This window comes from Pseudomonas sp. GW821-FHT12A04, assembly GCF_058807755.1.
The window spans coordinates 54,061-168,574 of record NZ_JBXAQZ010000002.1; the positions used below are offsets into that span (position 1 = coordinate 54,061).

At 59.5% G+C, this 114,514-nt stretch carries 105 protein-coding genes and 2 pseudogenes (2 of these 107 running past the window's edge); 60 read left to right on the forward strand and 47 right to left on the reverse strand.

Annotated features, from left to right (window positions below):
• Window positions 1-1,024 carry the 5' portion of a PA0069 family radical SAM protein gene (locus AC1RS8_RS03020; RefSeq protein ID WP_489339502.1) on the reverse strand. It extends 35 nt beyond the left edge of the window, so 1,024 of the gene's 1,059 nt are visible here — the first part of the coding sequence; it begins with the start codon at window positions 1,022-1,024; its stop codon lies off the left edge, out of view.
• 224 nt (window positions 1,025-1,248) lie between these two features.
• On the opposite strand from AC1RS8_RS03020, the gene AC1RS8_RS03025 reads away from it, so the two are divergent.
• From AC1RS8_RS03025 to AC1RS8_RS03035, 3 genes are all read left to right on the forward strand, one after another.
• Window positions 1,249-1,551 carry a hypothetical protein gene (locus AC1RS8_RS03025; RefSeq protein ID WP_349735885.1) on the forward strand — a complete coding sequence of 101 codons (303 nt, stop codon included), beginning with the start codon at window positions 1,249-1,251 and terminating at the stop codon, window positions 1,549-1,551.
• Window positions 1,552-1,636: 85 nt separating this feature from the next.
• Entirely contained in the window at window positions 1,637-2,185 is a 549-nt protein-coding gene (locus AC1RS8_RS03030; RefSeq protein ID WP_489339501.1) for a hypothetical protein, read from the forward strand.
• A 109-nt stretch (window positions 2,186-2,294) separates the two neighbouring features.
• A complete protein-coding gene (locus tag AC1RS8_RS03035) occupies window positions 2,295-2,939 on the forward strand; it encodes a phosphatase domain-containing protein (protein WP_198530227.1) in 645 nt (214 codons plus the stop codon).
• Between the two features lie 41 nt (window positions 2,940-2,980).
• Here the strand turns inward: AC1RS8_RS03035 and AC1RS8_RS03040 are convergent, their stop codons facing one another.
• Window positions 2,981-3,268, reverse strand: coding sequence for a YheV family putative zinc ribbon protein (locus AC1RS8_RS03040; protein ID WP_057712619.1), 288 nt, complete (start codon window positions 3,266-3,268; stop codon window positions 2,981-2,983).
• Window positions 3,265-5,316, reverse strand: a complete 2,052-nt coding sequence (gene prlC / locus AC1RS8_RS03045) for an oligopeptidase A (protein ID WP_057712620.1) — start codon at window positions 5,314-5,316, stop codon at window positions 3,265-3,267. Before prlC ends, AC1RS8_RS03040 begins: the two co-directional genes overlap by 4 nt.
• Before the next feature lie 88 nt (window positions 5,317-5,404).
• Here prlC and AC1RS8_RS03050 point away from each other — a divergent pair, with 88 nt between their 5' ends.
• Together AC1RS8_RS03050 and AC1RS8_RS03055 are read left to right on the forward strand one after the other, a co-directional pair.
• Entirely contained in the window at window positions 5,405-5,950 is a 546-nt protein-coding gene (locus AC1RS8_RS03050) for a gamma carbonic anhydrase family protein (RefSeq protein ID WP_489339500.1), read from the forward strand.
• A 25-nt stretch (window positions 5,951-5,975) separates the two neighbouring features.
• Entirely contained in the window at window positions 5,976-6,626 is a 651-nt protein-coding gene (locus tag AC1RS8_RS03055; RefSeq protein WP_489339499.1) for an HAD family hydrolase, read from the forward strand.
• Between the two features lie 124 nt (window positions 6,627-6,750).
• Here AC1RS8_RS03055 and AC1RS8_RS03060 read toward each other — a convergent pair whose 3' ends face one another.
• From AC1RS8_RS03060 to AC1RS8_RS03100, 9 genes are all read right to left on the reverse strand, one after another.
• Entirely contained in the window at window positions 6,751-7,374 is a 624-nt protein-coding gene (locus tag AC1RS8_RS03060) for an ABC-type transport auxiliary lipoprotein family protein (protein ID WP_489339498.1), read from the reverse strand.
• Entirely contained in the window at window positions 7,371-8,309 is a 939-nt protein-coding gene (locus AC1RS8_RS03065; protein ID WP_489339497.1) for an MlaD family protein, read from the reverse strand. The genes AC1RS8_RS03060 and AC1RS8_RS03065 overlap by 4 nt, the downstream gene beginning before the upstream one ends.
• Before the next feature lies 1 nt (window position 8,310).
• Window positions 8,311-9,114, reverse strand: coding sequence for an ABC transporter ATP-binding protein (locus AC1RS8_RS03070; RefSeq protein WP_057712625.1), 804 nt, complete (start codon window positions 9,112-9,114; stop codon window positions 8,311-8,313).
• A complete protein-coding gene (locus AC1RS8_RS03075) occupies window positions 9,111-10,259 on the reverse strand; it encodes an ABC transporter permease (protein ID WP_218494539.1) in 1,149 nt (382 codons plus the stop codon). Before AC1RS8_RS03075 ends, AC1RS8_RS03070 begins: the two co-directional genes overlap by 4 nt.
• Before the next feature lie 54 nt (window positions 10,260-10,313).
• Window positions 10,314-11,342 carry a DUF5924 family protein gene (locus tag AC1RS8_RS03080; RefSeq protein WP_057712627.1) on the reverse strand — a complete coding sequence of 343 codons (1,029 nt, stop codon included), beginning with the start codon at window positions 11,340-11,342 and terminating at the stop codon, window positions 10,314-10,316.
• Between the two features lie 186 nt (window positions 11,343-11,528).
• The gene (locus tag AC1RS8_RS03085) at window positions 11,529-12,905 is read right to left on the reverse strand and encodes a M16 family metallopeptidase (protein ID WP_489339496.1); all 1,377 of its coding nucleotides are present in this window, start codon (window positions 12,903-12,905) and stop codon (window positions 11,529-11,531) included.
• Between the two features lie 56 nt (window positions 12,906-12,961).
• Window positions 12,962-14,620: a Na/Pi cotransporter family protein gene (locus AC1RS8_RS03090; protein WP_150812656.1), complete on the reverse strand. Its 1,659-nt coding sequence runs from the start codon at window positions 14,618-14,620 to the stop codon at window positions 12,962-12,964.
• A gap of 293 nt (window positions 14,621-14,913) precedes the next feature.
• A complete protein-coding gene (locus tag AC1RS8_RS03095) occupies window positions 14,914-15,681 on the reverse strand; it encodes a TerC family protein (RefSeq protein WP_057712630.1) in 768 nt (255 codons plus the stop codon).
• A gap of 85 nt (window positions 15,682-15,766) precedes the next feature.
• The gene (locus tag AC1RS8_RS03100) at window positions 15,767-17,074 is read right to left on the reverse strand and encodes a CitMHS family transporter (RefSeq protein ID WP_008045759.1); all 1,308 of its coding nucleotides are present in this window, start codon (window positions 17,072-17,074) and stop codon (window positions 15,767-15,769) included.
• 320 nt (window positions 17,075-17,394) lie between these two features.
• Between AC1RS8_RS03100 and AC1RS8_RS03105 the strand changes: the two genes are divergently transcribed.
• Complete coding sequence (locus AC1RS8_RS03105; RefSeq protein WP_349735879.1) at window positions 17,395-17,796, forward strand: GFA family protein; 402 nt, start codon at window positions 17,395-17,397, stop codon at window positions 17,794-17,796.
• On the opposite strand, the gene AC1RS8_RS03110 is transcribed toward AC1RS8_RS03105, so the two are convergent.
• Window positions 17,797-18,123: a DOPA 4,5-dioxygenase family protein gene (locus AC1RS8_RS03110; RefSeq protein ID WP_057712632.1), complete on the reverse strand. Its 327-nt coding sequence runs from the start codon at window positions 18,121-18,123 to the stop codon at window positions 17,797-17,799. It lies immediately after the preceding gene.
• Window positions 18,124-18,209: 86 nt separating this feature from the next.
• On the opposite strand from AC1RS8_RS03110, the gene AC1RS8_RS03115 reads away from it, so the two are divergent.
• Window positions 18,210-18,872, forward strand: coding sequence for an NAD(P)-dependent oxidoreductase (locus AC1RS8_RS03115; RefSeq protein WP_429521686.1), 663 nt, complete (start codon window positions 18,210-18,212; stop codon window positions 18,870-18,872).
• Here AC1RS8_RS03115 and AC1RS8_RS03120 read toward each other — a convergent pair.
• Window positions 18,869-19,819, reverse strand: a complete 951-nt coding sequence (locus AC1RS8_RS03120) for a choline sulfate utilization transcriptional regulator (RefSeq protein ID WP_489339495.1) — start codon at window positions 19,817-19,819, stop codon at window positions 18,869-18,871. The two genes, AC1RS8_RS03115 and AC1RS8_RS03120, sit on opposite strands and share 4 nt — an antisense overlap.
• Before the next feature lie 114 nt (window positions 19,820-19,933).
• Between AC1RS8_RS03120 and betC the strand changes: the two genes are divergently transcribed.
• The 3 genes from betC (at window position 19,934) to AC1RS8_RS03135 (ending at window position 24,174) form a co-directional block, all read left to right on the forward strand.
• Complete coding sequence (gene betC, locus AC1RS8_RS03125) at window positions 19,934-21,448, forward strand: choline-sulfatase (RefSeq protein WP_218494543.1); 1,515 nt, start codon at window positions 19,934-19,936, stop codon at window positions 21,446-21,448.
• A gap of 16 nt (window positions 21,449-21,464) precedes the next feature.
• On the forward strand, window positions 21,465-22,385 hold the full coding sequence (gene choX / locus AC1RS8_RS03130) for a choline ABC transporter substrate-binding protein (protein ID WP_154860837.1): 921 nt from the start codon (window positions 21,465-21,467) through the stop codon (window positions 22,383-22,385).
• A 220-nt stretch (window positions 22,386-22,605) separates the two neighbouring features.
• Window positions 22,606-24,174, forward strand: coding sequence for a SulP family inorganic anion transporter (locus AC1RS8_RS03135; protein WP_057712637.1), 1,569 nt, complete (start codon window positions 22,606-22,608; stop codon window positions 24,172-24,174).
• Window positions 24,175-24,281: 107 nt separating this feature from the next.
• On the opposite strand, the gene aroE is transcribed toward AC1RS8_RS03135, so the two are convergent.
• Together aroE and hemF are read right to left on the reverse strand one after the other, a co-directional pair.
• Window positions 24,282-25,103 carry a shikimate dehydrogenase gene (gene aroE, locus AC1RS8_RS03140; RefSeq protein WP_090452288.1) on the reverse strand — a complete coding sequence of 274 codons (822 nt, stop codon included), beginning with the start codon at window positions 25,101-25,103 and terminating at the stop codon, window positions 24,282-24,284.
• Between the two features lie 13 nt (window positions 25,104-25,116).
• A complete protein-coding gene (gene hemF, locus AC1RS8_RS03145; protein WP_489339494.1) occupies window positions 25,117-26,031 on the reverse strand; it encodes an oxygen-dependent coproporphyrinogen oxidase in 915 nt (304 codons plus the stop codon).
• A 163-nt stretch (window positions 26,032-26,194) separates the two neighbouring features.
• Between hemF and AC1RS8_RS03150 the strand changes: the two genes are divergently transcribed.
• A complete protein-coding gene (locus tag AC1RS8_RS03150; protein ID WP_150812661.1) occupies window positions 26,195-27,172 on the forward strand; it encodes an NADPH:quinone reductase in 978 nt (325 codons plus the stop codon).
• Window positions 27,173-27,270: 98 nt separating this feature from the next.
• Here the strand turns inward: AC1RS8_RS03150 and tsaC are convergent, their stop codons facing one another.
• The 3 genes and pseudogenes from tsaC to AC1RS8_RS03165 all read right to left on the reverse strand — a co-directional run.
• Complete coding sequence (tsaC, locus tag AC1RS8_RS03155) at window positions 27,271-27,828, reverse strand: L-threonylcarbamoyladenylate synthase type 1 TsaC (RefSeq protein WP_150812662.1); 558 nt, start codon at window positions 27,826-27,828, stop codon at window positions 27,271-27,273.
• A 54-nt stretch (window positions 27,829-27,882) separates the two neighbouring features.
• The gene (gene dprA, locus AC1RS8_RS03160; protein WP_489339493.1) at window positions 27,883-28,989 is read right to left on the reverse strand and encodes a DNA-processing protein DprA; all 1,107 of its coding nucleotides are present in this window, start codon (window positions 28,987-28,989) and stop codon (window positions 27,883-27,885) included.
• An 81-nt stretch (window positions 28,990-29,070) separates the two neighbouring features.
• Window positions 29,071-29,853 (reverse strand): annotated as a pseudogene (locus tag AC1RS8_RS03165) (peptidoglycan-binding protein); the annotation flags it as partial.
• Window positions 29,854-30,065: 212 nt separating this feature from the next.
• Between AC1RS8_RS03165 and def the strand changes: the two are divergent.
• From def to AC1RS8_RS03190, 5 genes are all read left to right on the forward strand, one after another.
• Window positions 30,066-30,572: a peptide deformylase gene (gene def, locus AC1RS8_RS03170; protein WP_057712643.1), complete on the forward strand. Its 507-nt coding sequence runs from the start codon at window positions 30,066-30,068 to the stop codon at window positions 30,570-30,572.
• 57 nt (window positions 30,573-30,629) lie between these two features.
• A complete protein-coding gene (fmt, locus tag AC1RS8_RS03175; RefSeq protein WP_154860840.1) occupies window positions 30,630-31,589 on the forward strand; it encodes a methionyl-tRNA formyltransferase in 960 nt (319 codons plus the stop codon).
• Complete coding sequence (gene rsmB, locus AC1RS8_RS03180; RefSeq protein WP_218494549.1) at window positions 31,586-32,896, forward strand: 16S rRNA (cytosine(967)-C(5))-methyltransferase RsmB; 1,311 nt, start codon at window positions 31,586-31,588, stop codon at window positions 32,894-32,896. The genes fmt and rsmB overlap by 4 nt, the downstream gene beginning before the upstream one ends.
• Before the next feature lie 22 nt (window positions 32,897-32,918).
• Window positions 32,919-34,295: a Trk system potassium transporter TrkA gene (gene trkA, locus AC1RS8_RS03185; RefSeq protein ID WP_057712646.1), complete on the forward strand. Its 1,377-nt coding sequence runs from the start codon at window positions 32,919-32,921 to the stop codon at window positions 34,293-34,295.
• A 157-nt stretch (window positions 34,296-34,452) separates the two neighbouring features.
• Window positions 34,453-34,767: a tetratricopeptide repeat protein gene (locus tag AC1RS8_RS03190; RefSeq protein ID WP_057397334.1), complete on the forward strand. Its 315-nt coding sequence runs from the start codon at window positions 34,453-34,455 to the stop codon at window positions 34,765-34,767.
• Here AC1RS8_RS03190 and AC1RS8_RS03195 read toward each other — a convergent pair whose 3' ends face one another.
• The 3 genes from AC1RS8_RS03195 to tag form a co-directional block, all read right to left on the reverse strand.
• Window positions 34,768-35,007, reverse strand: coding sequence for a PilZ domain-containing protein (locus AC1RS8_RS03195; protein WP_057712647.1), 240 nt, complete (start codon window positions 35,005-35,007; stop codon window positions 34,768-34,770). It lies immediately after the preceding gene.
• Between the two features lie 159 nt (window positions 35,008-35,166).
• Entirely contained in the window at window positions 35,167-36,054 is an 888-nt protein-coding gene (locus AC1RS8_RS03200) for a lysophospholipid acyltransferase (protein WP_057712648.1), read from the reverse strand.
• 40 nt (window positions 36,055-36,094) lie between these two features.
• Window positions 36,095-36,652: a DNA-3-methyladenine glycosylase I gene (gene tag, locus AC1RS8_RS03205; RefSeq protein ID WP_057712649.1), complete on the reverse strand. Its 558-nt coding sequence runs from the start codon at window positions 36,650-36,652 to the stop codon at window positions 36,095-36,097.
• Window positions 36,653-36,733: 81 nt separating this feature from the next.
• Here tag and glyQ point away from each other — a divergent pair, with 81 nt between their 5' ends.
• The 5 genes and pseudogenes from glyQ to AC1RS8_RS03230 all read left to right on the forward strand — a co-directional run.
• Window positions 36,734-37,687, forward strand: a complete 954-nt coding sequence (glyQ, locus tag AC1RS8_RS03210) for a glycine--tRNA ligase subunit alpha (RefSeq protein ID WP_003187265.1) — start codon at window positions 36,734-36,736, stop codon at window positions 37,685-37,687.
• Window positions 37,684-39,738, forward strand: a complete 2,055-nt coding sequence (glyS, locus tag AC1RS8_RS03215; RefSeq protein WP_493162381.1) for a glycine--tRNA ligase subunit beta — start codon at window positions 37,684-37,686, stop codon at window positions 39,736-39,738. The genes glyQ and glyS overlap by 4 nt, the downstream gene beginning before the upstream one ends.
• Window positions 39,739-39,742: 4 nt before the next feature.
• Window positions 39,743-40,282 (forward strand): D-glycero-beta-D-manno-heptose 1,7-bisphosphate 7-phosphatase, encoded by a 540-nt coding sequence (gene gmhB / locus AC1RS8_RS03220; RefSeq protein WP_167362881.1) that lies wholly within the window; start codon window positions 39,743-39,745, stop codon window positions 40,280-40,282.
• An 83-nt stretch (window positions 40,283-40,365) separates the two neighbouring features.
• A complete protein-coding gene (locus tag AC1RS8_RS03225; protein WP_057712652.1) occupies window positions 40,366-41,145 on the forward strand; it encodes a lysophospholipid acyltransferase family protein in 780 nt (259 codons plus the stop codon).
• 281 nt (window positions 41,146-41,426) lie between these two features.
• Window positions 41,427-41,609: pseudogene (locus AC1RS8_RS03230) on the forward strand (winged helix-turn-helix domain-containing protein); the annotation flags it as partial.
• Between the two features lie 60 nt (window positions 41,610-41,669).
• Here the strand turns inward: AC1RS8_RS03230 and gyrB are convergent.
• Genes gyrB through dnaA form a run of 4 tightly spaced genes read right to left on the reverse strand, consistent with a single transcriptional unit; the run spans window position 41,670 to window position 47,880 of the window.
• A complete protein-coding gene (gyrB, locus tag AC1RS8_RS03235) occupies window positions 41,670-44,087 on the reverse strand; it encodes a DNA topoisomerase (ATP-hydrolyzing) subunit B (RefSeq protein ID WP_057716535.1) in 2,418 nt (805 codons plus the stop codon).
• A gap of 5 nt (window positions 44,088-44,092) precedes the next feature.
• Window positions 44,093-45,196: a DNA replication/repair protein RecF gene (recF, locus tag AC1RS8_RS03240; RefSeq protein WP_007969883.1), complete on the reverse strand. Its 1,104-nt coding sequence runs from the start codon at window positions 45,194-45,196 to the stop codon at window positions 44,093-44,095.
• A gap of 20 nt (window positions 45,197-45,216) precedes the next feature.
• Window positions 45,217-46,320 (reverse strand): DNA polymerase III subunit beta, encoded by a 1,104-nt coding sequence (gene dnaN / locus AC1RS8_RS03245; RefSeq protein ID WP_007969885.1) that lies wholly within the window; start codon window positions 46,318-46,320, stop codon window positions 45,217-45,219.
• Window positions 46,321-46,359: 39 nt separating this feature from the next.
• Complete coding sequence (gene dnaA, locus AC1RS8_RS03250; protein WP_057712654.1) at window positions 46,360-47,880, reverse strand: chromosomal replication initiator protein DnaA; 1,521 nt, start codon at window positions 47,878-47,880, stop codon at window positions 46,360-46,362.
• Between the two features lie 566 nt (window positions 47,881-48,446).
• On the opposite strand from dnaA, the gene rpmH reads away from it, so the two are divergent.
• The 21 genes from rpmH to glmS all read left to right on the forward strand — a co-directional run bounded on the left by rpmH (window position 48,447) and on the right by glmS (window position 68,732).
• The gene (gene rpmH, locus AC1RS8_RS03255) at window positions 48,447-48,581 is read left to right on the forward strand and encodes a 50S ribosomal protein L34 (protein ID WP_003213577.1); all 135 of its coding nucleotides are present in this window, start codon (window positions 48,447-48,449) and stop codon (window positions 48,579-48,581) included.
• A gap of 16 nt (window positions 48,582-48,597) precedes the next feature.
• Window positions 48,598-48,999 (forward strand): ribonuclease P protein component, encoded by a 402-nt coding sequence (gene rnpA, locus AC1RS8_RS03260; RefSeq protein ID WP_056727027.1) that lies wholly within the window; start codon window positions 48,598-48,600, stop codon window positions 48,997-48,999.
• Window positions 48,992-49,237 carry a membrane protein insertion efficiency factor YidD gene (yidD, locus tag AC1RS8_RS03265; protein ID WP_010207715.1) on the forward strand — a complete coding sequence of 82 codons (246 nt, stop codon included), beginning with the start codon at window positions 48,992-48,994 and terminating at the stop codon, window positions 49,235-49,237. Before rnpA ends, yidD begins: the two co-directional genes overlap by 8 nt.
• Window positions 49,238-49,239: 2 nt before the next feature.
• Window positions 49,240-50,919 carry a membrane protein insertase YidC gene (yidC, locus tag AC1RS8_RS03270; RefSeq protein ID WP_057712656.1) on the forward strand — a complete coding sequence of 560 codons (1,680 nt, stop codon included), beginning with the start codon at window positions 49,240-49,242 and terminating at the stop codon, window positions 50,917-50,919.
• 79 nt (window positions 50,920-50,998) lie between these two features.
• Window positions 50,999-52,369, forward strand: coding sequence for a tRNA uridine-5-carboxymethylaminomethyl(34) synthesis GTPase MnmE (mnmE, locus tag AC1RS8_RS03275; RefSeq protein ID WP_090452271.1), 1,371 nt, complete (start codon window positions 50,999-51,001; stop codon window positions 52,367-52,369).
• A 549-nt stretch (window positions 52,370-52,918) separates the two neighbouring features.
• Window positions 52,919-54,817: a tRNA uridine-5-carboxymethylaminomethyl(34) synthesis enzyme MnmG gene (mnmG, locus tag AC1RS8_RS03280; RefSeq protein WP_057712658.1), complete on the forward strand. Its 1,899-nt coding sequence runs from the start codon at window positions 52,919-52,921 to the stop codon at window positions 54,815-54,817.
• Complete coding sequence (gene rsmG, locus AC1RS8_RS03285; protein ID WP_057712659.1) at window positions 54,814-55,458, forward strand: 16S rRNA (guanine(527)-N(7))-methyltransferase RsmG; 645 nt, start codon at window positions 54,814-54,816, stop codon at window positions 55,456-55,458. Before mnmG ends, rsmG begins: the two co-directional genes overlap by 4 nt.
• An 18-nt stretch (window positions 55,459-55,476) precedes the next feature.
• Entirely contained in the window at window positions 55,477-56,274 is a 798-nt protein-coding gene (locus AC1RS8_RS03290) for a ParA family protein (RefSeq protein WP_046038783.1), read from the forward strand.
• Between the two features lie 9 nt (window positions 56,275-56,283).
• Window positions 56,284-57,156 carry a ParB/RepB/Spo0J family partition protein gene (locus tag AC1RS8_RS03295; RefSeq protein WP_057712660.1) on the forward strand — a complete coding sequence of 291 codons (873 nt, stop codon included), beginning with the start codon at window positions 56,284-56,286 and terminating at the stop codon, window positions 57,154-57,156.
• Window positions 57,157-57,304: 148 nt separating this feature from the next.
• Window positions 57,305-57,712, forward strand: coding sequence for a F0F1 ATP synthase subunit I (locus AC1RS8_RS03300; protein WP_057712661.1), 408 nt, complete (start codon window positions 57,305-57,307; stop codon window positions 57,710-57,712).
• Between the two features lie 16 nt (window positions 57,713-57,728).
• Complete coding sequence (gene atpB / locus AC1RS8_RS03305) at window positions 57,729-58,598, forward strand: F0F1 ATP synthase subunit A (protein ID WP_057712662.1); 870 nt, start codon at window positions 57,729-57,731, stop codon at window positions 58,596-58,598.
• A gap of 133 nt (window positions 58,599-58,731) precedes the next feature.
• A complete protein-coding gene (atpE, locus tag AC1RS8_RS03310) occupies window positions 58,732-58,989 on the forward strand; it encodes a F0F1 ATP synthase subunit C (protein WP_003097235.1) in 258 nt (85 codons plus the stop codon).
• 58 nt (window positions 58,990-59,047) lie between these two features.
• Window positions 59,048-59,518 carry a F0F1 ATP synthase subunit B gene (locus AC1RS8_RS03315; protein WP_008045681.1) on the forward strand — a complete coding sequence of 157 codons (471 nt, stop codon included), beginning with the start codon at window positions 59,048-59,050 and terminating at the stop codon, window positions 59,516-59,518.
• Between the two features lie 12 nt (window positions 59,519-59,530).
• Window positions 59,531-60,067, forward strand: coding sequence for a F0F1 ATP synthase subunit delta (locus AC1RS8_RS03320; protein ID WP_008045680.1), 537 nt, complete (start codon window positions 59,531-59,533; stop codon window positions 60,065-60,067).
• A gap of 21 nt (window positions 60,068-60,088) precedes the next feature.
• A complete protein-coding gene (gene atpA / locus AC1RS8_RS03325) occupies window positions 60,089-61,633 on the forward strand; it encodes a F0F1 ATP synthase subunit alpha (protein ID WP_030132553.1) in 1,545 nt (514 codons plus the stop codon).
• Window positions 61,634-61,683: 50 nt separating this feature from the next.
• Window positions 61,684-62,544 (forward strand): F0F1 ATP synthase subunit gamma, encoded by an 861-nt coding sequence (atpG, locus tag AC1RS8_RS03330; protein WP_008045673.1) that lies wholly within the window; start codon window positions 61,684-61,686, stop codon window positions 62,542-62,544.
• A gap of 27 nt (window positions 62,545-62,571) precedes the next feature.
• Window positions 62,572-63,951: a F0F1 ATP synthase subunit beta gene (gene atpD / locus AC1RS8_RS03335; RefSeq protein WP_008002330.1), complete on the forward strand. Its 1,380-nt coding sequence runs from the start codon at window positions 62,572-62,574 to the stop codon at window positions 63,949-63,951.
• 45 nt (window positions 63,952-63,996) lie between these two features.
• Window positions 63,997-64,422, forward strand: coding sequence for a F0F1 ATP synthase subunit epsilon (locus tag AC1RS8_RS03340; protein WP_007969909.1), 426 nt, complete (start codon window positions 63,997-63,999; stop codon window positions 64,420-64,422).
• A gap of 113 nt (window positions 64,423-64,535) precedes the next feature.
• Complete coding sequence (glmU, locus tag AC1RS8_RS03345; RefSeq protein ID WP_489339490.1) at window positions 64,536-65,903, forward strand: bifunctional UDP-N-acetylglucosamine diphosphorylase/glucosamine-1-phosphate N-acetyltransferase GlmU; 1,368 nt, start codon at window positions 64,536-64,538, stop codon at window positions 65,901-65,903.
• 218 nt (window positions 65,904-66,121) lie between these two features.
• A complete protein-coding gene (locus tag AC1RS8_RS03350) occupies window positions 66,122-66,898 on the forward strand; it encodes a DeoR family transcriptional regulator (protein ID WP_057712664.1) in 777 nt (258 codons plus the stop codon).
• A gap of 1 nt (window position 66,899) precedes the next feature.
• Window positions 66,900-68,732 (forward strand): glutamine--fructose-6-phosphate transaminase (isomerizing), encoded by a 1,833-nt coding sequence (gene glmS, locus AC1RS8_RS03355; protein WP_057712665.1) that lies wholly within the window; start codon window positions 66,900-66,902, stop codon window positions 68,730-68,732.
• 46 nt (window positions 68,733-68,778) lie between these two features.
• Here glmS and AC1RS8_RS03360 read toward each other — a convergent pair whose 3' ends face one another.
• The 4 genes from AC1RS8_RS03360 to AC1RS8_RS03375 are packed head-to-tail and all read right to left on the reverse strand — an operon-like array spanning window position 68,779 to window position 73,561.
• Entirely contained in the window at window positions 68,779-69,804 is a 1,026-nt protein-coding gene (locus tag AC1RS8_RS03360) for a DUF2955 domain-containing protein (protein ID WP_057712666.1), read from the reverse strand.
• Window positions 69,794-70,912 carry an HlyD family secretion protein gene (locus AC1RS8_RS03365; RefSeq protein ID WP_340312766.1) on the reverse strand — a complete coding sequence of 373 codons (1,119 nt, stop codon included), beginning with the start codon at window positions 70,910-70,912 and terminating at the stop codon, window positions 69,794-69,796. The genes AC1RS8_RS03360 and AC1RS8_RS03365 overlap by 11 nt, the downstream gene beginning before the upstream one ends.
• Complete coding sequence (locus tag AC1RS8_RS03370; RefSeq protein ID WP_218494581.1) at window positions 70,905-72,416, reverse strand: efflux transporter outer membrane subunit; 1,512 nt, start codon at window positions 72,414-72,416, stop codon at window positions 70,905-70,907. Before AC1RS8_RS03370 ends, AC1RS8_RS03365 begins: the two co-directional genes overlap by 8 nt.
• Before the next feature lie 14 nt (window positions 72,417-72,430).
• Complete coding sequence (locus tag AC1RS8_RS03375) at window positions 72,431-73,561, reverse strand: AI-2E family transporter (RefSeq protein WP_090452255.1); 1,131 nt, start codon at window positions 73,559-73,561, stop codon at window positions 72,431-72,433.
• 582 nt (window positions 73,562-74,143) lie between these two features.
• Here AC1RS8_RS03375 and AC1RS8_RS03380 point away from each other — a divergent pair.
• The 5 genes from AC1RS8_RS03380 to AC1RS8_RS03400 all read left to right on the forward strand — a co-directional run bounded on the left by AC1RS8_RS03380 (window position 74,144) and on the right by AC1RS8_RS03400 (window position 81,462).
• Window positions 74,144-75,046: a LysR family transcriptional regulator gene (locus tag AC1RS8_RS03380; protein ID WP_489339489.1), complete on the forward strand. Its 903-nt coding sequence runs from the start codon at window positions 74,144-74,146 to the stop codon at window positions 75,044-75,046.
• 119 nt (window positions 75,047-75,165) lie between these two features.
• The gene (locus AC1RS8_RS03385) at window positions 75,166-75,792 is read left to right on the forward strand and encodes a glutathione S-transferase family protein (RefSeq protein WP_349735862.1); all 627 of its coding nucleotides are present in this window, start codon (window positions 75,166-75,168) and stop codon (window positions 75,790-75,792) included.
• Between the two features lie 64 nt (window positions 75,793-75,856).
• The gene (locus AC1RS8_RS03390) at window positions 75,857-77,887 is read left to right on the forward strand and encodes a pyridoxamine 5'-phosphate oxidase family protein (RefSeq protein ID WP_489339488.1); all 2,031 of its coding nucleotides are present in this window, start codon (window positions 75,857-75,859) and stop codon (window positions 77,885-77,887) included.
• A gap of 274 nt (window positions 77,888-78,161) precedes the next feature.
• On the forward strand, window positions 78,162-79,358 hold the full coding sequence (locus AC1RS8_RS03395) for a DUF3142 domain-containing protein (protein WP_223501590.1): 1,197 nt from the start codon (window positions 78,162-78,164) through the stop codon (window positions 79,356-79,358).
• A complete protein-coding gene (locus AC1RS8_RS03400; RefSeq protein ID WP_489339487.1) occupies window positions 79,345-81,462 on the forward strand; it encodes a hypothetical protein in 2,118 nt (705 codons plus the stop codon). Before AC1RS8_RS03395 ends, AC1RS8_RS03400 begins: the two co-directional genes overlap by 14 nt.
• Before the next feature lie 3 nt (window positions 81,463-81,465).
• Here AC1RS8_RS03400 and AC1RS8_RS03405 read toward each other — a convergent pair whose 3' ends face one another.
• Window positions 81,466-82,095, reverse strand: a complete 630-nt coding sequence (locus AC1RS8_RS03405; protein ID WP_489339486.1) for a LysE family translocator — start codon at window positions 82,093-82,095, stop codon at window positions 81,466-81,468.
• 180 nt (window positions 82,096-82,275) lie between these two features.
• On the opposite strand from AC1RS8_RS03405, the gene AC1RS8_RS03410 reads away from it, so the two are divergent.
• Window positions 82,276-82,749, forward strand: coding sequence for an Lrp/AsnC family transcriptional regulator (locus AC1RS8_RS03410; RefSeq protein ID WP_057712676.1), 474 nt, complete (start codon window positions 82,276-82,278; stop codon window positions 82,747-82,749).
• A gap of 112 nt (window positions 82,750-82,861) precedes the next feature.
• Here AC1RS8_RS03410 and lpdA read toward each other — a convergent pair whose 3' ends face one another.
• Window positions 82,862-84,262 carry a dihydrolipoyl dehydrogenase gene (gene lpdA, locus AC1RS8_RS03415; RefSeq protein ID WP_057712677.1) on the reverse strand — a complete coding sequence of 467 codons (1,401 nt, stop codon included), beginning with the start codon at window positions 84,260-84,262 and terminating at the stop codon, window positions 82,862-82,864.
• 214 nt (window positions 84,263-84,476) lie between these two features.
• On the opposite strand from lpdA, the gene hflK (AC1RS8_RS03420) reads away from it, so the two are divergent.
• The 5 genes from hflK (AC1RS8_RS03420) to cfaB all read left to right on the forward strand — a co-directional run bounded on the left by hflK (AC1RS8_RS03420) (window position 84,477) and on the right by cfaB (window position 91,834).
• A complete protein-coding gene (gene hflK, locus AC1RS8_RS03420; RefSeq protein ID WP_489340653.1) occupies window positions 84,477-86,435 on the forward strand; it encodes a protease modulator HflK in 1,959 nt (652 codons plus the stop codon).
• On the forward strand, window positions 86,432-87,469 hold the full coding sequence (hflC, locus tag AC1RS8_RS03425; protein WP_340312772.1) for a protease modulator HflC: 1,038 nt from the start codon (window positions 86,432-86,434) through the stop codon (window positions 87,467-87,469). The genes hflK (AC1RS8_RS03420) and hflC overlap by 4 nt, the downstream gene beginning before the upstream one ends.
• Complete coding sequence (gene hflK / locus AC1RS8_RS03430; protein WP_489339485.1) at window positions 87,466-88,524, forward strand: protease modulator HflK; 1,059 nt, start codon at window positions 87,466-87,468, stop codon at window positions 88,522-88,524. The genes hflC and hflK (AC1RS8_RS03430) overlap by 4 nt, the downstream gene beginning before the upstream one ends.
• Complete coding sequence (locus AC1RS8_RS03435; RefSeq protein WP_489339484.1) at window positions 88,521-90,431, forward strand: heavy metal translocating P-type ATPase; 1,911 nt, start codon at window positions 88,521-88,523, stop codon at window positions 90,429-90,431. The genes hflK (AC1RS8_RS03430) and AC1RS8_RS03435 overlap by 4 nt, the downstream gene beginning before the upstream one ends.
• A 218-nt stretch (window positions 90,432-90,649) precedes the next feature.
• Window positions 90,650-91,834: a C17 cyclopropane fatty acid synthase CfaB gene (gene cfaB, locus AC1RS8_RS03440; RefSeq protein ID WP_489339483.1), complete on the forward strand. Its 1,185-nt coding sequence runs from the start codon at window positions 90,650-90,652 to the stop codon at window positions 91,832-91,834.
• On the opposite strand, the gene cls is transcribed toward cfaB, so the two are convergent.
• On the reverse strand, window positions 91,831-93,270 hold the full coding sequence (gene cls, locus AC1RS8_RS03445; protein ID WP_093999533.1) for a cardiolipin synthase: 1,440 nt from the start codon (window positions 93,268-93,270) through the stop codon (window positions 91,831-91,833). The two genes, cfaB and cls, sit on opposite strands and share 4 nt — an antisense overlap.
• Before the next feature lie 132 nt (window positions 93,271-93,402).
• Here cls and AC1RS8_RS03450 point away from each other — a divergent pair, with 132 nt between their 5' ends.
• The gene (locus AC1RS8_RS03450; RefSeq protein WP_489339482.1) at window positions 93,403-93,924 is read left to right on the forward strand and encodes a DUF3617 domain-containing protein; all 522 of its coding nucleotides are present in this window, start codon (window positions 93,403-93,405) and stop codon (window positions 93,922-93,924) included.
• Between the two features lie 89 nt (window positions 93,925-94,013).
• On the opposite strand, the gene AC1RS8_RS03455 is transcribed toward AC1RS8_RS03450, so the two are convergent.
• The 7 genes from AC1RS8_RS03455 to AC1RS8_RS03485 form a co-directional block, all read right to left on the reverse strand.
• Window positions 94,014-94,901 carry a His/Gly/Thr/Pro-type tRNA ligase C-terminal domain-containing protein gene (locus AC1RS8_RS03455; RefSeq protein WP_057712684.1) on the reverse strand — a complete coding sequence of 296 codons (888 nt, stop codon included), beginning with the start codon at window positions 94,899-94,901 and terminating at the stop codon, window positions 94,014-94,016.
• Between the two features lie 194 nt (window positions 94,902-95,095).
• Window positions 95,096-95,656: a gamma carbonic anhydrase family protein gene (locus AC1RS8_RS03460; protein WP_057712685.1), complete on the reverse strand. Its 561-nt coding sequence runs from the start codon at window positions 95,654-95,656 to the stop codon at window positions 95,096-95,098.
• Window positions 95,653-96,528 carry a metal ABC transporter substrate-binding protein gene (locus tag AC1RS8_RS03465; protein WP_493162399.1) on the reverse strand — a complete coding sequence of 292 codons (876 nt, stop codon included), beginning with the start codon at window positions 96,526-96,528 and terminating at the stop codon, window positions 95,653-95,655. The genes AC1RS8_RS03460 and AC1RS8_RS03465 overlap by 4 nt, the downstream gene beginning before the upstream one ends.
• An 11-nt stretch (window positions 96,529-96,539) precedes the next feature.
• The gene (locus tag AC1RS8_RS03470) at window positions 96,540-97,406 is read right to left on the reverse strand and encodes a metal ABC transporter permease (protein WP_429521700.1); all 867 of its coding nucleotides are present in this window, start codon (window positions 97,404-97,406) and stop codon (window positions 96,540-96,542) included.
• Window positions 97,406-98,074, reverse strand: coding sequence for a metal ABC transporter ATP-binding protein (locus tag AC1RS8_RS03475; RefSeq protein WP_489339480.1), 669 nt, complete (start codon window positions 98,072-98,074; stop codon window positions 97,406-97,408). The genes AC1RS8_RS03470 and AC1RS8_RS03475 overlap by 1 nt, the downstream gene beginning before the upstream one ends.
• The gene (folE2, locus tag AC1RS8_RS03480) at window positions 98,071-98,967 is read right to left on the reverse strand and encodes a GTP cyclohydrolase FolE2 (protein ID WP_090457716.1); all 897 of its coding nucleotides are present in this window, start codon (window positions 98,965-98,967) and stop codon (window positions 98,071-98,073) included. Before folE2 ends, AC1RS8_RS03475 begins: the two co-directional genes overlap by 4 nt.
• A gap of 135 nt (window positions 98,968-99,102) precedes the next feature.
• Window positions 99,103-99,480, reverse strand: a complete 378-nt coding sequence (locus AC1RS8_RS03485) for a glutamine synthetase (RefSeq protein ID WP_150812690.1) — start codon at window positions 99,478-99,480, stop codon at window positions 99,103-99,105.
• A gap of 142 nt (window positions 99,481-99,622) precedes the next feature.
• On the opposite strand from AC1RS8_RS03485, the gene zigA reads away from it, so the two are divergent.
• Window positions 99,623-100,828, forward strand: a complete 1,206-nt coding sequence (gene zigA, locus AC1RS8_RS03490; RefSeq protein WP_218494595.1) for a zinc metallochaperone GTPase ZigA — start codon at window positions 99,623-99,625, stop codon at window positions 100,826-100,828.
• 15 nt (window positions 100,829-100,843) lie between these two features.
• On the opposite strand, the gene AC1RS8_RS03495 is transcribed toward zigA, so the two are convergent.
• A complete protein-coding gene (locus AC1RS8_RS03495) occupies window positions 100,844-101,200 on the reverse strand; it encodes an NADH:ubiquinone oxidoreductase (protein WP_489339479.1) in 357 nt (118 codons plus the stop codon).
• A 27-nt stretch (window positions 101,201-101,227) separates the two neighbouring features.
• Here AC1RS8_RS03495 and AC1RS8_RS03500 point away from each other — a divergent pair, with 27 nt between their 5' ends.
• A complete protein-coding gene (locus AC1RS8_RS03500) occupies window positions 101,228-102,199 on the forward strand; it encodes a CobW family GTP-binding protein (RefSeq protein WP_489339478.1) in 972 nt (323 codons plus the stop codon).
• Window positions 102,200-102,203: 4 nt separating this feature from the next.
• On the opposite strand, the gene AC1RS8_RS03505 is transcribed toward AC1RS8_RS03500, so the two are convergent.
• Window positions 102,204-102,617, reverse strand: coding sequence for a DUF3301 domain-containing protein (locus AC1RS8_RS03505; protein ID WP_057712694.1), 414 nt, complete (start codon window positions 102,615-102,617; stop codon window positions 102,204-102,206).
• 119 nt (window positions 102,618-102,736) lie between these two features.
• Between AC1RS8_RS03505 and pdxY the strand changes: the two genes are divergently transcribed.
• On the forward strand, window positions 102,737-103,609 hold the full coding sequence (gene pdxY / locus AC1RS8_RS03510; RefSeq protein WP_057712695.1) for a pyridoxal kinase PdxY: 873 nt from the start codon (window positions 102,737-102,739) through the stop codon (window positions 103,607-103,609).
• Between the two features lie 60 nt (window positions 103,610-103,669).
• Here the strand turns inward: pdxY and AC1RS8_RS03515 are convergent, their stop codons facing one another.
• Window positions 103,670-104,152 (reverse strand): acyl-CoA thioesterase, encoded by a 483-nt coding sequence (locus AC1RS8_RS03515; RefSeq protein WP_057712696.1) that lies wholly within the window; start codon window positions 104,150-104,152, stop codon window positions 103,670-103,672.
• Between the two features lie 289 nt (window positions 104,153-104,441).
• On the opposite strand from AC1RS8_RS03515, the gene AC1RS8_RS03520 reads away from it, so the two are divergent.
• The gene (locus tag AC1RS8_RS03520; protein ID WP_057712697.1) at window positions 104,442-106,205 is read left to right on the forward strand and encodes a cation:proton antiporter; all 1,764 of its coding nucleotides are present in this window, start codon (window positions 104,442-104,444) and stop codon (window positions 106,203-106,205) included.
• Between the two features lie 22 nt (window positions 106,206-106,227).
• Here AC1RS8_RS03520 and AC1RS8_RS03525 read toward each other — a convergent pair whose 3' ends face one another.
• The 4 genes from AC1RS8_RS03525 to uvrD form a co-directional block, all read right to left on the reverse strand.
• Window positions 106,228-106,635, reverse strand: a complete 408-nt coding sequence (locus AC1RS8_RS03525) for an SMI1/KNR4 family protein (protein ID WP_003187120.1) — start codon at window positions 106,633-106,635, stop codon at window positions 106,228-106,230.
• Between the two features lie 138 nt (window positions 106,636-106,773).
• Window positions 106,774-107,652 carry a Tim44 domain-containing protein gene (locus tag AC1RS8_RS03530; RefSeq protein ID WP_057712698.1) on the reverse strand — a complete coding sequence of 293 codons (879 nt, stop codon included), beginning with the start codon at window positions 107,650-107,652 and terminating at the stop codon, window positions 106,774-106,776.
• A 179-nt stretch (window positions 107,653-107,831) separates the two neighbouring features.
• Window positions 107,832-108,272, reverse strand: coding sequence for an EamA family transporter (locus tag AC1RS8_RS03535; protein ID WP_057712699.1), 441 nt, complete (start codon window positions 108,270-108,272; stop codon window positions 107,832-107,834).
• Window positions 108,273-108,410: 138 nt separating this feature from the next.
• On the reverse strand, window positions 108,411-110,594 hold the full coding sequence (gene uvrD / locus AC1RS8_RS03540) for a DNA helicase II (protein WP_057712700.1): 2,184 nt from the start codon (window positions 110,592-110,594) through the stop codon (window positions 108,411-108,413).
• 256 nt (window positions 110,595-110,850) lie between these two features.
• On the opposite strand from uvrD, the gene AC1RS8_RS03545 reads away from it, so the two are divergent.
• The gene (locus AC1RS8_RS03545; protein ID WP_057712701.1) at window positions 110,851-113,721 is read left to right on the forward strand and encodes an EAL domain-containing protein; all 2,871 of its coding nucleotides are present in this window, start codon (window positions 110,851-110,853) and stop codon (window positions 113,719-113,721) included.
• Between the two features lie 200 nt (window positions 113,722-113,921).
• Window positions 113,922-114,514 carry the 5' portion of a transcriptional regulator HexR gene (gene hexR / locus AC1RS8_RS03550; RefSeq protein ID WP_007954250.1) on the forward strand. Its footprint extends 274 nt past the window's final position, so the window shows 593 of its 867 coding nt (coding positions 1-593); the start codon lies at window positions 113,922-113,924; the stop codon falls past the right edge of the window.

Genomic DNA, 114,514 nt, shown 5'->3' on the forward strand with positions numbered 1-114,514 from the left:
AGGCATTGCAGTCCAGGTCAAAGCTTTCCCGGCGATTGAGCCCCAGGCGCTTGATGGCTTTGGCAAAACGCTGTGCCAGCAGGTCGGCGAAGGGACCTTCGCCGCGCATTCGAGCACCAAAGCGGCTGTCGTAGAGTTCACCGCCACGGCTCTGGCGAATCAGGCTCAGCACATGCGCCGCCCGTTGCGGATAGTGGGCGCCCAGCCATTCTTCGAACAGCGGCGCCACTTCCAGCGGCAGACGCAGCATCATGTAGGCGGCGCTTTGTGCTCCGGCGTCGTGAGCCTCGGCGAGCAGGCTTTCGAGTTCGCTGTCGTTGATCATCGGAATCATCGGTGAACACAGGACGCCCACCGGAATGCCCGCCTCGCGCATGACCCTGATCGCCCGCAACCGGGCCTTGGGCGCTGCGGCGCGGGGTTCAAGGATGCGTTTGAGATCGTCGTCCAGGGTGGTCAGGCTGATCATCACCGCCACCAGGTTTTGCTGTGCAAGTTCGGTCAGCAGGTCCAAATCGCGAAGTATCAGCGAGCCTTTGGTGACGATGGTCACGGGATGGCGATATCGCAGCAGTACTTCGAGGGTATGCCGGGTGATCCTGTATTCACGCTCGATCGGCTGATAGGGGTCGGTGTTGGAGCCGAGGTTGATCGGCGCACATTGATAGCCGCGTTTGGACAGTTGTTGCTCCAACACATCCACAGCGTTGGTCTTGGCGATCAGCTTTGTCTCGAAATCCAGCCCGGGCGACATGTCCCAATAGGCATGGCTTGGCCGCGCGTAGCAGTAGATGCAGCCATGCTCGCAACCGCGATAGGGATTGATCGATCGATCGAAGGGCAAGTCCGGCGACGTATTGCGGGTAATGATGGTTTTCGCCGTTTCAATGCTCACCTCGGTGCCCTGGGTGAGCGGTACTTCCTGATACCAGCCGTCGTCCTCAACCACCGAATGGCTGGGGGCAAAGCGGTTGTGCGGGTTGGTTGCGGTGCCGCGGCCGCGGGGAGGCAGAGAGCTAACCATCAGCGGACTCCTTGATCTGTATATCCATACAGTACCCAACTCACTGCCTGTCGACCAGTACCGCTCAGCCCTTCATCTGACAAAGGGGCATCATGATGCTTACTTGTTCATTGATAATCAGAAAACTCAGGAAACATATAGTCAGTGGTTAGATTCAATACCCAACCGTATATTCAACCCAACAGGCAATACCCTCAACAGCAATCAAATAAAAGGATTTATTAATGTCTTTCTTTAATCAGCGCGGTATTTTCCTTCAACTCATGCGACCAAATCCTTCGGAACCCAACACCTTGGTTTCTTTGCAACTGGCTCGCAAAGAGTTGAGTTGGGATGCGGAAAATGAAATGCAAGTTGAAAAGCTGGTCGACTCAACTTACTACACCGCCACTTCCACCGACCTTGGCAACTCTTTCAGCATCCGGACCGTGGGCAAGGATGTCGATGGAGACGGGACCATCGATGCCGACGACAAAGCCAAGTTACAGGCGCTGGCAAAGGCTTATGCCAGTATCGTCAATCCCTGAGCCCTGGCTTTCCGATCACTGGAAAGTGCTATTGCCGAATGCATGCGGGCTCCCGCATGCATTCCAGACAGCCTGGAGGATAAAAATGTCAATGCTCATAAAAACTGGTGCTTATCTACAACAAAAAGAAACGACGAAAGGTGTGCAGGTAATTATCAAGCTAATAAGGGCAGGCGAGTATCCGAACAAAACAATGGAGCAATTCGCTGATATTCTCGCAGGCGCTCCCTCAGTGACACTCCATATAAAAGACGAAGGCAAGACTTCAAAGCTCGATTTTGATCCTTGGTCCGATATCAATGTCACTCCAGACAATAGCATCGACGAAAAGGACATTGCCGCCCTTACACAACTTGCACTCGCTTTTTATCATCAACAAATAATTGCCCCAGAGGGCATAGCGTACCTTTATCGTCTTTCCGCTGAATCACCCGAGCTTCGAGTAGACGTTGAGGAATTTGAAATTGACGAAGATGATCATCAACTGTATAGCCTCGGTGTGTACAAAACTAAATCTGCGAATGCCGGCTCGTCTTTTGAAGGTCGCAAGCGCAACCCTTTAACTGGACAGGTGTTTAACTATGGGGTCGGACTGAACGAGCTGCTCAAATCCTTCATCAAACTGAAACTATAACCTGAGCGCGGACTTCACGATTCTTTGACAGTCAGCTCACAGGCCTTTGACCGTGCATGGCTGATCCTTGCCACCATCTTCCCGTCCCTTTCTGAACGGTCGCTCAAGCATGCTTTTTCCACGTTTTTTATCTGCAATATGCTTGTCGCTGGTTGTGCTCGCTAACCTGACACCGGCACTTGCTGACGACAGTGTGATGCAGCGTCCAGCAGACTGGGCTCAACAGATAGAGAAGCAATACAACCTCTTCCAGATGTCGCCGACGCTCTATCGCAGCGCCTTGCCGGACAAGGGCGCGGTGCCGCTGCTGGAGAAACTCAAGGTGGGCACTGTGATCAATTTCCTGCCCGAAGCAGACTCCAGTTGGTTGTCCGCGCCAGGTATCACGCAAGTACAACTGCCTTATCGCACCAACCATGTGGATGACGCCGATGTGCTCAAGGCCTTGCGCGCCATTCGGTCCGCCGAAGCCAAAGGCCCGGTGCTGATGCACTGCAAACACGGTTCCGACCGTACCGGCCTGATGGCCGCCATGTACCGGGCTGTCATCCAGGGCTGGACCAAGGAGGAGGCCCTGAACGAAATGACCCAGGGCGGCTTTGGCGACAGCACCCACTTCAAGGACGGAATTCGCTACATGATGCAGGCCGACGTGGAAAAACTGCGCACGGCCCTGGCCAATGGCGATTGCAGCACCAGCCCATTCGCTGCGTGTTCAATGAAGAGCTGGTTCAAGTCCGCTCACATCGAATAAAAAAAGCCCCCGCTGCATTGCACAACGGGGGCTTTTTTCACTCAATTTTGTTCGTCAGGCTTTTTCTTCAGCTTCGGATTCGGGAAGAACTGAACCGGCTGAACCTTGGTGTCGGCAGGTTTGGGGGCGCTGGTGTTCACCCGCGTACCCAACTCCTTGGGCACCGACAGCCCTTGCTCATTGAGTGTGTCGGAGTAACCGCAGGCCACGCACTCTCGGTGCGGGACCTGGTCTTCATTCCACATCATCAATTTGTCCGGCTCGCTGCATGCCGGGCAGACCGCCCCGGCGATAAAGCGTTTTTTCGTAATCACAGGTCCCTCACTCATGCTGCCGCGCCCTCACTCAGGCCGCTGTGGCGCAAGAGTGCGTCAATTGATGGCTCACGACCACGGAAGTCGACGAACAGCACCATCGGCTCCTGGGAGCCGCCACGGGCCAGGATTGCTTCGCGGAACGCACGACCGGTGTCGGCGTTGAGCACGCCTTCTTCTTCGAACTTCGAGAACGCATCGGCCGACAGCACTTCAGCCCACTTATAGCTGTAGTAACCCGCGGCGTAACCTCCAGCGAAGATGTGCGCAAAACTGTTGGGGAAGCGGTTGTAGGCCGGCGGACGCATCACCGAAACCTCGTCACGCACGCCTTCAAGCACTTGCAGCACGCTGCGGCCGTCGCCGTGGGTGGCGTGCAGTTCGAAGTCGAACAGCGAGAACTCCAGTTGGCGCACCATCATCAGGCCGGACTGGAAGTTTTTCGCCGCAAGCATCTTCCCGAGCAGGTCCTGAGGCAGCGGTTCGCCGGTTTCATAATGACCGGAAATCAGCGCCAGGCCTTCCGGCTCCCAGCACCAGTTTTCCATGAACTGGCTCGGCAGCTCGACCGCATCCCAAGCCACGCCGTTGATGCCGGACACGCCAGCATGCTCGACGCGGGTCAGCAGGTGATGCAGACCGTGACCGAACTCGTGGAACAGGGTGGTGACTTCGTCGTGGGTCAGCAGCGCAGGCTTGCCGCTGTCGGCCGGGGTGAAGTTGCACACCAGGTTGGCTACCGGGCTTTGCAATACACCACCAGCGGTGCGACGACGGTCGCGGGCGCCATCCATCCAGGCGCCGCCACGCTTGTTGGCGCGAGCATAGAGGTCGAAGAAGAAGCGGCCGACGTGCTGGCCGTGTTCCTTGATTTCAAACAGGCGGACATCCGGGTGCCAGGTGTCGAAGCCTTTCTGCTCGGCAATCTCGATGCCGTACAGGCGCTGGACGATGGCGAACAGACCGCTGAGTACCTTGTCGATCGGGAAGTAGGCGCGCAGGGCTTCCTGGGCGACGCTGTAACGCTGTTCACGGAGTTTTTCGCCGTAGAAACCGCTGTCCCAGCTTTGCAGATCCGGGCAGCCCTGTTCGGCGGCATAAGCCTTGAGCTGTTCCAGATCCTGGGCAGCGAACGGTTTGCTGCGCTTGGCCAGGTCGCGCAGGAAACTCAGCACCTGATCGCTGGACTCGGCCATTTTGGTCGCCAGGCTCAACTCGGAGAAACTGCTGAACCCCAAGAGTTTTGCCAGTTCCTGACGCAGGTCGAGGATTTCTTCCATGACCGGGCCGTTGTCGTTCTGGCCGGCATTCGGCCCCTGGTCCGACGCCCGGGTGCAGTACGCGGCGTAGACTTCTTCACGCAGCGCGCGGTCCTGGGCGTAGGTCATCACCGCGTAATAGCTCGGGAATTCCAGGGTGATCAGCCAGCCGTCCAGATCCTTGGCCTGAGCCGCGGCGGCCATTTGCGCTTTGGCCGAATCGGTCAGGCCGGCGAGGGCGGCTTCATCGGTGATGTGCTTGGTCCAGGCCTGAGTGGCATCGAGCAACTGGTTGGAAAAACGGCTGCCCAGTTCAGACAGTTTGCTCTGCACTTCGGCGTAACGCTTTTGTTCGGCTTCCGGCAGGTCGATACCCGACAGACGGAAGTCACGCAGGGAGTGTTCCAGGATAGTTTTCTGCGCCACGTCGAAGCCGGCGGCCTCCGGGCTGCTGGCCAGGGCTTCGAAAGCCTGGAACAGTTCGCGGTTCTGACCCATTTCAGTGGAATAGGCGCTCAAGGCCGGCAGGCACGACTCGTAGGCTTCACGCAGTTCGGCGCTGTTGCACACGGCATTGAGGTGGCTGACCGGGCTCCAGGCGGCGCCCAGACGGTCGTTGAGTTCGTCCATCGCCAGCACCAGGCCAGCCCACGTTGGCTGCTTGACCTGGGTCTTGAGGATCTCGACGATAGCGGCACGGTTGTCAGCCAGGATCTGTTCAATGGCCGGTTGTACGTGTTCGGCGCGGATGGCGGAGAACGGCGGCAGGTCATAGGACTGCAAAAGAGGGTTGTTCACGCTCACGGTTGATACCTTGGCTGGAGAAACATGCAGCCATCTTAATTACAATCGACGTTCACCGCAGCTATCAGCAATAGAGAGAAACCCTATCGTGAACCTTCGCAAGTATCAGAACCACACGCCGCTGCTGGGTAAAGGCGCTTTTGTCGACGGCTCGGCGGTGGTGATCGGCGACGTTGAAATCGGCGAAGACAGCTCGGTCTGGCCGCTGACAGTGATCCGTGGCGACATGCACCGAATCCGCATCGGCGCGCGCACCAGCGTGCAGGATGGCTGCGTGTTGCACATCACCCACGCCGGGCCGTTCAACTCGGACGGCTTTCCGTTGCTGATCGGCGATGACGTGACCATCGCCCACAAGGTCATGCTGCATGGCTGTTCGGTGGGCAGCCGGGTGTTGATCGGCATGGGCAGCATCGTCATGGACGGTGCGGTGGTCGACGATGAGGTGATCATCGGTGCCGGCAGCCTGGTGCCGCCGGGCAAGCATCTGCAAAGCGGCTTCCTGTATGTGGGCAGCCCGGTGAAGCAGATCCGTCCGCTGACTGACAAGGAACGCGCGTTTTTCACCTACAGCGCGGCGAACTACGTGAAGCTCAAGGACCTGCATCTGGCCGAAGGCTACGACCAGCTTTGACCCGGCCCCTTATTCAGGATTCGACATGCATTACCAAACCGTTTTGTTCGACCTCGATGGCACCCTGACCGACCCACGTGAGGGCATTACTCGTTCGATCCAGTTCGCCCTGAGCAAACTGGGTATCGATGAGCCGGACCTGGCCAGACTCGAACACTTCATCGGCCCGCCGCTGTTGCAGGCATTCATGCAGTTCTACGACTTCGATGAAGCCAGGGCCTGGGAAGCGGTGAATTTCTACCGCGAGCGCTTCAAGGTCACCGGCCTCTACGAAAACCGGGTGTTCGATGGTGTCACGCCACTACTGGAAACCCTGAGCGGGCAAGGCCGACAGCTGTACATCGCGACCTCGAAACCGTGGGTGTTCGCCCGGGAAATCGCCCGGCATTTCGATTTTGCCAAACACTTCAAGGTGATTTACGGCAGCGAACTGGACGGCACCCGGACCAACAAGGTCGAGCTGATCGCTCACCTGATGGCCGAAGAAAACCTGGACCCGGCCAACACTTTGATGATCGGCGACCGCAAGCACGACCTGATCGGCGCACGCAGCAATGGCCTGGACGCGGCGGCGGTAGGTTACGGGTTCGGCAGCCATGAAGAGTTGAGCGCCGAAGCGCCGGCGTATCACTTTGAGACGCTGGAAGAGTTGCATCAGGCGTTTTTGCCGAGCTGATCAGGCCGACACAAGTCAACTGTGGGAGCGAGCTTGCTCGCGATAGCGGTGTGTCAGGCACATTGATTGTGAAGGTGCCTCAGTCATCGCGAGCAAGCTCGCTCCCACAGGGCTGCGCAAGTCCTCAAGGTCTGGGCGGCGGGGCGAGTTTCTGTCCTTGCTCAACCGCCCAGCTCACCACCTGCACGGTCAACTGATCACTCGCCTGACCGAACCCGGCCACCACCGCCGGGACCTGCACTTCACTGAGTGGCTGGCGCACTTCAAAGCGGCGGCTGGCGAGGATGCGCTGGTCGTAACTGCGCACCAGCAATGCATCCAGACGCACGACCGCGCTGGCATTCGAGCCTTGGTATTCAGTCTGGAACGCCTGCAGGCTACCGCCCAATTCAAGATCGGTCTGGAAAATGCTGTCATCGGTGCTCAGCAGCGGCACCCGCCCGTCATGCTGGAAACCTTCCAGCAGACGATTGCGCACCAGCACCGGCGCCGGGTCGCTCCAGCGTGAACCCTTGTAGTGGCTGATCACATCGCCCTGGGGAATTACGGCAATGTTCGGACTGTTCAACGCTTCGCTGGACTGGAATTTGCTCAGGCGCAGCGACCAGCGCTGCGGCGTGCCATGGCTGGCCGATGCGCTCTGGGCCGACGGCAATCGATAGACCTCGAAGGGCTCGGGCTTGGGCAGGATCGAGCACGAACTGATCAATGTGAAGCCAGCGAGGAGGGCAATCCGAATCAGCTTCATGGCGTAAATTCCTTGGTCTTGTCACTGCCCAGCAGGTAACCGCTGGGGTTGGCTTCCAGGCGTGTGGTAATGGTGCGCAACGAACTCAGGGTTTCGCGCATCTCACGGACCGCCGGGCCCAGGCCATTAAGGCCTTGCATGCCGCTGTTGAGCGAATCCTGATTGGCGGTGATCAGTTTGTTGAGGGTGGCGCTGCTCTCCTGCAGCGACTTCATCGCCTGCTCGGCACTGCCCAGCGCTTCCTTGCCATGCTCGTTGAGCAGCCCGTTGGCATTGCGCATCAACGCCGTCGTCTGCTCCAGCATGGTGTTGGCCTGCTTACCCACCGAGGCCAGTTGCTGCATGGTCTGGCGGATATCGCCGCGCTGATCGGCAATGGCCCCGGTGGTTTGCTCCAGGTGCTCCAGGGTGTTGCTGATGCGCTCGATGTTTTCCGTGGAGAACATCAGGTTGGCGTTATGCATCAGCGTACTCACCCCGGCCATCAGGTCTTCGCTGTCGTTGAGCAGCCGGGCGATGGGCGAGGGCGAGGCGACGATGGTCGGCAGGTTACCGCCCTTGCCCTTGAGCGTCGGGCTCTGTGGTGTGCCGCCGCTGAGTTGGATGATCGAAGTCCCGGTGACGCCGGTCAGGGCCAGTTTGGCCTGGGTGTCCTCCTTGACTGGGGTATCGCCGGCCAAGCGAATTCGCGCCAGCACCCGGCGCGGGTCTTTCGGGTCCAGGCGCAGCGAGATCACGTCGCCGACCTTGATCCCGCTGTACTGTACCGAACTACCTTGGGACAAACCGCTGACCGCCTCGTTGAACACGACCTCGTAGTCCTTGAACTCGGTGTCGACACTGGACTTGGCCAGCCACAGGCCGAACAGCAGCGCGGCCGTCACCACAATCACGGTGAACAGGCCGATCAATACATGATGGGCTCGGGTTTCCATGTCAGACCTCGTTGAGCTGTTGGGCGGCCGTCAATGCCGCGCGGCCACGAGGGCCATGGAAGTATTCGTGAATCCACGCATCGTTGGTTTCCGAAACCTTGTCGATGGCGTCCGCCACCAGCACTTTTTTCTGCGCCAGCACCGCTACCCGGTCAGTGATGGTGTAGAGCGTGTCGAGATCGTGGGTCACCAGAAAGACACTCAGGCCCAAAGCATCGCGCAGGGTCAGGATCAATTGGTCGAACGCGGCGGCGCCGATCGGGTCGAGACCGGCGGTGGGTTCGTCGAGAAACAGGATGTCCGGGTCCAGTGCCAATGCCCGGGCCAGCGCGGCGCGCTTGATCATGCCGCCGGACAGCGACGAGGGGTACTTCTCTGCGGCCGACAGCGGTAACCCGGCCAAGGCCATTTTCACCGCCGCCAGGTGCTCGGCGTCGTTGCGGCTCAAGCCGGCGTGTTCGATCAGCGGCAGGGCGACGTTCTCGGTCACCGTCAGTGAAGAGAACAGCGCGCCTTTCTGGAACAGCACGCCGAATCGCCGCTCCACCAGCGAACGCTCGTGCTCGGACAAGGTTGGCAGGTTTTTCCCGAAAACTTTCACCACGCCTTCGCTGGGCTGGCGCAACCCGACAATGCTGCGCAGCAGCACCGACTTGCCGCTGCCGGAGCCGCCGACCACGGCGAGGATCTCGCCCTTGTACAAGTCCAGGTCGAGGTTCTCGTGCACGCTCTGGCTTCCAAAACGGTTGCACAACCCACGGACTTCAATCACCGCCTCGGAGGGCGCTCTGGGGATACGACTCACCAACCCATCTCCATGAAAAACATCGCGGCGATCGCATCCATCACGATCACCACGAAAATCGACTGCACCACACTCGACGTGGTGTGCGCGCCCACAGACTCAGCGCTGCCACTGACCTTGAAGCCTTCGAGGCAACCGATGGCGGCGATGAGGAAGGCGAACACCGGCGCTTTGACGATCCCCACCAGAAAGTGCTGAACGCCGATGTCCGTTTGCAGCAGCGACAGGAACATCGCTGGCGAGATATCCAGCGCCACCGCGCAGACCACGGCACCGCCGATAATCCCTGACAGCATCGCCAGGAAAGTCAGCATCGGCAGGGCGATCAGCAACGCCAGGACCCGCGGCACCACCAGCAACTCTACGGGGTCGAGGCCCAGGGTGCGGATAGCGTCGATTTCCTCGTTGGCCTTCATCGAACCGATTTGCGCCGTGAACGCACTGGCGGTGCGCCCGGCCATCAGGATCGCGGTCAGCAGCACACCGAATTCGCGCAAGAAGGCAAACCCCACCAGGTCCACGGTGAAGACGGTGGCGCCGAAAGTGGCCAGCACCGTCGACCCGAGAAACGCCACCACGGCGCCCACCAGAAAAGTCAGCAACGCAACGATGGGGGCGGCGTCGAGACCGGTCTGTTCGATATGAGCGATCATCGGCGTGACGCGCCAGCGCTTGGGACGGAACAGGCCGCGGACGATGGTTTCGATGATCAGTCCGACGAAACCCAGCAGTTGCAGGGTGTCCTGCCAGACAGTGTCCACCGCGCGGCCAATGCGGGTCAGCAACTGAATGGAAACGCTGACTTCCGGCTCCTTGATCGGTACGCAGAAATCGGTCAACGAGCAGTAGACGGTTTGCAGCAACGCCCGATCCGCGGCAGGGAGTGTGCAATCAGGATGTTCGGCAGAGCGACCGAGGCGCTCGGAGCCGAGCAGCTCGACCAACAGCGAGGCACCGGCGGTGTCGAGGGCGCCGAGACCATTGAGGTCGATGGGGGTGTTGGCGTCGTACTGGCCGTGGAGTTTTTCGCTCAACAGCTTGAGGTCAGCGTAATGGGCAAGCGTCCAGTCGCCCGTCACCCGCAACCGCGCAGGGGTAATCGAGGAGTCCAATCGGGCGTTGCCGGCCATCGTGCTGCTGATCATAAGCTCCGTGCTTGTTCAGTGATTACGCAGCTCTACGTAATAGCACGAACCGGACTACTTTTCTTTGATCGCTGTGCTGTCCGTGACCTTGAAGCGAAGCACGCCAATGACCTGGCCATCTTCGGTCAGGACCCGAACCTGCCATTTGCCGGCCGGGTTGCCCGGGAAGTTCTGCTTGTGGGTCCAGGCCCGGTAACCTTCCTTGCGCCCGCCACGAATATCCAGGGGGATGCGGTCGACCTCTTTACCGTTGAACTGCCAGACGTGATAAATCCGCTCGTCCAGGCCACGCGGGGCGTTGATCGCGGTGTACGCGTAAAGCCCGCCATTACGGATCTGTTCGGCGCTGACTTCGTCGAGACTGGCGCCAGGTGTGCGATCCTGCATTTGCGTACTGATGGCCACGTCGGTCATCCACAGCGTCGCCGGCGGCACCCACGAGCGCAGCTCCCAACCAACGGCGCCGATGCCCAGGGTGATACTCAATATCGCCAGCGCATTGCGCAGGGTACGAATCGGGAAGATCGACGCCAGGCTCGGGAACGACAGCAGCACCGAGATACCCAGTGCCCATTTGAAACTTTGCGCGGTGGTCAGGTGCATGATCACCGGCAATGCGGTGAGCAGCGCGGCGAACAGGGTCAGGGTGTGCAGGGCCAGAAACGCCCAGCGCCGTGGAGCCAGCCACTTGTAGTAGAGCGGGTCGACGATCGAAATCAGCGCCGCGACGCCCAGCAACCCGGTGAAAAACAACTGGCCGCTGTTCCACGTCGTGGTGATGAAGAAGAACGGCAGGACAAAGAACAGGCTTTCCTGATGGATCATCTGCGTTGCGTAACGCAACAACGGTTCCGGTATTTCGCGCTTGAAGATGCGCGTGAACAGCTTGGTCAGGCTGTTTTCCAGCATCAGCCAGATCCAGCTGATCAGCATGATGGTGGTGATCCAGCTCGCCAGGCCTTGCTGGCGATCGACCAGAATGAAACTGCCCACCCCGGAGATGAAACCAAAGAGCGCAATGACCCCAGGGTACCGCTTCATCAAATCAAGGATGCGCTGTACGAAAAGGGATAGGTTTTGCATTCGGTGGTTTCACAGTCGTCGTAGGAAAAAACCTCGACAGGGTACCGCTGGTGCGGCGCTGTGGCGAGGGTTCGCGATGAGGCCGGCACATCCAACATTTTCGGCGGCTGACAATCCGCTATCGCGAGCAAGCTCGCTCCCACAGGGAACCGGCAAGGCCTCTCAGTCCGTTGTCACATGGAATGGTTACTTCCTGCTGTGCAAACGCCAGCCCACCAACATCAACACGATCAAGCCCACCCCACCGACCACCAGCCACATCAACTGGTCATAACTGAACAAAGGCTTCTCGATCCGCAAATACCCCGGTTGCAGGAGCAATTCACGCACGGCCTTGTTCGCTTCTTCCAGGCTCACCCCTTGCAGCTCCCGGGCCGGGTTGGTGAAGTGACCGTCCTCGTAGTTACCGATGGCGCTCCAGTAGTAGTCGGCCAACGCGCTGTTGCCTTGTACGGCCCAGGCCTGGCGGGCAATCGCGGCCTGCTTGAGGCGGTTGAAGGTGTCGGCATTGAGGCCGTCCTTGAGCAGGCCGGCCTTCAGGTCCTCGAGTACTTGTTCGGCATCGGCCACGGCGTCGCGCTCAAGGTCGGCGTTGAGGCTCATGAAACCCACGCCGCCGAACACCTCGCGCTCCGCCCACGGGCCGTAGGACAAACCGTGAGCCAGGCGTAACTGGCGATAAAGCGCCCAATCCAGATAGTCCTTGAGCAAATCGAAGGTTTCATCGTGCCCATCCTCCAGTACCGGCTCCGGCACCAGCCAGTGCAACTTGGCGCCGTTGCCGACCAGACTGTGGGTCAAGGTGCGCTCATGGGTGGCGCTGACCTGGATTTGCGGCAGCGGCGGATGCTCGCCAGGGGTGATCGCTTCCAGCGCGCCATACTCCCGTTCCAGATAGGCTGGCAGCAACTTGTCGAGGTCGCCGACCACGATCAGGGTCATGTTGTTCGGCGCATACCAGTCCTTGCGCACCTGCTCCAGTTGTTCACGGGTCAGGTCATCGACTTGCGCACGCTCCGGGCATTTGAGGCCCAACTCCACGGCCAGTTGTTTGCTGGCCGTGTGGCCGAGGTCCTGACGATCGAGCCAGCGTTGCAGGTGCGAGTAATGGCCGCCGTCTTCACGCTCGACCACTTGCTTGGCCGCGTTAATGGCGCTGTCGTCGAAGCGGGTCTGGGTCAGCAGCGCCAGCAACAGGTCGAGCACCTTGCGCTGGTTTTTCGCCGGGGCTTCGATGACGAAAGTCGTATCGGCATTACTGGTGAACGCGTTCCACTCGCCGCCCAGAGCCTGCATGCTTTCTTCCAGGCCGCCTTCGCCGCTGGCGTCGATACCGCTGAACAACAAGTGTTCCAGCAGATGCGGCAACTCCTTTTCTTCGCACTTGAAATCGTCCAGGCCAACGCCGACCACCAGCCGGATCGCCACATGCCCGTGGTCAGTGCCGGGTTTGAGCAGCAACTGCAAACCGTTGCGCAGGGTGTAGCCCTCGACCTGGAAGCGATCCAGGGCGAATGACGGGAATGAACCAAGCAACAGGCAGGCGAACAACAGACAACGCATAACGAGCTTCCGTACGGCTAGCGTAAGTTCAACAGACTTCAGGCAACTGTGGACGTTCAGGGTGAATGAGTGATGTCGCTCAAATCGTCGACCACCAGCGCACCTGTGTCCGATGTTTCCAGCACCACGTAGGCACTGCTGCAAAACAGCGAATTAAGACGCTTCATGTCGGCGATCAGCTCCAGGTGCAACGAACTGGTTTCGATACTTTGCACGATTTTACGTTGCAAGCGGCTGACATGAGCGTGAGCCAGGCGCCGTTCCTGTGCGCGGAAACGACGTTTTTCACGCACCAGCTGGCGGGCACTTTCCGGGTCGCCACTGAGAAACACCGACATCCCGAGCCGCAGGTTGGAAATCAACTGAGTTTGCAGCCCGGTCAATTCGTCCAGCCCCACTTCGGAAAACGACCGGCGCTGCGAGGTTTTCTGCTGCTGGACCTTGCGCAGCATGCGTTCGATCAAGTCGCTGGCCAGTTTCAGGTTGATCGCCAGTTCGATGATTTCCGCCCAACGCCGGCTGTCCTGATCGCTGAGATCTTCCCGGGGCATTTGCGCCAGATACAACTTGATCGCGCTGTAGAGCGCTTCGACATCGTCGGTCAGGCGCCGCATTTCCTGGGTGACGGCGGTTTGCTTTCCGCGCAACACGTCGAGCATGGCTTCGAGCATGTTGTCGATCAGGTCGCCCATGCGCAGGGTTTCCCGGGCTGCGTTGGCCAGCGCCAAACCGGGGGTGACCAACGCCGTGGGGTCAAGGTGTCGGGGCTTGGCCGTACCGTTGACTAGCGGGCGCTCCGGCAGCACCCAGGCACAAAACCTGGCCATCGGCCCAACACTGGGCAGCAAGATCAGGCAACGCGCGATGTTGTAGAGCAGGTGAAAGCCAATGACCATTTCCTGAGGGCTGAAATCCAGGCCATCGAGCCAGTGCACCAGCGGATCGAGCACTGGAATGATCAGTAAAAGACCAATCAGTTTGTACAGCAGGCTGCCCAGCGCCACTTGGCGCCCGGCGGCGTTCTGCATGCTGGTGCTGAGGAACGCGAGTATGCCGCTGCCGATATTGGCGCCGATCACGAGCCCGATGGCCACCGGCAGGCTGATCACGTTGGCGCCCGCCAGGGTCGCGGTGAGCAATACAGCGGCCAGGCTGGAATAGGAAAGCATCGCGAACAGCGCGCCGACCAGGGCGTCGAGCAGGATATCGCCGGTGAGCGAGGCGAAAATCACCTTCACCCCTTTGGCATGGGTAATCGGGTGCGCGGCTTCAACAATCAGTTGCAGCGCCAGAATGATCAACCCCAAGCCAATGGCGACACGGCCCATCTGCCCGAGTCGGGTCTGCTTGCGCGACAGAAAGAAAATCACCCCGGCAAAAATCAGCAACGGCGACAACCACGACAGATCGAACGTCAGCACCCGCGCCATCAGGGCCGTACCGACATCGGCACCGAGCATGGTGACCAACGCTGGCGTAAGCGCCATCAGGCCCTGGCCGACAAAGGAGGTGACCAGCATGGCGGTGGCGTTGCTGCTCTGGACCATCGCCGTCACGGCGATCCCGGAGAGGAAAGCCAGCCAGCGGTTGGACATGTTATGGCTGATGACATGGCGCAAGTTGGTGCCGTAGACCCGCAGGATGCCGGTTCGGACGATGTGCGTGCCCCAGATCAGCAGGGCCACGGCAGAAAGCAAATTGAGCAGGGTGAGCATAATGACCCCCTGTGGTGTAGCGCCCCAAAGGAGCAAGTTGACGGTACCGCGCGACGTTCTACGTTCTGTACTTAAGCTGTAGTTGGCTAACGGTCTGCGCGCCAGCATCGCATAGCCAAAGACGCGATTGAAACAAAACTGTCATGAAAAGAGCGATCTTCCAGCCACACAAAACACTGTGGGAGCGAGCTTGCTCGCGATGAGGCCATCAGATTCAACTTTGACGTTGACTGACAGACCACCATCGCAAGCAAGCTCGCTCCCACAGGTTTTGCGTATTTACCGCTACCGGGTTACTGGCCCGGAATGTCCTTGCGCAGCCTTACCGGATCCTGCTGTTTCTTCTTTTTCGCGATGGCAGTGCGCATCCTGATGTTGATCGCTTCCACCGCCAGCGAGAACGCCATGGCGAAGTAGACGTAGCCTTTTGGCACGTGCACATCCAGGGATTCGGCAATCAGCACCGTACCGACGATCAGCAGGAACGACAGCGCCAGCATCTTCAGCGACGGGTGCTTGTCGATGAACTCACTGATGGTGCCAGATGCCCACATCATCACCAGTACGGCCACGATGATTGCCGCGACCATGACCGGTACGTGGGAGACCATGCCGACTGCGGTGATCACCGAGTCCAGGGAGAACACGATGTCGATGATCGCGATCTGGATGATGGTGTAGAGGAAGTTGCCGCCCTTGCCCGAAGGCTCTTCGTTGGTTTCGTCTTCACCTTCCAGCGCGTGGTACATCTCTTGCGAGCTTTTCCACAACAGGAACAGACCACCGAAGAACAGGATCAGGTCGCGTCCGGAAATACCCTGGCCGAATACTACGAACAGGTCCGCCGTCAGGCGCATGACCCAGGTGATCGACAGCAGAAGCAGGATTCGCGTGATCATGGCCAGCGCCAGACCGAAAATCCGGGTGCGCGCCTGCATGTGTTTGGGCATGCGGCTGACCAGGATCGAAATCATGATGATGTTATCGATACCCAGGACGATTTCCAGGGCGGTCAGGGTGAAGAAGGCAACCCAGATTTCAGGGTTGGTCAGCCATTCCATGTGTATTCCTTTGAGCGATTGTTAAACCACAACGGGCCCGGGCTTCAAACAGCGAAGCCTGGACCCGTTGTGGTGAGTCTTGGGCTTATAGAGTGCTGAACACCGGGAAAGTCCCCAACAGCAGTGCAGCAATCAGTATGCAGATACAAACCAGCACTGCCCACTTCAGGGTGAAGCGCTGGTGGTCACCGAAGTCGATGCCAGCCAGGGCCACCAACAGGTAGGTCGATGGAACCAGCGGGCTCAACAGGTGGACGGGCTGACCGACGATCGAGGCACGTGCCATTTCCACTGCGGTTATACCGTAATGGCTGGCGGCTTCGGCAAGTACCGGTAACACGCCGTAATAAAATGCATCGTTCGACATGAAGAAAGTGAACGGCATGCTTACCAACGCCGTGATCACTGCCAGGTACGGGCCGAGGAAGTCCGGAATCACCGCCAACAGGCTCTTCGACATGGCGTCGACCATCCCGGTGCCGGTCAGGATACCGGTGAAGATACCGGCCGCAAAGATCAACCCGACCACCGCCAGTACGCTACCGGCGTGAGCCGCGACGCGATCCTTCTGCTGTTGCAGGCAAGGGTAGTTGACGATCATGGCGATACTGAACGCCACCATGAACAGTACCGGCAACGGCAGCAGGCCGGCGATCAGGGTGCACATCAAGGCCAGGGTCAGGGCGCCGTTGAACCAGATCAGCTTCGGACGACGGGCATCCGGGAACTGCGAAACGCTGATTTCACTGTGGTCGATTTCATCGCCCACCAGGTGCAGTTCACCCAGACGCGCACGTTCACGCTTGCCGTAGAAGTAGGCAATGACCAGGATCGCCACCACACCAGCCAGCATCGCAGGAATCATCGGTACGAAGATGTCGGAAGGATCCACATGCAACGCACTGGCGGCGCGAGCAGTCGGGCCACCCCATGGGGTCATGTTCATCACGCCACCGGCGAGGATGATCAGGCCGGCCATGATTCGCGGGCTCATGCCGATACGGCTGTAGAGCGGCAGCATGGCGGCCACGCAGATCATGTAAGTGGTCGCGCCGTCACCATCGAGGGAGACAACGAGCGCCAGAACGGCGGTGCCGACCGAAACCTTCAGCGGGTCGCCCTTGACCAGTTTGAGGATCTTGCGCACGGCCGGGTCGAACAGGCCGGAGTCGATCATCAGGGCAAAGTACAAGATAGCGAACATCAGCATCACGCCGGTTGGCGCAAGCTTGGTAATGCCTTCGAGCATCATCGGACCGATCTTCGGCGAAAAACCGCCGAACAGGGCAAAGATGATTGGAATGATGATCAGGGCGATCAGCGCGGACAGGCGCTTGGTCATGATCAGGAACATGAACGTGATGACCATGGCGAAGCCAAGGAAAGTCAGCATGGGAATACTCCAGGCGTAGCGCGGCTAGGGAATGGGCGGATCAGGCGGGATCAGCGCAGAACGGGAAGCACGAGACGTACGGGCGGAGTTGCAGCGAAGCGGCGGATGGAAGAGGACATCAGAATCACCATTGTTGTTGTTAAATGGGCTGTGCGAGCGATAAAACGCTGGCATTGGCCAACCGGTCTGTTGCCGGTAGTGGGGGCGATCCTAATCGGGGAAGCTTTCAGCCAGCTTTCGCCAATGAAAGCAAGGACCGGATGTGCAACCGATCGTCGGATTGGGTTTCAAGTCCCTGAACACAGGGCAGGAGGTTGAACATGGGCGAGCTTCACACCGGCGGCTGCCATTGCGGGCAACTGCGCTATCAATTCAGCGGGCCGCTGCACGATATCGCCCACTGTCATTGTTCGATTTGCCGACGGGTCAGCGGCGGCATCGTGACTACCTGGATAACCGTGCCGGCATCCGCCTTTCAATGGCTGGCCGGGACGCCGTCGCGGTACGAATCTTCATCCACCTGTGCGCGATATTTCTGCGGCCACTGTGGGGCGCAACTGGCACTAGCGACGCAACTAAGCCCGGAAAGCATCGACCTGACCATCGCCACTCTCGACCATCCTGAGCAAGCACCAGCCGAGCGGCACATCTGGACCGACAGCCGCTTGCCGTGGCTGCATCTGGACGAACATTTGCCCGGTGAGGCTGAAGAAACACTCTGATCAAAAAACAGACAGGTCCAACGGCCGAATCGCGCCCATCCAGATCGCGTGCTCGGTGTGGTCAAGCAAATCGTCGCCGGTGTCCGGGTGCAGGAACACCACTAGCCCCTTGCGGTTCAGCGCCAGCCACGGCAGCACGTCGCCCAGCACCTGCGGTTCGAACGCCAACTGGCAGCTCCAGTCCGGGTGCGGACCGACCGGGCGCTCGTGCACGCGGCCCATTTTCAATGGAAACAATTGCGCCGCCCGTTCACATAAGGCTCGCGCCTGCGAGATCGTGTTGGCATCGAAATAAACGTGGGCGTGGTAGCCCGTTATCTGCTGCATCTGAATCCCTCTGAAAGTTGTTCGAACCCTCGCCGTTTCCTGCGGGTCAAACGTTATACAGACGCTGGAAAACAGGAAGCCCAGCCATGAAAAATGCCGAAACCCCCGTCGTGAAAGTGGTGCTTTATGGTGCCATGAGTAGCCTGGGCAGTGCGCTGATGGCTGAAATGCTGCGACGCCAGCATGAAGTGATCGCGATTCTCGATGACCTGACGGCGCTGGCACCCCGTCCGGGGCTGCGCACCAAGACTGGCGACCTGTTCGACGCGCAACGGGTCAAGCAGAGTGTGGCCGGCAGTTCAGTGGTTATCTGCTTACTGGACGCACCAGGGTTACCGTTCAATAGCGAACACGTGGAAAAAGCCATCGTGCCCGGCCCGGTCGAGCAGGTGCTGGCAGTGGATGCGCTCATCGATGGCATGCAGGCAGCAAACATCGCCCGATTGTTTCTGGTGGGTGATTTCGACGTGCTGGACGACCCGGAAACCGAGGATAGCTTGCAACGTCACGCCGCTGAGGAAATCCGCGAGGCACTGCAAAGCAGTCCTTTGAAGTGGACGCTGGTTAACGAACCGCGCGGGGTACCAGGGCTGACCATCGAACACTTTGCCAACATCGGTGGCACCCCCGAACCGGGGTTGGCTGAACCGCTCAAACGGCTGGCCCGCACTGCCGTGGGCATTGCCGATGAATTGCACCTGAACCTGCACATCGGCGAGCACGTCAACTTCATCGCAACCGACAGTTAAACCGCAATGGACGGCAGCGTCAGGCCGTTGAGCGATTGCGCACTGCAGGCCTGTTCCGCCATCAACCAATCCACAAACTGCTGGATCAATGCTCCGCGTCTTTTGCGCTGGGGCAGAACCACGTAGTAACCCAGCCTCGACATCACCGTTTCGCCGATCGGTCGACACAACAACCCTTGCGCCAGCAAGTTATCCACAAGGTGGCGCCAGCCGATGGCCACGCCCTGGCCGCCAATCGCCGCCTGAATCAGCAAGGTGTAATTATCGAAGCGCAACTGCCCGGGCGCCGGGGGCGAGGTAATACCCAGCTCGCGGAACACACCACTCCAGTCGAACCAGTTACTGCTGTGTTCCCCACGCAGGTGCAACAAAGGAAACTCCAGCAATGCCTTGGCTGGCAAGGGCAGTGGACGCTCGCTCAACAACTGCGGGCTGCACACCGGAAACACTTCCTCGCTGAACAGCCAATGGCTTTCACCCTGCTTGAAGCGGCCATCGCCGAACAGCACCGCCACATCGATATCGGTACGTAGCATGTTATGGCTGCGTTCACTGGTGACCAGGCTGACATCCACCTGCGGATTGGCCGCGTGAAAGCGGTGCAGACGCGGCATCAACCAATAGGCGGCGAAGGCAAAATCCGTGGCCACCTGCAGCACTTCATGCTGTTGCTGTGCGCTGATTGCGCTCAATCCTGCGTCGATATTCTGCAAACCGAGCTGAACCTGCTCAAAAAGAATCTGCCCAGCCTCTGTCAGTTCGATTCCGCGATAAATGCGGTCGAATAGCCGTGTTGCCAGTTGTTCTTCCAGGCGCTTGATCTGCTGGCTGATGGCCGGTTGCGTGGTGCCCAGTTCAACCGCCGCCGCTGTGAAGCTGCGCTGACGGGCCGCCGCTTCGAAGGCGCGAAGCAGATCCAGTGACAGGTCACCAAGGGCGTCATACATAAGCTGTGCTTATCCTAGTCATTGCCGCGCATGGGCTTTACCGCAAGGTGCGAGGGTTTCATTCTCAACGCCAGCACTCTCGCATAAACATCCACTATGGAATGCCGCGATCACATGAAGCGCAAGAACATTCTTTTCATCATGGCCGATCAAATGGCCGCGCCAATGTTGCCGTTCTACGGCCCATCGCCCATCAAACTGCCCAATCTCAGTCGCCTCGCCGCACAAGGCGTGGTGTTTGACTCCGCCTATTGCAACAGCCCATTGTGCGCGCCATCGCGTTTCACACTGGTCAGCGGCCAGTTGCCGAGCAAGATCGGCGCCTACGACAACGCCGCCGATTTCCCCGCTGACGTACCGACCTACGCCCACTACTTGCGCCGCCTCGGCTACCGCACAGCCCTGTCGGGCAAGATGCATTTCTGCGGGCCAGACCAGTTGCACGGCTACGAAGAACGCCTGACCAGTGACATTTACCCGGCCGACTATGGCTGGGCGGTAAACTGGGATGAACCGGACGTGCGCCCGACCTGGTATCACAACATGTCGTCGGTGCTGCAGGCCGGTCCGTGCGTACGCACCAATCAACTGGATTTCGACGAAGAGGTGGTGTTCAAGGCCCAGCAGTACCTGTTCGACCATATCCGCGAGGATGGCGACCAGCCGTTCTGCCTGACCGTTTCGATGACTCACCCGCACGATCCGTACACCATTCCCAAGGCTTTCTGGGATTTGTACGACGATGCCGATATCCCGCTGCCTACAACCCCGGACCCGCATGACCTCGATCCGCACTCGCAACGTTTGCTCAAGGTCTACGACCTGTGGGACAAGCCACTGCCTGTGGATAAGATCCGCGATGCCCGTCGCGCCTATTTCGGCGCGTGCAGCTATATCGACAGCAACGTCGGCAAACTCCTGCAAACCCTCGAAGATACCGGGCTGATCGATGACACCATCATCGTGTTTTCCGGTGACCACGGCGACATGCTCGGCGAGCGCGGCCTCTGGTACAAAATGCACTGGTATGAGATGGCCGCACGGGTGCCGCTGTTGGTCAGCGCACCGGGGCAGTTTGGCGCCGGCCGGGTCAGCGCCAGTGTTTCCACAGCGGACCTGTTGCCGACATTCGTCGAACTGGCCGGCGGCTCGCTGGAACCGGGCTTGCCGCTGGACGGCCGCTCGCTGATTCCGCACCTGCAAGGGCAGGGCGGCCACGATGAAGTGTTCGGTGAATACATGGCCGAAGGCACCGTCAGCCCGTTGATGATGATCCGTCGCGGTGCCTACAAATTCATCTATAGCGAAGACGACCCTTGCCTACTCTTCGACGTACAGAATGACCCTCGCGAACTGGAAGAACTCAGTCATTCGCCGCAACATCGCCAGTTGTTCGACGATTTTCTCGCCGAAGCGCGGGCCAAATGGAACATTCCGGCGATTCACCAGCAAGTGCTCGCCAGCCAGCGGCGCCGACGCTTCGTGGCCGAGGCGCTGACCCTCGGCAAGCTGAAGAGCTGGGATCACCAGCCGCTGGTGGACGCCAGTCAGCAGTACATGCGCAACCACATCGACCTCGACGATCTGGAACGTAAAGCACGTTATCCACAACCCTGCCAAAACCAATAATGTTAAGGGGAAGTCCATGCAAAGGTTATCCACAGTACTGACGGTCGGGCTCCTGGCTCTGGGCAGTGCCTCGGCGTTTGCCGATCAGAGTTGCGAGACGGTGAAAATGGCCGACCCGGGCTGGAGCGACATCGCCGCGACCAACGCCATCACCGGGTTTCTGCTGGACGGCATGGGCTACAAGGCCAAGGTCGACACCCTCGCGGTGCCGATCACCTTTGGCGGGCTCAAGGATGGCCAGGTCGATGTGTTCCTGGGTAACTGGATGCCGGCGCAGCAGGGCTTCTACGACAAATTCGTCGCAAGCGGCGATGTCACGCAACTGGCGAAGAACCTCGACGGCACCGAATTCACCCTCGCTGTCCCGGACTACGTGTGGGACGCGGGTGTGCATAACTTTGCCGACCTGAACAAGTACGCCGACAAGTTCGACCACAAGATCTATGGCATCGGCTCCGGTGCACCGGCAAACATCTCGCTGCAAGAGATCATCAAGAAAAACGATTTCGACATGGGCCAGTGGAAACTGGTCGAGTCCAGCGAGCAGGCGATGCTGGCGGAAGTGTCCCGTGCGGTGAAAAAACAGAAATTCGTGACCTTCCTCGGCTGGACCCCGCACCCGATGAACGTGCAGTTGAAAATGCATTATCTGAAGGGTGGCGAGAAATACTTCGGTGACACCGGCAGCGTGCATACCCTGACCCGAAAAGGTTATGCACAGGCCTGCCCGAACGTCGGCAAACTGCTGACCAACCTGAGTTTCACTCAGGAGATGGAAAACAGCATCATGGCCGAGGTGGTGAACAAGAAGGTCAGCAATGCCGACGCGGCCAAGGCGTGGATCAAGGCCAACCCGGCAGTGCTGGATAAATGGCTCGATGGGGTGAAGACAGTGGATGGCAAGGATGCTTTGCCAGCGGTCAAAGCCAAACTCTAAACCAGAGGCGATATGGTCTTTGTGGCGAGGGGGCTTGTCGGACCGCCGCACCGCCCCGTTCGATTGCGAAGCGATCGTAAAACCATTGAATGCGGTCTACCTGATAAACCACATTCAATGGTTTTGGGACGGCTACGCCGTCCAACGGGGGCAAGCCCCCTCGCCACAATGATCGCCTTGTCCTGCTACCCTTGCGCAAAATCCCCACCCGAGAGGACCCATGGCCCTTCCCAGCCGCCATTCACTCTTCCCTTTCCTCACCTGGCTACCCCGGCAAACCCGCGCCAGTGTCGGGCGCGACCTGATTGTCGGCCTCAGCGGCGCGATCCTCGCGTTGCCGCAATCCATTGCCTACGCACTGATCGCCGGCCTGCCACCGGAATACGGCCTGTACGCCGCAATCATTCCCGTTCTGATCGCCTGCCTCTGGGGTTCGTCGTGGCATTTGATCTGCGGTCCTACGGCCGCCATCTCCATTGTCCTGTATGCCAGCGTCAGTCCTCTGGCCGTTCCAGCGTCGCAGGACTACGTCATGCTGATCCTGTTGCTGACGTTTCTTGCCGGTATCTTTCAGTGGCTGCTGGGTTTGCTGCGGTTCGGCGCGCTGGTGAATTTCGTCTCGCACTCGGTGGTACTCGGCTTCACCCTGGGTGCTGCCGTGGTGATTGCCATCGGTCAATTGCCTAACCTGCTGGGGCTGGACTTGCCCAGCCAGGCCACCGCGCTGGATAGTTTCATCACGTTGTTGCGCCATCTCGGCGAAATGGACAAACCTTCGCTGGCGCTGGGTCTGGCGACCGTGGTGGTCGGCGTGATCCTCAAACTGCTGCTGCCACGCTGGCCGACGCTCTTGATCACCCTGATTCTCGGCGGCTTGCTGGTTTGGCTCTGGCCATCAATGTTCGGCCATGTGCAACTGGTAAGCGCCTTCACCGGCAAACTGCCGCCCTTCAGCCCGTTGCCCCTGGACCTGGATCTGATCCTGCGCCTGCTGCCCAGCGCGGTGGCGGTCGGAATGCTCGGGCTAGTAACCAGCCTGTCGATCGCCCGCTCGATCTCGGCACGTTCGCAGCAATTACTCGACGCGAATCAGGAAGTCCGCGCCCAGGGCTTGTCGAACATCGTCGGTGCGTTTTTTTCCGGATCGCTGTCGGCCGGCTCCTTCACTCGCTCAGGCCTGAGCTACGAAGCGGGGGCCTGTTCGCCGCTGGCCGGGATTTTTTCGGCATTGTGGGTGGCGCTGTTTGCGATCTTCGGCGCAAGCCTGATCGCGCACATCCCGATTCCAGCCATGGCCGGCAGCATTCTGTTGATCGCCTGGGGACTGGTGGACCATCGCGGGATTCGCGCGTTGTTGCGGGTCAGCCGCGCCGAATTTGTGGTCATGGCGCTGACCTGCGTCGCCACGCTGCTGCTGGAGTTGCAGACGGCGATCTACGCCGGCGTGTTGGCCTCGCTTTTTTTCTACCTCAAACGCACATCGCAACCACGGGTGCAGCATGTGCGAGATGGCGAGGAAGACATTCTGCGGGTGGGGGGCTCGATTTTTTTCGGCGCCAGCCATTACCTGCAAGTACGCCTGCAACGCATGCACGGCGCGCGCGTGGTGATCGAGGCGCAGCAGATCAACTTCATCGACTACTCAGGGGTGGAAATGCTGCACCAGGAAGCCCGGCGGCTACTGCGTCAAGATCGCAGCCTCACCTTGCGCCGGGCCCGACCGCAGGTGGTGGAAGAGTTGAGGAAGCTGGAAGGGGCGGAGAAATGCCCGATCCGGTTTGAGGACTGAAACGCCGCTCTCTGTAGGAGCGAGCTAGCTCGCGAAGGTCGTGAACGATTACGCGCAAAACCAGATGCCCTCAGGTTTTTCGCGAGCAAGCTCGCTCCTACAGTAGGTTACAAGGCCAACTGTCGACGCAACTCAGCCAGCACCGGCGCCGTATCCGGGCGCACGCCGCGCCACAGGAAGAACGCTTCCGCCGCTTGCTCGGCCAGCATGCCCAAGCCATCCATCGATACCGCCGCCCCGTGTTCGCTGGCCCAGCGGCAGAACGAGGTCGGTTCCTTGCCGTACATCATGTCGTAGCACACCGTTTTGCCAGGCTCAATCAAGCTGGGGGCAATAGGCGGCACATCTCCGGTCAGGCTCGCCGAGGTCGCGTTGATGATCAAGTCCACCGACTCCTGCAACCAGTCGTAGCCGCTGGCCGAGATCGGCCCCAGATCGCAGAACAGTTCCGCCAGCAGCTCGGCCTTGTCCACCGTGCGGTTGGCGATGATCACCGAGGCCGGTTGCTCGGCCAGCAACGGCTCCAAAGCACCGCGCACCGCACCGCCAGCACCGAGCAGCAGGATGCGTTTGCCCTTGAGGCTGAACCCGGCGTTGACCGTCAGGTCCCGCACCAGCCCGGCACCGTCGGTGTTGTCGCCCAGCAGACTGCCATCGGCCAGTTTGCTCAGGGTGTTCACCGCTCCGGCCCGTTGCGCCCGCGCCGTCAGGCTGTTCGCCAGCCGATAGGCTTCTTCCTTGAACGGCACCGTCACGTTGGCGCCGCGTCCTTCGAGGAAAAACCTCCGGGCACAGGTGGAAAAGTCGTCGAGTGGCGCCAGCAGCGTGTTGTAATCCAGTTTCTGCGCGGTCTGCTCGGCGAACAGTCGATGGATCAGCGGCGACTTGCTGTGACCAATCGGGTTACCGAATACGACATAACGGTCCATCAGGATTCCTCGTTCAGGCTTCGGCCAACCAATCGCGGTCTTGCAGGAAGTACTCGGTGAGACGCGCTTCTTCACTGCCAGGCTCGGCTTTCCAGTCGTAGCCCCAGCGCACTTGCGGCGGCAGCGACATCAAGATCGACTCGGTACGCCCACCCGATTGCAGGCCAAACAACGTGCCACGGTCGTAGACCAGGTTGAATTCAACGTAGCGGCCACGGCGGAACTCCTGGAACTCACGCTGCTTGGTGGTGAACGCATCGTTCTTGCGGCGCTGCACGATGGGCAGGTAAGCGTCGATGTACGCATCACCGATGGCGCGCATGAAGGCGAAGCTGGTGTCGAAGTCCCACTCGTTCAGGTCGTCGAAAAACAGGCCGCCGATGCCACGCGGCTCGTGACGATGCTTGATGTGGAAGTAGCTGTCGCACCAGGCCTTGTAACGCGGGTAGACGTCCGGACCGAACGGCGCGCAGGCCTGCTCGGCCACGCGGTGCCAGTGGATGCAGTCTTCTTCGTTGCCGTAATACGGGGTCAGGTCGAAGCCGCCACCAAACCACCAGACCGGCTCTTCACCTTCTTTTTCGGCGATGAAAAAACGCACGTTGGCGTGGGAAGTCGGCACATGCGGGTTGTGCGGGTGGATGACCAGCGACACGCCGAGGGCTTCGAAGCCGCGGCCGGCCAGCTCCGGTCGATGGGCGCTGGCAGACGGTGGAAGACCACTGCCGAAGACATGGGAAAAGTTGACGCCACCCTTTTCAATCACCGCGCCGTTTTCTATCACACGGGTGCGACCGCCACCGCCCGCCGGCCTGGTCCAGGCGTCTTCGACGAATTGCGTGCCACCGTCTTCGGCTTCCAGGGCGGCGCAAATACGGTCTTGCAGGTCGAGCAGGTAGGCTTTTACGGCCTCGGTGCGGGTCGTCATGTCATCACCTTGAATCGGGCAAAACAACGCGGCGCTCCATTGGAGCTCAGCCTGCGCAAATGGGCGCGTAGCATACCATCGCAAGTCACCCCGCCGCAGTTGACGAAGATCAAGCTTAGGAGTCCGATAGGGAGCTTGGTAAAACGACCTATGGAGAGTTCTGATGGCAAAGCGTATCCAGTTCCGCGCCCATGGCGGCCCCGAAGTGCTCGAATATGTGGATTACCAACCCGCCGAGCCAGGTCCGAAGGAAGTACGCGTGACCAACAAGGCCATCGGCCTGAACTTCATCGACACCTACTACCGCAGCGGTTTGTATCCACCGCCGTCCCTGCCGTCGGGTGTCGGTTCAGAGGGTGCGGGCGTGGTCGAGGCAGTGGGCAGCGACGTGACCCGCTTCAAGATCGGAGATCGCGTGGCCTATGGCAGCGGGCCGCTGGGCGCCTACAGCGAGGTTCACGTCTTGCCCGAAGCCAATCTGGTGAAACTGCCGGACGCCATCAGCTTCGAACAGGCCGCCGGCGTCATGCTCAAGGGCCTGACCGTGCAATACCTGCTGCGTCAGACTTATGAACTCAAGGGTGGCGAAACCATCCTGTTCCACGCCGCGGCGGGCGGTGTCGGCTCGCTGGCTTGCCAATGGGCCAGGGCCTTGGGCGTGAAGCTGATCGGTACGGTCAGTTCGGCGGAGAAAGCCGCGTTGGCCAAGGCCAACGGTGCCTGGGCGACCATCGATTACAGCCATGAAAATGTCGCGCAACGTGTGCTGGAATTGACCGACGGCAAAAAAGTCCCGGTGGTGTACGACGGCGTTGGCAAGGACACCTGGCTGACTTCACTCGACAGCGTCGCGCCGCGTGGGCTGGTAGTGAGTTTCGGCAATGCGTCCGGCGCGGTCGACGGCGTGAACCTGGGGATCCTGGCGGGGAAAGGCTCGCTGTACGTGACCCGGCCAACCCTGGGCACTTATGCGAACAACGCCGAAAACCTGCAACGCATGGCCGACGAGTTGTTCGAGATGATCATCGGCGGCAAGCTGACCGTGGACATCAGCCAGCGTTATCCACTGGCTGACGCGGCGAAGGCGCAGACCGAGTTGTCGGCGCGGCGCACGACGGGCTCGGTTGTTTTGTTGCCCTGACTGACGCCATCGCGAGCAAGCTCGCTCCCACAGGGGATTTGTGTTCGTCACAGAACCCCTGTGGGAGCGAGCTTGCTCGCGATGGGCGCACCTGGGTATCAGTCCGGGCGCACAACCTTGCCGGTCGCCAGATCGCGAATCACGCTCGGGTTCTTGCGTCCGCCCAGGTTTCCGCCCAGCACCAGATCCACCTGGCCACGGAAATACTGTTCGACGCGAATCCGCGTACGTGCCGCCGGGCGCCCCTGCGGATTGGCCGACGTCGACACCAGCGGCCCGACCAGCGCGCACAAATCCCGCACCAGCGGGTGATCGCTGACCCGCAGCGCCACGGTTTCATGCACGCCGGTAATCCACTCCGGCAGCAGGTTCTGGTGCGGCACCAGCCAGGTGTTCGGACCCGGCCAGGTACTGGCCATGCGGTCCATCCACAACTCGGGGAAGTCTTCGAAGAGGAAATCGAACTGACGGATGTTGTCGGCGACCAGAATCAGCCCCTTTTCCACAGACCGGCCCTTGATCAGCAGCAGACGTTCCACCGCATCGATGTCCCACGGGTCGCAACCCAGACCCCAGACTGCTTCGGTTGGGTAGGCAATCACCGCCCCGGCGCGAATTGCTTGCGCGGCTTGTTGCACACGCCAACTGTTGACCATGAAAAACACTCCAGATTAAGGCTCTGCGCAGTTTACCGATCTTGTTTATAAAACCTAGCTCACCCGTGCAAACCAGCGCCCGTTTTCGCACACGGCGCGGCCATCCATTTCCAGTTCCGTCAACGCCGCCAGCACTTTCGGCAAGGCCCAGCCGCTTGCGTCGGCCAGCGCTTCACTGGTGTGAGGCGCGGCATGCAGCAGTTTCAGCAGTGGGTGAGTCGTCGCAGGGGTGCAGGTTTCTGTGGATAACGACAGTCGTTGCCAACCGCGCAAGGCTTCGAGGATATGTTCGATGGTTTCCACCAGCACCGCACCGTCCCGAATCAACTGATGACAGCCGCGGGCGCCGGGGTGATGGATCGACCCGGGCATCGCAAACACCTCGCGCCCCTGTTCCGCCGCCAGCCTCGCGGTGATCAGTGAACCGCTGGCGACACTGGCTTCAACCACCAGCACTCCGAGGGACAAACCACTGATGATCCGATTGCGCCGAGGGAAGTTGCTGGCGCTGGGACCTGCATCCAGCGGAAACTCCGAAAGCACTGCGCTGCCCGAAGCGATCATGGCGTCCGCCAGGCGTCTATTTCGCTGTGGATAAAACTTCTCGAGCCCCGTGCCGAGCACACCGACCGTTTGCCCGCCGACGTCGAGCGCGGCCTGGTGCGCGACGGCGTCAATGCCCAGGGCCAGGCCGCTGGTAATGACAAAACCGGCACCCGCCAGGCTGCGGGAAAACGCGGCAGCGGTGTCCATTCCTGGCCGGGAAGCGCGACGGCTGCCGACCATCGCCAGTTGTGGTTTTTCCAGAATGCCCGGATCGCCCGCGACAAATAACAGCGGTGGTGCATCGCTGATTTGTGCCAGCAGTGCCGGGTAGTCCGGTTGGTCCCACATCAGTAAATGCTGGGCCGGGCGCTCCAGCCAGGCCAATGCATGACTGGCGCCGTCACGGATCTCAGTGCTACGCCTGGCCTCGGAACAGGCCAGTGGCAAACCCAGCGCGCGCCAGGCACTGGCTGGCGCGCTGATGGCTTTGGATGCCGAACCGAAGGCTTCGAGCAGTTTCTTGAAACGCGCAGGACCGAGTTCCGGCAAACGGTGCAGACGTAATCGAGCTTCCAGTTCCGCGGGGGAAACCGGTGTAACAGTAGGCATCGACATGGATCATCCTTGATCGTTATGAGCACCCGTACAAACGGGAATAAGCTGTGGATAACTCTGTTGGTAACTTGTGAAGCACTCTTACGGATTTCGTACCTTGTCCATCACCGACAGTGAGTGCGAGGCGCTGAGCACCAGCCCATAACTGAGCTTGTCGTAGGTACGGAAAACCATCAGCAAACCGGCGCGCTCATCGGGAATTTTCAATGGCTGGCCAGTGATCCGGTCCCTTACGGTTTCACCGGTTTTCATTACCGCCAGCAGATTGCCTTCGGCCAGACCGTCGCGCTGACCCTTGTTCAGCGTTACCACATCCAACTCGCCAATCTGCGTGACCCCACGCGGTACATCGATGATCAAACCATTGATTTCGTGGCTCGGTGCGCTGGGCGTGAAGGTCGAGTTGATCGCGCGCTCTTCACCGCTGAACAAGCGATCGCCGAGGCGGACCTCCTGAGTCGTGCGTAGCAACTCCAGGGTGGCAACGTCACCTTCGATGGCCACGACATCGCCGCCGCCGATATCGTCGGCGTTGATCCCCAGAATTTCCTTGCTCTGCGGATCGGTGTAGACCTTGCCTTGGCGGAAGATACCGTACGCCGGTTGTGCCGGATCGAAATGGCCACGGGCAAAGATGCGGTCACCCGCGCCGCTGAGCACCCGTTCGGAATCACCAGCGACGATGTAAGGCGCCTTGTCGAATTCCTCGGCCTTGTCGACGATGCGGTTGCTCAGCAGAAAGCTGTTGATCGATTTCAGAGCAATGCTGGGGATAGCCTCGGTCACCGGGCTGCTGCGAACCTGAGGCGACAGCTTTATGGTGGGAATCTCTTCCCGAAGCTGCCCTTGCCCGTACGCCCAACTTGCCGAAGCCAGGAGCAGCAGGGCGAGTAGTGATTTCCTCATGCGGTGAATCCCTTTATTATGTGCATTCGCGTGAAACGCCAGAGCCGTCAGTGGCTCGCTCCCGGCTTGCTTGTCTACAAAAGGGAGCTACGTTTTACAACGGTAGCCTGCATCTTCGGACCGCCAGGCCATCGACCCGACCTTACTTCACACGTGCACTTATCAAGCTTATGGCCATTTTAAACATCCTCGAATTCCCTGATCCGCGTCTGCGCACTATCGCCAAGCCAGTGGCCGTAGTGGACGACGAAGTGCGTCAGTTGGTCGACGACATGTTTGAAACAATGTATGAAGCGCCTGGCATCGGCCTCGCCGCTACCCAGGTCAACGTGCACAAACGTATCGTCGTGATGGACCTCTCCGAAGACCGCACCGAACCGCGAGTGTTCATCAACCCCGAGTTCGAACCCCTGACCGACGAGATGGAGCAATACCAGGAAGGCTGCCTTTCGGTACCCGGCTTCTATGAAAACGTCGATCGCCCGCAAAGGGTCAAGGTCAAGGCGCTGGACCGCGATGGCCAACCCTACGAACTGATCGCCGAAGGCCTGCTCGCGGTGTGCATCCAGCATGAATGCGACCACCTCAACGGCAAATTGTTCGTCGATTACCTGTCGACGCTCAAACGCGACCGCATCAAGAAGAAACTGGAAAAGCTTCATCGCCAGAACGCCTGATGCCCATCTTCAAAGGCTTGCTGCGGCAAGCCTTTTTCTTTTCAAGAGACGTCACCCATGACTGAGCCACTGCGCATTGTCTTTGCCGGCACCCCGGAATTCGCCGCCGAACACCTCAAGGCCCTGCTGAGCAGCCCTTACGAGATCGTCGCGGTCTACACCCAACCGGATCGTCCGGCCGGTCGCGGGCAAAAACTGATGCCGAGCCCGGTCAAACAGCTTGCTCTGGAGAACAATATCCCGGTGCTGCAACCGCCCACTCTGCGCAACGAAGATGCTCAGACTGAACTGGCTGCACTGAAGCCGGACTTGATGGTGGTGGTCGCCTATGGCCTGATCCTGCCGCAAGTGGTGCTGGATATTCCGCGTCTGGGTTGCATCAACAGTCACGCCTCGCTGCTGCCACGCTGGCGGGGCGCGGCGCCGATCCAGCGCGCCGTGGAGGCGGGCGACGCCGAAAGTGGCGTGACCGTGATGCGCATGGAAGCCGGCCTCGACACCGGGCCGATGCTGCTCAAGGTCACCACGCCGATCAGCGCCGAAGATACCGGCGGCAGCCTGCACGATCGCCTGGCCGAAATGGGCCCGCCGGCTGTAGTCCAGGCGATTGCCGGCCTCGCCGCCGGAACCCTGGAGGGCGAAGTGCAGGACGACAGCCTCGCTACCTATGCGCACAAATTGAACAAGGACGAAGCACGCATCGACTGGAGTCGCCCGGCGGTTGAGCTGGAGCGTCTGGTCCGTGCCTTCAACCCGTGGCCCATTACCCACAGCACCTTGAATGGCGAAGCCCTGAAAGTGCTGGCCGCAAACCTCGCCGAAGGCAAAGGCGCCCCGGGTGAAATCCTCGGCGCCAGCAAGGACGGTCTTATCGTCGCGTGCGGCGAGCAGGCCTTGTGCCTGACCCGTCTGCAATTGCCCGGCGGCAAGGCGCTGAACTTCAGCGATCTGTTCAACAGCCGTCGCGAGAAATTCGCCACCGGCACTGTCCTCGGCCAAGTGGCGGACGCTCAATGAATCCGCGTCTGGCCGCCGCCAAGGCACTCGCTGCCGTCCTGAACGGAAAAGCCTCGCTCAACAGTTCGCTGCCTACGCAGTTGGACAAGGTCGAGGACCGTGATCGCGGCTTTACCCAGGACCTGGCGTTCGGCACCGCGCGCTGGCAGCCACGTTTGTCGGCGCTGGCGGCCAAGCTGCTGCAGAAGCCGTTCAAGGCTGCCGACGCCGATGTCGAGGCGCTGTTGCTGGTCGGTCTCTATCAGTTGCTCTACACCCGTGTCCCGGCCCATGCCGCCATTGGTGAAACCGTCGGTTGCGCCGACAAGCTGAAAAAACCCTGGGCCAAGGCGCTGCTCAACGCTGTGCTGCGTAATGCTCAGCGCGAAAGCGAAACGATTTTCGCCGAGTTGGAACGTGATCCGGTGGTGCGCACCGCTCACCCACGCTGGCTGCAGAAATCTTTGAAAGCGTTCTGGCCAGATCAATGGGAAGCCATTTGTGCGGCGAACAATGCGCATCCGCCTATGATCCTGCGGGTCAACCGTCGCCATCACACCCGTGATGCCTACCTCGGTTTGCTGACTGACGCGGGAATTGCCGCCACGCCGTGTGTCTACAGCCGCGACGGCATCGTGCTCGACGCCGCCGCCGATGTGCGCAGCCTGCCGGGTTTCGCCGACGGCTGGATCAGCGTGCAGGACGAAGCCGCGCAACTGGCTGCCGATCTGCTCGACCTCGCGCCGGGCCAACGGGTGCTCGACGCTTGCTGTGCACCAGGTGGCAAGACCTGCCACATCCTCGAAGCCGAGCCAAAACTGGCCGGCGTCGTGGCGGTAGACCTGGAAGCCAAGCGGCTGGTGCGGGTGCGGGAAAACCTCGAACGCCTGAAACTGAGCGCCGAACTGATTGCCGCCGACGGCCGCGACACTCAGGCGTGGTGGGACGGCAAGCCGTTCCAGCGCATCCTGCTGGACGCGCCATGTTCGGCCACCGGTGTGATTCGTCGTCACCCGGATATCAAACTGACCCGCCAACCCGACGACATCGCCGCGCTGGCGCTGCTGCAGGGCGAGTTGCTCGATGCCATGTGGAAAACCCTGGAGGTCGGCGGCATCCTGCTGTACGCCACCTGTTCCACGCTGCCGACCGAGAACACCGAGGTCATCGAAGCCTTCCTCGCCCGCACGTCGGGTGCCCGGGAACTGGACCTCGCCACGGCGGCCGGCATCAAGCAGCCCCATGGTCGCCAGTTGCTGGCCCAGGAAGGTGGCCACGATGGCTTCTACTACGCCAAGCTGATCAAGATCGCCGCCGCGCGCGGTTAAATGGATTCAATGGAGTGACTGGATGAAAATCATCATCCTTGGTGCAGGGCAGGTCGGCGGTTCGCTGGCGGAACACCTGGCCAGCGAAGCCAACGATATTACTGTGGTCGACACCGATGGCGAGCGCCTGCGCGACCTTGGTGACCGCCTGGACATCCGCACGGTACAAGGTCGTGGCTCGTTCCCGACCGTGTTGCGCCAGGCTGGAGCCGATGACGCCGACATGCTGGTCGCGGTGACCAACAGCGACGAAACCAACATGGTCGCCTGTCAGGTCGCCCATACCCTGTTCCACACCCCGACCAAGATCGCCCGGGTTCGCGAAGCCGCGTACCTGACCCGCGAAGAGCAGTTGTTCCAGAACGAAGCGATTCCGGTGGACGTGCTGATCAGCCCGGAACAAGTGGTCACCAACTACATCAAGCGCCTGATCCAGCACCCCGGTGCCTTGCAGGTGATCGACTTCGCCGAAGGCAAGGCGCAATTGGTGGCGGTGCGGGCGTACTACGGCGGGCCGCTGGTGGGCCAGCAACTGCGGCAGTTGCGTGAACACATGCCGAACGTGGAAACCCGCGTTGCGGCGATTTTCCGTCGTGACCGGCCGATCCTGCCCCAGGGCGACACGGTGATCGAAGCCGACGACGAAGTATTTTTTATCGCCGCCAAGGCGAACATTCGTGCGGTGATGAGCGAAATGCGCCGTCTCGACGAAACCTATAAACGCATCGTCATCGCCGGTGGCGGGCAGATTGGCGAGCGTCTGGCCGAGGCCATCGAAAGCCGTTATCAGGTGAAAATCATCGAGATGAACCCTGTACGCTGCCGTCATCTCTCCGACACACTGGACAGCACGGTGGTGTTGCAGGGCAGCGCTTCGGACCGCGACCTGCTGATGGAAGAGAACATCGCCGACGCTGACCTTTTCCTGGCCCTGACCAACGACGACGAAGCCAACATCATGTCGTCGTTGCTGGCCAAGCGCCTGGGCGCGAAGAAGGTGATGTCCATCATCAACAACCCGGCTTATGTCGATCTGATCCAGGGCGGCGACATCGACATCGCCATCAGCCCGCAACTGGCGACCATCGGCACATTGCTGGCCCACGTGCGCCGGGGCGACATCGTCAGCGTGCATTCACTGCGCCGGGGTGCGGCGGAGGCCATCGAGGCGATTGCCCATGGCGATGCGAAATCGAGCAAGGTGATCGGCAAGGCCATCGAGAACATTGGCCTGCCGCCGGGCACCACCATCGGTGCGATTATCCGCGACGAAGAGGTGATCATCGCCCACGACGACACCGTGATCGAAGCGGGGGACCATGTGATTCTGTTCCTTGTGGATAAAAAGCATATTCGCGATGTAGAGAAGTTGTTCCATGTGGGGCTGAGCTTCTTCTGATACGGGGCCTGCCTTTGCAGGAGCGGGCCCTGCTCGCGATGGTCGTCAACGATAATGCTGGAAACCAGACACCCCGCGTCGCTTTCAGGTTTATCGCGAGCAAGCTCGCCCCTACAGTAAATCAACCCATGACATGCCTCAGGCAAGGAATCCACCGATGATCGAATCCCTGGAAAAAATGCTCGCCAAGGGTGTGGATAACGCTTTGCTGCGCTTCGGCCTGGGCAAGGGCTATCTGGATCTGGGGGAAAACGCCAAGGCTGCGGAGCATTTCCAACGCTGCGTGGAGTTCGATCCGAAGTATTCGGCGGCGTGGAAACTACTGGGCAAGGCCCATCTGGCGCTGGCGGACTTTGCGGCCGCGCGGCAGGCCTGGGAGCAAGGCCTGGAAGCTGCTCGCGGCCATGGCGACAAGCAGGCGGAGAAGGAAATGACGGTGTTCCTGAAGAAGCTCGAGCGTCAGGCCCACTGATCAGAGATAGCGCAAACCGATGCCCTCGGCGTCCACCTGCACCACTTCCATGCGCACGCGAGGCGCGCCTGTGGGTAAGTCCTGCACCTGTCCGTAAACCACCGCCCCCCGGGGCAGCGCCGACAGTTTCGGATGCTTGACGTAGACGCCGGTGGTCGACAGGTTGCGCGTCTGGCCCAGGCAATCGCCGATGCTTTCGTGACTGATCTTGATGCGAAATGATTTGCGGTGTTCGGACATCTTTTTGCGCCCTGATGAACGGTTGTGGATACGTGCAGGAGCGAGCTTGCTGCGATGGATGCCAGGGTGCCGCGTTCAACCTGGCAGCCCACATCATCGTTAACGTCCATCGCGAGCAAGCTCGCTCCTACAGGTTATCCACAGAGTGTGCCAAGTAAGTCAGTACCAACGCTCTTCACCCGGTGGGCGCTTCTTGAAGCGCTTCATGCTCCACATGTACTGGCTCGGGTACGCCCGCACATAGCGCTCGACCACTTGGCTCATGGCCGCACAGGACTCTGCCGTATCGGTGCTGTACATGGCCTCTGGCGCGGCTTCAAGGATCACTTTGTAGCCCGAACCGTCCGGCAGGCGCAGGGCGTGCAGGAATACGCCGACTGCTTTGCCGCCGGCCAGCATGTTCGGTACGAACTTGCTGGTCAGTGCCTGAGTGGCGAAGAACGGCACGAAGATCCCGGCGGATTCGGACGGTTCCGGGTCAGCGGGAATGCCCACTGCACCACCTTTGCGCACTTCCTTGATGACACTGAGGATGCCTTCCTTCGTGGAAGCAGCGACCTTGTTACCCAACTGCACCCGCTGCTTTTGCAGCAATTCATCCACTGCCTTCAATTTGGGCGGACGGTAGAAAATGATCGGTTTGCACTGGCTGCAATAGAAGTGATTGAGCACTTCCCAGTTGCCCAGGTGGCTGGTGATGCCGACCACGCCTTTGCCGGAGGCAAGGGCGTCCTTCAATACGTCGAGGCCTTCGACTTCGCGCACCAGGTCGATGGAGCGCTGGGCCGGCCAGATCCAGGCGCAGGCACTCTCGGTCAGGGACTTGCCGATGTCTTTCAGGCTCTGGCCCACCAGGCGTTCACGCTCGGCGGGGTCCATGTCCGGAAAGCACTTGGACAGATTGATCCGTACCACGTCGCGGGAACGGTTCGGGGTTTTCCACATAACCCAGCCAATCGCCGAGCCCACGGCCTGCACGGCCCACCACGGAAGCAGGGCAAACAGCCGTAGAGCGCCTACCAGCAAGGCGCCTTTAAACTTATCCACAGGTCACTCCTGATCTTGTGCTGTGCGCGAGGCGGCCATTCTAACCGCCGTTCGCCAGCTGCGCGTAGCGGTCGCAATCGCGGGTGTGATCCATGACCATGCCCGAGGCCTGCATCAGCGCGTAGCAGATGGTCGGCCCGACGAACGTGAAACCGGCCTTTTTCAAGCCTTTGCTCATTTCCACGGCAGTCGGCGTCACGGCCGGGACTTCGCTGCGATCCTTGAAATGATTGATCACAGGCGTGCCGCCGACGAATGACCACAGAAACGCCACCGGATCCTCCAGCGCCAGCCAGGCCTGGGCATTGCGCCGGGCCGCGTTGAGCTTGAGTCGGTTGCGGATGATGCCGGGATCGAGCATCAGCTCGTCGATTTCGGCATCGCTCATCTGCGCCACGCGCTGCACGTCGAAGCCGAACAAAACTTCGCGATAACGCTCGCGCTTGCGCAGCACGGTGATCCAGGAGAGCCCGGCCTGGAACCCTTCGAGCAAAAGCAACTCGAACAAACCCTGCGCATCCCGTAGCGGCGTGCCCCACTCCTGATCGTGATAAGCCATGTACAGCGGATCTTCGGAACACCAAAAGCAGCGTGGCATAAGGCTCCAGGGGGCGTGCGCAGCAATGAATCGGGTATACTCCCGCTCTTTAAATCGCAGCCCAAGAAACAGGTGAATTTCGTGAGCCAGCCTACGCCAGCCGTGCGTACCTTCCAAGACTTGATCCTCGCCCTCCAGCAATACTGGGCCGAGCAAGGTTGTGTGGTACTTCAGCCCTACGATATGGAAGTAGGCGCCGGCACTTTCCACACCGCAACATTCCTGCGCGCCATCGGCCCGGAAACCTGGAACGCCGCCTACGTGCAGCCAAGCCGCCGTCCGACTGACGGCCGTTACGGTGAAAACCCGAACCGTCTGCAGCACTACTACCAGTTCCAGGTGGTCCTGAAGCCGAACCCGGACAACTTCCAGGAACTGTACCTGGGCTCTCTCAAGCACGTTGGCCTGGACCCGCTGGTCCACGACATTCGCTTCGTCGAAGACAACTGGGAATCGCCGACCCTCGGCGCCTGGGGTCTGGGCTGGGAAGTCTGGCTCAACGGCATGGAAGTGACCCAGTTCACCTACTTCCAGCAAGCGGGCGGCATCGAGTGCTACCCGGTGACCGGCGAGATCACCTACGGTCTCGAACGTCTGGCCATGTATCTGCAAGGCGTGGACTCGGTCTACGACCTGGTGTGGGCTGACGGTCCGTTCGGCAAAGTGACCTACGGCGACGTGTTCCACCAGAACGAAGTGGAGCAGTCCACTTACAACTTCGAACACGCCAATGTCGACAAGCTGTTCGAACTGTTCGATTTCTACGAAAGCGAAGCCAAGCGCCTGATCGAACTCGACCAGCCGCTGCCGTTGCCGAGCTACGAAATGGTGTTGAAGGCTTCCCACACCTTCAACCTGCTGGATGCGCGCCGGGCGATCTCGGTGACCGCGCGTCAGCAATACATCCTGCGTGTACGCACCCTGGCGCGTTCCGTTGCGCAAGCCTACCTGCTGGCTCGCGCCAAGCTGGGCTTCCCGATGGCGACCCCGGACCTGCGTGATGAAGTACTGGCCAAGCTGGAGGCTGCACAATGAGTGCTCTGGATTTTCTGGTTGAACTGGGCACTGAAGAACTGCCACCCAAAGCCCTGAACACCCTGGCCGAGGCGTTCCTCGCCGGTATCGACAAGGGCCTGCAAGCTGCCGGCCTGAACTACGAGAGCAAAACCGTTTATGCCGCTCCGCGCCGCCTGGCCGTGCTGATCACCGCACTGGCCACCCAGCAGCCGGATCGCAGCATCAACCTCGACGGCCCGCCGCGTCAGGCCGCGTTCGATGCTGAAGGCAACCCGACCCAGGCAGCATTGGGCTTCGCCAAGAAGTGCGGCGTCGAGCTGAGCGAAATCGATCAGAGCGGCCCGAAACTTCGCTACAGCCAGAGCATCGCCGGCAAGGCGACTGCGAGCCTGCTGCCGACCATCGTCGAAGATTCGCTGAACGACCTGCCGATCCCGAAACGCATGCGTTGGGGCGCGCGCAAGGAAGAATTCGTTCGTCCGACCCAATGGCTGGTGATGCTGCTCGGTGACCAGGTCATCGACTGCACCATCCTCGCCCAGAAGGCCGGCCGTGACTCCCGTGGCCACCGCTTCCATCACCCGGAAAACGTGCGCATCGGTTCGCCGTCCAGCTACCTGGCCGACCTGCGTGCCGCCTACGTTTTGGCCGACGCCAACGAGCGTCGCGAGATCATCAGCAAGCGCACCGAAGAGCTGGCCACCCGTCAGGAAGGCACGGCAATCGTTCCTCCAGCGCTGCTCGATGAAGTGACCGCGCTGGTCGAATGGCCGGTGCTGCTGGTGTGCTCGTTCGAGGAGCGCTTCCTCGACGTGCCGCAGGAAGCCCTGATCACCACCATGCAGGACAACCAGAAGTACTTCTGCCTGCTGGACGCCGACGGCAAGTTGCTGCCACGTTTCATTACCGTGGCCAACATCGAGAGCAAGGACCCACAGCAGATCATCGCCGGTAACGAGAAAGTGGTTCGCCCACGCCTGACCGACGCCGAGTTCTTCTTCAAGCAAGACAAGAAGCAAAAGCTTGAAGACTTCAACCTGCGCCTGCAAAACGTGGTGTTCCAGGAAAAACTCGGCAGCGTCTACGACAAGGCCGAACGCGTTTCCAGACTCGCCGCCTACATCGCGGCGCGCATTGGCGGCAACGCTTCGTGGGCTGCTCGTGCAGGCCTGCTGTCCAAGTGTGACCTGTCGACCGAGATGGTCGGCGAGTTCCCGGAGATGCAAGGTGTCGCCGGTTACTACTACGCCCTCAACGATGGCGAGCCGGAAGATGTCGCACTGGCGCTGAACGAGCAGTACATGCCGCGCGGTGCCGGCGCTGAACTGCCAAGCACCCTGACCGGTGCGGCCGTGGCCATTGCCGACAAGCTCGACACCCTCGTGGGAATCTTCGGTATCGGCATGCTGCCGACCGGCAGCAAAGACCCGTACGCCCTGCGCCGTGCTGCACTGGGCGTGTTGCGTATCCTGATCGAGAAGCAACTGGATCTGGACCTGAACGACGCCGTGGCCTTCGCTGTGAATGCGTTCGGTACCAAGGTCAAGGCTGCGGGCCTGAACGATTCGGTGCTGGAATTCATCTTCGACCGCCTGCGTGCCCGTTACGAAGACGAAGGCGTCGATGTTGCGACCTACCTGTCGGTACGTGCCCTGAAGCCCGGTTCGGCCCTGGACTTCGACCAGCGCGTGCAAGCGGTACAGGCTTTCCGCAAACTGCCGGAAGCTGCCGCCCTGGCCGCCGTGAACAAGCGCGTATCGAACTTGCTGAGCAAGGTCGAAGGCTCCGTTCCGACAGTCGTGGAAGCCAAGTACTTCGACAACGCCAACGAGTTCTCCCTGTACTCGGCGATCCAGCAGGCTGACCAGGCTGTACAGCCAATGGCAGCCTCGCGTCAGTACAGCGAATCACTGGCACGCCTGGCTGCACTGCGCGAACCGGTGGATGCGTTCTTCGAAGCCGTGATGGTCAACGCGGAGGACGCAAAAGTTCGCGCCAACCGTTATGCATTGCTGGCGCGTCTGCGTGGGTTGTTCCTCGGCGTTGCCGACATTTCGCTGCTGGGTTGAGGGACTGCTGTTGAAACTGCTGATTCTCGATCGGGACGGAGTGATCAATTACGACTCCGACGCTTACATCAAGTCGGTGGAGGAGTGGATTCCGCTCCCCGGATCGATCGAAGCCATCGCGCAGTTGAGCAAGGCTGGCTGGACGGTAGCCGTCGCTACCAACCAGTCGGGCATCGCTCGCGGCTATTACGACCTTGCCACCCTCAATGCCATGCACGAGCGCTTGCGCGCGTTGGTGGCGGAGCAGGGTGGTGAAGTCGGCCTGATCGTCTACTGCCCGCATGGGCCGGACGAAGGCTGCGATTGCCGCAAGCCGAAACCCGGGATGTTGAAAACCATCGCCGCTCATTACAACGTGTCGCTGACCGATCTCTGGTTCGTCGGCGACAGCCTTGGTGACCTGGAAGCCGCCAAAGCCGTCGATTCACAGCCAGTTTTGGTAAAGACCGGGAAAGGCGAAAAGACTTTGGGCAAGACCCTTCCGGTTGGCACATTGATTTTTGACGATCTGGCGGCGATTGCCGCAGAACTTATCCACAATTAGAGTGCTTCTGAAATTCCTGATAAAGGACCCATCAGGAGTGCGCTTTATACAGGCGGGCAATTCCCGCAACGGTAAACGTCACCATGTCGATATTGCAGGCCATCAGAACCTTCCTCTTTTACCTGCTGCTGGGCACCAGCTCATTGCTGTGGTGCAGCCTGAGTTTTTTTATCGCACCGTTTCTGCCCTTCAAGGCACGTTATCGCTTCATCAACGTGTATTGGTGCCGTTGTGCCCTGTGGCTGAGCAAAGTGTTCCTTGGTATTCGCTACGAAGTGAAGGGCGCCGAGAACGTACCTGAACGGCCGTGCGTGATTCAATCGAACCATCAGAGTACCTGGGAGACGTTTTTTCTCTCCGCCTACTTCTCACCGCTGAGCCAGGTGCTCAAACGTGAGTTGCTCTATGTGCCGTTCTTCGGTTGGGCCATGGCCATGCTGCGACCGATCGCCATCGATCGCGACAACCCGAAAGCAGCACTCAAGCATGTGGCTCAAAAAGGTGATGAGTTGCTCAAGGACAATGTCTGGGTGCTGATCTTCCCCGAAGGCACGCGCGTTCCTTTCGGCACCGTCGGAAAGTTCTCGCGCGGTGGCAGCGCCTTGGCGGTCAACGCCGAATTGCCGGTGCTGCCGATTGCGCACAACGCAGGCAAGTTCTGGCCGAAAACCGGTTGGGCGAAGAAGCAGGGCGTCATCACTGTGATCATTGGCGAGCCTATGTATGCCGCAGGCACCGGACCACGAGCCATTGCTGAATTGAACGACCGGGTCCAGGCGTGGAACGAGCAGATGCAACGGGAAATGGGCTCACTGCCACCGGCTCCACAAGCGCCGGTTTCAAACGATCAGGTGGTTGTCTGAGATTCTGTGGATAACCTGTGTACCGTTTCATTGAAAAGCGTCGTTTTTTGTACGTAACATTATGATTTTTTTACATATTTCTTAGAATGATAAAAACCATAAAAACGTGCATAAGTTTTTTTTGGACGTAAAAAAACCGGCGGATATAGCCGGTTTTTTTATGCCCATCCACAACGGCTTTGACCATCGATAATCCCAACCCCACGCCATCGATACCTTCGGTGGAAGAAAAGCGTCAGTATTGGCTGAACAGTTCGATCTTCAGCTGCGCGATGGGCAGCGCCTGGTCGCGGGATTACCTGTACGAACGATTCTGGCCCGATGAAGAAGTGTCCTCGTCCCGGCCGCTCGATACTCACATCTATCGCCTGCGCAACAAGCTTGGGCTGACGGCGGATCGCGGTTGGCAGTTGCTGACGATTTATGGGTATCGGTTGGAGAGTGTGGCACCGGCGAGCGAGTAAAACGCGGGCAAAAAAAGGCCAATGCAAATGCATTGGCCTTTTCGTTGGGGTCGACCGGGATCAGAAGTCCAGGTTGGACACCGCCAGGGCATTGCTTTCGATGAAGTCACGACGTGGTTCGACCGCATCACCCATCAGGGTGTTGAAGATCTGGTCCGCGCCAATGGCGTCTTCGATAGTCACTTTCAGCATGCGACGCACGCTTGGGTCCATGGTGGTTTCCCACAGCTGATCCGGGTTCATCTCGCCCAGACCTTTGTATCGCTGGATGGTGTGGCGCTTGGTGCTTTCAGCCATCAGCCAGTCCAGGGCTTCCTTGAACTCGGTGACCGACTTACGGCGTTCGCCACGCTGGATGTACGCGCCATCGTCGAGCAGGGTGCTCAGTTGAGCGCCCAGGGAAACAACGGTCTTGTAGTCGTTGCTGCCGAAGAAGTCGCGGTTGAACGTGACGTAGTTCGACAGGCCGTGGGAGATCAGTTCGACCTCTGGCAGCCACACGCCACGCTCACGGTCTTCACGCAGGCTTGCCTTGTAGACCAGACCCGACTTCTCGACGGTGCGCAGACGCACTTCGTACTGGGCCAGCCAGTCCTGCATCGCTGCATGATCGGACAACTGATCCATGCTGACAGCCGGCAGGTAGATGAAGTGCTCGGTCAGTTCCTGTGGGTACAGGCGCGACAGACGCTTGAGGGTCTTCATCACCAGACGGAAGTCATTCACCAGACGCTCGAGGGCTTCGCCGGAGATACCCGGTGCATCCTCGTTCAAGTGCAGGCTCGCATCTTCCAGGGCCGACTGCGTCATGTACTCTTCCATGGCGTCGTCGTCTTTGATGTATTGCTCTTGCTTGCCTTTCTTCACTTTGTACAACGGCGGCTGAGCGATGTAGATGTAGCCACGCTCGATCAGCTCCGGCAGCTGACGGAAGAAGAAGGTCAGCAGCAGGGTACGGATGTGCGAACCGTCGACGTCAGCATCGGTCATGATGATGATGTTGTGATAGCGCAACTTGTCGATGTTGTACTCTTCGCGACCGATGCCGCAGCCCAGCGCAGTGATCAAGGTGCCCACTTCCTGGGAAGAGATCATCTTGTCGAAGCGTGCCTTCTCGACGTTCAGGATTTTACCCTTGAGGGGCAGAATCGCCTGGGTCTTGCGGTTACGTCCCTGCTTGGCAGAGCCGCCCGCGGAGTCACCTTCCACGAGGTACAGTTCAGACAGGGCAGGGTCTTTTTCCTGGCAGTCGGCCAGTTTGCCCGGCAGGCCGGCGATGTCCAGCGCGCCTTTGCGGCGGGTCATCTCACGGGCTTTACGTGCCGCTTCACGGGCACGGGCCGCGTCGATCATCTTGCCGACAACCAGCTTGGCTTCGTTCGGGTTTTCCAGCAGGAAGTCGGAGAAGTACTTGCCCATTTCCTGTTCGACTGCGGTCTTCACTTCGGAAGACACCAACTTGTCTTTGGTCTGGGAGCTGAACTTCGGATCCGGCACCTTCACCGAAATGATCGCGGTCAGGCCTTCACGGGCATCGTCACCGGTGGTGGCGACTTTGTGCTTCTTCGCCAGGCCTTCTGCTTCGATGTAGGTGTTCAGGTTACGCGTCAGTGCGGAACGGAAACCCACCAGGTGAGTACCGCCGTCGCGCTGTGGAATGTTGTTGGTGAAGCACAACAGGTTCTCGTTGAAGCTGTCGTTCCACTGCAGGGCAATTTCCACACCGATGCCGTCTTCACGCTGGACGTTGAAGTGGAACACCTGGTTGACCGGGGTCTTGTTGGTGTTCAGGTATTCAACGAACGCACGCAGGCCGCCTTCGTATTTGAACAGTTCTTCCTTGCCGCTGCGCTCGTCCTTGAGGACGATACCGACACCGGAGTTGAGGAAGGACAGTTCACGAATCCGCTTGGCCAGGATGTCCCAGCTGAAGTGGATGTTCTTGAAGGTTTCGCTGGAAGCCTTGAAGTGGATCTGCGTACCGGTGGTTTCGCTGTCGCCAACGATTTTCATCGGCTCTTGCGGAACACCGTGGACGTAAGTCTGTTCCCAGATCTTGCCGCTACGGCGAACGGTCAGGACCAGCTCTTCCGACAGGGCGTTAACTACCGACACACCCACACCGTGCAGACCGCCGGAAACCTTGTAGGAGTTGTCGTCGAACTTACCGCCGGCGTGCAGCACGGTCATGATGACCTCGGCTGCCGAAACGCCTTCTTCCTTGTGTACGTCTACCGGGATGCCACGGCCGTTGTCGCGAACGGTGATGGACTCATCCGGGTGGATGATGATGCTGATGTCGTCGCAGTAGCCGGCGAGCGCTTCGTCGATCGAGTTGTCGACCACCTCGAACACCATGTGGTGCAGACCGCTGCCATCGTCGGTGTCGCCAATATACATACCGGGACGTTTGCGTACGGCATCCAGGCCTTTCAGCACTTTAATGCTCGTTGAGTCGTACGTATTTTCTTCGCTCAATGCCTTCACTCCCGATGGTCGTGGGTCTGGGTGATACGGCCCTGTTCCACGTGGAACAGAGCGACTGGCGTTTCCGTCTGCCAGCCTTCCCTCAATAATTCGTGATCTACACAGGTGATAAATACCTGGCAGCGTAAGTCTTCCAACAAGCGGCAAAGGGCGCGACGGTGGTGCTCGTCCAGTTCGGACGGCAAGTCATCCACCAGATAAATACACTGACCGCGTCGAGCCTGGCTGACCAAGTGCCCTTGGGCAATCCGTAATGCGCAAACCACCAACTTCTGCTGGCCTCGGGACAAGATGTCCGCGGCGTTGTGCGCCCCCAGTCTGAGCCGCAAATCAGCGCGTTGTGGTCCGGCCTGGGTATGTCCCATTTGCTGGTCCCGCTGAAGAGACCCGGCGAGCACAGCACTCAGTTCACGGTCCTTGTCCCAGCCGCGGTAATAGCTGAGCGTCAAGCCTTCAAGCTCAACCAGTTCGCTCAAGGTTTGTTCAAAGACTGGTTTCAAGGCTTTGATATAAGCGCGGCGGTATTCATCGATTTCAGCGCTGGCCTGGCACAGTTCCCTGTCCCAAACCGCTTGCGAAACGGCGTCAAGTGTACCATGCCGCAGCCAAGAGTTTCTCTGGCGCAGGGCCTTCTGCAAGCGCTGCCAGGTTGACATGAAGCGCGGTTCCACGTGGAACACACCCCAGTCGAGAAACTGTCGGCGAATCTTCGGCGCGCCTTCCAGCAATCGAAAGCTATCCGGATTGATCAGTTGCAGTGGCAAGATCTCGGCCAGTTGCGCGGCGCTGCGAGCATTCTGCCCATCGATACGGATCTGGAATTCCCCTTGGCGATCCCGTGAGATGCCCAAGGCGCTATGCCCACCCTCCGCCAGCTCAACCTGGCCAAATACCGTACAGGCAAGCTGTTCGTATTGAATGACCGGCAACAGACGGGTGCTGCGAAACGAACGGGCAAGCCCCAGCAGATGAATGGCTTCCAGAACACTGGTTTTGCCGCTGCCGTTGGCGCCGTAAAGAATATTGATGCGAGGGGAGGGGGAGAAGGTCACCGGATGCAGATTGCGCACCGCGGTGACCGAGACGCGACTTAAGGACATCTAGCTTCTGCTGAGCATGATTACAGACGCATCGGCATGACAACGTAGGCCGAGTCGTCGTTATCCGATTCCTGCACCAGCGCGCTGCTGTTGGAGTCGGACAGGATCAGACGAACCTGCTCGGTGGTCATCACGCCCAGTACGTCGAGCAGGTAGCTCACGTTGAAGCCGATTTCCAGAGAGCCGCCGTTGTATTCAACGCCCACTTCTTCTTCCGCTTCTTCCTGCTCCGGGTTGTTCGCCTGGATCTTCAGCTGACCGCTGGCCAGTTGCAGACGGATACCACGGTACTTCTCGTTGGACAGAATGGCGGTACGGCTGAACGCTTCGCGCAGAGCCTGACGATCACCAAGAACCAGCTTGTCGCCACCTTTAGGCAGAACTCGCTCGTAGTCCGGGAATTTTCCGTCAACCAGCTTCGAGGTGAAGGTGAACTCACCGGTGGTGGCGCGAATGTGATGCTGACCCAGCACGATGCTGACATTGCCGTCCGGCTCGGTGAGCAGGCGAGCCAGTTCGAGGATACCTTTGCGCGGCACGATGACCTGGTGACGATCCGGCTGGCCGATGTCGGCCTGCATCGAGCACATGGCCAGACGGTGGCCGTCGGTGGCTACCGCGCGGATCACACCCGCGGAAACTTCCAGCAGCATGCCGTTGAGGTAGTAACGCACGTCCTGCTGGGCCATGGCGAAGCTGGTGCGTTCGATCAGACGACGCAGCTTGCTTTGCTCCAGGCTGCAGGTCAGCGAACCCGGGCCTTCTTCCACGGTAGGGAAGTCGTTGGCCGGCAGTGTCGACAGGGTGAAGCGGCTACGGCCAGCCTTGACCACAAGCTTCTGCTCGTCGACCTTGATGTCGATCAGCGCATCGTTCGGCAGGCTTTTGCAGATGTCCATCAGCTTGCGCGCCGGCACGGTGATGGAACCCGGATCCGCCGGCTCTTCGAGTTGAACACGACCGACCAGCTCGACTTCCAGGTCGGTACCGGTCAGCGACAATTGCTGGCCTTCGACAACCAGCAGCACGTTGGAAAGTACCGGCAAGGTCTGTCGGCGTTCGACGACGCCTGCGACCAGTTGCAGGGGTTTCAACAGGGCTTCGCGTTGAATGGTGAAATGCATGGTCTAGTCCCTTGCCTTAATTAGCTGCGCTGGAGTTCATCAAGTGGTCAGTGTACGCAGCAGGTTCTTGTAGTCCTCGCGGATGTCCGCGTCGGATTCCTTAAGTTCGTTGATCTTGCGGCACGCGTGCAAGACCGTCGTATGGTCGCGGCCGCCAAACACATCGCCGATTTCCGGCAGGCTGTGGTTGGTCAGTTCCTTGGACAACGCCATGGCGACCTGACGCGGACGAGCGACCGAACGCGAACGGCGTTTGGACAGCAAGTCGGAGATCTTGATCTTGTAGTACTCGGCGACAGTGCGCTGAATGTTATCCACAGAGACCAGTTTATCCTGCAACGCCAACAAGTCCTTAAGGGATTCGCGAATCAGCTCGATGGTGATATCGCGGCCCATGAAGTGCGAGTGGGCGATCACGCGCTTGAGCGCGCCTTCCAGCTCACGGACGTTGGAGCGAATGCGTTGGGCAATGAAGAACGCGGCGTCGTGAGGCAACTCGACTTTGGCCTGATCGGCCTTCTTCATCAGGATCGCCACGCGGGTTTCCAGCTCCGGCGGCTCGACCGCTACGGTCAGGCCCCAGCCAAAACGGGATTTGAGGCGTTCTTCAAGGCCTTCGATTTCCTTCGGGTAGCGGTCACTGGTGAGAATGACCTGCTGCCCACCTTCGAGCAGGGCGTTGAAGGTGTGGAAAAACTCTTCCTGGGAACGCTCCTTGCGGGCGAAGAACTGAATGTCATCGATCAGCAACGCATCCACCGAACGGTAGAAGCGTTTGAACTCGTTGATCGCGTTCAGTTGCAGGGCCTTGACCATGTCCGCCACGAAACGCTCGGAATGCAGGTACACCACCTTGGCATTCGGGTTCTTCTTTAATAGATGGTTACCCACAGCATGCATCAAGTGGGTTTTACCCAGGCCGACGCCACCATAAAGGAAGAGCGGGTTGTAACCGTGCTTGGGGTTGTCTGCCACCTGCCAGGCGGCGGCGCGCGCCAGCTGGTTGGATTTACCTTCAACGAAATTCTCGAAGGTAAAGGTGCGGTTCAGGTAACTGGTGTGCTTGAGCGCACCTTCGACCTGCACGGTACGTTGCTCGGCACGCACAGGTGCCTGTTGCGAACTGGCTCCGGCCATCGGGTCGAAGCTGTCACGGGAAGGTTCTTCCTCGGAGACTTCAGCCACTTTTTGCGTCGCACGCTTGGTCGACACGGCGGCAGGTGCCGGCGGCGGACTGACGGGTGCTTGAGCAGCCTGGGCCTGGGAAGCCGCAGCAGCCAGGGGAGCGTTTGGCGCGGCACGGGGTGCCGAACTGCGTTTGCTGCCTATTAATAGGGAAAGCGCAGGCGCCATGCCATTGCCGTGCTCATCGAGCAATTCGAGAACACGCCCCAGGTACTTTTCGTTGACCCAGTCCAGAACAAAACGATTGGGTGCATACACACGCAACTCGTCGCCTTCGGCTTCGACCTGTAGTGGACGGATCCAAGTGTTGAATTGTTGGGCAGGCAGCTCATCGCGCAGAAGCTCCACGCACTGCTGCCAAAGTTCCACTGACACGGATATCCCCTAAGTTGAAAGCCGGTGAGGCAAAAACAAGCGGCCATTGTAGCGACCAGACGCCGACTTATCCACACGAAGGTGGTTCATCGACCAAGAAGAATCACCGTTTCATAAGCAAAAAAGGCGACCAGTGGTCTGTGCATAAGCTCTGTGGATAACCGGGGTTAAGGTCATTGCACAAGTGGGGGCGAAACTCGGTGGATAACCCGCCTGTGGATAAAGCGACCTTTCACACACAGGTTATCCGACAGCGCAGCACAGGCTGAACACTGTTTTCCACCGTAGTTGTCATTCTCTGTACAGCAGGTAAAACAAGGGCTGAATCGAGTTATCCACAGAAGATGGCGAGCCTAGCTTTTATAAGCTTTACAGAAAAGCTTTAAATACTTTCCTTTCTTATTTTTATATCTACGCAAGGTGCAAGTGCTGAAAAACCTCTGGAGATCTATTTATAAGGAAACGTTGGTTGGAAATTGACCTGAAGGCTTGCTTTCTCTAGAATCCCCGGTCTCTTAAAACGGGGGCCATTCCGGCCCGTTGTGGACGAACCAGGTAACACGACAATGAAACGTACTTTCCAACCAAGCACTATCAAACGCGCTCGTACCCACGGTTTCCGTGCTCGCATGGCTACCAAGAACGGTCGTGCCGTCCTGTCGCGTCGTCGCGCCAAAGGTCGTGCGCGTCTGGCAGTTTGATAATCCGGCACTGGAGGTGAGTCAGGACTTCAGTCGGGAAAAGCGTCTGCTTACCCCCCGGCAATTCAAGGCAGTCTTTGACTCCCCTACCGGCAAGGTTCCGGGGAAAAATCTCCTGCTCCTTGCGCGCAACAACGATCTTGATCACCCCCGTCTCGGGTTGGTAATCGGGAAAAAGAGCGTAAAGCTCTCCGTCGAGCGCAATCGCCTCAAACGTCTGATGCGCGAATCGTTTCGCCTGAACCAGGATTCTCTGGTCGGCTGGGACATTGTTATCGTCGCGCGCAAAGGTTTGGGCGACGTAGAAAACCCCGAATTGATTCAGCATTTCGGCAAACTCTGGAAACGACTGGCTCGCAGTTCGCCAGTACCAGCAGTCAAAACCGAAACTGTAGGGGTAGACAGTCCAGATGCGTAAACTGGCACTCGTTCCGATCCAGTTTTATCGCTATGCCATTAGTCCCCTGATGGCCAGTCACTGTCGTTTCTACCCCAGTTGTTCCTGCTACGCGTTAGAAGCCATCGAAAATCATGGCCTTCTTCGCGGTGGCTGGCTGACCTTTCGTCGTTTAGGTCGCTGTCATCCGTGGAATCCCGGTGGTTATGACCCGGTTCCACCTATCCCTACCTCCCGTTCTTCTTCGATGGCCGAGTAATCATGGATATCAAACGCACGATCCTGATCGTCGCCCTGGCAATCGTGTCCTACGTTATGGTTCTTAAATGGAACCAGGACTATGGCCAGGCTGCCCTGCCGACTCAGAATGTTGCCACCAATACGACTGCATCGGGCCTGCCGGATACGGCATCTGGCTCCAACGCTTCTGCCAGTGACGACATTCCACGTGCTGCAAGCGACACCAGCGCACCTGCCGAAACGCCGGTGGCTGTGAGCAAGGACCTCATCCAGATCAAAACGGATGTACTGGACCTGGCTGTCGACCCACAAGGTGGCGATGTTGCCCAGTTGACCCTGCCGCTGTATCCGCGTCGTCAGGATCACCCGGAAATTCCGTTCCAGCTGTTCGATAACGGCGGCGAACGTACTTATCTGGCGCAAAGCGGTCTGATCGGCACCAACGGTCCGGATGCAAATCCGGCCGGTCGTCCGGTTTATTCCTCGGAGAAGAAGATTTATCAGCTGGCTGACGGTCAGGACCAATTGGTCGTGGACCTGAAGTTCAGCAAAGACGGCGTCAACTACATCAAGCGTTTCACCCTGAAACGCGGTCTGTATGACGTAACCGTTTCCTACCTGGTCGACAACCAGAGCGCCCAGCCCTGGAATGGTGCGATGTTCGCCCAGTTGAAGCGCGACGCCAGTGCCGATCCTTCATCGACTACGGCTACCGGCACCGCGACTTACCTGGGCGCCGCCCTGTGGACAAGTTCCGAGCCGTACAAGAAAGTGTCCATGAAGGACATGGACAAGGCGCCGCTGAAAGAAACCGTCACAGGCGGTTGGGTTGCCTGGTTGCAGCACTACTTCGTGACCGCATGGATTCCGGCCAAGGGCGAAAACAACGTCGTCCAGACCCGTAAAGACAGCAAAGGCAACTACATCATCGGCTACACCGGCCCATCGATGAGTGTTGCGCCGGGTGCTAAGGCCGAGACCAGCGCTGTTCTGTACGCCGGTCCGAAAAGCCAGGCTGTGCTGAAAGAGTTGTCCCCAGGTCTGGAACTGACGGTCGACTACGGCATTCTGTGGTTCATCGCCCAACCGATCTTCTGGTTGCTGCAACACATCCACGCCATTGTGGGTAACTGGGGCTGGTCGATCATCTTCCTGACCATGCTGATCAAAGGGATCTTCTTCCCGCTGTCGGCTGCCAGCTACAAATCCATGGCGCGCATGCGTGCAGTGGCACCGAAACTGGCCGCGCTGAAAGAGCAACATGGCGATGACCGGCAGAAAATGTCGCAAGCCATGATGGAACTGTACAAGAAAGAGAAGATCAATCCGCTGGGTGGTTGCTTGCCAATCCTCGTGCAGATGCCGGTTTTCCTCTCGCTGTACTGGGTTCTGCTGGAAAGCGTTGAAATGCGCCAAGCGCCGTTCATGCTGTGGATTACTGACCTGTCGATCAAGGATCCGTTCTTCATTCTGCCGATCATCATGGGCGCAACCATGTTCATCCAGCAGCAGTTGAACCCGACTCCTCCGGATCCGATGCAGGCCAAGGTGATGAAGCTGATGCCAATCATCTTCACCTTCTTCTTCCTGTGGTTCCCGGCCGGTCTGGTGCTGTACTGGGTTGTAAACAACGTGCTGTCCATCGCACAACAGTGGTACATCACGCGTAAAATCGAAGCGGCCGCTAAAGCAGCTGCCTGATTTACACTGTGGATAACCACTCAAAACGCCCCCTAGTGGGGCGTTTTGCTATCTGTCACTTTTGTCTGGATACCGGTTTATGAGCGTTCCTCGCGAAACCATCGCAGCCGTCGCCACCGCTCAAGGTCGCGGCGGTGTAGGCATCGTGCGTATTTCCGGGCCGTTGGCCAGCGTTGCGGCCAAGGCCTTCAGCGGTCGCGAGCTCAAGCCGCGATTTGCCCACTACGGTCCGTTTTTCAGTGAAAACGACGAGGTGCTGGACCAGGGCATTGCCTTGTATTTCCCCGGCCCGAACTCGTTCACAGGCGAAGATGTGCTGGAGCTGCAAGGCCATGGCGGTCCGATTGTTCTGGATATGTTGCTCAAGCGCTGCCTGGAACTGGGTTGCCGTCTCGCCCGGCCGGGGGAATTCAGTGAGCGCGCCTTCCTCAACGACAAACTGGACCTCGCCCAGGCCGAAGCCATTGCCGACCTGATTGAAGCCAGTTCTGCCCAGGCTGCGCGAAACGCATTGCGCTCCCTGCAAGGTGCTTTCTCGTCACGTGTGCATAACCTCACCGAGCAATTGATCGGCTTGCGCATCTATGTCGAAGCGGCCATCGATTTTCCGGAAGAGGAAATCGACTTCCTCGCCGATGGCCACGTCCTGAGCATGCTCGACAAGGTGCGCGACGAGTTATCCACCGTCATGCGCGAAGCCGGGCAGGGCGCCTTGCTGCGTGACGGCATGACAGTGGTCATTGCCGGTCGTCCGAATGCCGGTAAATCCAGCCTGCTCAATGCCCTGGCCGGGCGTGAAGCGGCGATCGTGACCGAGATTGCCGGCACTACCCGTGACGTGCTTCGCGAACATATCCACATCGATGGCATGCCGCTGCACGTCGTGGATACCGCCGGTCTGCGCGATACCGATGATCATGTGGAAAAAATCGGCGTCGAGCGTGCCTTGAAAGCTATCGGCGAAGCCGATCGGGTACTGTTGGTGGTTGATGCCACTGCACCGGAAGCCCTCGATCCTTTCGCACTCTGGCCGGAGTTTCTCGAAATCCGTCCCGATCCCGCGAAAGTCACCCTGATCCGCAACAAAGCCGACCTTACGGGCGAAGCCATTGCGCTGGAGGTCAGCCAGGACGGCCATGTCACCATCAGCCTGAGCGCCAAGTCGGGTGGTGTCGGGCTGGAGCTGCTGCGTGATCACCTCAAGGCCTGCATGGGCTATGAACAAACGTCCGAAAGCAGCTTCAGCGCTCGCCGGCGACACCTTGAGGCGCTACGTCATGCCAGTGCGGCCCTCGAGCATGGCCGTGCCCAATTGACCCTGGCCGGTGCTGGCGAGTTGTTGGCCGAGGATTTGCGCCAGGCTCAGCAGTCGCTGGGTGAAATCACCGGTGCTTTCAGTTCCGATGACCTGCTGGGGCGGATTTTTTCCAGTTTCTGTATCGGTAAGTAGCCCTCCTGTTACTCACAGACAGGCCATTCGTGCCTGTCTGTTCTCTCCTTTTCTGAAAAAACTCCCAGTGCCGAGCGGACTTCGTCTGCTTGAGCGGAATTCCTGCATCCGAATATCGAGCGAACGGCACTTTTCTGTGGATTAAGCCCTGTGAATAACCGCGGCTAAGGTCAGTTGATAACAGGCCTCGCAAACTGGACATAACCACCTCTGTGGATAACCACCTCTTTCATCCACAGGCTTAAACCGGTTATCCAAGGGTCTCATTGGCACATGAACACAGGGTTTTGAATCTCTGTACACATTGAAAATAAAGGGCTGTATCAATCTATCCACAGAAAGGTAGGTGCATAGAAATAAACATAAAAACAAAGATTTAATAAATTTCTTTCTTTTTAATTTCTATAACTCCGACTTTTCCACAGCTGGTTAAATTTTGTGCAAAGGGTTCTTTAGGAAGGGCGAAGTCCCTATACTTGTCGACCAGGTCCAAAAACCTGAGCTCAAACTATTCCTGAATTACCTACTTAAGCAGGCACGAGGTGCGTGGTGGATTTCCCTTCCCGTTTTGAAGTGATCGTCATCGGCGGCGGTCATGCCGGTACCGAGGCAGCACTGGCCTCAGCACGTATGGGGGTTAAAACCCTATTGCTGACGCATAACGTGGAAACCCTCGGTGCCATGAGTTGCAATCCGGCCATTGGCGGGATCGGCAAAAGCCACCTGGTCAAGGAAATCGACGCCCTCGGCGGCGCGATGGCCATGGCTACCGATAAAGGCGGTATCCAGTTTCGCGTGTTGAACAGCCGCAAAGGCCCGGCCGTGCGAGCAACCCGCGCGCAGGCAGACCGGGTTCTGTACAAGGCAGCTGTCCGCGAAATCCTGGAGAACCAGCCGAACCTGTGGATATTTCAACAGGCCGCTGACGATCTGATCGTCGAGCAGGAACAAGTCCGTGGTGTTGTCACCCAAATGGGCCTGCGTTTCTTCGCTGATTCCGTGGTGTTGACCACCGGTACGTTCCTCGGTGGACTTATCCACATCGGTTTGCAGAATTTTTCCGGCGGTCGCGCCGGTGATCCGCCATCGATCGCGCTGGCTCACCGTCTGCGTGAACTGCCATTGCGCGTGGGTCGTTTGAAAACCGGTACTCCGCCACGTATCGACGGTCGGTCTGTGGATTTCTCGGTGATGTCCGAGCAACCGGGTGATACGCCGATCCCGGTGATGTCGTTCATGGGGTCAAAAGAGCAGCATCCGAAGCAAGTCAGCTGCTGGATTACCCACACGAATGCGCGCACCCACGAAATCATTGCCGCGAACCTCGACCGTTCGCCGATGTATTCCGCTGCCGGTGAGATCGAAGGGATCGGCCCGCGTTATTGCCCGTCGATCGAAGACAAGATCCATCGCTTCGCCGACAAGGAAAGCCATCAGGTGTTTATCGAACCGGAAGGTTTGACCACCCATGAGCTGTATCCGAACGGGATATCCACAAGCTTGCCGTTCGACGTGCAATTGCAGATCGTGCAATCGATCCGCGGCATGGAAAACGCGCACATCGTGCGTCCGGGCTACGCGATCGAGTACGACTACTTCGATCCACGCGATTTGAAATACAGCCTGGAGACCAAAGTCATCGGCGGCTTGTTCTTCGCCGGGCAAATCAACGGCACAACCGGTTACGAAGAAGCCGGTGCCCAGGGTTTGCTCGCCGGGACCAACGCTGCACTGCGTGCACAAGGCAAAGAGGCCTGGTGCCCGCGTCGCGACGAGGCCTATATCGGCGTGCTGGTCGACGACCTGATCACCCTCGGTACCCAAGAGCCGTACCGCATGTTCACTTCCCGTGCCGAGTACCGCCTGATTCTGCGCGAGGACAACGCCGACCTGCGTTTGACCGAAAAAGGTCGCGAACTGGGTCTGGTGGATGACGTGCGCTGGGCGGCCTTCTGCAAGAAACGCGAAAGCATCGAACTGGAAGAGCAGCGCCTGAAAAGTACCTGGGTACGCCCGGGTACCGAACAGGGCGATGCCATCGCCGAAAAATTCGGCACGCCACTGACTCACGAATACAACCTGCTCAACCTCTTGAGCCGTCCGGAAATCGACTACGCTGGTCTCATCGCCGTGACCGGTGGGGGCGCGGAAGATCCACAGGTTGCCGAGCAGGTCGAGATCAAGACCAAATACGCCGGCTACATTGATCGTCAACAGGATGAAATCGCCCGTCTGCGAGCCAGCGAAGACACCAAATTGCCTGTGGATATCGATTACACGAATATTTCCGGTCTCTCCAAGGAGATCCAGAGCAAGCTCGGCGCGACCCGTCCAGAAACCTTGGGCCAGGCCTCGCGTATACCGGGCGTTACGCCGGCAGCCATTTCGCTGTTGATGATTCATTTGAAAAAACGCGGCGCGGGCCGTCAGTTGGAGCAAAGCGCTTGAGTTCGTTGGTCACTCCGCAACACGCAGAAGAGTTATCCACAGGTGCTCGCCAGCTCGGTGTCACGCTGACAGAAACCCAGCACGCGCAGCTGCTGGGTTATCTGTCCCTGTTGATAAAATGGAACAAGGCTTACAACCTGACCGCGGTACGCGATCCGGACGAGATGGTCTCCCGCCACTTGCTCGATAGTTTGAGCGTGATGTCGTTCGTCGAAAACGGCCGGTGGCTGGACGTTGGCAGCGGCGGTGGTATGCCGGGCATTCCGTTGGCCATCCTGTTTCCAGAGTCGCAAGTGACTTGCCTGGACAGCAACGGCAAGAAAACCCGCTTCCTGACCCAGGTCAAACTCGAACTCAAACTGGATAACCTGCAAGTTATCCACAGTCGCGTCGAAGCCTTCCAGCCTGCACAGCCCTTCAACGGAATCATTTCCCGGGCGTTCAGCAGCATGGAGAACTTCAGTAACTGGACGCGCCACCTCGGCGATAGCGAAACACGCTGGCTGGCAATGAAGGGCGTTCATCCGGCCGATGAGCTGGTAGCATTGCCGGCAGACTTCCACCTCGATAGCGAACACGCCCTGGCCGTACCTGGTTGCCAAGGCCAACGCCATCTGCTGATACTGCGCCGCACGGCATGATTGGGAACACAAGCAAGAATGGCTAAGGTATTCGCGATTGCGAACCAAAAGGGTGGCGTGGGCAAAACCACCACCTGTATCAACCTCGCAGCATCCCTGGTCGCGACCAAGCGCCGGGTGCTGTTGATCGATCTTGATCCACAGGGCAACGCCACCATGGGTAGCGGTGTGGATAAACATGGCCTGGAAAACTCGGTCTACGACCTGCTGATCGGAGAATGTGATCTGGCCCAGGCCATGCACTTCTCCGAACACGGTGGTTACCAGCTGTTGCCGGCCAACCGCGATCTCACCGCAGCCGAAGTGGTGCTGCTGGAAATGCAGATGAAGGAAAGCCGTCTGCGCAGCGCGCTGGCGCCGATCCGGGAAAACTACGATTACATCCTGATCGACTGCCCGCCGTCGCTGTCGATGCTGACCTTGAACGCACTGGTTGCCGCTGACGGGGTCATTATCCCCATGCAGTGCGAGTACTTCGCACTCGAAGGCTTGAGCGACCTTGTGGATAACATCAAGCGTATCTCTGAACTGCTGAACCCGAACCTCAAGGTCGAAGGCCTGCTGCGTACGATGTACGACCCACGCCTGAGCCTGATGAACGATGTCTCGGCGCAGCTCAAGGAACACTTCGGCGAGCAGCTCTACGACACCGTCATTCCGCGCAATATCCGTCTGGCCGAAGCGCCAAGCTACGGCATGCCGGCGCTGGCGTACGACAAAGCTTCGCGAGGCGCCGTTGCCTACCTGGCATTGGCGGGCGAAATGGTTCGTCGTCAACGCAAAAACTCACGCATCGCCGCTGCTCAGGCAACTTAAGGAATCCCCATGGCCGTCAAGAAACGAGGTCTCGGACGTGGACTGGATGCTCTGTTGAGTGGTCCGACTGTCAGCTCGCTGGAAGAACAAGCGGCGCAAGCCGATCAGCGTGAGCTGCAACATCTCCCCCTGGATCTGCTCCAGCGCGGCAAGTACCAGCCGCGTCGTGACATGGATCCGCAGGCGCTCGAAGAGCTGGCGCAATCGATCAAGGCCCAGGGCGTCATGCAGCCCATCGTGGTTCGCCCGATCGGCAGCGGCCGCTTTGAAATCATTGCCGGCGAACGCCGCTGGCGCGCCAGCCAGCAAGCCGGGCAGGAAACCATCCCGGCGATGGTTCGCGATGTACCCGATGAAACCGCGATCGCCATCGCGCTGATCGAGAACATTCAGCGCGAAGACCTGAACCCGATTGAAGAAGCGGTGGCCCTGCAGCGGTTGCAGCAGGAGTTCCAGCTGACCCAGCAACAGGTGGCCGAGGCTGTAGGCAAGTCCCGGGTGACCGTGGCCAACCTGTTGCGCCTGATTTCCTTGCCGGAAGTCATCAAGACCATGTTGTCCCACGGCGACCTGGAAATGGGTCATGCGCGTGCTTTGCTCGGTTTGCCGGAAATTCAACAGGTTGAAGGGGCGCGACATGTTGTCGCACGCGGACTGACCGTGCGCCAAACCGAGGCACTGGTTCGCCAGTGGTTGAGTGGTAAACCGGAGCCTGTGGAAGCGGCAAAACCGGACCCGGATATCGCCCGTCTCGAACAGCGCCTGGCCGAGCGCCTAGGCTCTGCGGTGCAGATCCGCCACGGTAAGAAGGGTAAAGGGCAGTTGGTGATTGGCTACAACTCACTGGATGAGCTTCAAGGCGTACTTGCACATATCCGCTGAAACATTTCCTCATGTAGCGCGCAGTCGGAAATCACTACCTGACAGTTGAATAGGGGCAGAACCGCCCCTATACTCTGCGCGCATTTTGTCGGCACAAATTATGCCAAGTTATTGAATTTCGGCAGCCGACCATTGGGGAGTAAAAGTGATGGAAACCCGCACGCCAAACCGCCTGCCCTTCCATCGCCTGGCAGTTTTTCCGGTGTTGATGGCTCAATTTGTCGTGTTGCTGATCGCCGCTTTGGCGCTCTGGTACCGATATGGAGTCGTTGCCGGGTACTCGGGACTCTGCGGAGGCCTGATAGCCTTGCTACCCAATATTTATTTCGCTCACAGGGCATTTCGGTTTTCCGGCGCCCGAGCAGCCCAGTCCATCGTCCGGTCTTTTTATGCCGGCGAGGCAGGCAAACTGATTTTGACGGCAGTGCTGTTTGCACTGGTGTTTGCAGGTGTGAAGCCACTGGCGCCGATTGCAGTATTCGGTGCCTTCGTGCTGACTCAGTCGGTCAGCTGGTTCGCTCCCCTGCTGATGAGAACAAGACTTTCGAGACCTTAGGGCGTTTGAGGCAACCATGGCAGAAACAACCGCTTCGGGCTATATCCAGCACCACTTGCAGAACCTGACCTTCGGTCAGCACCCTACCGGCGGCTGGGGCTTTGCCCACACCGCAGCAGAAGCCAAAGAAATGGGCTTCTGGGCTTTCCACGTCGATACTCTCGGCTGGTCGGTCGCATTGGGTCTGATCTTCGTTCTTCTTTTCCGCATGGCGGCCAAGAAAGCGACTTCCGGTCAGCCTGGTGCTTTGCAGAACTTCGTTGAAGTATTGGTCGAATTCGTCGATGGCAGCGTGAAAGACAGCTTCCATGGCCGTAGCCCGGTGATTGCACCGCTGGCACTGACCATCTTCGTCTGGGTGTTCCTGATGAACGCCGTCGACCTGGTACCGGTCGACTGGATTCCTCAGCTGGCCATCCTGATCTCCGGCGATGCACACATCCCGTTCCGCGCCGTGTCGACCACCGACCCGAACGCGACTCTGGCCATGGCCTTCACGGTGTTCGCGCTGATCATTTTCTACAGCATCAAGATCAAGGGCCTCGGCGGCTTCATCGGCGAGCTGACCCTGCACCCGTTCGGCAGCAAGAACATCTTCGTTCAGGCCCTGCTGATTCCGGTGAACTTCCTGCTGGAATTCGTAACCCTGATCGCCAAGCCGATCTCCCTGGCTCTGCGTCTGTTCGGCAACATGTACGCCGGCGAGCTGGTCTTCATTCTGATTGCTGTGATGTTCGGCAGCGGTCTGCTCTGGCTTAGTGGCCTGGGCGTTGTTCTGCAGTGGGCGTGGGCTGTGTTCCACATCCTGATCATCACCCTGCAGGCGTTCATCTTCATGATGTTGACCATCGTCTACCTGTCGATGGCGCACGAAGAAAACCATTAAGGCCAGTCTCGACTAGTCTGATGTCCTTCCCGGTAAAACGGGAAGGTGCTCCTTACGGGGCATCTGAAACGATTTGTTTTACCGCTTTAATCTAAAAAACCTAAACCATACGACGTAAAAGTCGGGAGGAAAGATGGAAACTGTAGTTGGTCTAACCGCTATCGCTGTTGCACTGTTGATCGGCCTGGGCGCACTGGGTACCGCAATTGGTTTCGGCCTGCTGGGCGGCAAGTTCCTGGAAGGCGCAGCGCGTCAGCCAGAAATGGTTCCAATGCTGCAAGTTAAAATGTTCATCGTTGCCGGTCTGCTCGACGCCGTAACCATGATCGGTGTTGGTATCGCTCTGTTCTTCACCTTTGCGAACCCGTTCGTTGGTCAAATCGCTGGCTAATTACTCGGATCTTCCGGGTAATTTGGTGTGATGGACAACGTAACTGCGAGGTGTTGGCGTGAACATTAATGCGACCCTGATTGGCCAGTCCGTTGCGTTCCTGATTTTTGTACTGTTCTGCATGAAGTTCGTATGGCCTCCGGTCATTGCGGCACTGCACGAACGTCAAAAGAAGATCGCTGATGGTCTGGACGCTGCCAGCCGTGCAGCTCGCGACCTGGAGTTGGCCCAAGAAAAAGCGGGTCACCAACTGCGCGAAGCGAAAGCTCAGGCAGCTGAAATCATCGAGCAAGCCAAGAAACGCGGTAACCAGATTGTCGAAGAGGCTGTTGAAAAGGCCCGTGTCGACGCTGACCGTGTGAAGGTTCAGGCTCAGGCCGAGATCGAACAGGAACTGAACAGTGTCAAAGACGCGCTGCGTGCCCAAGTGGGCTTGCTGGCAGTCGGCGGCGCCGAGAAGATCCTGGGTGCCACAATCGATCAAAACGCGCACGCAGAGCTGGTTAACCAACTGGCTGCTGAAATCTAAGCGAGGGCGATCATGGCAGAACTGACCACGTTGGCCCGACCTTACGCTAAGGCGGCCTTCGAGCACGCTCAGGCCCACCAGCAACTGGCCAATTGGTCAGCCATGCTCGGCCTGGCTGCAGCGGTGTCGGAAGACGACACCATGCAGCGCGTGCTCAAGGCCCCGCGACTGACGAGCGCAGAAAAGGCCGCCACGTTTATTGACGTGTGCGGCGACAAGTTTGATGCCAAGGCACAGAACTTCATCCACGTCGTTGCCGAAAACGACCGTCTCCCGCTGTTGCCGGAGATCGCCGCTCTGTTCGACCTGTACAAGGCCGAACAAGAGAAATCGGTAGACGTTGAAGTCACCAGTGCTTTTGCATTGAACCAAGAACAGCAAGACAAACTCGCCAAGGTTCTCAGTGCACGACTCAACCGGGAAGTGCGCCTGCAAGTTGCGGAGGACGCTGCCCTTATTGGTGGTGTCGTCATCCGCGCCGGCGACCTGGTTATCGATGGCTCGATTCGCGGCAAAATCGCGAAACTTGCCGAAGCATTGAAATCTTGAGTTTGAAGGGGCAGCAGAGCAATGCAGCAACTCAATCCTTCCGAAATAAGTGAAATTATCAAGGGCCGCATCGACAAGCTCGATGTGACCTCCCAAGCCCGTAACGAAGGCACTGTCGTCAGCGTATCTGACGGTATCGTGCGGATTCACGGTCTGGCCGACGTAATGTACGGCGAGATGATCGAGTTTCCGGGCGGCGTCTTCGGTATGGCCCTCAACCTGGAGCAAGACTCCGTAGGTGCCGTTGTATTGGGCGCATACCAGTCTCTGGCTGAAGGCATGAGCGCCAAGTGCACTGGCCGCATCCTGGAAGTTCCGGTTGGTAAGGAACTGCTGGGTCGCGTAGTCGACGCACTGGGTAACCCTGTTGACGGCAAAGGTCCACTGGGCAACACCGAGACCGACGCGGTCGAGAAAGTTGCTCCAGGCGTGATCTGGCGTAAGTCGGTAGACCAGCCTGTACAGACTGGCTACAAGGCTGTCGATGCCATGATCCCTGTCGGCCGTGGCCAGCGTGAGCTGATCATCGGTGACCGTCAGATCGGTAAAACCGCTCTGGCGATCGACGCGATCATCAACCAGAAGAACAGCGGCATTTTCTGCGTCTACGTAGCAATCGGTCAGAAACAATCGACCATCGCCAACGTGGTTCGCAAGCTGGAAGAAAACGGCGCCCTGGCCAACACGATCATCGTGGCTGCCAGTGCTTCGGAATCTCCTGCGCTGCAATTCCTGGCACCGTACTCCGGTTGCACCATGGGTGAATTCTTCCGCGACCGCGGTGAAGACGCGCTGATCGTTTATGACGATCTGTCCAAGCAAGCAGTGGCTTACCGCCAGATTTCCCTGCTGCTGCGCCGTCCACCAGGCCGTGAAGCTTACCCAGGCGACGTGTTCTATCTCCACTCCCGTCTGCTGGAGCGCGCATCCCGCGTTTCGGAAGAATACGTAGAGAAGTTCACCAACGGTGCAGTGACCGGCAAAACCGGTTCCCTGACCGCACTGCCGATCATCGAAACCCAGGCTGGCGACGTTTCCGCGTTCGTTCCGACCAACGTGATTTCCATCACCGACGGTCAGATCTTCCTGGAATCGGCCATGTTCAACTCGGGCATCCGTCCTGCAGTGAACGCCGGTGTTTCGGTATCCCGTGTGGGTGGTGCCGCTCAGACCAAGATCATCAAGAAGCTGTCCGGTGGTATCCGTACCGCTCTGGCTCAGTACCGTGAACTGGCGGCATTCGCCCAGTTCGCTTCTGACCTGGACGAAGCGACCCGTAAGCAACTTGAGCATGGTCAGCGCGTTACCGAGCTGATGAAGCAGAAGCAATACGCACCAATGTCGATCGCTGACATGGCGCTGTCGCTGTATGCCGCTGAGCGTGGGTTCCTGACTGACGTTGAAATCGCCAAGATCGGCAGCTTCGAGCAAGCGCTGATTGCTTTCTTCAACCGCGATCACGCCGATTTGATGGCGAAGATCAACGTGAAAGGTGACTTCAATGACGAAATCGACGCTGGCATGAAAGCCGGTATCGAGAAGTTCAAGGCCACCCAAACCTGGTAAGCCGCAGCGGGAGCCGCAAGGCTCCCGCTTGCTAACCTGATAGGTGTTACATGGCAGGCGCAAAAGAGATTCGCAGTAAGATTGCGAGCATCAAAAGCACGCAAAAGATTACCAGCGCCATGGAAAAAGTGGCGGTCAGCAAAATGCGCAAGGCACAAATGCGCATGGCTGCTAGCCGTCCTTATGCGGAGCGTATCCGCCAGGTAATTGGGCATCTGGCCAACGCCAACCCGGAATACCGCCACCCGTTCATGATCGACCGCGAAATCAAGCGTGTTGGTTATGTCGTAGTGAGCAGTGACCGTGGTCTGTGCGGCGGCTTGAACACCAACCTGTTCAAGGCCCTGGTCAAGGACATGGCGGTAAACCGCGAAAACGGCGTCGAGATCGATCTGTGTGTCGTTGGTAGCAAGGGTGCGGCCTTTTTCCGCAACTTCGGCGGTAACGTCGTTGCAGCTATCAGCCACCTGGGTGAAGAGCCGTCGATCAATGATCTGATCGGCAGCGTCAAGGTGATGCTGGATGCCTACCTGGACGGCCGTATTGACCGCCTGTCCGTGGTGTCCAACAAGTTCATCAACACCATGACGCAACAGCCTACCGTGGAGCAGTTGATTCCATTGGTGGCAACCCCGGATCAAGACCTCAAGCACCACTGGGACTATCTCTACGAACCGGATGCCAAGGAGCTGCTCGACGGCTTGATGGTCCGTTACGTGGAGTCGCAGGTCTACCAGGCGGTGGTCGAGAACAACGCGGCTGAACAAGCTGCGCGGATGATCGCGATGAAGAACGCTACCGACAACGCCGGTGATTTGATCAGCGATTTGCAGCTGGTCTACAACAAGGCGCGTCAGGCTGCGATCACCCAAGAGATCTCGGAAATCGTCGGCGGCGCTGCCGCGGTTTAACGGTTCAAATATTCAGAGGATCCAGCTATGAGTAGCGGACGTATCGTTCAAATCATCGGCGCCGTTATCGACGTGGAATTTCCACGCGACAGCGTACCGAGCATCTACAACGCGCTGACAGTACAAAGCGCGGCCGGGACCACTCTGGAAGTTCAGCAGCAGCTGGGCGACGGCGTGGTTCGTACCATTGCGATGGGTTCCACCGAAGGCCTGAAGCGCGGTCTGGAAGTTACCGACTCTGGCGCAGCCATCTCCGTACCGGTCGGTAAAGCGACTCTGGGCCGGATCATGGACGTTCTGGGCAACCCGATCGACGAAGCTGGCCCTATCGCCACTGAAGAGCGTTGGGGCATTCACCGTCCAGCGCCTTCGTTCGCTGAACAAGCAGGCGGCAACGACCTGCTGGAAACCGGCATCAAGGTTATCGACCTGGTTTGCCCGTTCGCCAAAGGCGGTAAAGTCGGTCTGTTCGGTGGTGCCGGTGTAGGCAAAACCGTAAACATGATGGAACTGATCCGTAACATCGCCATCGAGCACAGCGGTTATTCCGTGTTCGCCGGTGTGGGTGAGCGTACTCGTGAGGGTAACGACTTCTACCACGAGATGAAGGACTCCAACGTTCTGGACAAAGTGGCACTGGTTTACGGTCAGATGAACGAGCCGCCGGGTAACCGTCTGCGCGTAGCACTGACCGGCCTGACCATGGCCGAGAAGTTCCGTGACGAAGGTAACGACGTTCTGCTGTTCGTCGACAACATCTACCGTTACACCCTGGCCGGTACTGAAGTATCCGCACTGCTGGGCCGTATGCCTTCGGCAGTAGGTTACCAGCCGACCCTGGCTGAAGAGATGGGCGTTCTGCAAGAACGTATCACTTCGACCAAGGAAGGTTCGATCACTTCGATCCAAGCGGTATACGTACCTGCGGATGACTTGACCGACCCATCGCCAGCGACCACCTTCGCCCACTTGGACGCTACCGTCGTTCTGTCCCGTGACATCGCTTCCCTGGGTATCTACCCAGCGGTCGATCCACTCGACTCGACTTCGCGCCAGCTGGACCCGAACGTAATCGGCCAGGACCACTACGACACCGCTCGCGGCGTTCAGTACGTTCTGCAGCGTTACAAAGAACTGAAGGACATCATTGCGATCCTGGGTATGGACGAGCTGTCGGAAGCCGACAAGCAGTTGGTAAACCGTGCTCGTAAGATCCAGCGCTTCTTGTCGCAGCCGTTCTTCGTGGCTGAAGTCTTCACCGGTGCATCGGGTAAATACGTTTCCCTGAAAGACACCATTGCTGGCTTCAAAGGCATCCTCAACGGTGACTACGACCACCTGCCAGAACAAGCGTTCTACATGGTTGGCGGCATCGAAGAAGCGATCGAGAAAGCCAAGAAACTGTAATCCCGGCGCCCGGCAACGGGCGCTAATTTAGGTTGAGGCAATCAGATGGCTATGACAGTCCATTGCGATATCGTCAGCGCGGAAGGAGAAATCTTTTCCGGTCTGGTCGAGATGGTGATTGCGCACGGTGCACTGGGTGATCTTGGTATCGCTCTGGGTCACGCGCCGCTGATCACTAATCTGAAGCCAGGTCCGATCCGCCTGGTCAAGCAGGGCGGGGAAGAGGAGGTGTATTACATCTCCGGTGGTTTCCTCGAGGTTCAGCCGAACATGGTCAAGGTTCTTGCCGACACCGTGCAACGTGCTGCCGACCTGGATGAAGCCTCTGCTCAGGAAGCCGTTAAGGCAGCCGAGAAGGCCTTGCATGAACGTGGCGCAGAATTCGATTACGGTTCTGCTGCCGCACGTCTGGCCGAGGCTGCAGCTCAGCTGCGCACCGTCCAGCAGATCCGCAAGAAGTTCGGCCACTAAGGCTGCACTTGTTGTGTGATTGATTAAAAAGGGTAGCCTCGGCTACCCTTTTTTCTTTTCCGATTTTTACAACCCGGTCGCAGCCGCTGACCACCCAGGATTGGTAGCCAGTCATGTCTCTTGAAATCGTTATTCTCGCTGCTGGCCAAGGCACGCGTATGCGTTCTGCTTTGCCGAAAGTTTTGCACCCGATTGCCGGCAACTCCATGCTCGGCCATGTTATCCACAGCGCCCGGCAACTAGATCCACAGCGCATTCACGTCGTGATCGGTCACGGTGCCGATGCGGTGCGCGAACGCCTGGCGGCGGATGACCTGAACTTCGTCCTGCAGGATAAACAGTTGGGTACCGGCCACGCCGTTGCTCAAGCCGTGCCGTTCATTCAGTCCGACACCGTGCTGGTGCTCTACGGTGATGTGCCGTTGATTGAGGTCGAAACACTGCAGCGCCTGCTCAAGCAGGTGGGTCCAGAGCAATTGGGACTGCTGACCGTCGAACTGGACGATCCGACCGGTTACGGCCGCATCGTTCGTGATGGCGCTGGCAAAGTTGCCGCCATTGTCGAGCAGAAAGATGCCGATGAAGCCCAACGCAAGATCACCGAAGGCAATACCGGCATTCTGGCGCTGCCTTTTGCCCGTCTCGGCGACTGGATGAGCCGTCTCTCCAACAACAACGCCCAGGGCGAGTACTACCTGACCGACATCATTGCCATGGCAGTGAGCGATGGTCTGGTGGTGGCCACCGAGCAACCGCACGACGCCATGGAAGTGCAGGGCGCGAATGACCGCAAGCAGCTTTCCGAACTTGAACGGCATTATCAATTGCGCGCCGGTCGTCGTTTGATGGCTCAAGGTGTGACGCTGCGCGACCCGGCTCGTTTCGATGTTCGTGGCGAAGTGACGGTCGGGCGCGACGTGCTGATCGACATCAACGTGATCCTTGAAGGCAAGGTGGTCATTGAAGATGACGTGGTGATCGGCTCGAACTGCGTGATCAAGGACAGCACCCTGCGCAAAGGCGTGGTCATCAAGGCCAACAGTCATATCGAAGGTGCCATTCTGGGTGAAGGCAGCGATGCCGGCCCGTTTGCGCGTCTGCGTCCAGGTACCGTGCTGGAAGCCCGGGCGCATGTGGGTAACTTCGTCGAGTTGAAAAACGCTCACCTGGGCGAAGGTGCCAAGGCCGGTCACCTGACTTACCTGGGCGATGCCGAAGTCGGGGCGCGCACCAACATTGGTGCCGGCACCATCACTTGCAACTACGACGGCGCCAACAAGTGGAAAACCGTGTTGGGCGAAGATGTGTTCATTGGTTCCAACAACTCGTTGGTAGCGCCTGTGGATATCCTGTCCGGTGCAACCACGGCGGCTGGCTCGACCATTACTTCGACTGTGGATAAATCCCAGTTGGCGATTGGGCGTGCTCGTCAGAAGAACATCGACGGCTGGAAGCGGCCGGAGAAGATCAAGAAGGGCTGAGTTATCCACAACTCCCTTGTAGGAGCGAGCTTGCTCGCGATGGACGTCAATGATGACGAGGTCAGTCTGAATAAAAGCAGCGCCCTTAAGTCCATCGCGAGCGAGCTCGCTCCTACACAGGGTTATCCACAGCTCTTTTTATCGCATGGTGCTTGACGAAGTTTCGCTGATAGGTTTTGATTGCTTCCGCTATCTTTCGAAACGAAACTTACCAGCTCATGTCAAAGCGCAACACACCTCAGCGTCGTCACAACATCCTCGCCTTGCTCAATCAGCAGGGCGAAGTCAGTGTGGATGAGTTGGCCAAGCGCTTCGAAACGTCGGAAGTTACGATTCGCAAGGATCTGGCGGCACTTGAAAGCAATGGCCTGTTGCTGCGTCGTTATGGCGGGGCGATCACCCTGCCTCAGGAACTGGTGGCCGACATTGGTCAGCCGGTTTCCAAATACAAACAAGCCATCGCCCGTGCCGCCGTCGCGCGAATTCGCGAGCATGCGCGCATCATTATCGACAGTGGCAGTACCACCGCTTCCATGATCCCGGAACTCGGACAGCAACCCGGTCTGGTGGTGATGACCAACTCGCTGCATGTCGCCAATGCCCTGAGCGAACTTGAGCACGAACCGGTGCTGTTGATGACCGGTGGCACCTGGGACCCGCACTCCGAGTCCTTTCAGGGGCAGGTTGCCGAGCAGGTACTGCGCTCCTACGACTTCGACCAGCTGTTTATCGGCGCTGATGGCATCGATCTGGTTCGCGGTACAACCACCTTCAACGAGCTGCTCGGGCTGAGCCGGGTCATGGCTGAAGTCGCCCGCGAAGTAGTCGTGATGGTGGAGGCCGACAAGATCGGCCGCAAGATTCCAAACCTGGAGCTGCCATGGAGCAGTGTCCATACCATTATTACCGATGAACGCCTGCCCCTTGAGGCTCGCGATCAGATTCAGGCCCGCGGCATCACTTTGATTTGCGCGGCTGTCAGTCAGGAGAAATAGCATGTGTGGAATTGTCGGCGCAGTCGCAGAACGTAACATCACCGCCATCCTCGTCGAAGGCCTGAAACGCCTCGAATACCGTGGGTATGACAGCGCTGGCGTGGCGGTCTACACCAACGATGAAAAACTCGAGCGCGTGCGTCGTCCGGGCAAGGTCAGTGAGCTGGAGCAGGCGTTGACCACCGAGCCGCTGGTCGGTCGTCTGGGCATTGCCCACACGCGCTGGGCCACCCACGGTGCGCCGTGCGAGCGCAATGCCCACCCGCATTTCTCCGGCGACCTGGCGGTGGTGCACAACGGCATCATCGAAAACCACGAAGCCCTGCGTGAACAACTCAAAGCCTTGGGCTATGTGTTCACCTCGGACACCGACACTGAAGTCATCTCCCACCTGCTGAACCACAAACTCAAGGATCTGCGCGATCTGACCGTCGCCCTCAAGGCGACCGTCAAAGAGTTGCACGGTGCTTACGGCCTGGCAGTGATCAGCGCGCAGCAACCGGATCGCCTGGTCGCAGCCCGCAGCGGCAGCCCGCTGGTGATCGGCCTGGGCCTTGGGGAAAACTTCCTGGCATCCGACCAGTTGGCCCTGCGTCAGGTTACTGACCGTTTCATGTATCTGGAAGAAGGCGATATCGCTGAAATCCGCCGCGACAGCGTGCAGATCTGGGACGTTGACGGCAAGGTCGTCGAGCGCGAAGCCGTGCAGTATCGCGACGGCGCCGAAGCCGCTGAAAAGGGCGAGTTCCGCCACTTCATGCTCAAGGAAATCCACGAGCAACCGTCCGTGGTGCAGCGCACCCTGGAAGGTCGCCTGAGCCAGAACCAGGTACTGGTACAGGCATTCGGCCCACAGGCTGCCGAACTGTTCGCCAAAGTGCGTAACGTACAGATCGTCGCGTGTGGCACCAGTTACCACGCCGGCATGGTCGCGCGTTACTGGCTCGAAGAGTTGGCCGGCATTCCTTGCCAGGTCGAAGTCGCCAGCGAATTCCGCTACCGCAAGGTGGTGGTGCAGCCGGACACCTTGTTCGTGACCATTTCTCAGTCCGGCGAAACCGCCGACACCCTGGCCGCGCTGCGCAACGCCAAGGAACTGGGCTTCCTGGCCAGCCTGGCGATCTGCAACGTCGGCATCAGCTCCTTGGTGCGTGAGTCCGATCTGACCCTGTTGACCCAGGCCGGACGCGAAATCGGTGTGGCTTCGACCAAAGCCTTCACCACGCAATTGGTTGGCCTGTTGTTGCTGACGCTTTCCCTGGGTCAGGTTCGTGGCACCTTGGCCAAAGGTGTCGAAGCGACGTTGGTCGAAGAGTTGCGTCGTTTGCCGACCCGTCTGGGCGAGGCGCTGGCCATGGACAGCACCGTGGAAAAAATCTCCGAGCTGTTCGCCGAGAAACACCACACGCTGTTCCTCGGCCGTGGCGCGCAGTTCCCGGTCGCGATGGAAGGGGCACTCAAGCTCAAGGAAATCTCCTACATCCACGCTGAAGCCTATCCGGCCGGCGAGCTGAAACACGGCCCGTTGGCGCTTGTGGATAACGACATGCCAGTGGTGACCGTGGCGCCGAACAACGAACTGCTGGAGAAGTTGAAGTCCAACCTTCAGGAAGTCCGCGCCCGCGGTGGCCAGTTGATCGTCTTCGCTGACGAGAAGGCCGGCATGACCAACGGTGAAGGCACTCACGTTGTGCACATGCCGCACATCCACGACATCCTGTCGCCGATTCTCTACACCATCCCGCTGCAACTGCTGTCGTACTACGTTGCCGTACTCAAGGGCACCGACGTTGACCAGCCGCGCAACCTGGCGAAGTCGGTCACTGTGGAATAAGTTATCCACAGGTGAAAAACCCCCTTCTCAGGGGGTTTTTCTGTTTCTAGGCGGTCGTAATTCGACGCTCCCGCCGCATGTCCAGCAGATGGACCATGACACAGGCGTACAAGGTCACCAGTATGAACAGGCCCATGCGGATGGCGAAGGCGGTGTAGACGTCCTTGCCCGCCGCACTGTCCTGTACCGATTGGCCGAGCAGAATGATCAGGGTCGCCAGGCTGTTGAGCCAGAAACTCGGTGGTTGTCGAGTCATGGCCACACCGTAGAGTTTTCTGGCCACCAGCAGACCGAACAGCAGCATCCACAGAAAGAACATCCACAGGTTGACGAACAGGCTGAGTGCGCACCAGAAAAGAATCGCCATCAGGCCACCGAGCAGGGTCGAGCCGAGCAACTCCTGGCCGGCGGTGCGGGCGCTGGTCGCGCAGCTTTGTTGGCCGAGGCTGACGGCTTTCATGATGATCGGCAGGTAGCTGGCCGGGTCGATCATGGCCAGGAGGAAAGTCGGCAGTACCACCAGCGTGGCACGTAGCGCCAGCCAACTGCTTTCGGTTGGAGTAAGGCTCGGTCCGGGTTTGGCCGCGGGGGCACTGGCGGGGTCGGGAAACAGCCAATGGCTGATGGTCAGCGTGGTGACGGCCAGGAACAGCCCCTTGACCAGGGCCACGATCACCTCAAGCGCCAGGGCGAATTCAGCGGTTCCGGCCGAACTGATCAAGGTCAGGCCCACCACCAGGAAAGTCGCCACCAGCGGGTTGCCGCCGCGCAGGCCATATCCGAAGGCCAGGAACAGGCATAGCCCTACCAGCAGCACACCACTGAACGGGTAGTAACGCAGCAGGGGAATGAGCAGCAGGCCGGTCCCGGTGGTCAGCATAAGGATCAGGATCAGGCCCAGGCTGGCCTTGAACGGCAATGGTCGGTTCATCGCTGCCAGCATCATCAGCGCCAGCATCGGAGAGAGGAACGGGATGGGCAGGGCCAGACCAAAGCTCGCCGCCAGGCATAGCGCCGTGCCGAAGCTCAGGCGCAGGGCGCGCTGAACCCGGGGCGGGCGCTCAATACGCATAGGACATCCAGCTCATCAGGCGCAGGAACAGGCGACCCAGGAAATTCAGCGGGTTACTTTCACTCGGAAATGCCATGACTTCGGCCTGCCCGCCAGACCGGATGCCTTGCGGGCCGGTCAACTCACCGGGTTCGAACTCGATGATCACCGGAAAGCGCTGGGCAGGGCGCAACCAATCGCGGCTGTTCTCCACTTTCGGCAGGCTGCCCGGCTGGGTGGTCTGGCCGATATCGACGCCATAGCCGACGCTACGCACATGGCCTTTGAAAATTCTCCCCGGCAGGGAGTCGAGGACGATGGACACCGGCGTCCCGGGCTGGACACTTCCCAGATTGTTTTCGGTCATGTCGGCGCTGATCCAGACATCGTGGATGGCGATCAGGGTCATCACCGGCGCACCGGCGGAAGCAAACTGGCCGACGTCGGTGCGCAAATCGGTAATCAGGCCGGCCGAGCGCGCGTGGACCTTCGTATTGCTCAAGTCCAGCTCGGCTTTTTCAAGGTTGCTGGCGGCGCTGAGCAACTGGGCGTTTTCGTCTTCGTTACCGCCCTGTTGTTCGCGCGCACGTTGCACTTCGGCCTTGGCCGCGGCGACCTGGCTGATGGATTCTTCCAGGGTGGCGCGGGATATCTCCAGGCGTCGCAGCGAGATGGTGCCCGGGTCTTCTCTGTACAGGCGTTCAAGCCGCTGGATGTCCTGGCGTGCCTTGAGCTCGTTGGCCTGGGATGCACGCAGTGATGCTTGCTTGGAGTCGACACCGGCGGTGTTGGCGCCCACCTGGCGACGGGTCGACTCAAGGTCGGCGCGAGCGCGATCGACGGCAATCTGGTACTGCTCCGGGTTGACTTCAAACAGCAATTCGCCAGCCTTTACGTCCTGGTTGTTGCGTACATGCACCTTGGTCACCCGGCCGGATACCTCGGCGGCCACCGGTACAATGAAGGCCTGCACCCGTGCCTGTTGCGTGTAGGGGGTGTAACGGTCGGCCATCAGGTACCAGACCAGACTCAGGATGATCAGCAGCACCACCCAGTTGATCGCTTTTTTCGCAGGGTCGGCGGCAGGTGTCGGGGCTTTCTCGGCGGCCGGTTGTTGGCTGTCAGTCATTGGCACTTTCCTTCGGTTCGTCGAGCAGATCGCCCCAATCGGTCCGTTCTTGCATTTGTTTGCGGGTGGCCGGGTCGATCATCGGCTGGTCGCTGTACCAGCCTCCGCCCAGAGCCTTGTATAGGGCGATCAGGCTGTTGACCGCGGTGCCACGGTTGACCAGGTAGATATCCTGTTGGGCAAACAGAGCCCGCTGGGCATCCAGCACGCGCTGGAAATCGGAATAGCCTTCGCGGTATTGGGCATTGGCCAGGGTCACGGAACGTTCGGCGGCCACCGATGCATCGCTGAGGATCCGGTCGCGCTCCAGTGCTTTGATCAAGCCGGTCGCGGCGTCGTCCGCCTCGCGTGCCGCCTGGCGCACGCTGTCCTGGTAGATAACGATCAGTTGCTGCAAGCGCGCATCCTGCACGCGGACGTTGTTGGTGATCCGGCCGTGGTCGAAGATGTCCCAGCGCAAACTGGGGCCGGCCACCATGTCCAGGGTGTTGGATGCACCGCTGAGCGAGCTGGCAGACCAGACGATGCTGCCCAGCAGGCTGATGGAGGGGTACAGGTCAGTCTCGGCCACACCGATCAACGCCGACTGCGCCGCCACTTGCAACTCGGCAGCACGAACATCGGGGCGCCGCACCAGCAGGTTGGCCGGCACATCCTGCAAGACCGCAGTATCGAGCAGCGGCACTAAGCCGGTGTTGCGATTGAGGTCAGGGATCGAGCCGGGTGGCTGGCCGATCAGGGTGGACAACGCATTGCGCAAGCTCGCCACCTGGCTCTCGAAATCCGGGATGGTACTGAGTGTGCCCAGGTACTGGGTCTTGGCTTGTTGCAGATCAAGTTCGGCTTCGGCCCCGCTGTTGAACAGGCGCTCGGTGATCTCGTAGCTGCGTTTTTGCAATTTGGCGTTACTGCGGGCGATGGCCAGGCGTGCCTCGGCGGTGCGCAAGGCGTAGTAGTTTTGCGCCAGTTGCGCGTGCAACAGCACCAAGGCATTTTCATAGTTGGCCTGGGCGGCAAACCAGGATGCGTCCGCCGACTCGATGGCACGGCTGAAACGCCCCCAGAAATCCAGCTCCCAGCCGATATCGAAACCGGCGCTGTATTGCCAGAAATGCGTGTCCTGAGGGTTGGCGCCGCCCGATTGTCGACGGTTCAGGTACAGGCTGTCGGCGCTGGCCTGCTGCAATTGCGGGTAGCGTCCACTCAGGGCGATACCCAATTGCGCCCGGGACTCCATCACCCGCAGGCCAGCGAGGTGCAGGTCGGCGTTGTGGGCATCGGCTTCGGCCATCAAATGGTCCAGCACCGGGTCGTTGAACACGCGCCACCATTGGCGGCTGTCAGGTTGCGCGTGTTGTTGGCCGGCGACCTCCAGGGCCGGGCTGTTCCAGTGGTCGACCCAGGGCTGGGCCGGCGACTGGAAATCCGGGCCCAGTTGTACACAGCCCCCCAGGACGACGGTGCCACAGAGCAGAAGCCGGCTGATGCGAGCAGGGCGTGGCATCAAGCGCAAACTCCTCAGACAGGACGCTGATCGTTCAACGCCTCGATCTCGGGTGTCTCGTTCATTAGCTCGGCAGACGGTTGGTCCTGGACCCATTGCCAGAACAATTGGTAGCCCACCGCCAGCGCCACCGGCCCGATGAACAAACCGATGAAGCCACCGCTTACCATGCCGCCCAGGGCGCCAATCAGAATCACCGGCATCGGAACATCGACGCCACGACCCAGCATCAACGGTTTGAGGACGTTGTCGGCCATCCCGGCAATCAGGCTGTAGATGCCAAATATGACGGTGGCTAGGCTGGTCCCTTCGGTGGCGAAGACAAAAGCGATCACCGGAAGGGTCACCAGCAGTACCGGCAATTGCATGATCCCCATCAACAGCGCCACCATGGCCAGTAGCCCGGCACCGGGGACACCCATGAGCACGAAGCCCACGCCGACCAGCAACATCTGAATGAACGCGATGCCCACTACGCCCTGGGCGACTGCGCGGATGGTTGCAGTGCAGAGCACGGTAATGCGTGGCCCACGCTCTGGTCCGGAAAGGCGCGAGGTGATGGCCAGGGCGCTTCTTTCGCCGTTTTCGCCATAGGCCATGAACACGCCGGCAATGATCAGGGCGCCGATGAACAACAGAAAGCCCACGCCAACATCGGCCATTTTGCCCAACAAGGTCAGGCCGACGGACTTGATATAAGGCATCAGCTTCATGAGCACGCTGCTCATGTCGGTGGCGGCCTGCATCCAGTAGCCATAAAGCGGCTCGCCTATGAGCGGCAGGGAAGCGATTTTTTCGCTGGGGAGCGGAATCTGCAACGTATCGGACTTGAGGACCGCCAGGGTGCCCTGGACCGATTCACTGATCGAGGTGCCCAGCAGGTAGATCGGTACCATCAGCAAAGCCAGGGCGACCACCACGATCAGGGTGGCGGCACGACCGTCCTTGTTGACCAGCTTGCGCTTGATGAGCGCATGCAGGGGATACAGGGTAATGGCCAGAATCATTGCCCAGAGCATCAGGTTGAGGAAGGGGTGGAAGATCTGGAAGCAGAACAGTACCAGCACCGTAATCAACCCGGCGCGAATCAGTACATCGAGCAAACCACCGGACAGTGCTCTAGCGGAAATATTAGTGCGCAACATTGTCGAACTCCTTGCTGTGTCACACAGGTTAGCCAGGCCGTTGAAGTTCAACTCTTCCCTACTAAGTGAATCCATAAAGCAGGATCGACGGGCAGCCGTCAAAGCGTTAAAAACCGATAACGCTTTACTTTAAGTAGAGAAAACTTCAATGAGGTACCTACCAAAAACCCAATAGGTAACAGGTGGTTTGTAGTATAGGAGCAGTCGTATATTCCGCCTGTTTATACAGGCTGGAATCCTGCTGCAGTTGATGGAGTCCGCTGCGAGCCCTTGACTGAAGCGGTTTGGAAGCTGAGCCAATGGCTCCTTTTTCTCTACCGGGCATTTGCCGTTGCAGCGGGCTGATCAGAATAATTGCCAACAGTCGCACCCGTCGCAAGAAAATAATCGTCATTAATTATCAATAATCCCCGGTCCGCTTTTTGAGGTTTGTGACACGCTTGGTTTTTACGGTGCAGGCGCTACAGTGCAGTAGCCCATTGATTTACCTGATGGTCTGGCGCCCAACTATGTTGTTGAACATTTGCGCTTAACATTCCGGCCTTCGGTTGCGGTTTATCTATCTGAAATGAGGACAGTCCCATGGACCGCTTCCAGGAAATGCAGGTCTTCGCTGCTGTCGCCAAGGAGCAGGGTTTTTCGGCGGCGGCGCGGGGTTTGGGTCTGTCGGCGGCCAGCGTCACCCGAGCGGTCGCGGCGCTGGAGAAGCGAATAGGCACACAACTGCTCACGCGTACGACGCGCAGCGTTTATTTGAGCGAGGCTGGTCAGCGATATCTGGAGGATTGTCGGAGAATTCTCGCCGAGGTGCAGGAAGCCGAGGACTCGGCAGCGGGCAGCCATATCCATCCCCGTGGGCAACTGACCATCACCGCACCGGTCTTGTTTGGCGAGCTGTTTGTCACGCCGTTGATGGTGAATTATCTGACGCAATTCCCCGAGGTCTGCATCAACGCGCTGCTGGTGGACCGGATCGTGAGCGTGGTCGAGGAGGGCGTCGATGTGGCCATCCGCATTGGCGAACTCCCTGACAGCAATCAGCATGCGATCCGCGTGGGGGACGTGCGGCGGGTGATCTGCGCCTCGCCACAGTTTCTCACCAGCCATGGTCGGCCCCGACATCCCCGGGAACTGGCCCAGGCGCCAATCATTGCGACATCGGCCATAGGCCAGTTGCGGAGTTGGCCATTCATCGAAGACGGCGAAACCTTGAGCGTGCGGGCTGAACCGCGACTGGTGGTGACGGCGAATCAGGCAGCCATCACGGCGGCCAGTTTGGGGTTAGGCTTCACGCGGGTGCTGTCTTATCAAGTCGCGAACAAGGTGGCTGCCGGAGAGCTGGAAATCATTCTGGCGGACTTCGAACTGCCGCCGTTACCCATCCATGTGGTCTATCAGGGCGGACGTAAAGCACCGGCCCGGGTGCGCAGTTTTGTTGATTTCGCGGTGAACACGCTGCGCGAGCATCCGGCGCTCAGGCGTTGAGTTATTTCATCCGGTGAAATAATGGATTGCGTTTGCTGGTGATTCTGTTGTTTTGGTCGAGGGTAGAAGATACGACCCATCTCTCCACTGAACAGCACCACTTACCCGAGGTGTCGACCATGCAAGCGATCAAACTCTACAACTTCCCACGTTCCGGCCACGCTCATCGTGTCGAATTGATGCTGTCCCTGCTGAAACTGCCGACCGAATTGATCTTCGTTGACCTCGCCAAAGGCGAACACAAGCAACCGGCGTTCCTCGCGCTCAATGCTTTCGGTCAGGTGCCGGTGATTGATGATAAGGGCGTGGTGTTGGCCGATTCCAACGCGATTCTGGTTTACCTGGCGCAAAAGTACGGCAACGGTCGCTGGCTGCCGGCTGATCCGGTAGGGGCCGCCAAGGTCCAACGCTGGTTGTCGGTGGCGGCCGGTCCGATTGCCTTCGGCCCTGCCCGGGCAAGATTGATTACTGTGTTCGGCGCGCCTTACAACGCTGCAGAAGTGATTGCCTATGCCCATACCGTACTCAAGGTAATCGATCACGAATTGGCCGATACGCCGTATCTGGCCGGCACTGATCCGACGATTGCCGACGTCGCCGCCTACAGCTACATCGCCCATGCGCCTGAGGGCAATGTGTCGCTGGACGAGTACACCAACATTCGTGCCTGGCTGGCCCGCATCGAAGCCTTGCCGGGTTTTGTCGGCATGCCGCGCACCGTCGCCGGCCTGCAAAAAACCGCCTGATGCTGGTTGGCCCGGTGTTGCCGGGCCGCCCCGTTCTGCGCCACAGGCGCAAGGGAGCAGCCATATGGACCGTTCACCCTGGCATGCCGGCGAGAAACAATTGCAGGCGCATGTGGGCGTTGCCGAACGAATGGAGGCGTTCGGTCGTAAGGTGATTCGCAGCGAGATGCCGGACCAGCACCGCACCTTCTATCAACAATTGCCGTTCATGCTGTACGCAGCGGTGGATGCCGACGGTCATCCCTGGGGCAGTGTCCTTGAAGGCCAGCCCGGTTTCGCACACTCGCCAGAACCTGGTTTGCTGCAATTTCGCAGTCTGCCGGCCTTTGATGATCCCGCGCAGTTGAGCGAAGGCTCGGCCATCGGACTGCTGGGCATCGAGTTGCACACCCGCCGCCGCAACCGCATCAATGGGCATGTCAGTGCCATGACCATGGATGGTTTCGCAGTGACGGTGGACCAATCCTTCGGCAATTGCCCGCAGTACATTCAGTTGCGCCAGTTTCGCTCGGTGCCGCTGACCGATCCTGCGACCCGTGCCGCCCAGCATTTCGGCGAACTGGATGACGCGAGCAAAGCCATGATCGCCGAGGCGGACACCTTTTTCGTTGCCAGTTATGTGGACGTCGACGGTGAACGCTCGGTGGATGTTTCTCACCGCGGCGGTCAGGCCGGTTTCGTACAGGTGGAAGGCAATCGCCTGACCATTCCGGATTTCGCCGGCAACCTGCATTTCAACACCTTGGGCAACCTGCTGCTCAATCCCCGGGCCGGGTTATTGTTCATCGATTTCAATACCGGTGATTTGCTGCAACTCAGCGGGCGCACCGAAATCATCCTGGACGGTCCTCAGGTCGAGGCGTTCCAGGGGGCCGAGCGCCTGTGGACGATCGATGTAGAGCAAGTGGTACGTCGTCCGGCTGCCCTGTCGTTGCGCTGGCGCTTCGACGGCGTTTCACCCACCAGTTTGCTCACCGGTACCTGGGAGCAGGCCAAGGCGCGTTTGCAGGCCAAGGCCCTGGGCGATCAGTGGCGGCCGTTGCGGGTGACGCGGATTGAAGCGCAAAGCCACAGCATTCGCTCGCTTTACCTGGAGCCCGCCGATGGAGCGGGGTTGCCACTGTTCCAGGCCGGGCAGCATTTGCCTTTGCGCTTCAACATTGATGGCGATGTGCATATCCGCACGTACAGTTTATCGAGCGCACCGTCCGATGATTTTTTCCGCATCAGCGTGAAGCGTGACGGACGGGTGTCTACGCATTTGCATGAGCAGATTCGTGTCGGCGACCTGCTGGAGGCGCGGGCGCCGCAGGGGCATTTCACCGTGGCGCCCCATGAGCGTCGACCCTTGGTGTTGTTGGCGGCCGGGGTCGGCATCACGCCGCTGTTATCGATGCTGCGGGAAGTGGTGTACCAAGGGTTACGCACCCGCCGTATCCGGCCGACATGGTTCATCCAGAGTTCGCGCACGATGGCCGACCAGCCATTTCGCCGCGAACTGGATCGCTTGCTCGAGGATGCCGGTGACGCGGTGCGGGTAGTGCGTTTGCTCAGTCAACCGGAAGCCGAGGCGATACAAGGAGAGGACTTCGACCTCAGTGGACGGATCGACGTCGCGCTGCTCAAGGATCTGCTGACAGTCGAGGACTACGATCAGCCGGATTTTGTGGTCTGCGGTCCCGGGAGTTTTACCCAGGCGTTGTACGACGGCTTGCGCGAGTTGGACATTCGCGATTCGCGGATTCACGCCGAAACCTTCGGCCCGTCCACCTTGCGCCGGCGACCGGACCCCGATGCGGTGGTCATCGAACAACCGCCAGCCGCCACCACGTCCGTGCCCGTGGTGTTCCAGCGTTCGGCCAAGGAGGCGCGCTGGCAGCCAGACGGCGGCAGCTTGCTGGAGTTGGCGGAAAGCCGTGGCCTGCGCCCGGAATTCAGTTGTCGCGGCGGCTCCTGCGGCACCTGCAAAACGCGCTTGATCAGCGGTCAGGTGCATTACCCACTGCCGCCAGCGGAGGTGCCGGATGACGGACAGGTGCTGATTTGCTGTGCGATTCCGGCGCAGGGGGCGCAGCCGCTGGTACTCGATATCTGAATATCATTGCAGGCGAACATTGCCCGCCGGTCGATGGCTGAGTAGGGTAGGGGCAGAACGAACAAGGGCCGCAGAGGGTAGTGCCTGTCAGTTAAGCCCCGGACATTGTGGGAGCGAGCTTGCTCGCGATAGCGGACCGTCAGGCACCCCTTGTGTGACTGTCCAACCGTCATCGCGAGCAAGCTCGCTCCCACAAGGTTTGCGGTGTTTAAACGCTTAACTGACTGGCATTCACCGCACAGGCCCTTTCTGCATTTCAGGAACAGGCGTTTCAATGGTTTTTTTCACTCGCTCGATGGTCTTGCTGATGGCGCTGGCGCTCACCACCGGTTGCGAAAGACAGGATGCACCGCCGCTGGATCAACAGCTTTACGTCTGGCAGCGGCAGTGGACGCCGGCCCACGACGCTGCCCTCAGGGATAGCCGCGCCGACTTTTCGACGTTGCGGGTGCTGGCCTTGCAGGCCTTTCCCAACGCGGGCTGGAGTCGAGCCCGGATTGACCCGGCACTGCTCAAGCGCGATGGCCGGCCGGTGATTGCGGTGATTCGCCTGGATGGGCAGCTCAAGGCGCTGGATCAGGATGAGATCACAGCGCAAATCCGCCAGGTGATCGGCGACTGGCAGGGACAGGGGCTGAACCTCGCCGGCGTGGAAATCGACCACGATGCCGGTAACGCTCGGCTACCGGAGTACCGCCAATTTCTCGCGCAGTTGCGCGGAGCATTGCCGACTTCGCTGGTACTGAGCATCACCGCGTTGCCATCCTGGCTCGACAGTCGCGAACTGCCGGCGCTGTTATCCACAGTCGACAGCAGTGTGTTGCAGGTGCACGCGGTGAGCGATCCGCGTCGTGGCTTGTTCGATGCTGATCAGGCCCGGCAATGGGCGAAGGCCTGGAGCCGTATCACGACGAAACCGTTCTATCTGGCGCTGCCGGCCTATGGCGTGGCGTTGCTGCCCTCGGCGGGTGGCGCGCCCGTTGTGGAAAGCGAAGTGACGGTGGAGCGTGAAGGGCTGCGTCGGGAATTGCTTGCCGACCCTCAGTCATTGCGCACCCTCGGCACCGAGTTGCGTGCCGATCCACCGAAACATCTGGCAGGCCTGATCTGGTTTCGCCTGCCATTGGCCAACGACCGTCGGGCCTGGAGCTTGACCACTTTGCTCGCCGTGGCGCGTGGTGATGTCCTCGACAGTCAATTGAAACTGAAACTCTCGGCCGACAATGGCCTTTATGACATCGGCATCAGCAACCAGGGCAATCTCGACAGCGCCTGGCCCGAACGCCTGACACTGGCGGTCAGCGGTTGTGAGGGGGCCGATGCCTTGGCCGGTTACGCGTTGCAACAGCGTCCGGATCTGCTTACCTTCACCCGCCTGCGTGATGGCCGAATACCGGCCGGCGGACAGCGTGCCGTTGGTTGGGCTCGCTGCGCACACATTGATCAAGGAGGTTCGAATGTTCACCCGTAACTGGCCGCGTCATTTGCTTTGCCTGAGCCTCAGCCTGCCGCTGGGTTCGGCACTGGCCTGCGGCCCGGACTTCCCCATGCGCCTGCTGGATAACCGAGGCCAGTCGCTGGCGGAACTGCCGGAAGGCAACTTCAGCTTCGAAATCAGCCGCCTCGGCCACGCCATCAACGGGTTGAAGAACGTCACCGCTGGCGTTGACTACACGGATGTACCTGACGCTGTAGCGCTGCGCGATCAAGCCGAGCAGGCGGGACTTTCCGCCGAGCAACAGGTGCTGGTGAAACACTTGCGCAGCCTGACCGATGCCCGCCAGGTTGAAAGCGAGGGCGCGCAACTGCCGCCTGAGCTCAGGTTGTACCTGGCCGGCGCTGTGGCATTTGCCGCGGGTGATCCTGCCTTGGCCGCCGGGTATTTCAAGAAAGTGCTGGCCCTGCCCGCAGAGCAACGGGCCTCGCGCAGCACCTGGGCGGCTTACTCGCTGGGTCGAGCGTTGTTCGCCATGAGCGCCGAAGCCAATGCGGCTCCGGATCTGCTCGAACAATCCCGTGACGCCTTCGAGCAAACCCGGCAACTGAGCATCGACGGCTTCAGTGATCCACTGGAACTGGGTGTCGCGAGCCTCGGTGAAGAAGCCCGGGTGGTGCGCACCGCTGGCGACTGGAACCGCGCCATCGAGTTGTACGCCACGCAGAATCTGCACGGCTCCGCGGTGGGCTACACCTCGTTGAAGTTGTTGATGGCGGACCTGATGACGCTGCCGGATGATCAAGTGGCCGAGTTGCTCAAGGGCCAGCCAGTGCAGCAATTGGTGACAGCATCGCTGATCAGTCGGTTGGGGTGGTCGTTCGGTGATCAACCGCCCAACGAACAGAAAATGATCAAGCTGCTGCAAAACAGTACCCGTGGCAGCCTCGAAAACGCCGACCGCCTGGCGGCAATGAATTATCAACAGGGTGATTACGCCAGCGCCAAGGCTTTCCTCGAACACGCTGGCGATGGTGGGTTGGCCTGGTGGCTGCGGGCAAAACTGGCGGTGCGCGAGGGCGATAAGAGCGCGGCCGCCGCAGCCTATGCCAAAGCGGCGCAGGCCTTCCCGCAGAATGAGTCCTGGGGCGAGCGCCGCACACCGGACTTCGATTACGAAACGCTCCAGCCCAAATGCCGGGTCGAGGGTGAAAGTGCGATCCTGGCCCTGCAACGCGGGGATTACCTGCAAGCTTTCGATCAGCTGTATCGCAGCCAGAGCACTTACTGGTTCGACGCCGCCACCGTTGCCGAGCGCGTGTTGACCCTCGAAGAACTCAAGCACTACGTAGACACTCAAGTGCCGGCCCCGCCGCCGCTCAGCCAGCAGGACCGCGACAACTATGTGCCCTTGCCGGTGGCGGCGAGCCTGCGCAATCTGCTGGGCCGTCGGCTGTTGCGCGAGGGGCATTACGAGCAGGCGCCGGCGTACTTCGACAATGACGGCTTGCGGCACAAGGCAAAACTGTATGGCGAGCAACGTCTGGCGGCTGATTCAGCCTGGTGGCCGACCCGTCGCGCCGCTGCGCTGTTCAATGCGGCCTGGACGGCACGCGAGTGGGGCATGGACATTCTGGGCTATGAAATGGCGCCGGATTACGCCACGTTCGGCGGTAACTACATTCTCGAAAACACCGAACTCAAGGTCGGTCCTTTGGTGGCCGAGGACGAAGTGAAGCGCCAGCAGGCCAGCGCAGCCCAGCCTGATCAGCGTTATCACTATCGCTTCGTGGCCACCGCGCTGGCGAGCAAGGCGGCGGATAACTTGCCTCACACCAGTCAGGCGTTTGCGGCGGTGCTGTGCGAGGCGTCGGGGTGGAACAGCAGCCTCGAAGAGCAAAGTGCGATATATCAGCGTTATGTCAAAGAAGGGCCTTACGTGGAATGGGCCGCCGATTTCGGCCACCAGTGCCCGTACCCCGACTTCGAAAACGCCGACAAACGCTACGTGACCCAAGTGACCGACGCTGCGCGTTCGGCCTTGCGCCCGTACAAGATGCCGTTACAGGTTGGTAGCGTAGTGGCGTTCGCGGTAGCAGCGCTGTTGATGTTCAAACGCCGCCGCCGCAAGGCGCAGTGAGGTTCAAGCCTGTTGCACAAAGGTTAGCCGCACGGCGAAACCGATCAACAGGCTGCCGAACAACCATTGTTGCAGGCGCTGGGCTGAGGGGCTGCGTTGCAGCCAACGGCCGAGTGCGGCGCCGACCAGGGCGTATGCGCTGTCGAACAGCAACCCGACACTAACCAGCACCACGCCCAAGGTCGCAAATTGCCCGAGCACCGGCCCAGACTGTGGGTCGATGAATTGCGGCAGCAGCACCGAGCAGAACAGCAGTGCCTTGGGATTGAGCAGGTTGGTCAGCAGTCCGCGTCGGATGGCTGCGCCCCAGCGCGGTTTTTCGCCGGTTGTGTCGGCGCTGGGGAGGCTCGGCAGCATCGTGGTTCGCAGGCACTGAATGCCGATCCACAGCAGGTACGCGGCACCGGCCAGGCGTACCACGTCGAACGTCCAGGGCGCTGCCTTGAACAGTGCCGCCAGCCCCAGCGCCGCCAATGCCACATGGCAACCCCGGGCAATACCCAGGCCCACGGCCGTGGCCAGCGCGGCGCCTTTGCCTTGGCGGGCACCGGTCTGCAACAGCAGGATCATGTCGGGCCCCGGCAACAGGTAGACCACCGCCAGTGCCATGAAAAACAGCCAGAGACCTTGCATGTTGCACCCCATTCGTTGTCGATTTGGTCGTGCCAGTCTAGGGCTGAAGGGCGGGGCAGGTGCTTGCGTTGTCAGCTTCTATCGGGTCATGTATTGGCATAATCTGCCACTTAATCAAGATTGAACCATCAGGATCTGCCAAACCATGAAACTCATTGAACCATCAGGATCTGCCAAACCATGAAACTCGACGCCTACGACCGCAAGATTCTCGCCGCACTGCAACGGGATGGCCGCCTGAGCAATGTGCAACTGGCAGACGAGATCGGCCTGTCGGCATCGCCATGCTTGCGCCGGGTGCGGATGCTTGAAGAGGCGGGGGTGATTCGCGGCTACCAGGCCAATCTGGATCGCGACGAAGTGGGGTTGGGGCTGACAGTGTTTGTCGGGGTCAAGGTCGAGCGTCATAACGATGAGCAAGCCGAAGCCTTTCGACTGGCGGTGACGGCATTGCCGGAGGTGATTTCGGCGTTTCTGGTATCAGGTGAGTCGGATTTTCTGCTGCAGGTAGTGGTGCCGGACTTGCGTGCCTATGACCGGTTTCTCACCGGGCGTTTGCTGAAGTTGCCGGGTGTGAGCGACATCCGCAGCAACTTTGCGATTCATACTGTGAAGGCCCCGGGGGTGTTGCCGCTGGAGCATTTGCCGCTGTAGACCGAGTTGCCTGCCATCGCGAGCAAGCTCGCTCCCACAGGTACAGCGCAAACCATGTGGGAGCGAGCCTGCTCGCGAAGGCGATAAATCAGTCACTGCAACTCTTCAAGTCTTACATCTGCGTCGCCATCCCCTCCACATTCATCGCCGCCTGGCGCAAGGCCTCGGAGCGAGTCGGGTGTGGATGGCAGGTCAGGGCGATGTCTTCGGCCGAGGCGCTGAACTCCATGGCCACGCAATACTCGCCAATCATTTCACTGACGCTCGGGCCAACCAGATGCACGCCGAGGACTTCGTCCGTGCGTTCATCGGCCAGCACTTTGGCGAAGCCTTCGGTCTCGTGGTTGATCTTCGCCCGGCTGTTGGCGGTAAAGGGAAACTTGCCGACCTTGTACGCACGACCTTCAGCCTTGAGCTGCTCTTCGGTTTTGCCGACGCTGGCCAGCTCCGGTTTGGTGTAGACCACACTGGGGATCAGGTTGTAATTGACCTCGCCAGCCTTGCCGACCATCTGCTCGACGCAGGCCATGGCTTCGTCCTCGGCCTTGTGGGCGAGCATGGGGCCGGAGGTCACGTCACCAATCACCCAGACCCCGACGGCTTCGGTGCGATGCCCCTTGTTGGCGAGCATGCCGCGCTTGTCCGTGGCGAGGCCGACGTTCTCCAGGCCCAGGCCCTGTGTATAAGGTCGGCGCCCGATGGCCACCAGCACGTAATCGGCTTCAAGCAATTCGGCGGCACCGCCTGCGGCAGGCTCGATGCTGAGCTGCACGCCGGTGGCGGAGGTGGTGGCGCTGGTCACTTTTGAACTCAACTTGAAACTCAAGCCTTGTTTGCTCAGGGAGCGCTGCAGGGTTTTGCCGGCTTCGATGTCCACGCCTGGGCAGATCCGGTCGAGAAACTCGACCACCGTTACCTGTGCCCCAAGGCGTCGCCAGACCGAACCCAGCTCCAGGCCGATCACGCCAGCGCCGATCACCACCAGATGCTTGGGCACCTCGGTCAGCGCCAGGGCACCGGTGGAGTCGAGGATGCGTTTGTTATCGATATCCACGCCGGGCAGGGGAGTGGGCTCGGAACCGGTGGCGATGATGATGTCCCTGGCACTTAGTTCGGTCTTGCCGCCGGCGCTATCGGTCACCGTGACTTTGCCCGGCCCGTCGATGTGGCCCCATCCTCTGATCCAGTCGACCTTGTTCTTACGGAAAAGAAACTCGATGCCCTTGGTCAGCCCGGTAACGCTTTCATCCTTTTGCTTCATCATCTGGTTGAGGTTGAGCACGGGTTTGACTTCGATCCCCAGATTGGCGAATTCCGCGCCCTTGGCCGCGTCGTACAGTTCGGAGGCATGCAGCAACGCCTTGGATGGCATGCAACCGACGTTCAGGCAGGTGCCGCCAAGTGTGGCGCGTCCTTCCACGCAGGCAGCTTTCAGACCCAGTTGTCCGGCGCGGATCGCCGCGTTGTAACCGCCGGGGCCACCGCCGAGTATCACGACGTCATATGTGCTCATGGATGTACTCCTGGATCGAATGGGGAAGGGATGGGTAAAAGTAGTTCCTGAGTAAAATTACGAACGTAATATGTGCATTCTGCCGCATTTCGGTCAAGGCTTCAGCCAAGTGACAGGTTGGGCATCTTTAGATCGCGCGCTCGAGTACGAAAATTTCACCATTTTCGTTATATCGTAACGAACTGCCATGCAAGCGAAGACACTCTGGGGTGGTATGCAAGTCGATCTCGATGTTGATGAAACGCCGTTGGCCGGATTGCCGCGCTTTCAGCAGGCGTTCATTCAAGGGCGGCGTTTGCGCCAGTTCGCCATCGGTGCGGGCGTGCTCGCGACGGTAGGTGTGCTGCTGGCGTTTTTTGCCGGGCTGTTTGCATCGCAAACACTGTGGCCAACATTGCTGCTGAACCTGAGCATGGCGTTTGTCGTGTTGATGGCGGGTTTGCAATCGGCCTGGTGGGTGGCCCAGTGGCGTGCTCGCGCCATGAACCCCGTGGGGAAGGTGATTGCTGTCGACGAATCTGTCGCGCCTTCGGGGTGGTATGAGCGTTTGCTGGACCGGATCAGCCTGCAATCGCAGCACCTGCTCGGGCAAATCGGCGCGCCAACGCTGTGGCTTGGTGGCTGGGGATTGTTGGCGGTATTGGGCGTCGAACAGGCCTGGAACCTCACATTGCCCCCGGCAGCACTGGGGCTGGCAGCTACTGTCGGGGCAGCGTGCTTCTTGCTGTTGGCGTTCGGCCTGTTGGTGATGGAGCGTCATCTGGCGCAGGAAAACACCGCGCAATGGCCTGAAGCCGCTACGTTGGCGCAATTGATCCGTGTGGTGATCATCAGCTTGGCGCTCGGTGCTTTTTGCCTGTTGTTTGCCGATGAAACCTCGGTATGGCCCGTACGCCTGGCGGTGTTGATTGGACTGCTGCCGGGGCTGGTGGCGGCAGAACTGTTGCTGCGCGCGGTGTTGTCATTGTTCAGCCCGCGCCGTGAACGTCTTGAGTCAGAGCTACTGGCGCGCAGTTTTATCGCTGACATGTTGCGCTGGCCGCCACAGCCATTGCTGGCGTTGCAGCACGAATTGCATAACCGCTTCGGCATCGACCTGCGGCAGATCTGGGCCTTCACTTACATGCGTCGGGCCTTCCTGCCGGTGTTGGCGGTGGTTGCACTTGTTGGCTGGTCGCTGACGGGCATTCACGAAATTGCCCTGCAAGAGCGTGGCATCTATGAACGATTCGGTAAGCCAGTGGAGGTGTTTGGCCCGGGTTTGCATATGGGATTGCCTTGGCCATTGGGCCGGGTGTTGAGCGTCGAGAATGGCGTGGTACACGAGTTGGCCACCAGTGTTGGCGAAACCACGGCCCCTGCTCAGGCAGACCTCGCTGAAGGCCCGGCCCCGGCAGTTGCCAATCGTCTGTGGGACGCCAGCCATGTGAACGACAAGTCCCAGGTGATCGCCAGCAGCCGAGCCGACAAGCAGAGCTTTCAGATCGTCAACATGGACGTGCGTTTCGTCTATCGCATTGGTTTGAGCGATGAGGCGGCGTTGGCCGCGACCTATAACAGTGCCGATGTACCGATGTTGATTCGCAGCACCGCCAGCCGAATCCTGGTTCACGACTTCGCCTCGCGCACCCTCGACGGATTGCTTGGCGAGGACAGGGTAGGGCTGGCTGAAGAGATCGGCCGCGCGGTTCAGGCGGACCTGCAAAAACTCGACAGCGGCGTGGAAATTCTCGCCACGGTGGTCGAGGCTATTCACCCTCCGGCCGGTGCAGCCAATGCCTATCACGGCGTGCAAGCGGCGCAGATTGGCGCGCAAGCCTTGATCGCCCGTGAACGTGGCGCCGCTGCCGAAGCTACCAATCAGGCGCAGTTGCAGGCCAGCATCGCCCGCGATCAGGCGACGGCCAGCGCCCGCGAAATCAATGCCGGCGCCCAGGCAGCGGACCTGAAATTCAACGCCGAACAAAAAGCCTATGCCAGCGCCGGTCAGGCCTTTGTGCTGGAACAGTATTTCAGTCAGTTGTCCCAGGGTTTGGCCAATGCCAAGTTACTGGTTCTCGATCATCGTCTGGGCGGCAGCAGCAATGCGCCGACCATCGACCTCCGTACGTTCACGCTGCCGGTTGACCCTGCGCCGTCGCGTAAAACCGCTCAGCCAGGAGCTGCCAATTGAGCCAGTCCCATACTCACGATCACGATGACCACGCCGGCCACGATCACGGCCATGGCGGGCACCATCACCACGGCCATCATCATCACGGCGATCCGCAGGAGGCCGGTCCATTCCCATGGCGTCGGATGGGGTGGGCGGCATTGCTGGTGGCGTTTGCGGTCGCTGCCGCGAGCCTGGTGCAGGTGCGCTCGGGTGAGGCCACGGTGATCACGCGCTTCGGCAACCCCTCACGGGTCTTGCTGGAGCCGGGACTGGGCTGGCGCTGGCCGGCACCGTTCGAAGCGGCGATCCCTGTGGATCTGCGGCTGCGTACCACGTCCAGCGGTTTGCAGGATGTCGGCACACGAGACGGTCTGCGCATCATCGTTCAGGCCTATGTGGCGTGGCAGGTGCAGGGCGATCCGGACAATGTGCAACGTTTCATGCGCGCGGTGCAGAACCAGCCCGATGAAGCCGCGCGGCAGATTCGCACCTTTGTCGGCTCCGCGCTGGAAACCACCGCCAGCAGTTTTGATCTGGCGAACCTGGTCAATACAGATGCCAGCCAGGTACGCATCGCCGATTTCGAAACACAACTGCGCAAGCAAATAGATCAGCAGTTGCTCACCACTTATGGTGTGCGCGTGTTACAGGTCGGTATCGAGCGATTGACGCTGCCTTCGGTGACGCTCACCGCGACGGTCGACCGGATGCGTGCCGAGCGCGAAACCATCGCTACTGAGCGCACTGCCATCGGCAAGCGTGAAGCCGCGCAAATTCGTTCCGCCGCCGAGCGTGATGCGCGAATTGTGCAGGCCGATGCCACGGTGAAAGCAGCAGATATCGAAGCGCAATCGCGCGTCGAAGCGGCGCAGATTTATGGCCGCGCCTACGCGCAATCGCCGCAGCTCTACAACCTGCTGCGCTCGCTCGACACCTTGGGCACGGTGGTGACGCCAGGAACCAAGCTGATTCTGCGTACCGATGCCGCACCGTTCCGGGTGTTGGTTGACGGTCCGCCGAGCTTCGACAACAAGTCCGGATCGCAGCCATGAGTTTGGTTCCACGTGGAACAAATGAGTTGAGCAGCCCCTGGATTCAGGCCGGGCGCTTGGCGTTTCTCGCCCTCTACGCGGTGACGGTGTTGGCGGCATTGGCGTGGGCGTTTTCCAATGTGAGGCAGATTGATCCGCAGAATCGCGCGGTGGTTTTGCATTTCGGCGCGCTGGATCGCATTCAGAATGCCGGATTGTTATTGGCCTGGCCGCAACCGTTCGAGCAGGTGATTTTGTTGCCGGCGGCGGATCGGGTGATCGAGCGCCGAGTGGAAGGCTTGTTGCGCAGTGGTGCCGCGATGCAGGCAGATCGCGTGGCCAGTTTTGCCACACCCATCAGCGATGCCCTCGCAGGTTCCGGCTATCTGTTAACGGGGGATGCCGGAGTGGTGCAACTCGATGTGCGGGTTTTCTACAAAGTCACCGAGCCCTATGCATTCGTGCTTCAAGGCGAACACGTGTTGCCGGCACTGGATCGTCTGGTGACCCGCAGTGCGGTCGCGCTCACGGCCGCACGGGATCTGGACACTATCCTGGTCGCTCGCCCGGAATTGATCGGCGCTGATAGCCAGGCGGCGGAACGGCGCGAGCGCTTACGAGGCGATCTGGTGCAGGGCATCAATCAACGGCTGGCCGAACTCACGACAACAGGACAAGGCTTGGGGATCGAAGTGGCGCGAGTGGATGTGCAATCGAGTCTGCCCAGCCCTGCGGTGAACGCTTTCAACGCGGTACTGACGGCCAGCCAGCAAGCCGATAAGGCCGTCGCCAATGCGCGCACCGAAGCCGAGAAGTTGACGCAGACCGCCAACGAGCAAGCCGACCGTACGCTACAAGTGGCCCATGCCCAGGCGAGCGAACGACTGGCCAAAGCCTCGGCAGATACCGCCACAGTATTGAGCCTGGCCAAGGCTCAGCAGCAGGGGACTGACCCGCAAATGCTGCTGCGCATCTATCGCGAGCGGATGCCGAAGATCCTCGGCCAGGCCGGCTCCGTCACGACGGTCGACCCTAAAGACGATTCCCGCCTGATCATTCAGGGAGCTGCACAATGACCGCTCAAACCGCCGCCGTATCGAGCCTGTTGTCATCGGCCGAACAGCGCCGCGCCGCGCGCCAGTTGACCCTGGCCATGCTCGCGTTGGGCCTGCTCGCGCTGGGCTTGATCTGGCGTTGGCTGGCGCCGGAGCAGACTGGTGTCAGTCAACTGCTGCTGGGTTTTGCTTCGTTGCTGGTCGCCGTTCCGGTCATGCGTTCAGCCTGGTACAGCCTGCGTTATCCAAGCCTGCACGGCATCACCGATCAATTGATCGCCCTGGCCATGCTGGGTGCCTGGGCCACCGGGGATCTGCTGACGGCGGCCCTGTTGCCGATCATCATGATCTTTGGCCACGTGCTGGAAGAGCGTAGCGTGATCGGTTCCCAGGAGGCGATTCACGCCCTCGGCAAACTGACCCGCAGCCACGCGCGCAAGGTTCAGGCGGACGGCTCCATCATCGAAGTCGACAACGGCACGCTCAAGGCGGGCGACCTGGTCGAGGTACGCGCCGGGGACAGGGTGCCCGCGGATGGCCGGGTGTTGTCCGGCCAGGCCAGCCTGGACACCGCCTCCATTACCGGCGAATCGGTACCGATGGAGGCGGGCGTCGGCATGTCGGTGTTCGGCGGCGCGATCAACCTCGACGGTCTGCTACGGATCGAAGTGACCCGCACCGGCCAGGAATCGACCCTCGGCAAAGTCATCGCCCTGATGCAAAACGCCGAGCGCTCGAAACCGCCGATCACTCGTCTGCTGGAGCGTTACGCGGGCAGCTATATGGTGCTGGTGTTGCTGCTGGCGGCGGTGACCTGGTTCATCACCAACAACGCTCAAGCGATGCTCGCGGTGTTGGTGGCGGCCTGTCCTTGTGCGTTGGTGTTGTCGGCGCCGGCCACGGCGATTGCCGGGGTGGCGGTAGCGGCACGCCACGGGATTCTGATTCGCAGTTCTGCGTTCCTTGAAGAGTTGGCGGACCTGACTTCGCTGGTGGTCGACAAGACCGGGACGCTGACCTTCGGCACCTTGCGCCTGCAATCCATTGACAGTCCGCTTGAGGATCGCAGCCATGTCCTGAAACTGGCTGCCAGCCTAGGTTCGGCCAGCAGTCACCCGGTCAGCCGTGCGCTGGCGGGGTTGGTGACCCAGGAGCACTTCCTGCTGCTTACTGACATCCATGAGCGCCAGGGCCTGGGCGTGGTGGCGATGACCGGGCAGGGCGAAGCGGCGCTCGGCCGGCCGGAGCTGTTCGCGCAACTGGGCATCAGTACAACGGAGGTTCCCGATCACGACGGTCCGATTGCCGGGCTGGCGCTCAATGGTGAATTTCTCGCCTGGTTGTTGTTGGCCGACAGCGTCAAACCCGAGGCGCAATTTGCCTTGGGTGAGTTGCGCGACCTCGGGTTGGGTCGCCAGTTGTTGCTCACCGGTGACCGGCACAGCGTCGCACAAACGCTCGCCCGGGATGTCGGGATCAGTGATGTCGAAGCGCAGGCCCTGCCCGAAGACAAACTGAAGCGTGTGCTCAAGGAAATCGACAGCGGTTTCCGGCCGATGGTGGTCGGCGATGGGATCAACGATTCCCTGGCCCTCAAGGCTGGCGTGGTGGGTGTCGCCATGGGCGCGGGCGGTGCGGACATCGCCTTGGCATCGGCGGATATCGTGCTGATCGGCAGTGACCTGCGCCGCCTCGGTACTTGCGTGCGCCTGAGTCGTCAGTGCCGCCAAACGTTACAGGTGAATGTGATCATCGGGCTAGGTTGGACTCTGGCGATCGTGGCCTTCGCCGCGTTCGGCTGGCTTGGCGCTGCCGGGGCGATGATTGCGGCGTTGCTGCACAACCTCAGCACCTTGCTGGTGTTGGGCAATGCCGGTCGTTTGCTGCGGTTCCAGGAGCCACTGCTCAAGCTCAAGGATGAAGCCTGAAGGCGAATGCTCTAAACCGGGTAATCACGGGGCTTCAACTTTTTAGAACTGTGCGCCCGGTTCGTAGTCTTTGAAGATGAGGGCACATCATTTTGTGCGTTCGCGGCGGCCGGTTCTGGCGTCGCGAATCATTGAAAACGGCTATTAATTCGATAGCCAGCTATTTTTCAAAGATGGTCTACCCTCTGTTTAGACGTCTGAAACAAGGGGGCTTCTCCATGCTCGCGCATCTTCCACCGGCCTTACAGAATCTGCAATTGCCGCTTCGTCTGAGACTCTGGGATGGCCATGAATTCAATCTGGGGCCGACGCCCAGTGTCACGATTGTGGTCAAGGACCCACAAATGGTCACCCAGTTTACCCATCCAAGCCTGGACGCCCTTGGTGCTGCATTTGTCGAAGGCAAACTTGAGCTTGAAGGCTCCATCAGCGATGTGATCCGCGTCTGCGATGAATGGAGCCAGGCGTTGCTGGATGAAGGCGACGACAATCAGCCGGTTCGTAACGCCCACGACAAAGAGATGGACGCCAAGGCGATTTCCTACCACTACGACCTTTCCAACGCGTTCTATCAGCTGTGGCTCGACAGCGACATGGCATATTCCTGCGCCTATTTCGAGACCGGCAGCGAATCCCTGGAACAAGCCCAGCAAGCCAAGTTCCGTCATTTGTGCCGCAAGCTGCGCCTGCAGCCCGGCGAGTATCTGCTGGATGTGGGTTGTGGTTGGGGCGGATTGGCGCGTTTTGCTGCGCGAGAATTTGGCGCGAAAGTGTTCGGCATCACCCTCAGCAAGGAGCAGTTGGCCCTGGCCCGGGAGCGCGTAAAAGCGGAGGGCCTGGAGGACCTGGTCGAACTGCAACTGCTCGACTATCGCGATCTGCCGCAGGATGGCCGTTTCGACAAGGTTGTCAGCGTCGGCATGTTCGAACACGTCGGCCACGCCAATCTTGCCGAGTACTGCAAGACCCTGTTCGGTGCGGTGAAAGACGGTGGCCTGGTGATGAACCACGGGATCACCGCCAAATACACCGATGGCCGTCCGGTGGGACGCGGTGCCGGTGAATTCATTGGAAAATATGTGTTCCCCAACGGCGAGCTGCCGCACCTGTCGATGATTTCTGCCGAGATCAGTGAAGCCGGGCTGGAAATCGTCGACGTCGAGAGCTTGCGCCTGCACTACGCACGCACGCTCGATCACTGGAGCGAGCGCCTGGAGGACAACCTCGAAGCAGCGTCCAAGCTCGTACCGGAACAAGCCCTGCGTATCTGGCGGCTGTACCTGGCCGGTTGCGCTTACGCGTTTGCCCGGGGCTGGATCAACCTGCACCAGATTCTCGCGGTGAAGGCCCACGCCGATGGCAGTCATGAACTGCCATGGACCCGTGACGATATCTACCTCTAGAGAACCGGCGAAATAAGCCGGGCGACCCGCATGCCGACCTGCTGCAGGCGGTGAGTCTCCCGGCCTTCTCCTTTGGCGATTTCGTGGGCGTTGGCGAAATCATCGTTGAGCATCTGTTCCACCTCTGCGGCAAAGGCGCTGTCGACGGTCAGTAACATCACTTCGAAATTCAGCCGGAACGAACGGTTGTCCAGGTTGGCGCTGCCGATGGCGCTGATTTCGTAGTCGATCAACACCACTTTCTGGTGCAGGAAACCGGGCTCGTAACGGAACACCCGAACACCGGCGCGCACGGCTTCGAAGGCGTAGAGGCTGGAGGCGGCGTAGACGATTCGATGGTCGGGTCGAGACGGCAACAGCAGCCGCACATCCACACCCCGCAGGACCGCCAGACGCAACGCTGCGAATACGGCTTCATCGGGGATGAAGTACGGGCTGGTGATCCAGATCCGTTCCGTCGCTGCATGGATCGCTTCGACAAAGAACAGAGAACAGGTTTCGTAGGCGTCTGCCGGCCCGCTGGCGAGCAACTGGCACAGCACGCCGTCTTCCGGATAAACCTCGGGCAGGATCAGTGGCGGCAGGGCATGAGCCACCCAGAACCAGTCTTCAGCGAAAGACTCCTGCATGCACGCCACCACTGGCCCGCGCACTTGCACGTGGGTATCGCGCCAAGGGGCCAGGGGCGGTTTCTCGCCCATGTATTCATCACCGACGTTGTGCCCGCCAACGAAGCCGAGAATGCCGTCCACCACCACAATTTTGCGATGGTTACGGAAGTTCACCTGAAAGCGATTGAACCAGCCATTACGAGGGCCAAAAGCCTTGACCTCGACACCGCCATCACGCAAGGCCTGCACGTAGCCGTTGGGTAGGGAATGGCTGCCGATTCGGTCATACAACAGATAGATCGCTACGCCTTCGGCGGCTTTCTTCAACAGCAAAGTCTGCAGGCGTTGACCGAGACGGTCGTCGTGGACGATGAAAAACTGGATCAGCACGGCCTCTTTCGCCTGGCCGATGGCATCGAAAATGGCCTCGAACGTCGACTGGCCGTTGATCAGCAACCGCATCTGGTTATTGGCCAGGCAGGGCATGTGTCCGAGCTTGGGCATCGCTCTGAGTGAGGCGTAGGCAGACGAAGCGCGGGCGGTGAGGGCTTCTTCTACCCAGGGTCGCCAGTTGAGTTCGGAAACAGCCTTGCGCATCTCGTCGTTGGCCTGCCGCCGGGCCTTGATGTAGCCATCAAAGGTGCTGCGGCCGAACATCAGGTAAGGGATCAGCGTCAGGTAAGGGATGAAAAACAGCGACAGGGCCCAGGCGATCGAGCCTTGGGCGGTACGGACGGTCAACACGGCGTGTATGGCCGCAATCATGCCCAGTGAGTGCAACAGGGCGATGGTATAACCGAAAATATGTGGTCCGAAGTAATCCATGGGGGCTGCCTTGCTCCTGAAGATTCAGTGCTTAACAGACCATGTTCCGTGCAGAATGTCGCTAATTAATTCGACCATGAACCGAAGCCCGCGGCTGACGTCTAACGGCCACTACTGATCAGGAGTTACTCGATGAACGTTCGTCTGCTGGGTTTGGCCATGGCATTGGGTTTGGCACTTCCTGTGGCCGCTCACGCGCAAATGCTGCAACCAGGATTGTGGGAGCTGACCACGAGCAACATGAAGGTCGACGAGCAGAATATGCCGGACCTGCAATTGATCCTCGGCCAGATCCAGAACCAGATGACTCCCGAGCAGCGTGCGCAGCTGGAAAAGCAGGGTATCACCATGGGCGGCAAAGGGATCCGGGCGTGCCTGACCCCTGAACAGGTCAAGACCGACAACATTCCGCTGACCGATCTGCAGTCGGGCTGCAAACAGGAAATCACCGACCGCTCCGGCAATCAGTGGAAATTCCGTTTCAGCTGCCCGAAAGCCCAGGGAGCCGGCGTGGCGACGTTCCTCAGTGATCGCGAATTCACCACCAAGGTTAACGGGACGTTCAACGCCACCGGCATTCAGCAGAAGGGCAGCCTCGAATCCCGAGCCGTCTGGTTGGGGCAGGATTGTGGCACGGTGAAGCCAAGAGCTTAAAAAGCTTCGCGAGCAGGTTCGCTCCCACATTGGTTATGTGTCGAACACAAATCCCCTGTGGGAGCGAGCCTGCTCGCGAAAGCGTCCGTTCAGCCGCCCTGAATCCCCGGCCGACTTAACCACTCACACGCCGCCTCGACAGCCATCCGGCCAAAATCCTCCCCCGTGCGACTGCGCACACTGACGAACCCCCCAGCCTGTTCCATTTCGCCAACCACGACCAGGAACGGCACGGTCTGGCTGTGCTGGCGAATCTTGTAGCGGACCTTTTCGTTTCGCAGGTCGGCCTTTGCATGCACGCCTTTTTGGCGCAAGGACTCGGTCACCGCTTGTGCATAAGTCGCCTGGCGTTCATCCATGCTCACGACGACCACATGGGGTGGAACGCGCCAGTGTTGCAGCTCCTGATGGCTGGACCAGCAGGTGCCGTAGATCCGTTGTTGCAACGTGCCGCTGATGTGATCGAGGGCAAACGCCTGCAAGACTTTGGTGGTTGGGACGTGCGGTCCATGGCTCTGGTACTCGGCGTCCCCCAGACGGTACAGCGACACGGCTTCGCGCGCCGGCCGACGACGGATCGAGTGATTGGTTGCTGCCAATGACTGCATGCGCGCTTCGATTAGAGGCAGGTCTGCGGGGGTCAGCGGTTGCTCGACTGCAAACTCGTAATAGAAACCGTCACCCAGCTCCTTTCCCGCACGTAATTGCGCATGAGGGTGGAGTTGCTTGACCGCCATGGCCAGCATCAATGCACAGGAGCGACGCAGGATCTCCAGGCCGTCCGGCTCCCGGGGGGTGACAATGCTGACCCGGGCATCCGCCTCGATCAGGTATTCGCAGTCCACCAGTACACCATTGACCCTTCCCGCGACGGCCGCGATGGCCAGTTCGGGGCCGATGCTGGCGGCCACCTCGTGCACGGACAGCGGCTGATCGTACTCACGCAATGAACCATCGGGCAGGGTGATCTGGATCATGGTCGGCGTACTCTGGTGCTTCTAACGAGCGTTATCGCATAAACCGTAGGGGTGCTTCATTAAGACGTTTGTCGCGCCAGGCAATTTGTCCTGACACGATGGCTGGTTTTGGCCACCAGTGTGCTGATCGGCAAAATCTGGTCCGCGACCGGTTCCAGCAACGCGGGCATTGCGAATCAGCACGCTACTCATGCTCAGAACTCGTTTTGCAGGGCCTTGTAGCCGCGTACCAGGTCGACGTTGGTGCGCGCCACATCTTCGGAAAATTCCGAAGCACTGACGCTCACCGGCGGGTATTGCGAGAGGTCGGTGTTTGGGCCGATCCGCGTGGTGGAAGGTACGTAGAAAGCTTCAGGCAGGTCACGACCGTCGACCACCGAGTTGTGCCGCACCACGCAACCGTCACCGACTACGCAGTTGAACAGCACGCTGTTGAAGCCGATGAACACTCGATTGCCGACGGTGCAGGGCCCATGAACGATCGAGCGGTGGGCGATGGAACTGAATTCGCCGATGGTCACCGCCGCACCGGATTTGGAGTGGATCACCACGCCGTCCTGGATGTTCGAGTTGGCGCCGATGGTGATCGGCTGCATGTCGCCCGAGTCATCGACTTCGTCAGCACGTATCACCGCGTAGGGGCCGACGAACACGTTCTCCCCGATCACCACTTTGCCGCAGATGATTGCCGTTTTGTCGACGTAGGCAGACTCGGCAATCAGCGGTAAATCGCCGGAAGGATTCTTGCGGATCATGGCTTGCTCAATGCGTTGTACAGGGTGTTGAGGTTGTACTCGAACAACCCGGTGAAGGTGCTGGCCGGTCCGCTCGCCGCCAGGGCATCGGAGTACAGCGTGCCGCCGATCTGCGCGCCGCTTTCATCGGCGATTTGTTTGAGCAGGCGGGCGTCCTTGATGTTTTCCATGAACACCGCCTTGACCTTGGCCTGACGAATCTGGGTAATCAGTGCGGCCACTTCGGCGGCTGAAGGCTCGCGCTCGGTTGAGAGTCCTTGAGGCGCCATGAACTCTATGCCGTAGGCTTGGCCGAGATAACCGAAGGCATCATGGGACGTCACGACCTTGCGGTTGCCCGGTGGCAGTGAGCCGAGTTTGGCCTTGGCTTCGGCGAGCAGGGCGTAGACCTGTTTCAGGTACAGCTGGCTGTTGCGCTCATAGTCGGCGGTGTTCGCCGGGTCAGCGGCGATCAGCGCTTTGGTGATGTTGGTGATGTACAGCTCGGTGTTCTCCAGGTTATGCCAGGCGTGCGGGTCGGGAACGGTTTCGCCGTCTTCATCCAGGCTACGGGGTATGACACCGTGGCTTGCGCTGATGACCGGCGCCCGAGTCTCCGTGCTCGTCACCAGGCGATCCAGCCAGGGCTCGAAACCCAGGCCGTTCTTGATGATGAGCCTGGCCTTGAGCAGCGCTTTGGCGTCGTCCGGTGTCGGCTCGTAGGTGTGGGCATCCGCGTCCGGGCCGACCATGTTGGTGATCTGGATATGATCCTTGCCAACCTGCCGGGTCATGTCGGCAAGGATGCTGAAGCTGGTGACCACCTGAAGTTTTTCGGCGGCAGACAGCGACATCGACATCATCAAGCTGAACAGCACAAGTAAAGCGCGCATCGGTTAACACCTCATTGGGATGTGAGCAAAGGCGGGTGGCGCAGCAAGCCGTGCACCGGCCCAAACACCACGGACAACAGATATCCACCGCCGGCCACCAGCACGATTGCCGGGCCACTGGGCAGCGAGTAATAGAACGAGATCAATAAACCGAGCCATACCGAGAGGCTGCCGAGCACGGCGGCGACGACGATCAGTATTGGCAGGCGGCGACTCCAGAAACGTGCCGCGGCGGCAGGCAACATCATCAGGCCGACTACCATCAACGCGCCGATCGCCTGGAAGCCGATGACCAGATTCAACACCACCAGCGTCAGGAATACGCCGTGGGCCAGTGGGCCGAGTCGGCTCACGGTTTGCAGAAAAAGCGGGTCGAGGGTGTCGAGCAGCAGTGGTTTGTAGATCAGTGCCATGGCCATCAGGCTCAGGCCCGAGACCCAAAGCATGCCGGTCAAGGTCGGGCCGTCGACTGCCAGCGCGGAACCAAACAGCAGGTGCAACAGGTCCAGGCGTTTGCCGGCGATGCCGAGAATCAGCACGCCACCGGCCAGGGAAATCGGGTAGATCGCCGCAAGGCTGGCGTCCTCTCGCAGGCCGGTGCGTCGCGTAATCCAGGCTGCGAGGCCTGCCATGCTCAGGCCCGCGCCGAGGCCACCGATGGTCAACGCCGGGAGGCTCAACCCGGCAAACCAGAAACCTAACGCCGCACCGGGGAGGATGCCGTGGGCGACGGCATCACCGATCAGGCTCATGCGTCTGAGGATCAGAAATACCCCCAGGGGCGCCGTGCTGCATGCCAGGACCAATCCACCGAGAAGCGCTCGGCGCATGAACACGAATTCGTGGAACGGTTGCCAGAGATGCGCGGCAGCGATCATCAGGCCACCTGCGATTGAGGTTGTTGGCGGATCAGTTCGGCGCTCGGGCCGAATACACAACCGTTGCTTTTGATCAGCAATGTATGTGGGATGTGCTCGCGAACAGCGGCGAGGTCATGGCACACGACCACCAGTGTCCGGCCGTCGAGGCGCCAATCGTGTATGTGTTTCCAGAGCAATGCCTGACCGAGCTCATCGAGGGCCGCGTGGGGTTCATCGAGCAACAGCACGGGTGCGTCTGTCAGGCTCAATCGGGCGAGCAGGGCGCGTTGCAATTCGCCGCCGGAAAGGGCCATCAAGGGTCGATCTTCCAGGCCATTCAGGCACCAGTTTTCGAGGACGGTTGCCAGTCGTTGGCTACGGATTACCGGTGATTGTTTGTTGCCCCAGAAACCGGCGGCGACCAATGCCTGAAGGCTGATCGGAAATTGCCTGTCCAAGTGTTGTTGCTGGGGCAGGAACGACACACCGCCCTTGAGTGGAACATCCAGTCGAACCTTTCCGGCCAACGGTTTTTGCAAGCCGGCGATGACCTTCAGCAGGCTGCTTTTCCCGGAGCCGTTCGCACCGATGATGGCGGTCAGGCTGCCCTTCGACAATTCGAAGTCCAGCGCTGGCGTCAGTGGCTGCCCCGGTGCGCCCCAGCGCAAGGCGTGGCAACCGATCATGCAACCTCCCAGTTGAAACGGCTTTCGGCTACGGCGTCGTGGGCGTGCAGGCTTTCGGCGTGGATCACACGAATGTGGAAGGCGTTAATGCCCGTGGAGCGCTTCAGGGCCAGATTCAAGCGGCGTGCGGCGTCCTCGCAGAACATCAGGTTCTGACCATTGGCGAGGGCGAAGGCCTGTTCGTCGGCGCGTTTTACCGCTGTTTGAACGGCTGTGCCGAGTGCGGCTTCGGCGTCATTGATGACGGCGATCAGAGGCAACTCGTCTAAAAAATCAGCCAGCCGTACGCGCAACTTTGCGCTGCTGCGTTGGCTGTGAGGTGTGGCGACGATGCCATTCGTGGAGCCGAGCCACGCTAAAACGTCGGCGTGTTGCAGTGGCTTGTTGGCGAAATCATCGACGAACTGCTGTTGAATCAACTGTCGAGAAAGAGCAGCAGAACACGGGCAGGTTGAGGAATAAGGCACCTCGATTTTTAGTTCCACGTGGAACATTGCGTTTTTTAAACGTGCTTCGATGCTGACCGGATAGCTTTTCCAGCCAGCCAATGGACTAATTAGCGCGGGCCTTTTCAGCAACAAATCGGCGTGAAGGGTCAAGTGGGCGCTGCTGGACAGCCCTTCATGGCTCTCAAGAAAACGCTGCAAAACCCGCCGCAATAAAGCCGCTGAAAGACTTTCCTGTTCCAACAATTCAAGTGCCAGATAGAGCCGTGACATGTGAATGCCACGCGCGTTGCCATCGTCGAGGCTCACGCCGGCATCGGCCTTTGCATTCAGTCGTTGGCCCTCAAACAAAACGGGAAGAGCAATGCCGCACATGCCCACCCACTCCAGTGGCAGGGCTTGGCGTGAGGCCTGCGCGGCGATATCCGGCAGAGTCAGCGCATTCATGAGCAGGTCCATCGTGGGGGTTGATTTATAATGTTATATCATAACAACAAAATCGACGATGCCTTTTTCATGAACAGGTCTTCATCATGCACGGACGTCATTTGCCTGGCAGCAAGAGCAGAAAAACAAGCCGGCCTAACAGCCAGCGATCCGGCTGCAGGTGAACCTGGCGCTGCTGCCGCCGGAGCTGGAAAACCGGTTGATCGTGGTCCAGCCGACGCGCCGGTTGTAGCCAACCCAGGTCTCGCCGTCGGAAGCGATACCGGTGAAAAACGTAAGCTGGCCGTAGCGGCTGCTGGTCTGTGCCCAATAGCGTTTTCCGGCTACTTCGAAACCCCGCAAATAGATCGTGCTTCCGGCGGTATTGACGCTGTAGGCGTTGCCATCCGCATCCACGCAGGCCAGCAGGTTGGCGCTGCGAGTGCACTTGGCCAGGCTCGGGACCTGTGCCATCGCGTCGGCAGCCACCAGCAGGGAGAGCATGATCAATACGGGTTTAAGGGCGTTGCGCATGGGCTTTCTCACGAGGGTAGCGGCGTTCAGCATCCTGTCGTTTGCCCTGCTGAGCAAGAGGGGATGGTTTATTGATGTTGTTACAGTATAACATTATGTAAGCCCGACACAGCGACCGGGCATCCCTGTGAGGAATATGCAGATGTCCAATCGACTCCCCGTGACCGTTCTCTCCGGCTTTCTTGGTGCCGGAAAAAGTACACTTCTTAATTACATACTACGTAATCGCGATGGTTTACGGGTTGCAGTCATCGTCAACGATATGAGCGAAATCAACGTCGATGGCACCGAAGTCCAGCGTGATGTCAGCCTTAATCGGGCTGAAGAACGGTTGGTGGAAATGAGTAATGGGTGTATTTGCTGTACGTTACGTGAAGATTTGCTGGAGGAAGTGAGCCAACTCGCCAGGGAGGGTCGCTTCGACTATCTGCTGATCGAGTCCACCGGTATTTCCGAACCGCTGCCGGTGGCGGAAACCTTCACCTTCCGCGATGAAAACGGCCAGAGCCTCAACGACATCGCACGTCTGGACACCATGGTCACGGTGGTCGATGGCATGAACTTCCTGCTCGATTACCAGGCTGCCGAAAGCCTGGCTTCCCGAGGAGAAACCTTAGGGGAGGAAGACGAACGTTCGATTACCGATCTGTTGATTGAGCAGGTCGAGTTCGCCGATGTGATTTTGCTCAGTAAGATCGACTTGATCAGCAGCCACCAGCGTGAGGAGTTGATCGCCATACTTGAACGGCTCAACGCCAGGGCGGAAATCATTGCGATGTCGATGGGCGAAATCCCCTTGAACAAGATTCTCAACACCGGTCGTTTTGACTTCGAAAAGGCTGCCCAGGCACCGGGATGGTTGCAGGAGCTGCGCGGCGAACATGTGCCGGAAACCGAAGAATACGGCATTGCTTCCAGTGCTTACCGGGCTCGCCGACCGTTCCATCCACAGCGTTTCTTCAACTTCATCGACGGTCCTTGGGACAACGGCAAACTGCTGCGCTCCAAGGGCTTTTTCTGGCTGGCGAGCAAGCACATGGATGCCGGCAGCTGGTCTCAGGCCGGTGGTTTGATGCGCTACGGCTTCGCCGGACGCTGGTGGCGTTTCGTACCGAAAAACCAATGGCCGCAAGACGAAGAAAGTACCGCCGGGATCATGAAAAACTGGACCGCTGACAGCGGGGACTGTCGTCAGGAACTGGTTTTCATCGGCCAGAACATCGACTTCACGCAGCTTGCGGCCGAGCTGGACGCATGCCTGCTGACCGATGAGGAAATGGCGCTGGGCGTAGAGGGCTGGCATTTGCTGCCTGATCCATTCGGCCCTTGGTACGAAGAGGCTGCCTGATCCTATGCTGGCGCTTCAGGGCCTGATCCAGCTGCCCTGGCTCTGGGCCTCGCAGTACGGCTGCAAATACGCCGCGTCGGTGGCAACGCCGTAATAGTGAATATCCTGTCGGTAGGGCATATTGGCGACTTGGGCGTTGCTGCAGATTCCAAATGCGCCGCCGGGACATTGATCGACATACTGCACATCGACTTTCTGCCCAGCCAGGTTCGGTTGGCAGAAACCATCGGTGAAGAGTTTTGGCGGGATGTTGCGGTTCTGCTGGCAAACCTGGACATCAAGCCGCTCGCCTTGGCTATGAACCACACAAGCCTGGGCCAGCGCTTCGCCTGAAACGAGTGCCAGGAGCAATGCCAAGCCAATCAACCGCATCCATCACCTCCTCAGAAATCATCAACCATGCTGCAGAATATCCCCACTCATGTCATTGCCGGCCCCTTGGGTGCCGGCAAGACCAGCCTGATCAAGCACCTGCTGGCCCAGCGCCCGGCTGGCGAGCGGTGGGCGGTGTTGATCAACGAGTTTGGCCAGATCGGTCTCGACGCTGCGCTACTGACCCAGGACGCCGATGGTATCGCACTGGGGGAAGTGGCCGGGGGCTGCTTGTGTTGCGTCAACGGTGCGCCGTTTCAGATTGGTCTTGGGCGCTTGTTGCGCAAGGCACAACCGGATCGGCTGTTCATCGAACCCTCGGGGCTGGGGCATCCGGCGCAGTTGCTCAGGCAATTGAGCGAAGCGCCGTGGCAAGGCGTGTTGGCTGTCCAGCCTTGTGTGCTGGTGTTGGATGCCCAGTCGCTCGCTGCGGGCAAACCGCTGCCGGATGTTCAACAGCAAGCGCTGGGCCATGCGGGATTGTTACTGTTGAACAAGTCTGAAGGACTCGAAGAAGAAAGCCGCCAGCGAATCACCGGGCAATTGCCGCCGCTCCCCCTGCACTGGACGCAACAGGCGGCTTTACCCTTGAGCGAGTTGCCGGGGCTGCATGCCAAAGCGCTGGCAGGTGTGGATAACTTCGTCTTGCCCAAGGGATTGGCGCAGCTGCCGGCGGTCTGGAGTGATCCCGCGTTGCCCATTTGCTTGAGTCAGGAACAGGACGGAGGCTGGAGCATCGGATGGCGTTGGCACCCAAGCCAGGTGTTTGATGCCGCTCTGGTTGGCCGGTGGCTTGACTGCCTTGGCTGGAAGCGGGCGAAGCTGGTTATCCACAGCGCCCACGGGTGGGTCTCGGCGAACGCTGTGGATAACTCGGTGCTGGACTGGCAGCCCAGTGAATGGCGGCAGGATTCGCGTATCGAGCTGATTTTCAGTGAAACGCAGAACGCAGAACAACTGCAGCGTGAGCTGGCAGCGTGTCGATCCGGATCGGGTTAATGGCTCAAGGTCGCCACTTGGTGTGTTCCTGACGCCACTGGCTCAGCTCGATCACTTCCGCGCGAGGTTTCGCCACTTCGACCACCGGTTCGGTTTCGTCGAACGGGACCGGGTAGGGCGCGAGCTCAATCTGTGCGCTGTGAGCGCCGAACTGGGTGATGGTACCGTTGTGGCGGGTTTCGCCCGTCACGGTGAACTCGAAGTTATACACACGGGCCAGGCGTCGCCGACCACTGGCATCCCTGATGAACGCGATTCTTTTCAAGGCCACGTTGCCGTCGAGCAATTCGATCCCGAGTTTGCCGCAATGCTGCTTGACCCGCTCCAGCGCGCGCTCGCGCAAGCCGTGGTTGTGCCATAGCCATGCGCCGGCAGTGGCGAACAGCATCAGCACGAATATATTTCCAAGGGTCAGCATCAACAGGGTGCTCCAACAAGATAGTGTCAGCTTAACTGTGTCGCTGGTCTGTCGTACAGGCTGCGTTTAGTCGCATACTGCGCGGCTAGAATTTCAATCGTTTTACGGAAATCCACCGCATGAAACGTACACCGCATTTGCTCGCTATCCAGTCCCACGTGGTATTCGGTCACGCCGGCAACAGTGCCGCGGTTTTCCCGATGCAACGGGTCGGGGTGAATGTCTGGCCGCTCAACACTGTGCAGTTCTCCAATCACACCCAGTACGGTCAGTGGGCCGGTGAAGTGTTGGCGCCGCACCAGATACCTGACCTGGTCGAAGGCATCGCGGCGATTGGCGAGCTGGGCAACTGCGATGCGGTGCTCTCCGGTTACCTCGGCAGTGCGGCCCAGGGCCGGGCGATCCTGACGGGGGTGGAGCGGATCAAGTCGATGAACCCCAAGGCGCTGTACCTGTGTGACCCGGTCATGGGGCATCCGGAGAAGGGCTGCAGTGTTCCGGCGGAGGTCAGTGATTTTCTGCTGGAGGAGGCCGCCGCCGTGGCGGACTTCATGTGCCCGAACCAGCTGGAGCTGGACAGCTTCTCCGGACGCAAGCCGCAGTCGCTGTTCGATTGCCTGGCAATGGCGCGTGCATTGCTGGTGCGCGGTCCGAAAGCGGTGCTGGTCAAGCATCTGGACTACCCAGGCAAGTCTGCTGAGGTCTTCGAGATGCTGCTGGTGACGGCCGAAGGCAGCTGGCATTTGCAGCGCCCGTTGCTGGCGTTCCCGCGTCAGCCGGTGGGCGTGGGCGATCTGACGTCCGGCCTGTTCCTGGCGCGTGTGCTGCTGGGCGACAGCCTGGTGGCCGCGTTCGAGTTCACGGCATCGGCGGTGCATGAAGTGCTGCTGGAAACCCAGGCTTGTGCCAGCTACGAGTTGGAACTGGTTCGGGCTCAGGACCGGATTGCCCATCCGCGGGTGCGGTTCGAGGCGACCTCGATCAGCCTTTGATTCTGCGTTGCCCCCATTCGCGAGCAGGCTCGCGATGGAGGACTGGCGTCACGGCAGGATTCAGGCGTCGCCCTTGATTTCCTGATAGCGCTTTTCCAGCTCCTGGCGAATCTGCCGGCGTTGCTGGGCCTGCATATAGCGGCGCTTGTCTTCGCTGTTCTGCGGTTGCAGCGGTGGTACCGATGCAGGTTTACGCTGCTCATCCACCGCGACCATGGTGAAGAAGCAACTGTTGGTATGGCGCACCGAGCGTTCGCGGATGTTCTCGGTCACCACTTTGATGCCCACCTCCATGGAGGTGTTGCCGGTGTAGTTGACCGAGGCCAGGAAGGTCACCAGTTCGCCGACATGGATCGGCTCACGGAAAATGACCTGATCCACCGACAAGGTCACCACATAGCGGCCGGCATAACGGCTGGCGCAGGCGTAGGCCACTTCGTCGAGGTATTTGAGCAGGGTGCCGCCGTGAACATTGCCAGAGAAATTGGCCATGTCGGGGGTCATCAATACCGTCATCGACAGCTGGGCGTTTCCGGGTTCCATAGCATTCTCACGGGTCAAGGCCAGGTTTGAGGGATGCACCTCTGCGGGTGCCTCGGCGGTTTTTTTTCAAACCAACAGTTATCGGGACGCCGGGTGCCGGGTCGCCGTCACGCCGGATCGATCTGTTTCCATATATTGCACCGCCTTTCTGCCAGAAGTCGCGGTGTTACCCTGCAAAAAAGCCCCGCCTCAAGGGCATTTCCTACGTGCAATTCCGATTTTTGTTCTGCTCGATCAGACTTTTCCTACGTCCGGGGATCGAGCAATACCACCCAGGGAGTCTCACGCCATGCATGCCATCAGTTTCATTCAGGATCTGGCAGTGATCATGTTGATCGCAGGCGTGGTCACCGTGGTCTTTCATCGCCTGAAGCAACCGGTGGTACTGGGATACATCGTCGCCGGTTTCATCATTGGCCCGCACACCCCGCCATTCGGCCTGATCCACGACGAAGAAACCATCAAGACCCTGGCCGAGCTCGGTGTGATATTCCTGATGTTCTGTCTGGGCCTGGAGTTCAGTCTGCGCAAGTTGTTCAAGGTCGGTGCCACGGCATTCATCGCGGCATTCCTGGAAATCGTGCTGATGATCTGGATCGGCTACGAGATCGGTCGCTGGTTCGACTGGAACACCATGGATTCACTGTTCCTCGGCGCGATCCTGGCGATTTCCTCAACCACCATCATCGTCAAGGCGCTCAATGATCTGAAGCTGAAGAACGAGCGGTTTGCCCAGTTGATATTCGGAGTGCTGATCGTCGAAGACATTCTGGGCATCGGCATCATCGCGCTGCTGTCCAGCATCGCGGTCAGCGGTACGGTCAGCTCCGGCGAAGTGTTTTCCACGGTCGGCAAGCTGTCGCTGTTCATGATCGTCGCCTTGGTCATTGGCATCCTGATGGTGCCGCGGTTGCTGGCCTACGTCGCCAGATTCGAAAGCAACGAAATGCTGCTGATCACCGTGCTGGGCCTGTGTTTTGGTTTCTGCCTGCTGGTGGTCAAGCTTGAATACAGCATGGTCCTCGGTGCATTCCTGATCGGCGCGATCATGGCGGAATCCCGGCAACTGCTGAAAATCGAGCGCTTGATTGAACCGGTTCGCGATCTTTTCAGTGCGATTTTCTTTGTGGCCATCGGGCTGATGCTCGATCCGGCGATCCTGCTTCAGTACGCCTGGCCAATCGCGGTAATCACCGTAGCCGTGGTGCTCGGCAAGATGTTGTCCTGCGGCCTTGGTGCATTTATCGCCGGCAATGACGGACGTACCTCGCTGCGAGTCGGGATGGGTCTTTCACAGATTGGCGAATTCTCTTTCATCATCGCGGCACTGGGCATGACGTTGCAGGTCACCAGTAACTTTTTATACCCCGTGGCTGTGGCGGTTTCGGTGATCACGACCCTGCTGACGCCTTATCTGATCCGTGCGGCGGATCCATTGTCGATCAAGCTCGCCAGCGCGATGCCAGAACGTTTGGGACGGGTGCTGGGGATGTATGGCGAATGGCTGCGCAGCATCCAGCCGCAGGGTGAGGGTGCGTTACTGGCATCCATGATTCGCAGGATCTTGCTGCAGGTGGGTGTCAATCTGGCGCTGGTGATCGCGATCTTCTTTTCGGGCGCTTACTTCGCCGAACGCATGTCGGCTTACCTGCAAGGCTGGATCAGCGATCCGAGCTGGCAAAAGGCGTTGATCTGGGGCGGGGCGCTGTTGTTATCACTGCCGTTTTTGATTGCGGCGTACCGCAAGCTAAAGGCGCTGTCGATGTTGCTCGCGGAAATGGGCGTGAAGCCGGAGATGGCCGGGCGCCACACGCAGCGAGTGCGCCGGGTGATCGCCGAAGTGATCCCGATCCTGTCGCTGCTGGTGATCTTTTTTCTGCTGGCAGCCTTGTCGGCCAGTATTCTGCCGACCAACAAGTTGCTGGTACTGATCGCCGTGGTCGCGGCCGCCGTGGCGGCGCTGTTGTGGCGCTGGTTCATTCGTGTGCATACGCGGATGCAGGTGGCGTTGCTGGAAACCCTCGACAATCACAAGGAGTCGTCCGGGCATTGACCACCCCGCGGCGTTGACTGGATCAGCTTTCCAGCCAGACGTCCCGTGCCCAGTGCCAAACCGACTCCCAGGTCTCTTCGGCGATCAGTTCTTCTTCGGCCTGCCAAAGCACCACGGTGCCGTCTTCTTCGACACAATAGTAGTCATCACCGTCCTGGCAGATCGGGATCAGGCTGCGATCGACGCCGGCGTCCCAGGCGTTGGCGGCAACGTCGGGCAGGTAGGTGTGGGATTGCGGGTCGGTCACGGTGACCGGTTCCAGGCTGCCGTAGACCACATCGCTGACGGTCAGCAGAAACTCTCTGAAGACGAACGGAATGTCGATGAACAGTTGTTCTTCGATTTCGACCAGCAGGTCTTCGTCGGGCAACTCCAAGGGGACCGGTACCGGTTCGTTGGCTTCACGCAGTTGTTCGATGATTTCTTCCACGTCCGGGATCCTCTTGCTTGTATGGCGCGGTTTATATGGGGCGGTTTATACAGTAGCTTGCTATAGATGCAACCGCGAAATAGAAAACCCCGGCCTGGGCCGGGGTTTTGTTTACAACAAGTGAAACGCGGAGGGTAATCAGCCGTTCTGGCGGATACCTGCCACCAGCCAAGGCTGGTTTTCGCCCTGTGCACGTTCCATGTTCCAGCTTTCGCTGAAGACTTCGCCCTGGTCGAAACGCGAGGTTTTCGACAGGCCAGTGAAGGTCAGGGTGGCGATGGTCTTGTCGGCGCGATCGTCCACACCGTCCAGCTGTACATTGAGGTTATCGATGTAGGTGGACTGGAAGCCGTCGCCCAGGTCAGCACGCTCACGCTTGAGGAACTCCAGCATTTGCGGGGTCACGAACTCGGCGATCTTGTCCATTTCGTTGGCGTCCCAGTGCTGTTGCAGGGACTGGAAGTGATTGCGTGCCGCTTCGACGAAGTTTCCTTCGTTGAACCAGGCTGGCGCGTTGATCACCGGGCGAGCGGCAACAGGCGCTGCCGAACCACCGAAGATCGAACCGCCGGCAGGCTTTTGTTCGAACGCCTCACGTTGCATCGGCGCGTGGCCGGCCGGAGCGTACTGCTCCTGCTGCTTGCGACGACGGGCGGCGATAAAGCGGAAGACCAGGAACGCAATGACGGCCATGATCAGGATGTCGAAGATCTGCATGCCCTGGAAGCCGTCACCCATGAACATGGATGCGAGCAGGCCACCGGCCGCGATACCGGCCAGTGGGCCGAGCCAGCGCGAAGCGCCACCGGCCTTGGCAGCAGCGCCAGCGGCACCGGCAGCACCAGCGGTCGCCGCAGCGCCGCCCATGCCTGGAGAAGAAGGAGCCATCTGGCTGGTCTGGTGAGTCGGCGCAGCGCCTGCGCTTTTGCCACCACCGAAGCGCTTGGCGGCATTGACGTCGAGACTCATCGTCAGGCCGATGCACAACGCCATGGCGATGCTAAGAAAACGTTTCATAAAGGGAATTCCCATTTGTGGAAGGCACGCGCGCCATGTTGCACAGGTGAAGTGTTGCTGGCTAGCGGCAGAGTGTTTCGGGCTTTTGCCTGACAGGTCGTGTTCAGCTCCAGTCCGTGCAATAAGGCCTTTTGACTTTGATCTGTCAGATGAGTGGACAGGGCTTGTAGGACGCTTGCCTAGCGTCGCAGGGCAAGCATGACCACTCCGGCGGTGATCAGGCCTATTCCGCCCCATTGGCGCAAGTCGAGTTTTTCACCCAGCAGGACAACGCCAAGGACAGCCACCAGCACCACGCTGAGTTTGTCCACTGGAGCAACCAGTGACGCCGGACCGACCTTGAGTGCGCGGAAATAGCAGATCCACGATGCACCGGTGGCAAGGCCCGACAACATCAGGAACAGGTAGCTCTTCGCAGAGATCGATCCCAAGGACTGATATTGGCCCGTGGCGTACAAAATCAAGGCCAGGCTGACCAATACCACCATCGTACGCAGCAGGGTGGCGAAGTCGGAGTTGACGTTTTCGATGCCGACTTTCGCGAAAATGGCGGTCATTGCCGCGAATGCCGCGGATAACAGGGCCCAGAATGTCCAGGAGGAAAAAAAGCCTGAGCCCATGTGTTTGCGCCTCCAGGATCAGTCAAGGCCAGCGCAGAACCCTGTGGGAGTGAGCTTGCTCGCGATGACGGACTGACAACCAGAAATAATGTCGACTGATCTACCGCTATCGCGAGCAAGCTCGCTCCCACAGAAAGGCTAGATTGCTTCCAGTTTGGCATACCCCAGCATCAGCCACTTGCTGCCTTCGCTGAAGTTCACCTGCACCCGGGCCTGAGCCCCGGCGCCTTCGAAGTTGAGGATCACACCGTCACCGAAGATCGAGTGGCGCACAGTCTGGCCCAGGCTGAAGCCGGTCTGCGGAATTTCGCTGCCGCTGAACAGGTTGCTGCCACTCATCGACTGGTTGCCACCGAACGGACGGCTGACGCTGTTGGACAGCCGCACCTCCTGAATCAGGCCTTTCGGAACTTCGCGTACGAAGCGCGACACCTTGTTGTAGGTCTCGCTGCCATAAAGGCGCCGGGTTTCGGCGAAGGTCATCACCAGGTTCTGCATGGCCCGGGTGATGCCTACGTAGGCCAGACGACGCTCTTCCTCCAGGCGACCGGGTTCTTCCAGGCTCATCTTGTGCGGGAACAGGCCTTCTTCCATGCCCACCAGGAACACGTAAGGGAACTCCAGGCCTTTGGCGCTGTGCAGGGTCATCAGTTGAATGCTGTCTTCGTGCTCGTCGGCCTGGGTATCACCGGCTTCCAGCGACGCATGACCAAGGAATGCTGCCAATGGCGTCAGGTCTTCGTCTTCTTCGCTGTTTTCGAAGTTGCGCGCGGCGCTGACCAGTTCCTCAAGGTTTTCTACCCGGGCCTGGCCTTTCTCGCCTTTTTCCGCTTCGTGATAGGCGATCAGCCCCGACTGCTCGATGACGGTCTGGGTCATCAGGTGCAGCGGCATTTCCATGCACTTGGCAGCGAGGTTCTCGATCAGCTCGATAAACGCGCCGAGGGCACCGGCTGCACGACCGGTCAGGCCTTTGTTGGCCACCAGTTGGCGCATCGCTTCCCACATCGACACATCGCTGTGGCGCGCATGGTCGCGGATCGCTTCGACGGTTTTCTCGCCGATGCCACGGGCCGGTACGTTGATGACCCGTTCCAGCGCAGCATCGTTACCGCGGCCTTCGAGCAAGCGCATGTAGGCCATGGCGTTCTTGATTTCGGCGCGTTCGAAGAAGCGCTGACCGCCATAGATGCGGTAGGGAATGCGCTCGCGCAGCAAGGCTTCTTCCAGAACCCGCGACTGGGCGTTGGAGCGGTACAGAATCGCGATATCGCTTCGAGACAAGCCGGTTTTCAGCGCGCTTTCGATGGTTTCGACAACGTAGCGTGCTTCGTCGTGCTCGTTGAAGGCGGCGTACAGGTTGATCGCTTCGCCGTCGCCGCCGTCAGTCCACAGCTCTTTGCCCAGGCGCCCGGTGTTGTTGGCGATCAAGGCGTTGGCAGCCTTCAGGATGCCGGCGGTGGAGCGATAATTCTGCTCCAGGCGAATGGTTTCGGCGTCCGGGAAGTCTTCGGAATACTGGTAGATGTTCTCGATTTTGGCGCCGCGCCAGCCGTAGATCGACTGGTCGTCGTCGCCCACCACCATCAGGCTGTCGCCACCCTTGGCCAGCAGGCGCAACCAGGCGTATTGCACGGCGTTGGTGTCCTGGAACTCGTCTACCAGAATGTGCCGGAAGCGCTTTTGATAGTGAGCGAGCAGGCCTGGGTGATCGCGCCACAGATCGAGTGCGCGCAGCAGCAATTCGGAGAAGTCGATGACACCGGCACGCAGGCAGGCGGCCTCGTAGGCCTCATAGATACCGCGCATGGTTGCCAGGAACAGGTCGCCGCTGGCTTGAATGTGTTGCGGGCGCAGGCCTTCGTCTTTCTGGCCGTTGATGAACCATTGGGCCTGACGGGCCGGCCAGCGCTGTTCGTCCAGGCCGAGCTCGCGGATCACCCGCTTGACCAACCGCTGCTGGTCATCGCTGTCGAGAATCTGGAAGGTCTGGCTTAAGCCCGCTTCCTGCCAGTGTGCCCGCAGAAGGCGGTGCGCCAGGCCGTGGAAGGTGCCAACCCACATGCCGGCCGGGTTGATGCCCATCAACTGCTCGATGCGCTGGCGCATCTCGGCAGCGGCCTTGTTGGTGAAGGTCACCGACAGGATGGAGTGGGGCGAGGCGTTTTCGACCTGGATCAACCAGGCGATACGGTGCACCAGCACTCGGGTTTTACCGGAACCAGCACCGGCCAGGACCAACTGACGACCCACGGGGGCCGCTACGGCCTGGCGTTGGGCATCGTTGAGGGAGTTCAGCAGAAGGGAGAGATCATCGCGCATCGGGGCATTCTAGGGGGCAGCGACACACCGGGCAAACCCCGCTTCGCTTTAACCGATGAAAGTTATGCGAAGGACGACCGGTCAGTCATCGGCTGCAGGCATTGGCGGGACGTGCCTTCAGCATTTTCAGTGGCATCGGCGTCCGAAAAATTTGGCGATTTATTGATCAGCAGCAGTTTGGTCCGGGCAATTGCTTGTGTATGCTCCGAGCAGTTTCGGGCACATGCTCATCATTATAAGAACAAGAACATCGCCTATGACCCTCAGCTTCGACCTGTCGGGCCCCACTGTGGAACCCCGGGTGATCCGTAAACAGTACGCCATGGAAATGGCGGTCGAACGCACGCGCCTGTTGTATCAAGGCTCGCTGCTGCCCACGTTGTTCATGCTGATCAATGGCCTGGTCTGTGCCGGTTTGCTCTGGAGCCCGCAGCGCTATTTCCTGGTCAGTGTCTGGCTGGTGTGGTTGTTGTCATTGGTGGCATTGCGGGTGATTCAGGTCGCAGCCTTTGATTCGGCCATTCCCAACCGTCAGGCCCATCCCATCTGGCGGCGGATGTTTTTGCTGGGCTCCGGCCTCACCGGTCTGACCCTGGCCGGTGCCGGCATCGCCCTGGTTCCTGCCGATAACTTCATTCAGCAAGCCTGGGTCTTCGGCCTCATCGGCGCCGCAGCGCTCTCGGCCAGTGTGGCTTATGCGGTCAGCTTGCCGGCCTTCCTGTCATTCACCTTGCCCTGCCTGTTGCCGGCCATCGCCTATATGTTTTGGGGAGCTGACGAACAGCAGCAAGGTTGGGGCTGGTTCGGGCTGATCCTGCTCGGTGCGTTGAGCGTGGTTGCCTGGCAAGTCAATCGATTGATCGATCGAGGCTTGATGCGACGCTTTCAGAACCAGGCACTGATCGAGCATCTGCAGCAGGCGCAAAGCTGCAGTGATCAGCTCAATCAGAAGCTGGCCAAGGAGATAGAACAGCGCCGACGTGCCGAGGACGAATTGCGAGAGATCCAGGTCGACCTGGAAAACCGAGTCGCTCAGCGCAGCCTGGAACTGGACGCCGCCAACCAGGCACTGAGCAAGAGTGAGGCGCGCCTGGCGCTGGCATTGAAGGCCAGCGAGTTGGGGTTGTGGGACTGGAATCTGCAAACCGACGAAGTCCATCACACACAAATTCAGGAATTGTTCGGCCTGGAGCCGGAACAGGTCACGGCGATATTGCGTCACCTCAAGCCGCGCCTTCACCCCGAGGATCTTCCTGCGCTGAAAAGGGCGCTGGTCGAGCATTTGAAGGGCCGCACCGAGGACTATCAAATCGAGTATCGCGTGCGGCATGGCGACGGCCACTGGGTCTGGATCGAGGACCGCGGGCGGGCAGTCGAGCGTGCCGACAACGGCCGGGTGATTCGCATGGTCGGCACTCGCCGCGATATCAGCGCCAGCAAAAGTCTGGAAGAGCAGCGGCAATTGGCGGCGACCGTGTTCGAGGCGGCCAGCGAAGGGATCGTGATTTTCGATCCGAACTACGTCCTGATCGCGATCAATCAAGCCTTCAGTCGGGTGACCGGTTATGACATTGACGACATGATCGGACGCAATGTCGTTGAGTTGCCATGCAGTCGCGACGCGCGTAGGCATTACGCCGCGATACATCAGGCGCTGGAGCAGCAAGGCAGCTGGCAGGGCGAATTGGTGGAAACCCGCAAGAACGGCGAGATGTATCCGCAATGGCTGCAACTGAATGCCGTGCGCGATGCCCGGGGAAATGTGAGCCATATTGTGGGCTTCTTCGCTGATCTCTCGGCTCGTCGAGAGTCCGAACAGCGTATGCGCTATCTGACCCATTACGACGAACTTACCGGTCTGGCCAACCGCGCGATGTTTCGCGAACGACTCAACGAGGCTCATCAACGAGTGCGGCAGGGCGGTTATCGCAGCCTGGCGTTGCTGCACATCAATCTCGATCGGTTCAAGCAACTCAACGACAGCCTGGGGCATGAAGTCGCCGATCAGTTATTGCAGAAAATGGCCCGGCGACTGGTGAATGCATTGCCTGAAGCAGACACCATCGCGCGCCTTTCCGGTGATGAGTTTGCCGTGCTGTTCAATTCCTACGGCAACCTTTCGAGCCTGGCGAGGGTGGCGACTCGTCTGGCGAACAAGTTGCGTTTGCCGGTGACCATTGACGGGCATGAACTGGTGCTCAGCGCGTCGATGGGCATCAGCTTGTTGCCGGACAGCGCGCGGGAAATATCGGCACTGGTCAGTCAGTCGAACATGGCAATGCAGCACGCCAAACACCTGGGTGGCGATAATTTCCAGTTTTACACCGACAGCTTGCAAGCCAGCACGTTGGAGCGTTTACAGCTGGAAAACCACTTGCGCAAAGCCATCGAAGACAAACAACTGAAGGTGTTTTACCAACCGAAACTGTGCCTGGCCACTGGCAGGTTGAATGCCGCCGAAGCCTTGGTGCGTTGGGATCATCCGACCATGGGCCGAGTGCCGCCGGGGGATTTCATTGGCCTGGCTGAAGAAACCGGATTGATCGGCCCGATCGGTGAGTTCGTGCTGCGTCAGGCCTGCTGGCAAGCCTGTGAGTGGCAACGGCAGGGACTCGAAGCAATTCGGGTGTCGGTCAATCTGTCGGTGCATCAATTGCGCCAAGGCAAGCTGGTCAGTCTGGTGCGGCAGGTGCTGGAAGAGACCGGGCTGGCGCCGCAACTGCTGGAGCTGGAACTCACCGAAAGCCAGTTGCTGGACAGCGTCGAACACATCATCGCAACCTTCCAGCAGTTGCGTGATCTCGGGGTGAAACTGGCCATTGACGATTTTGGCACTGGTTACTCATCCCTGAGCTATCTCAAGCGGATCCCGGTGGATTACGTGAAGATTGATCAGGCGTTTATCCGTGGCTTGGGTGAGGGCAGCGAAGACGCGGCGATTACCCGGGCAATCATTGCCATGGCTCACGGCCTGAAGCTTAAGGTCGTGGCGGAAGGAGTGGAGCGCGGAGAACAGCTTGAGTTCCTGAAAGCCGAGCGCTGCGATGAGGTACAGGGCTATTTGATCAGCCGCCCGGTTGAGGCTGAGACGTTGGCAGGTTTGCTGCACGCGCAAGCCGCAAGCTGACGAGGATACGTAAGTAGCTTTTGTCCTTTAAAACGTGCACCCGGCACACCTGGACAGGCGTCATGAGTGCTACATGAAGCGCGGGCACCTGAAATCGAGGGATTCGGTAACGCATTGAGCAGGCAAAAAGCCGATCCATGTAGTATAACTACAAGCGTGCTACATCCCCGGCACCTGCCAATAACAAAGAGTCCAGCCCTTTGAATCTGCTGCAACACATCGCCCAGTCTCGCCACCTGTTACGCAAGTCGGAGCTCAAGGTCGCCGACCACGTGCTGCTTGATCCTGCGGCCGTGATGCACAGTTCCATGGCCGACCTGGCCCACAGCGTGGGCATCAGCGAACCGACCATCGTGCGTTTTTGCCGTGCCATCGGTTGTTCCGGCTTTCAGGACCTGAAGCTGAAGCTGGCCCAGAGCCTGGCGGCAGGTGCAAGTTTTGGCCAGTTTGCGATCCATGAGGATGATTCGGTCGCTGACTACAGCCTGAAAATCTTCGACACCACCCTGCATACGCTGATGGAGGTTCGCGAGAAACTCGATCCGCTGGAATTGCAGCGGGCGGTGACGCTGATGTCCCAGGCCCAGCGTGTCGAGTTCTATGGCTTTGGTGCCTCGGGTGCGGTCGCGGCGGACGCCCAGCACAAGTTCTTCCGCTTGCTGCTCACAGCTGCGGCGTATTCCGACCCGCACATGCAGGCGATGTCGGCCGTGACGCTCAAGCCAACCGACGTGGCGATCTGCATTTCCCAGTCCGGGCGTTCCAAGGACCTGCTGATCACTGCCAACCTGGT

Bases quoted from the DNA above. Each gene is read 5' to 3' on its own strand.
- AC1RS8_RS03025 (WP_349735885.1), top strand. From the start codon at position 1,249: ATGTCTTTCTTTAATCAGCGCGGTATTTTCCTTCAACTCATGCGACCA.
- AC1RS8_RS03030 (WP_489339501.1), top strand. From the start codon at position 1,637: ATGTCAATGCTCATAAAAACTGGTGCTTATCTACAACAAAAAGAAACG.
- AC1RS8_RS03035 (WP_198530227.1), top strand. From the start codon at position 2,295: ATGCTTTTTCCACGTTTTTTATCTGCAATATGCTTGTCGCTGGTTGTG.
- AC1RS8_RS03040 (WP_057712619.1), bottom strand. From the start codon at position 3,268: ATGAGTGAGGGACCTGTGATTACGAAAAAACGCTTTATCGCCGGGGCG.
- AC1RS8_RS03055 (WP_489339499.1), top strand. From the start codon at position 5,976: ATGCATTACCAAACCGTTTTGTTCGACCTCGATGGCACCCTGACCGAC.
- AC1RS8_RS03060 (WP_489339498.1), bottom strand. From the start codon at position 7,374: ATGAAGCTGATTCGGATTGCCCTCCTCGCTGGCTTCACATTGATCAGT.
- AC1RS8_RS03065 (WP_489339497.1), bottom strand. From the start codon at position 8,309: ATGGAAACCCGAGCCCATCATGTATTGATCGGCCTGTTCACCGTGATT.
- AC1RS8_RS03075 (WP_218494539.1), bottom strand. From the start codon at position 10,259: ATGATCAGCAGCACGATGGCCGGCAACGCCCGATTGGACTCCTCGATT.
- AC1RS8_RS03080 (WP_057712627.1), bottom strand. From the start codon at position 11,342: ATGCAAAACCTATCCCTTTTCGTACAGCGCATCCTTGATTTGATGAAG.
- AC1RS8_RS03085 (WP_489339496.1), bottom strand. From the start codon at position 12,905: ATGCGTTGTCTGTTGTTCGCCTGCCTGTTGCTTGGTTCATTCCCGTCA.
- AC1RS8_RS03090 (WP_150812656.1), bottom strand. From the start codon at position 14,620: ATGCTCACCCTGCTCAATTTGCTTTCTGCCGTGGCCCTGCTGATCTGG.
- AC1RS8_RS03095 (WP_057712630.1), bottom strand. From the start codon at position 15,681: ATGGAATGGCTGACCAACCCTGAAATCTGGGTTGCCTTCTTCACCCTG.
- AC1RS8_RS03100 (WP_008045759.1), bottom strand. From the start codon at position 17,074: ATGCTGACTTTCCTTGGCTTCGCCATGGTCATCACGTTCATGTTCCTG.
- AC1RS8_RS03105 (WP_349735879.1), top strand. From the start codon at position 17,395: ATGGGCGAGCTTCACACCGGCGGCTGCCATTGCGGGCAACTGCGCTAT.
- AC1RS8_RS03110 (WP_057712632.1), bottom strand. From the start codon at position 18,123: ATGCAGCAGATAACGGGCTACCACGCCCACGTTTATTTCGATGCCAAC.
- AC1RS8_RS03115 (WP_429521686.1), top strand. From the start codon at position 18,210: ATGAAAAATGCCGAAACCCCCGTCGTGAAAGTGGTGCTTTATGGTGCC.
- AC1RS8_RS03120 (WP_489339495.1), bottom strand. From the start codon at position 19,819: ATGTATGACGCCCTTGGTGACCTGTCACTGGATCTGCTTCGCGCCTTC.
- betC (WP_218494543.1), top strand. From the start codon at position 19,934: ATGAAGCGCAAGAACATTCTTTTCATCATGGCCGATCAAATGGCCGCG.
- choX (WP_154860837.1), top strand. From the start codon at position 21,465: ATGCAAAGGTTATCCACAGTACTGACGGTCGGGCTCCTGGCTCTGGGC.
- AC1RS8_RS03135 (WP_057712637.1), top strand. From the start codon at position 22,606: ATGGCCCTTCCCAGCCGCCATTCACTCTTCCCTTTCCTCACCTGGCTA.
- aroE (WP_090452288.1), bottom strand. From the start codon at position 25,103: ATGGACCGTTATGTCGTATTCGGTAACCCGATTGGTCACAGCAAGTCG.
- hemF (WP_489339494.1), bottom strand. From the start codon at position 26,031: ATGACGACCCGCACCGAGGCCGTAAAAGCCTACCTGCTCGACCTGCAA.
- AC1RS8_RS03150 (WP_150812661.1), top strand. From the start codon at position 26,195: ATGGCAAAGCGTATCCAGTTCCGCGCCCATGGCGGCCCCGAAGTGCTC.
- tsaC (WP_150812662.1), bottom strand. From the start codon at position 27,828: ATGGTCAACAGTTGGCGTGTGCAACAAGCCGCGCAAGCAATTCGCGCC.
- dprA (WP_489339493.1), bottom strand. From the start codon at position 28,989: ATGTCGATGCCTACTGTTACACCGGTTTCCCCCGCGGAACTGGAAGCT.
- def (WP_057712643.1), top strand. From the start codon at position 30,066: ATGGCCATTTTAAACATCCTCGAATTCCCTGATCCGCGTCTGCGCACT.
- fmt (WP_154860840.1), top strand. From the start codon at position 30,630: ATGACTGAGCCACTGCGCATTGTCTTTGCCGGCACCCCGGAATTCGCC.
- rsmB (WP_218494549.1), top strand. From the start codon at position 31,586: ATGAATCCGCGTCTGGCCGCCGCCAAGGCACTCGCTGCCGTCCTGAAC.
- trkA (WP_057712646.1), top strand. From the start codon at position 32,919: ATGAAAATCATCATCCTTGGTGCAGGGCAGGTCGGCGGTTCGCTGGCG.
- AC1RS8_RS03190 (WP_057397334.1), top strand. From the start codon at position 34,453: ATGATCGAATCCCTGGAAAAAATGCTCGCCAAGGGTGTGGATAACGCT.
- AC1RS8_RS03195 (WP_057712647.1), bottom strand. From the start codon at position 35,007: ATGTCCGAACACCGCAAATCATTTCGCATCAAGATCAGTCACGAAAGC.
- tag (WP_057712649.1), bottom strand. From the start codon at position 36,652: ATGCCACGCTGCTTTTGGTGTTCCGAAGATCCGCTGTACATGGCTTAT.
- glyS (WP_493162381.1), top strand. From the start codon at position 37,684: ATGAGTGCTCTGGATTTTCTGGTTGAACTGGGCACTGAAGAACTGCCA.
- AC1RS8_RS03225 (WP_057712652.1), top strand. From the start codon at position 40,366: ATGTCGATATTGCAGGCCATCAGAACCTTCCTCTTTTACCTGCTGCTG.
- recF (WP_007969883.1), bottom strand. From the start codon at position 45,196: ATGTCCTTAAGTCGCGTCTCGGTCACCGCGGTGCGCAATCTGCATCCG.
- dnaN (WP_007969885.1), bottom strand. From the start codon at position 46,320: ATGCATTTCACCATTCAACGCGAAGCCCTGTTGAAACCCCTGCAACTG.
- rpmH (WP_003213577.1), top strand. From the start codon at position 48,447: ATGAAACGTACTTTCCAACCAAGCACTATCAAACGCGCTCGTACCCAC.
- yidD (WP_010207715.1), top strand. From the start codon at position 48,992: ATGCGTAAACTGGCACTCGTTCCGATCCAGTTTTATCGCTATGCCATT.
- yidC (WP_057712656.1), top strand. From the start codon at position 49,240: ATGGATATCAAACGCACGATCCTGATCGTCGCCCTGGCAATCGTGTCC.
- mnmE (WP_090452271.1), top strand. From the start codon at position 50,999: ATGAGCGTTCCTCGCGAAACCATCGCAGCCGTCGCCACCGCTCAAGGT.
- AC1RS8_RS03290 (WP_046038783.1), top strand. From the start codon at position 55,477: ATGGCTAAGGTATTCGCGATTGCGAACCAAAAGGGTGGCGTGGGCAAA.
- AC1RS8_RS03295 (WP_057712660.1), top strand. From the start codon at position 56,284: ATGGCCGTCAAGAAACGAGGTCTCGGACGTGGACTGGATGCTCTGTTG.
- AC1RS8_RS03300 (WP_057712661.1), top strand. From the start codon at position 57,305: ATGGAAACCCGCACGCCAAACCGCCTGCCCTTCCATCGCCTGGCAGTT.
- atpB (WP_057712662.1), top strand. From the start codon at position 57,729: ATGGCAGAAACAACCGCTTCGGGCTATATCCAGCACCACTTGCAGAAC.
- atpE (WP_003097235.1), top strand. From the start codon at position 58,732: ATGGAAACTGTAGTTGGTCTAACCGCTATCGCTGTTGCACTGTTGATC.
- AC1RS8_RS03320 (WP_008045680.1), top strand. From the start codon at position 59,531: ATGGCAGAACTGACCACGTTGGCCCGACCTTACGCTAAGGCGGCCTTC.
- atpA (WP_030132553.1), top strand. From the start codon at position 60,089: ATGCAGCAACTCAATCCTTCCGAAATAAGTGAAATTATCAAGGGCCGC.
- atpG (WP_008045673.1), top strand. From the start codon at position 61,684: ATGGCAGGCGCAAAAGAGATTCGCAGTAAGATTGCGAGCATCAAAAGC.
- atpD (WP_008002330.1), top strand. From the start codon at position 62,572: ATGAGTAGCGGACGTATCGTTCAAATCATCGGCGCCGTTATCGACGTG.
- AC1RS8_RS03340 (WP_007969909.1), top strand. From the start codon at position 63,997: ATGGCTATGACAGTCCATTGCGATATCGTCAGCGCGGAAGGAGAAATC.
- glmU (WP_489339490.1), top strand. From the start codon at position 64,536: ATGTCTCTTGAAATCGTTATTCTCGCTGCTGGCCAAGGCACGCGTATG.
- AC1RS8_RS03350 (WP_057712664.1), top strand. From the start codon at position 66,122: ATGTCAAAGCGCAACACACCTCAGCGTCGTCACAACATCCTCGCCTTG.
- glmS (WP_057712665.1), top strand. From the start codon at position 66,900: ATGTGTGGAATTGTCGGCGCAGTCGCAGAACGTAACATCACCGCCATC.
- AC1RS8_RS03360 (WP_057712666.1), bottom strand. From the start codon at position 69,804: ATGCGTATTGAGCGCCCGCCCCGGGTTCAGCGCGCCCTGCGCCTGAGC.
- AC1RS8_RS03365 (WP_340312766.1), bottom strand. From the start codon at position 70,912: ATGACTGACAGCCAACAACCGGCCGCCGAGAAAGCCCCGACACCTGCC.
- AC1RS8_RS03370 (WP_218494581.1), bottom strand. From the start codon at position 72,416: ATGCCACGCCCTGCTCGCATCAGCCGGCTTCTGCTCTGTGGCACCGTC.
- AC1RS8_RS03375 (WP_090452255.1), bottom strand. From the start codon at position 73,561: ATGTTGCGCACTAATATTTCCGCTAGAGCACTGTCCGGTGGTTTGCTC.
- AC1RS8_RS03380 (WP_489339489.1), top strand. From the start codon at position 74,144: ATGGACCGCTTCCAGGAAATGCAGGTCTTCGCTGCTGTCGCCAAGGAG.
- AC1RS8_RS03385 (WP_349735862.1), top strand. From the start codon at position 75,166: ATGCAAGCGATCAAACTCTACAACTTCCCACGTTCCGGCCACGCTCAT.
- AC1RS8_RS03390 (WP_489339488.1), top strand. From the start codon at position 75,857: ATGGACCGTTCACCCTGGCATGCCGGCGAGAAACAATTGCAGGCGCAT.
- AC1RS8_RS03395 (WP_223501590.1), top strand. From the start codon at position 78,162: ATGGTTTTTTTCACTCGCTCGATGGTCTTGCTGATGGCGCTGGCGCTC.
- AC1RS8_RS03400 (WP_489339487.1), top strand. From the start codon at position 79,345: ATGTTCACCCGTAACTGGCCGCGTCATTTGCTTTGCCTGAGCCTCAGC.
- AC1RS8_RS03405 (WP_489339486.1), bottom strand. From the start codon at position 82,095: ATGCAAGGTCTCTGGCTGTTTTTCATGGCACTGGCGGTGGTCTACCTG.
- AC1RS8_RS03410 (WP_057712676.1), top strand. From the start codon at position 82,276: ATGAAACTCGACGCCTACGACCGCAAGATTCTCGCCGCACTGCAACGG.
- lpdA (WP_057712677.1), bottom strand. From the start codon at position 84,262: ATGAGCACATATGACGTCGTGATACTCGGCGGTGGCCCCGGCGGTTAC.
- hflK (WP_489340653.1), top strand. From the start codon at position 84,477: ATGCAAGTCGATCTCGATGTTGATGAAACGCCGTTGGCCGGATTGCCG.
- hflK (WP_489339485.1), top strand. From the start codon at position 87,466: ATGAGTTTGGTTCCACGTGGAACAAATGAGTTGAGCAGCCCCTGGATT.
- AC1RS8_RS03435 (WP_489339484.1), top strand. From the start codon at position 88,521: ATGACCGCTCAAACCGCCGCCGTATCGAGCCTGTTGTCATCGGCCGAA.
- cfaB (WP_489339483.1), top strand. From the start codon at position 90,650: ATGCTCGCGCATCTTCCACCGGCCTTACAGAATCTGCAATTGCCGCTT.
- cls (WP_093999533.1), bottom strand. From the start codon at position 93,270: ATGGATTACTTCGGACCACATATTTTCGGTTATACCATCGCCCTGTTG.
- AC1RS8_RS03450 (WP_489339482.1), top strand. From the start codon at position 93,403: ATGAACGTTCGTCTGCTGGGTTTGGCCATGGCATTGGGTTTGGCACTT.
- AC1RS8_RS03455 (WP_057712684.1), bottom strand. From the start codon at position 94,901: ATGATCCAGATCACCCTGCCCGATGGTTCATTGCGTGAGTACGATCAG.
- AC1RS8_RS03460 (WP_057712685.1), bottom strand. From the start codon at position 95,656: ATGATCCGCAAGAATCCTTCCGGCGATTTACCGCTGATTGCCGAGTCT.
- AC1RS8_RS03465 (WP_493162399.1), bottom strand. From the start codon at position 96,528: ATGCGCGCTTTACTTGTGCTGTTCAGCTTGATGATGTCGATGTCGCTG.
- AC1RS8_RS03470 (WP_429521700.1), bottom strand. From the start codon at position 97,406: ATGATCGCTGCCGCGCATCTCTGGCAACCGTTCCACGAATTCGTGTTC.
- AC1RS8_RS03475 (WP_489339480.1), bottom strand. From the start codon at position 98,074: ATGATCGGTTGCCACGCCTTGCGCTGGGGCGCACCGGGGCAGCCACTG.
- folE2 (WP_090457716.1), bottom strand. From the start codon at position 98,967: ATGAATGCGCTGACTCTGCCGGATATCGCCGCGCAGGCCTCACGCCAA.
- AC1RS8_RS03485 (WP_150812690.1), bottom strand. From the start codon at position 99,480: ATGCGCAACGCCCTTAAACCCGTATTGATCATGCTCTCCCTGCTGGTG.
- zigA (WP_218494595.1), top strand. From the start codon at position 99,623: ATGTCCAATCGACTCCCCGTGACCGTTCTCTCCGGCTTTCTTGGTGCC.
- AC1RS8_RS03495 (WP_489339479.1), bottom strand. From the start codon at position 101,200: ATGCGGTTGATTGGCTTGGCATTGCTCCTGGCACTCGTTTCAGGCGAA.
- AC1RS8_RS03500 (WP_489339478.1), top strand. From the start codon at position 101,228: ATGCTGCAGAATATCCCCACTCATGTCATTGCCGGCCCCTTGGGTGCC.
- AC1RS8_RS03505 (WP_057712694.1), bottom strand. From the start codon at position 102,617: ATGCTGACCCTTGGAAATATATTCGTGCTGATGCTGTTCGCCACTGCC.
- pdxY (WP_057712695.1), top strand. From the start codon at position 102,737: ATGAAACGTACACCGCATTTGCTCGCTATCCAGTCCCACGTGGTATTC.
- AC1RS8_RS03515 (WP_057712696.1), bottom strand. From the start codon at position 104,152: ATGGAACCCGGAAACGCCCAGCTGTCGATGACGGTATTGATGACCCCC.
- AC1RS8_RS03520 (WP_057712697.1), top strand. From the start codon at position 104,442: ATGCATGCCATCAGTTTCATTCAGGATCTGGCAGTGATCATGTTGATC.
- AC1RS8_RS03530 (WP_057712698.1), bottom strand. From the start codon at position 107,652: ATGAAACGTTTTCTTAGCATCGCCATGGCGTTGTGCATCGGCCTGACG.
- AC1RS8_RS03535 (WP_057712699.1), bottom strand. From the start codon at position 108,272: ATGGGCTCAGGCTTTTTTTCCTCCTGGACATTCTGGGCCCTGTTATCC.
- uvrD (WP_057712700.1), bottom strand. From the start codon at position 110,594: ATGCGCGATGATCTCTCCCTTCTGCTGAACTCCCTCAACGATGCCCAA.
- AC1RS8_RS03545 (WP_057712701.1), top strand. From the start codon at position 110,851: ATGACCCTCAGCTTCGACCTGTCGGGCCCCACTGTGGAACCCCGGGTG.